Source organism: Salmonella sp. 2018103 (genome assembly GCF_026247685.1).
In the GTDB taxonomy this organism is placed as follows: Bacteria; Pseudomonadota; Gammaproteobacteria; order Enterobacterales; family Enterobacteriaceae; genus Salmonella; species Salmonella enterica.
The window spans coordinates 230,687-346,029 of record NZ_CP111029.1; the positions used below are offsets into that span (position 1 = coordinate 230,687).

A 115,343-nucleotide genomic window follows, 5' to 3' on the forward strand; every position below is an offset into this window, starting at 1 on the left:
CCGGAAAGGCCGCGCCAGTATTGCCAGAGCGGAGAAGGCATTGAAGGAGTTTGAGTATGCTGAGTCATTTTTTGTCTGCCTTGACTTTCGTAGCGCGGCGCAGAGTTCCGGCTGGTTTTACATAACGAGGTTTGGCAAATAGCAGCCGGGTCGTATCACTGATACGGCGTAGCGAATGACGCGCCAGATACCCCAGCGGAAAGAAAATCAGCGCGCAAAAAAGAATAATTTGCACAATATCGCTGATGGTCATCATGATGCACGCTCCGCGGTGTCGTCGAGCAGTCGCAGGGGTTCAGGAATACGACGCCAGATGCGGCCATCGTGTTCGGCATTTATTACCGGGTCGGCGCGTTTTGCCAGCGGTAGCGGCGTTCCCCACAGTTCCGGCGACAATAAGCGCATCTGCACCAGCTCGGCGCTGATTTGTTTATCTTCGAACCAGACCATACGATTAGAGAAAATATCGCCCGTCGGCAAAGGGAAAATATGGTTTAACGCGGTATCCAGATCGTTGACCCGGCAGAATGATAAAAACAGCACCAGACGGTTGCCGCCGATGGTCATAATGTCGCCGGTTCGGTTTGGTCGACATAATGTCAACGCCTGCTCAACCCGAATGCCCGGCACCGGGCGCAGCGCGACCAGAACGCCTTTCCCGTCGGCGGGGAGCAGGGTGTTGCTCATCATCGTATGGATGGCATCGCAGAAGGTATCCCACGGCTGAAAACCGCGCAGTTTCAACGGCTGCGTCATCGACAGTAGCGTGGTGATGTCTTCCGGTACGTAACGGCTGAACTGCTGCCCCTGCACGCTTTCAATAAGCGTCAGGCAGCGTGAAAGCGGGGCGTTCCAGGGAATGATCATATTCGCGCCGCAGCCCAGCAGCAGGCGCTCATCGGTGGCGCGCAAACTGGCGATATTTTCGCGCACGACAATTTTCAGCGCGCTTCCCCGCTGGCGCCGCAAAGTATGAATGCGACGAGCAAGCGGCTCGATTTGGTTGTTCTGTGTAAGCGAAAAAATAATTGTCGCGGCCTGCGCCGTGCGCGCGTCGTTGAATAGCGCTTCGTTATTGTCGAAAAGCGTCCAGTGTTCCGAGAGCGGCGGCGCGCCTTCAAGGACGGCGACGTGGCTAAGAATGCGTTTTTCGTCGCTACGCGGCTGAATTGCCGTCTCCTCCTGATGGGATAGCGTCCAGCGTTCGTCCTGCTGACACAGCAATAACTGCTGTCGGGCGCTGACGCCTTTTTCGTTACACCAGAAGGCAATATCGAACAAATGTTGGTCGCCCTGAAAACGTAAACTGGCGAGGCCAAAAAGTGAGCGATACTCGCCCATCAACAACGAGGACTGTTTATCGCTATTATTACAAGGGTTAATAACCAACAATGAACAGTGATGAAAACGAGTCCATTTATTCATTTTTTCCAGCCATTTATGCAGGCTTTTTGACGTTATATTCCGCCACGTGTTATTTGCACAAATAAGAATGAAAAAGTAATGCGTCGGGTTAACAGAACAAAGCAAATCGTGGGGCAAAGAGTATAGCCCTTTTTCTGAATCCGGCATGGCAAATAAGCGGATTTTCTCCGGACCGTGAGATTCATCTAATTTGATTACTTTGCCAGGATCGCCTTCCATGCCGATGACGGCGACATTTGCATTCTCCGTTTGTGACGCAATCGTTTGATTCACCAGGCTGATGGCATCTTGCTGGCGATCGGCGTTAACCCACCAGACGCCGCCGGTTGGCATATGGCGCAGTTCATCCCATAATGATGAGATGCCGAGAGAAAATACGGGGTCCACAGTGTCCCTCATGTCACTATTTTAACTGTTTATCAGTTTACTAGCGAAAGCACAGAAATAAACCTAACATTGAAATTAAAACGCATCAGATTTAGCATGTGAATCAATTTGTCCGGCAGGATGCCCTGTAACTCTGCGCTTTGCATTTTTACACATTATAAATGAAGTCACGGAAAGATGAAAAATGCGCGTTCTCCCGTATTGACGACGGGGCGTAATGCTGCCAGTGAGAAATATTTAAAAAGGAGCAACCAGAATGTATAACAATGAACCTGGCGCTCAGTCCGATCCAACGTTGGGCTACACTTTTCAAAATGATTTTCTGGCATTAAGCCAGGCGTTTTCACTACCCGAAATAGATTATACCGATATTTCCCAACGCGAACAGTTGGCGGCGGCGATTAAAAGATGGCCACTCCTGGCTGAATTTGCGCAACCACATTCATTAAGGAAGCCATGAATGGCGATTCTGGGACTGCAGGGCGTGCGCGGCGGGGTGGGAACCACATCTCTCACCGCAGCACTCGCCTGGGCGTTACAAATCTTAGGGGAAAATGTCCTGGTGATTGACGCCAGCCCCGATAACCTGCTGCGCATGTCGTTTAACGTCGACTTTGTCCATCAGGGCGGCTGGGCGCGATCGTTGCTGGACGGCCAGGACTGGCGCGATGCCGGATTACGTTATACCTCACAGCTTGATCTACTGCCGTTTGGACAGCTCACCGCGCAAGAGCGGGAAAATCCGCAGGCCTGGCAGGAGACGCTGGGAGAGATCGGATCGGCTATCCAGGCGCTGAAAGCGAGCGGGCGTTATAGCTGGATTTTACTGGACTTGCCCTACGGCGCGTCACCGCTGACACGGCAGCTGGTGAGCCTCTGCGACCATACGCTGGCGATAGCCCAGGTTGACGCTAACTGCCATATTCGCCTTCATCAGCAGGCGTTGCCTGCCGGGGCGCATATTCTGATCAATGACTTACGCATTGGCAGTCAGTTACAGGACGATCTGTACCAGGTCTGGCTGCAAAGCCAGCGCCGGTTGCTGCCCATTGTGATCCATCGCGATGAGGCGATGGCGGAGTGCATGGCGTCGAAACAACCGTTAGGCGAATATCGCAGCGATTCGTTAGCCGCCGAAGAGGTGTTAACGCTGGCGAACTGGTGCCTGCTGCATGATGCGGGCGACAAAACGTCCGCCGGGAGCCTGCGATGAGCGCCCTTTCCCGGTGGCTGCTTATCCCGCCGGTTAGCGCGCGTTTGAGCGAGCGCTATCAGGGTTACCGCCGCCACGGCGCGTCGCCGTTTAGCGCAGCGCTCGGCTGTCTGTGGATGATTCTGGCGTGGATAGTGTTTCCGCTTGAGCATCCGCGCTGGCAGCGTATTCGCGACGGGCATAAAGCGCTTTATCCGCATATTAACGCCGCCCGCCCGCGCCCGCTGGACCCGGCCCGTTACCTCATTCAGACCCTCTGGCTGGTGATGATCTCGTCGACTAAAGAACGTCATGAACCGCGCTGGCGGTCATTTGCGCGCCTGAAGGACGTTCGTGGACGTTACCATCAATGGATGGATACCTTACCGGAACGGGTGCGTCAAAAGACAACGCATCTGGAAAAGGAAAAAGAGCTGGGACATCTTAGCAACGGCGCCCGGCGTTTTATTCTGGGCGTTATCGTGACCTTTTCACTGATACTGGCGCTGATCTGTATTACGCAGCCATTTAACCCGCTATCGCAATTTATCTTTCTGCTATTGCTGTGGGGCGTTGCGCTGTTGGTACGACGTATGCCGGGACGCTTTTCCGCGCTGATGCTCATCGTGCTGTCGCTAACGGTCTCCTGTCGTTATATCTGGTGGCGCTATACCTCGACGCTAAATTGGGACGACCCGGTCAGTCTGGTGTGCGGGCTGATCCTACTGTTTGCGGAAACCTACGCCTGGATTGTGCTGGTGCTGGGGTACTTCCAGGTGGTGTGGCCGTTAAATCGTCAACCGGTGCCGTTGCCGAAAGAGATGTCGCAGTGGCCGACGGTGGATATTTTTGTACCGACCTATAACGAAGACCTTAACGTGGTCAAAAATACCATTTACGCTTCGCTTGGCATTGACTGGCCGAAGGACAAGCTGAATATCTGGATCCTTGATGACGGCGGGCGTGAATCATTTCGTCATTTTGCCCGACATGTTGGCGTGCATTACATTGCCCGCGCCACGCATGAACACGCCAAAGCCGGCAACATCAACAATGCGCTAAAACACGCGAAAGGCGAGTTTGTGGCGATCTTCGATTGCGACCATGTGCCGACACGCTCGTTTCTGCAAATGACAATGGGCTGGTTCCTGAAAGAAAAACAGCTGGCGATGATGCAGACGCCGCATCATTTCTTCTCCCCGGACCCGTTTGAGCGCAACCTGGGACGTTTTCGTAAAACGCCTAACGAAGGCACGCTGTTTTATGGTCTGGTGCAGGACGGTAACGATATGTGGGACGCCACTTTCTTTTGCGGATCGTGCGCGGTGATTCGCCGTAAGCCGCTGGATGAGATTGGCGGTATCGCCGTTGAGACGGTGACGGAAGATGCGCATACTTCGCTCCGGCTGCACCGGCGAGGTTATACCTCAGCGTATATGCGCATTCCGCAGGCGGCGGGGCTGGCGACGGAAAGCCTGTCGGCGCATATCGGGCAGCGTATTCGTTGGGCGCGGGGCATGGTGCAAATTTTCCGCCTCGATAACCCTCTGTTTGGTAAAGGCTTAAAACTGGCGCAGCGGCTGTGCTACCTCAACGCGATGTTCCATTTCTTGTCCGGCATTCCGCGTCTGATCTTTCTGACCGCGCCGCTGGCTTTTCTGCTGCTGCACGCCTATATCATTTATGCGCCTGCGTTGATGATTGCGCTATTTGTGATACCGCACATGGTCCACGCCAGCCTGACTAACTCGAAGATTCAGGGCAAGTATCGTCACTCTTTCTGGAGTGAAATCTATGAAACGGTACTGGCATGGTATATCGCACCGCCGACTCTGGTCGCGTTGATCAATCCGCACAAAGGGAAATTTAACGTCACGGCGAAAGGCGGGCTGGTGGAAGAGAAGTACGTCGATTGGGTAATCTCGCGTCCGTATATCTTCCTTGTCTTGCTTAACCTGCTCGGCGTGGCGGCGGGCGTATGGCGATACTATTACGGGCCGGAAAATGAAACGCTGACCGTCATCGTTAGCCTGGTGTGGGTCTTCTACAACCTGGTCATTCTCGGCGGCGCGGTTGCGGTTTCGGTAGAGAGTAAACAGGTCAGGCGCGCGCATCGGGTCGAGATTGCCATGCCGGGGGCCATCGCCCGCGAAGATGGACATTTGTTCTCCTGTACCGTACATGACTTCTCCGACGGCGGGTTAGGCATCAAGATCAACGGTCAGGCGCAGGTGCTGGAAGGGCAGAAAGTGAATCTGTTGCTTAAACGCGGGCAGCAGGAATATGTCTTTCCAACGCAGGTGGTGCGCGTAACGGGCAATGAGGTCGGACTACAACTGATGCCGCTCACCACCAAACAACATATTGATTTTGTGCAGTGTACCTTCGCGCGCGCCGATACGTGGGCGCTTTGGCAAGATAGCTTCCCGGAAGATAAACCGCTGGAAAGCTTGCTGGATATTCTGAAGCTGGGCTTCCGCGGATATCGCCACCTCGCGGAATTCGCGCCGCCTTCAGTAAAAGTAATTTTCCGATCGTTGACGGCGTTAATTGCCTGGATTGTATCGTTTATTCCGCGTCGCCCGGAGCGGCAAGCGGCGATACAGCCGTCGGATCGGGTTATGGCTCAGGCTCAACAATGATGATAATGCGATGAAAAGAAAATTGTCCTGGATGTGTGCGGCGGTAATAGGATTAAGCGCGTTTCCTGCTTTCATGACGGCGGCGGCGCCTGCTACGCCGCCATTGATAAATGCTGAACCCACCGAGCCTGCGCCGTCGCCCGCAACTGAGGCGCCCGTCGTGGCGCAGACCGCGCCTTCGCGCGAGGTCAAGCTGACCTTTGCGCAAATCGCGCCGCCGCCGGGTAGTATGGCGCTGCGTGGCGTTAACCCTAACGGCGGCATTGAATTTGGTATGCGCAGCGATGAAGTGGCGTCGAAAGCGGTGCTGAATCTGGAATATACGCCCTCGCCGTCGCTCCTGCCGGTTCAGTCGCAGCTCAAGGTTTATCTCAATGATGAACTGATGGGCGTACTGCCGGTGACAAAAGAGCAGTTGGGGAAAAAGACGCTGGCGCAGGTACCTATCAATCCGCTATTTATCACCGACTTTAACCGGGTGCGGCTGGAGTTTGTCGGCCACTATCGCGACGTGTGTGAAAACCCGGCCAGCAGTACTCTGTGGTTAGACATCGGGCGAAATAGCGCCCTGGATCTGACCTATAACATGCTGGCGGTGAATAACGATCTGTCCCACTTCCCGGTGCCGTTTTTTGATCCGCGGGATAACCGTCCGGTGACGTTGCCGATAGTGTTTGCTGACATGCCGGACCTGGCGCAGCAGCAGGCGGCTTCTATTGTCGCGTCCTGGTTTGGCTCGCGGGCGGGCTGGCGCGGTCAGCGCTTCCCGGTGTTGTATAATCACCTGCCGGATCGCAATGCGATCGTGTTCGCCACCAACGATCGACGCCCCGATTTCCTGCGCGATCATCCTGCGGTTAACGCGCCGGTTATCGAGATGATGAGCCATCCGGATAATCCGTATGTGAAGTTGCTGGTCGTGTTTGGCCGTGATGATAAAGACCTGTTGCAGGCGGCAAAAGGTATCGCGCAAGGGAATATTCTCTTCCGTGGTTCCAGCGTGGTGGTCAACGATGTAAAACCGCTGCTGGCGCGCAAACCGTATGATGCGCCGAACTGGGTGCGTACCGATCGCCCGGTCACTTTTGGCGAGCTGAAAACCTATGAAGAGCAGCTCCAGTCGAGTGGGCTGGAGCCGGCGCCCATCAACGTTTCTTTGAATCTGCCGCCGGACCTCTATTTGCTGCGTAGCAACGGTATTGATATGGATCTCAACTACCGTTATACCTCGCCGCCGACCAAAGACAGTTCACGGCTGGATATCAGTCTGAATAACCAGTTCCTGCAAGCCTTTAGCCTTAATAGCACGCAGGAAACTAATCGACTCCTGTTGCGCTTGCCGGTACTTCAGGGACTGCTGGATGGTAAAACGGATGTGTCTATTCCGGCGCTCAAACTGGGGGCGATGAACCAACTACGTTTTGACTTCCGCTACATGAACCCGATGCCGGGCGGGTCGGTGGACAACTGTATTACCTTCCAGCCGGTACCGAATCATGTGGTGATAGGGGATGACTCCACTATCGATTTTTCGAAATATTACCACTTTATCGCGATGCCGGATTTACGCGCGTTCGCCAATGCGGGTTTCCCGTTCAGCCGGATGGCCGACCTGTCTGACACGCTGGCGGTGATGCCGAAGACCCCAACCGAAGCGCAAATGGAAACGCTGCTGAATACGGTCGGCGCCATTGGCGGGCAGACCGGTTTCCCGGCAATTAATCTGACAATCACCGATGATAGCGCTCAGATAGCCGACAAAGACGCCGATCTGCTGATTATTGGCGCTATTCCGGGCAAGCTAAAAGACGATAAGCGTATCGATCTGTTGGTGCAGGCGACACAAAGCTGGGTAAAAACCCCGATGCGGCAGACCGCTTTCCCGTCGATTATGCCGGATGAGGCCGATCGCGCGGCGGATGCGCAGTCCACCGTCACCGCCAGCGGCCCAATGGCGGCGGTGGTGGGCTTCCAGTCGCCGTTTAATGATCAGCGCAGCGTGATTGCTCTGCTGGCTGACAGCCCGCGCGGTTACCAGCTACTGAACGACGCTGTGAACGACAGCGGTAAACGTGCCGCGATGTTTGGTTCCGTGGCGGTGATCCGCGAGTCCGGCGTTCACAGTCTGCGCGTTGGCGATATCTATTACGTCGGACATCTGCCGTGGTTTGAGCGGCTGTGGTATGCGCTGGCGAATCACCCGGTGCTGCTGGCGGTACTGGCGGCCCTCAGTGTGGTATTACTGGCGTGGGTATTGTGGCGTCTGCTACGTATTCTCAGTCGCCGTCGTCTCGACCCTGACCATGAGTAACGCATGATGACTATGCTGCGCGGATGGATAACGATGATCGTCATGCTGACGGCAATAAATGCGCAGGCGGCCTGTAGCTGGCCTGCGTGGGAACAGTTCAAGAAAGATTACATTAGCCAGCAGGGACGCGTTATCGATCCGGGCGATGCGCGAAAAATTACCACCTCCGAAGGGCAAAGCTACGCCATGTTCTTTGCCCTGGCGGCGAACGATCGACCGGCGTTCGCGCAACTGTTTAACTGGACGCAAAACAATCTGGCGCAGGGATCGCTGCGTGAACATCTGCCCGCCTGGCTGTGGGGGCAAAAAGATCCCGACACCTGGTCGGTGCTGGACAGCAACTCCGCGTCCGACGGCGATATCTGGATGGCATGGTCGCTTCTGGAGGCCGGTCGTCTGTGGAAAGAGACGCGTTATACCGAGGTGGGCACGGCGTTGCTAAAACGCATCGCCCGCGAAGAGGTCGTGAATGTGCCGGGGCTGGGCTCAATGCTGCTACCTGGCAAAATCGGCTTTGCCGAGGCGAATAGCTGGCGTTTTAACCCAAGCTATCTGCCGCCGCAGTTGGCGCAATACTTTAGCCGTTTTGGCGCGCCGTGGTCGACGCTACGGGAAACCAATTTGCGGCTTTTGCTGGAAACCGCGCCGAAAGGTTTCTCGCCGGACTGGGTGCGTTATGAAAGCAAGCAAGGCTGGCAGTTGAAAGCGGAAAAGACGCTGATCAGTAGCTACGATGCGATTCGCGTCTATTTATGGGCGGGAATGATGCATGATGGCGATCCGCAAAAAGCGCGTTTACTGGCGCGATTTAAACCGATGGCGACGTTAACGATGAAAAACGGCGTTCCACCGGAGAAAGTGGATGTCGTCAGCGGGAACGCGCAAGGGACGGGGCCGGTCGGGTTTTCCGCCGCCTTACTGCCTTTCCTGCAAAATCGCGACGCCCAGGCCGTGCAGCGACAGCGGGTCGCAGACCATTTTCCTGGCAGCGATGCCTATTACAACTATGTGCTGACTCTCTTTGGACAAGGCTGGGATCAGCACCGTTTTCGCTTCACCGTCAAAGGTGAATTATTACCTGACTGGGGCCAGGAATGCGTAAGTTCACGTTAAGTCTCATGCACGCTTTTTTGCCGGCTGGCGGTCGAAATGCCTTACCTGGCAAAAGGGGCGTTTCTCGGGCATTGTTGGGTTTATCGCTTGGTATGGCGCTAACACCGCTTGCCGGCGCAGCGACCTCCGCGCAGCAACAGTTGCTGGAGCAGGTTCGGCTGGGCGAGGCCACGCACCGTGAGGACTTAGTCCGTCAGTCGCTCTATCGCCTGGAGCTGATCGACCCCAATGATCCACAGGTTATCGCCGCCCGTTTCCGCTATCTGTTGCGCCAGGGGGATAGCGATGGGGCGCAGAAGCTACTTGACCGGCTGGCGCAACTGGCGCCGGAGTCGACGGCGTATCAATCTTCCCGCACCGCGATGCTGCTCTCCACGCCGCAAGGACGTCAGTCTTTGCAGGAGGCGCGTTTACTGGCGACGACCGGCCATACTGAACAAGCGATCGCCAGCTACGACAAGCTGTTTAAAGGTTATCCGCCGGAGGGCGAACTGGCGGTCGAATACTGGACGACCGTGGCGAAATTGCCCGCCCGCCGTCACGAAGCGATTAACCAGCTACAGAAAATCAATGCCGTCAGTCCGGGTAATAACGCTCTGCAAAATGCGCTGGCGCAACTGTTGTTCGCCAGCGGGCGGCGCGATGAGGGATTTGCGGTGCTAAAACAGATGGCGAAATCCAGTACGGGACGCAGCGCGGCCTCCGCCATCTGGTACCAGCAGATAAAAGATCTCCCGGTGAGCGACGCCAGCGTAAAAGCGTTGCAAGACTATCTGACGCAGTTTAGCGAAGGCGATAGCGTGTCTGCCGCCCGCGCCCAGCTTAGCGAGCAGCAAAAACAGTTAGCCGATCCGGCGTTTCGCGCGCGCTCGCAGGGCATCGCGGCGGTTAATGCCGGAGAAGGCGGCAACGCTATTGCGCAATTGCAGCAGGCGGTGAGCGCCCGGCAGGACGACAGCGAGGCGGTCGGCGCGCTTGGGCAGGCATACTCACAGCGTGGCGATCGCGCCCGCGCCGTCGCGCAGTTTGAAAAAGCGCTGGCGATGGCGCCGCACAGCAGCAGCCGCGATAAGTGGGAGAGTCTGCTGAAGGTCAATCGCTACTGGCTGTTAATTCAGCAGGGCGACGCGGCCTTAAAAGCGAATAATCTGGCCCAGGCGGAGCGTTTCTATCAGCAGGCGCGAGCAGTGGATAACACCGACAGCTACGCGGTGCTGGGGCTGGGGGATGTGGCGATGGCGCGCAAAGATAATGCCGCCGCCGAACGTTATTATCAGCAGACGCTGCGTATGGATAGCGGTAATACCAATGCTGTACGCGGGCTGGCGAATCTTTATCGCCAGCAGTCGCCGCAAAAAGCCGCCGCGTTTATCGCTTCTCTTTCCGCCAGCCAGCGGCGCAGTATCGACGATATCGAACGCAGTCTGGAAAATGACCGTCTGGCGCAGCAGGCGGAAACGCTGGAAAGCGAGGGCAAATGGGCGCAGGCCGCAGAACTGCACCGTCGTCGGCTGGCATTAGATCCGGGGAGCGTGTGGGTGACGTACCGACTGTCACGCGATCTGTGGCAGGCCGGGCAGCACGCCCAGGCCGATGCGCAAATGCGCTCTCTGGCGCAGCAGAAGCCAAACGATCCGGAACAGGTCTATGCTTATGGGCTTTATCTTTCCGGCAGCGATCGGGACCGGGCGGCGCTGGCGCATCTCAATACCCTGCCGACCAGCCAGTGGAACAGCAATATTCAGGAACTGGCGGGCCGATTGCAAAGTAACCAGGTGCTGGAAAGCGCTAACCGCTTGCGCGATAGCGGCAAAGAACGCGAAGCGGAAGCGTTGTTACGTCAGCAGCCTCCCTCTACGCGCATTGAGTTAACGTTGGCGGACTGGGCGCAGCAGCGTGGCGATAATGCGGCGGCCCGCGCCGCTTATGACGCCGTTCTGGCGCGGGAACCGGGTAATGTCGATGCCATGCTGGGGCGGGTGGAAATCGACATCGCACAGGGCGATAACGCCGCGGCGCGCGCTCAACTGGCGGCGCTGCCTGCGTCGCAAATCACCTCTATTAACATGCAGCGTCGCGTCGCGCTGGCGCAGCTCCAGCTTGGCGATATCACGGCGGCGGCGCGGACCTTTAACCGCATTACGCCGCAGGCAAAAGCACAGCCGCCATCAATGGAAAGCGCAATGGTATTGCGTGACGCCGCCGCTTTTCAGGCGCAAACGGGCGAGCCGCAGCGGGCGCTGGAGACCTACAAAGAGGCAATGGTCGCCGCGGCGATTACGCCGGTTCTTCCCCAGGATAACGATACCTTTACCCGCCTGACGCGCAATGATGAAAAAGATGACTGGCTAAAACGCGGCGTGCGTAGCGATGCGGCGGAGCTGTACCGTCAGCAGGATCTCAATGTCACGTTGGCGCACGATTATTGGGGGTCGAGCGGGACTGGCGGTTACTCCGATCTGAAGGCGCATACCACGATGCTTCAGGTGGATGCGCCCTGGTCGGACGGACGGGCGTTCTTTCGTACTGATATGGTGAATATGGATGTTGGCCGTTTCTCTACGGATGCGGACGGAAAATACGATAATAACTGGGGTACCTGTACGCTGGAGAAATGCAGCGGACATCGTAGCCAGGCCGATACGGGCGCGAGCGTGGCGGTCGGCTGGCAGAATGAGACCTGGCGCTGGGATATCGGCACGACGCCGATGGGCTTTAATGTCGTTGATGTGGTCGGCGGCGTCAGCTATAGCGACGATATCGGGCCGTTGGGTTATACCCTGAATGCGCATCGTCGCCCGATCTCCAGTTCGCTGCTGGCGTTTGGCGGGCAAAAGGACGCCAGCAGCAATACCGGCACCAAATGGGGCGGCGTGCGGGCCAACGGCGGCGGCGTCAGTCTCAGCTATGATAAAGGCGAAGCAAACGGTGTCTGGGCATCGCTCAGCGGCGACCAGTTGAGCGGTAAAAATGTGGAAGATAACTGGCGCGTGCGCTGGATGACCGGTTATTACTATAAGGTGATTAACGAGAATAACCGCCGCGTTACCGTCGGGCTGAATAACATGATCTGGCATTACGACAAGGATTTGAGCGGTTATTCACTGGGTCAGGGCGGTTATTATAGCCCGCAGGAATACCTGTCGTTTGCGGTGCCGGTGATGTGGCGGCAGCGTACGGAAAACTGGTCGTGGGAGCTAGGCGGCTCGGTATCCTGGTCGCACTCCCGCAACCGTACCATGCCGCGTTATCCGCTGATGAATTTGATCCCGGCGGATTATCAGGAGGATGCGCGTGACCAGACCAACGGCGGCGGTAGCAGCCAGGGATTTGGCTATACCGCACGGGCGCTCATTGAACGCCGGGTCACTGCCAACTGGTTTGTGGGTACGGCTGTCGATATTCAGCAGGCGAAAGACTATACCCCCAGTCATCTGCTGCTGTATGTCCGTTATTCCGCGGCGGGCTGGCAGGGGGATATGGATTTACCGCCGCAGCCTCTGGTGCCTTACGCTGACTGGTAATCATTGCGTCAGGCCTACGAATTGACAGGCATCGTAGGCCTGAGAAGCGCAGCGCCATCAGACGCTATCATTAACCGTTATTCAGAAAAGTCCTTTTCAGATACAGCCTCTCTTAATGCCGCAGCAATCGGGTATACTCAGGCGGCAGTCCGGGATATCCAGGGAGAGTCAATTTGCGCGTCAGCCGCTCGTTAACAATTAAACAGATGGCAATGGTTGCGGCCGTTGTCATGGTGTTTGTTTTTGTCTTTTGCACCGTTTTGTTGTTCCATCTGGTACAGCAGAACCGCTACAACACGGCTACGCAACTGGAAAGCATCGCGCGATCTGTTCGGGAACCTCTTTCTTCCGCGATTTTAAAAGCGGATCTCCCCGGCGCGGAAACCATTCTGGAAAGTATTAAACCTGCGGGCGTGGTGAGTCGCGCCGATGTGGTATTGCCGAATCAGTTCCAGGCGTTGCGTAAGCGCTTCATTCCTGAACGCCCCGTCCCGGTTATGGTGACGCGTCTCTTCGAACTGCCGGTACAAATTTCTTTGCCGGTTTATTCGCTGGAGCGTCCCGCCAATCCGCAACCGCTGGCCTACCTTGTATTGCAGGCGGATTCGTACCGTATGTACAAATTCGTCATGAGCGCGCTCTCTACGTTAGTGACCATTTACTTACTTTTATCGCTGATCCTGACGGTGGCCATCGCCTGGTGCGTAAACCGCCTGATTGTGCATCCGCTGCGCAAAATCGCCCGCGAGCTGAACGACATTCCGCAGCAGGAGCTGATCGGACATCAGCTGGCGTTGCCGCGTCTGCATCAGGATGATGAAATTGGGATGCTGGTGCGCAGCTATAACCTCAACCAGCAGCTTATGCAGCGTCAACGCGAGGAGCAAACGGACAACGCGATGCGTTTTCCGGTTTCCGAGCTGCCCAATAAAGCCTTTTTAATGGCGCTGCTGGAACAGGTTATCACCCGCCAACAGACCACCGCGCTTATTATCGTGACGTGCGAAACGTTGCGTGACACGGCAGGCGTGCTGCAAGAAACGCAGCGGGAGATTCTATTACTGACGTTGGTTGAGAAGCTGAAGTCGGTGCTGGCGCCGCGCATGGTGCTTACGCAGGTCAGCGGCTATGACTTTGCCATTATCGCCCACGGCGTCAAAGAGCCGTGGCACGCCATCACATTAGGTCAGCAAATACTCACTATCATTAATGAACGACTACCCATTCAGGGTATTCAACTGCGCCCAAGCTGCAGTATTGGCATTGCGATGTATTATGGCGATCTGACCGCCGAAGAGCTCTATGGTCGCGCCGTCTCCGCCGCGTTTACCGCGCGCCGAAAAGGTAAAAATCAGATCCAGTTCTTTGACCCGGCGCAGATGGAGGCCGCTCAACAGCGCCTTACCGAAGAGAGCGATATCCTTACCGCGCTGGATAACCATCAGTTTGCCATTTGGCTGCAGCCGCAGGTCGAGATGCGCAGCGGCAACGTATTAAGCGCCGAAGCCTTGTTACGTATGCAGCAGCCGGACGGTAGCTGGGAATTGCCGGAGGGGCTGATTGAGCGCATTGAATCCTGCGGCCTGATGGTTACGGTGGGCCATTGGGTGCTGGAAGAGTCCTGCCGCCAGCTTGCCGCCTGGCAGGAGCGCGGCGTGACATTGCCGCTCTCCGTCAATCTTTCCGCGTTACAGCTCATGCACCCTGGCATGGTGTCGGAGCTGCTGGAATTGTTAAACCGCTATCGTATTCAACCAGGTACGCTGATTCTTGAGGTCACTGAAAGCCGCCGTATCGACGATCCGCACGCTGCCGTCGCTATCTTACGTCCGTTACGTAATGCTGGCGTGCGTATCGCACTGGATGATTTTGGCATGGGTTACGCGGGGCTGCGCCAGTTACAGCATATGAAGTCGCTACCGGTCGATATCCTTAAAATTGATAAAATGTTTGTCGATGGGTTACCGGATGATCACAGTATGGTGACGGCGATTATCCTGATGGCCCGCAGTCTTAATTTACAATTGATTGCCGAGGGCGTGGAGAACGAGGCGCAACGCGCGTGGCTGGAACAGGCGGGAGTCAACGTCGCGCAAGGCTTCCTGTTTGCTCGGCCCGTTCCCGCGGATATCTTTGAAGAACGGTATCTGTCGCACGAAAATCCTGATTACAAAAGTTAAAAAAGGTCGCGCTTGTGCGAGCCAGCTCAAACTTTTTAACATTTTTGTTTCAATTATGATCCTGGCGCATTTCTGTCATGTTGTGTGGGTGTTATTTTAAGGCCGCAGGTTACTCATAACCTTACAAGACCTGTGGTTTTTACTTCAAGGACACCCTATGAAAACCTCTCTGTTCAAAAGTCTTTATTTTCAGGTCCTGACAGCAATCGCCATTGGTATTCTCCTTGGCCATTACTATCCTGAACTGGGCGCACAAATGAAACCGCTTGGCGACGCGTTCGTTAAGCTCATTAAGATGATCATCGCTCCTGTCATTTTCTGTACTGTCGTGACGGGCATCGCAGGCATGGAAAGCATGAAGGCGGTGGGCCGTACCGGCGCGGTCGCGCTGCTTTACTTTGAAATTGTCAGTACGATTGCGCTGATTATCGGTCTTATCATCGTCAACGTCGTGCAGCCTGGCGCCGGGATGAACGTCGATCCGGCAACGCTGGATGCGCAGGCGGTGGCCGTTTATGCCGCACAAGCCAAGGAGCAGGGCATTATTGCCTTCCTGATGGATGTCATACCGGGCAGCGTGATCGGCGCGTTTGCCAGCGGCAACATTCTGCAGGTCTTACTGTTTGCGGTGTTGTTTGGTTTTGCGCTGCACCGTTTGGGCAGCAAAGGCCAGCTCATTTTCAATGTAATTGAGAGTTTTTCGCAGGTCATTTTCGGCATCATCAATATGATCATGCGCCTGGCGCCGATTGGCGCATTCGGCGCGATGGCCTTCACCATCGGTAAATACGGCGTCGGTTCCCTGGTGCAACTGGGGCAGCTCATTATCTGCTTCTATATCACCTGTATTCTCTTCGTGGTGGTGGTGCTGGGGACGATTGCACGGGTAACGGGCTTTAGCATTTTTAAATTTATTCGCTATATCCGGGAAGAATTACTCATTGTGCTCGGCACCTCCTCTTCCGAGTCAGCGTTGCCGCGTATGCTCGATAAGATGGAAAAACTGGGGTGCCGTAAGTCGGTGGTAGGGCTGGTGATCCCGACGGGGTATTCGTTCAACCTCGATGGCACCTCTATCTACCTGACGATGGCGGCGGTGTTTATCGCCCAGGCGACCAACAGCCATATGGATATCTTCCACCAGATAACGCTGCTGGTCGTGCTGCTGCTCTCGTCAAAAGGCGCCGCGGGCGTGACCGGAAGCGGCTTTATCGTGCTGGCGGCCACTATTTCCGCCGTGGGACATTTACCGGTTGCGGGACTGGCGTTAATCCTCGGTATCGACCGCTTTATGTCCGAAGCGCGCGCGCTGACTAACCTGGTGGGTAACGGCGTGGCGACGGTGGTGGTTGCCAAATGGGTGAAAGAGTTAGATCACCAAAAGCTGGACGATGTGCTTAATAATCGTGCGCCGGATGGCAAAACGCACGAAATTTCCTCCTAATCTCGCCACTTATGCCCGTAGTCCCTTCCAGGACTGCGGGTGTTTGCGCATAATTGACCCCTGCGCCCAAAGCATACAGCATGATGCTTAGGGATTATTTCACTTCTTCCGTGACATTTTTAGGTTCTCGCGGTCTAACACGAAGTGTTTTTACGTCATATTCAGGCATCCCTGCCGGGGCTGTCTTTTTATTACCAGGATTGTTGATCAGGGGTTCACATGCAGGGCACAAAAATTCGACTCTTAGCGGGCAGTCTGTTGATGTTGGCCTCTGCCGGCTATGTGCAGGCAGATGCGCTCCAGCCCGATCCGGCATGGCAACAGGGGACGCTGGCTAATGGGTTACAGTGGCAAGTGTTGGCTACGCCTCAGCGCCCCAGCGATCGTATTGAAGTTCGTCTCCAGGTTAATACCGGTTCGCTCACCGAAAGTACGCAACAGAGCGGGTTCAGCCATGCGATTCCCCGTATCGCGCTGACGCAAAGCGGTGGTCTGGATGCCGCACAGGCACGTTCTTTATGGCAGCAAGGGTTTGATCCGAAACGTCCCATGCCGCCCGTTATTGTTTCTTATGATTCCACGCTCTATAACCTCAGTTTACCCAATAACCGTAACGATCTGCTGAAAGAAGCGCTGACCTATCTGGCTAACGTCTCCGGTAAATTAACCATTACGCCAGAGACGGTGAATCATGCGTTAAGCAGCGAAGATATGGTTGCGACGTGGCCAGCAGATACTAAAGAGGGCTGGTGGCGTTATCGGCTGAAAGGGTCGGCGTTATTGGGGCACGATCCCGCGGAACCGTTAAAGCAGCCGGTAGACGCAGCCAAAATTCAGGCTTTCTATGAAAAATGGTACACCCCGGATGCCATGACGCTGATTGTTGTCGGCAACATTGATGCGCGCTCCGTCGCCGAGCAGATCAATAAAACGTTCGGTACGCTGAAAGGTAAACGCGAAACGCCCGCCCCGGTGCCGACGCTTTCGCCGCTGCGGGCGGAATCAGTGAGCATTATGACCGATGCGGTGCGCCAGGATCGTCTCTCCATTATGTGGGATACGCCGTGGCAACCGATTCGCGAATCGGCGGCGCTGTTGCGCTACTGGCAGGCGGATCTGGCGCGTGAAGCGCTGTTCTGGCATATCCAGCAAGAGCTTACTAAAAATAACGCGAAAGATATTGGCCTGGGGTTTGACTGCCGGGTTCTGTTCCTGCGCGCGCAGTGCGCCATCAACATTGAATCACCTAATGATAAGCTCAATACCAATTTGAGCCTGGTGGCGAATGAACTGGCGAAAGTACGCGATAAAGGTTTGTCGGAAGAGGAGTTTACTGCTCTGGTGGCGCAGAAAAATCTCGAATTGCAAAAGCTGTTCGCGACCTACGCGCGTACCGATACTGACATTTTGACTGGACAGCGTATGCGCTCGCTGCAGAATCAGGTGGTGGATATCGCGCCGGAGCAGTATCAGAAGCTGCGTCAGAATTTCCTCAACAGCCTGACCGTTGATATGCTCAATCAGAATTTACGTCAGCAGCTATCGCAGGAGATGGCATTAATTTTGCTGCAACCGCAAGGCGAGCCGGAATTTAATATGAAGGCGTTAAAGGCGACGTGGGATGAAATCATGGTCCCGACTACTGCCGCCGCTGTTGAAGCAGATGAGGCGCATCCGGAAGTGACGGAGACACCGGCGGCACAGTAAGCTGCCGCCTGTCGGCCCGGTAAGCGCAGCGCCACCGGGCAAGAGCGAATGACTTACTGCGGCATCGCGTCGTGCGGAATAATGGCCCCACGGTACTGAATCACCGTGCTGGCCGTCAGGTGTCCGCGCTTCGCGGCATCCGTCGCGCTGCCGCCCGTCAAACGAACGGCCAGATAACCGGCGCTGAAGGAGTCGCCTGCGGCAGTGGTGTCTATCACTTTCTCTTTCGGCAGTTTCACTGCCGGAACGTCAATGAGCGCCTCGCCCTGAATCGAGACCAGGCATGAGTCCGCCCCGCGTTTTACCACCACTTCCTGCACGCCTGCCGCATGGGTGCGGGCAATGACCTCTTCCACGGGTTGCTGACCCCATAGCGCGTCTTCATCGTCCAGTGTCAGGAAGGCGATATCAGTACATTCCAGCATCTTTTGATAGACCTGCTGCGTTTCTTCGCGACTTGTCCATAAACGCGGGCGATAGTTATTATCAAAAATGACTTTCCCGCCGTTGGCCCGACATTCACGCAATAAAGACAGCAGTTTATCACGGCTGGTTGGGCTTAAAATCGCGAGGCTAATGCCGCTCAGGTAGAGATAATCGAAGGTTGCCAGCGTCTCGCAGATAGCCGCTGACTGCTCGCTCTCCAGCCAGAATTTCGCTGCCGCTTCGTTACGCCAGTAGTAGAAGGTACGCTCGCCAGTATCATCGGTTTCGATGTAATAGAGGCCTGGCAGGCGATTTTCCATCCGCTGCGTTAGCGAGGTATCCACATTTTCATGCTGCCACGCCTCCAGCATCTGTTGGCTGAAACTGTCAGTACCCAGCGCCGTCACATAGTGAACGGCCAGAGCGGCAGAATCGACCTGACGGGCAATATAAACGGAGGTATTCAGCGTGTCGCCGCCGAAGCCGCGCTGAACATCAGCGCCTTTCTGCGACAGCTCAATCATGCATTCGCCAATCACGGCAATCTTTTTAGACATAGTCGTGAACCTGATCTGTAAAAATTAGCGTTAGTGTGCGCTGTGGATGTTTAGTGGTCAATAATATTAAAACATCGGTCCATTATTTTTTTGAGCAAGTGCGTATTTTTGACAAGTTTCGGGGGCTGTTTTTATTTTGCCAGGGACCGAGGGTAAAGTTCTCTGCCTGAACGCCGATAACCTTTGACGAGTCCGGACAGTCACACTCCCATTAACAGGACAACTGAGATGATAAAGCAGGTTATCCAGCAGCTACGCGTTCCTGATGCAGGTATAGAGAATTTGCAGGAACGGCGCTATTGGCTGCAATGCGAGCGTGCCTATACTTACCAGCCGATATACCAGACGGATGGCCGTTTGATGGCGGTTGAACTTCTCACTGTCGTCACCCATCCTGATAACCCTTCCAGACGTATTGCCCCGGATCGTTATTTCGCGGAGTTAGCGGTTCGACACCGCATTGACGTAGTGAAAGAACAACTTCATCAGCTTGAACAAAAAGCGGATTTTTTCACTCGCCATCACTTATTGGCATCGGTCAATGTCGACGGCCCTACGCTGATTGCCATGCGACGACAGCCGGACATTCTGGCAGCGATGGAGCGCTTACCCTGGCTGCGTTTCGAACTGGTGGAACATATTCGTTTGCCGAAAGACTCCTCTTTCGCCTCGATGTGTGAGTTCGGCCCGCTGTGGCTGGATGATTTTGGTACAGGTATGGCCAATTTTTCAGCGCTGAGCGAAGTGCGTTATGACTACATTAAAGTGGCGCGAGAGCTGTTCGTCATGCTGCGCCAGTCCGCGGAGGGGCGCAACCTGTTCATTCTGCTGCTGCAACTGATGAACCGCTACTGCCGCGGCGTTATTGTCGAGGGCGTGGAGACGCTGGAAGAGTGGCGTGATGTGCAGCGTTCGCCCGCCTTTGCCGCCCAGGGCTATTTTCTTTCTCGACCCGTGCCGCTGATATCGCTCGAAGAGGTGATTCTGACCCTGTAATGCCAGACTGTTCCCGTAATACGTGGTATTACGAGGCGCGGTCATCCTCCTTTTTCGTCTGGCTGAACTATCTTTAGGACAGGCAAGGGAAGAAGTGAGGAAATAACACATGACTAAAGCAGGCAAAATAACCGCCGCCATCACAGGGACTTTCTTGTTGTTGATCGCCATAGTGATTTTGTTGATCGCAACATTTGACTGGAACCGCCTCAAACCGACCATCAACCAGAAAGTCTCTACCGAATTGAACCGGCCTTTCGCTATTCGCGGCGATTTAGGCGTGGTGTGGGAGCGCCAAAAACAGGAGACCGGATGGCGAAGCTGGGTACCGTGGCCGCATGTTCACGCGGAAGACGTCATTCTCGGCAATCCGCCGGATATTCCGGAAGTCACGATGGTACATCTGCCACGCGTTGAGGCGACGCTTGCCCCACTGGCGCTCCTGACCAAAACCGTCTGGCTGCCGTGGATCAAACTGGTGAAACCCGACGCGCGTCTTATTCGCCTGTCTGAGAAAACCAATAACTGGACCTTTAACCTCGCGCAAGACAAGAATACGGACCCCAATGCTAAACCTTCCGCCTGGTCCTTCCGGCTGGATAATATTCTCTTCGACCAGGGGCGAATCGCGCTCGATGATAAGGTCAGTAAAGCGGATATCACTATTCTGATCGATCCGTTAGGCAAACCGTTGCCGTTCAGCGAAGTGACGGGAACGAAAGGCAAAGCAGACAAATCCACCGTGGGCGACTATGTCTTCGGCCTGAAGGCGCAGGGGCGTTATAACGGGGAACCGTTGACCGGTACGGGCAAAATAGGCGGTATGCTGGCGCTACGCAGCGAAAGTACGCCTTTTCCTGTGCAGGCCGATTTCCGCTCTGGCAATACGCGGGTGGCTTTTAGCGGCGTGGTGAACGAGCCGATGAAAATGGGCGGCGTCGATCTGCGGCTTAAATTCTCTGGCGATTCACTGGGCGATTTATATGATTTAACCGGCGTGCTGCTGCCGGATACGCCGCCGTTTGAGACCGATGGGCGATTGGTGGCGAAAATTGACGCCGAAAAGTCATCGGTATTTGATTATCGCGGTTTTAACGGGCGCATTGGCGACAGTGATATCCACGGCTCCCTCACTTATACCACCGGTAAACCGCGCCCTAAACTGGAAGGCGATGTCGAATCGCGCCAGTTACGACTGGCCGATCTTGGGCCGCTGATTGGCGTGGATTCCGGGAAAGACGCTGAGCAGTCGAAACGGTCTGAACAGCGCAAAGGCGAGAAGAATGTTCAGCCGGCGGATAAAGTGTTGCCTTACGATCGCTTTGAAACCGACAAATGGGACGTTATGGACGCCGATGTCCGGTTTAAAGGCCGACGTATTGAGCATGGCGGCAGTCTACCGATTAGCGATCTTTCGACCCATATCATCCTGAAAAACGCCGACTTACGTCTACAGCCGCTGAAGTTTGGTCTGGCAGGCGGCAGTATTGTCTCCAACATCCATCTGGAAGGGGATAAAAAGCCAATGCAGGGGCGGGCGGATATACAGGCGCGTCGGTTGAAGCTTAAAGAACTGATGCCGGATGTGGAGCTGATGCAGAAAACGCTGGGCGAGCTGAACGGCGATGCGGATATTCGCGGGACGGGCAACTCGGTCGCCGCGCTGCTTGGCAACAGTAACGGCAATCTCAAATTATTGATGAATGATGGATTGATTAGCCGCAACCTGATGGAAATCGTGGGGCTGAACGTCGGCAACTATATTGTCGGGCAGATTTTTGGCGATGACGAAGTGCGGGTTAACTGCGCGGCGGCGAATCTCAATATTGCGAACGGCGTGGCGCGACCGCAAATTTTTGCTTTTGATACAGAAAATGCGCTGATTAACGTGACCGGTACGGCGAGCTTCGCCTCTGAACAGCTCGATTTAACCATCGATCCGGAAAGTAAAGGGATTCGTATTATTACGCTGCGATCGCCGCTTTACGTGCGCGGGACATTTAAAAATCCGCAGGCGGGCGTCAAGCCCGGCCCGCTGATTGCGCGCGGCGCGGTTGCGGCAGCGCTGGCGACGTTGGTAACGCCCGCCGCCGCGCTATTGGCGCTCATTTCGCCCTCTGAAGGCGAAGCCAATCAGTGCCGGACGATTTTAACGCAGATGAAGCAGTAACGTGAAACGTAGCGCCGGATGACGCCATCCGGCGTCCTATTACAACGCCTGATGACGCGTCTCATGGGTTAACAGCAGTGCAATCAGCGTCAGCGCCGCCATTGACGCCAGGTAAACCCCTACCGCCGCCAGCCCGTAGTGGCTTTGCAGCCATGCGGCAATATACGGCGCGACGGAAGCGCCCAGAATTGATGACACATTGTAGGAAAACGATGCGCCGGTATAGCGCACTTCCGTCGGAAATAGCTCCGGCAGCAGCGCTCCCATTGGGCCGAAGGTCAGCCCCATCAGGCTCAGGCCTAACAACAGGAACACGAATACCAGCGCTGGATTGCCTGAACCCAGCAGCGGGGTAAAGGCGAACAACGCGAAGAGAATGATGAGCGTGGTAATGATGACCATGCTTTTCCGACGGCCAAATGCGTCCGCCAGCAGGCCGGCGACGGGCACCATCACGCCGAAACCAATCACCGCCATCATCAGCATCCACAGTATTTCATTGCGCGGCAAGCCAAGCCCTACCGGCGCGGCGGCAGTGCTGTAAGTCATGGAATAGACGGTCATGATATAGAACAGCGTGTAGGTCGCCAGCATGATAAACGTGCCGAGAATGGTTACGCGGACATGCTTCGTCAGCAACGTGCCCAGCGGTATTTTTACCTGTTTTTTCGCTGCGGCGACTTTCGCAAACACCGGCGTTTCATGCAGCGACACGCGCACATACAGGCCAATAATCACCAGCACCGCCGAGAAGATAAACGGCACGCGCCAGCCCCAGCTCATAAACTGCTCGTCGGTCAGCAGCCAGGAGAGCAACAGGAAGGTGCCATTGGCAAAAAAGAAGCCGATCGGCGCGCCCAACTGTGGGAAGGAGCCATACAGTGCGCGTTTGCGCGGCGGCGCATTCTCCGTCGCTAATAACGCTGCGCCGCCCCATTCGCCGCCCAGCCCCAGTCCCTGACCGAAACGCGCCAGCGCCAGCAGCAACGGCGCGAAAATACCTATCGTCGCGTAGCCCGGTAACAGACCGATAATGACCGTGGAGATCCCCATCGTCAGCAGCGAAGCCACCAGCGTGACTTTGCGGCCTACCCGGTCGCCGAAGTGGCCGAATAGCGCAGAGCCGATCGGACGCGCCACAAACGCGATAGCGAAGGTGGCGAGCGATTGTAGCGTTGCCGCAGTGGGATCGCCCTGGGGGAAGAAGATAAGGGGGAACACGATCACCGCAGCGGTGGCGTAAATATAGAAGTCGAAGAACTCAATTGCGGTGCCGATAAGCGAGGCAATAACGACTTTATTGCGTGAGTTTACCGGAACATGTTCCTGCTCATGGTCGAGTGTTGTGGCGGTTGCTTGCATACTATTTTCTTATTTTTAGCGAACGAATAGCCATATTACGCACAGCAAAAGTTATATTTCAATGTGTAACAAAAGCCAAAAATGGTCAAAAAAAGCGCAAAAAGGGGATAATGTTTAAGCCAGCCATTTTGCGTCTATGAAATGCTTCACATAATTTTAGAATTGGTGGATAAAACTGGTTTCTGGTTAAATAAAAGTTAATTACTGGATTTATATGCTGAAACAATGAGATGAGGCGGAAGGACGTGCCTGATTGTACCGCCGGGTACGCTTTGCTTGCCCGGCCTGGGTCTACACATCAGTAGGCCGAATGACGACGCCGTGCGTGCCATTCGGCAGCAAGCCGCAGACTAGCGTTGCGTTTTACCCGGCATTCGCGGGTCGTCCTTGTATTCGGCGGTGGCTATCCAGGCCGCGCAGAATAACGTCAGACGGGCAAAAAAGTAGAAGAAGGCCATCAGACCGAGTACGGAGCCAAACGCTGCGCCGGAAGGCGATTTCACCAGTGACGGCAGCGTATAGGTCATAATGATTTTAATCACCTCAAAACCGATAGCGGCAATAAATGTCCCGCGAATCAACGCTTTTTTACGGGGACGATGGCGAGGCAGTCGCCAGAAAATCCAGAAGAAAAGCAGATAGTTGGCAAAAATAGAGATGGCCAGACCGATCAAATGCCAGGCCGGTTTTAACCATTCGATGCTGTCGAGATACAAGGCGGAGATGATCATCTGCTGGGCGGAACCGGCGATGGAAGTAATGGACAGCGTAATGATTAAAGCGATTAATAATCCAATCAGCGAGATAAAATCGCGTAGATATTTGAGCCAGATTTTCTCCTGATCCTGCGGCTTGCGCTCCCAGACGTCCCGTGACTGGGCGCGAATCGCTTCCCGCAGGTTGCCCATCCAGTTAACGCCGGAATAGAGCGCGATACCCAGTCCGACCAGCCCTACCGTGGTACGCTGTTGAACCGCCGTATTAATCGTATTTTTAAGCGTGGACGCCAGCGTAGGATCGCTCACATTCATCAATATCTTGCTGAAAATATCTTCCAGTAGATTAGGGTGCGAGGCGAGGATAAAACCTGCCGCGGCAAAGGACACCATCATTATCGGGATCATCGACAGAAACGAAAAGTAGGTGATAGCCGCGCCAAACTGATTACCCAGTCGATCGTTAAAACGTTCGGTCGCGCGAATGAGGTGGGCCACCATTGGTTGACGCTGAATTTTTTGCACCAGGGAGGTGACGGAATGCAACGCCTGATTTGCCTTTTCGTTTTTTTCCGGGGCGTCATGCGGCTGCGTTTCTATTTTTTGTATCGGGTCGTGCTCCAGTTCCTGAATAGGGCGTTTTACGTCATTTTCCTGCGTCATCAGGTCGGTAGTCCTTCATCATTAATAGAATATGTCAGTATAGCTTCTCCCCGGTGGATGCTGAAAATGCGGCTACTCTGCGGCCTCTTTAATGGTTTCAGTCAGCCATACCATAAACAGGTGTACCCGGCGGGAAAGATTACGGCGATGGGGATAATGCAGCGTCACCGGCAGTGGAGCGGCGCGATATTGCGGTAAAATTTCAATGAGCGTTCCGGTGCGTAACGCCTCCCGTACAGCAATTCGCGGCGTCTGAATGATCCCTAATCCTGCCAGACAGGCCGTATGCCAGGTCTCCGTACTGTTTACCGTTAGCATTCCGCCGGTTTTTACCCACTGCATACCGTGGGGAGTTTCAAAGGCAAAACCCGGTGAAGAGACTCCCGGCGTTAATGAATAATGCACCACCGCATGTGAGGCGAGATCGTCAAGGTTTTCTGGATACCCAAAGCGCGCCAGGTATTGTGGGCTGGCGCAGTTCACCCTTCTCAGTTTGCCAAGCGGGCGCGTCAGTATCCCTGGCGCATGTAGCGGATCTGTACGCACCACGCAGTCGAAATCTTCCCGTAGTAAATCGACCTGTCGATCGCTACTACAAAGTTCCAGCGCAATGCCGGGATACTGATGCAAAAAAGTGGGCAGGCGCGGCATGATGAGGCTGTTTGCGAGACATGGCGGTATATCTACCCGTATTTTGCCACTGATACTGGCGGGATCAGGCTGGAAAAGACCCTCCAGTTCATCCAGGTTACTCAACAGATCTTTTGCCCGTTCGTAGTAAACCATTCCGTCCTGAGTAAGTTGTACCCGCCGGGTGGTGCGGTGGAGCAGGCGGATGCCCAGTTGATGTTCTAACGCTTGTATTTGCCGTGAGACGCTGCCTTTGGGAAGGCCGATATCCTCTGCTGCACGGGAAAAACTTTCCCGTTCCGCCACGCGTACAAACAATTTCATTGCATATATTTTATCCATCATCAGGCTCTATTATTGTTTTTATTGAAACAGTGACGCTGAAGCGGCTGGTTTTATTGATTTTCTAGCACCTAATAAGCCCTTTCGCAATCATTGCTCGCGTGACGAATACGTCTGATCACGTTGCGCGGCGGATTTATCGCCTTCCGGCCAGGCTTTTTAGCGCCAAAAAGCCGATAAACGGGACGAGAGCGGTAAAACACGCTGATAGCCGCGGGTGTAGTGGGAGAGAGAAATGCATGTACATACACGGTATTGTCATTGACCCATCGTCGCGGTTTTCAGGCGGATTGGCTATTTTTTAACAAAATGTGCTACTTTATTTTTTGTAACACATCAGGCGAAAAGCAGATATTTCCTTTGTGACGCGCCAGGCGTACTCTTCATTAAATTAATATTCAAATTAGCCTTGTCTGTTTGTACTAATAAGATATTCCTTACTTTAAAACGCTAATTTTAGCGAATTCTGTAATCCCGATGTTGAAGCTGTAAATATTCATAACCTTTCCCTTCCTCAACCAATGACTATCGGTAAAATGGCCTATACCAAATGGCGACTTCTTATTTTACCCTACGGGTAATACCCTTCCTCATCTTGAGACTATTATCTTACCCAGGTGGAGAAAAGTAATGCAGGTAATCATGTTTGACAGGCAGTCAATATTTATTCATGGAATGAAAATCAGTTTGCAGCAGCACATTCCAGGAATAAGTATCCAGAGTGTCGGTCAGGCAGAAGAACTCTGGCAAAAAATAGAAAGCGCGCCGGATGCGCTGGTCATGCTGGATAGCGGCCTCGATGCTGAATTTTGCCGCGAGGTGTTACAAAGAATCGCGCAGCAATTTCCGGAGGTGAAGATTATTATCACGGCGATGGATGGCAGTCAAAAGTGGCTGCATGAAGTCATGCAATTTAACGTTCAGGCCGTGGTGCCACGCGATTCTGATGCCGAAACCTTTGTCCTTGCGCTCAATGCTGTCGCTCGCGGGATGATGTTTTTACCGGGGGATTGGTTAAATTCAACGGAGCTGGAGTCCCGTGATATAAAAGCGTTAAGCGCCCGCCAGCGGGAAATTTTACAGATGCTTGCCGCAGGAGAATCAAATAAACAAATTGGGCGGGCGTTAAATATTAGTACCGGGACGGTTAAAGCGCATCTGGAGTCGCTTTACCGGCGGTTGGATGTAAAAAATCGTACCCAGGCCGCCATGATGTTAAATGAATCGAATTAACGACGTTAAATTCGCAGTCCGCTTATTTCTGGCTGTGAAATATCACCCGTATTGATTAATGATAAAAAACGCTGATGTCCGATGCTGAACATCAGCGCAATAAGCGTTTCGCGTTGAAACCGATCATTAAGTTCCGGCAAACAATTCTGTAGCAGCATATCGCAGCTATTGAGGTCATCCAGCAAGAATGCCTCCGCCTGGTCGGGCGTAATGAACGTCAGCGTCTCATCCGGCGTCAACATATGCCCGTAACCAATCACCCAGTTACCCTGCCGATCGCGATACTTTTCCAGCGACAGACCCTGCCACTGTTTAATAAACGCGATGCAGGCGGAGCTAAAGCGAGATGAAATGTGCGGCATGGCATCTTTCTCATAAAAAGCGCGATTATAAAGTGTGCTGCACGCGTGGCTAGCGGTCAGACGGCCAAACGCAGGCAGGGAAAAGGTCTATGCCGTTCAGCGTCACGCCGCGTTGACAGAATGAAAAACTGATGTTTTCGGTTAGTAACCGATCTTCTTATAAATTTGCAATCATTAAGATTAAGTCACTGAAATGTGGCTAAATCTGTTATATCTATGAAAAAACATAATTAAAAGAAAATGAAGATCTCGTCGCGGGATCGTCTTTTTAGGGAAGATAATGACGAATAGCGCTTCGCAGGCGACACGCGCGCCTTTTGAACATAGCCTGGGGATTATCCGCCAGGCATCAATAGAAATCCTGCTGCTGCTGGGTATTCATACCACAGAGGGAAAAGAGCCCCGGTGGTTCATGGAACAACTTGAGCAGGCGCGTCTTAACCTGGGCGGTTGGGGCGCGGTGGCGAAAAAATTGCGGATAAATGACGCGCAGTTGAGCCAGTTTATGCTGCAACTGCGTCACCTTCAGCAGCATGTTCCCCAGTATGACAGCGGGCAAGAGGTGAGCGAAAATCAACTCCTTGCCGCGTTGCGTTTTGTCACCTCGCTGGAACATCTACGTCAGCAGCAGCCGCTACTGACGTATCAAACTGAGCTGGAAGACCCCGACCAGGAGGCGCATCTTGAGGCGCAGCGTCAGCTTCGGGCGATAGAACTGACGTTAAAAGCGCTTATTGCGCGCGCATGGCCGGATCGGGCGTCGCTGAATCACTACCTCAAGCAACATTTTGGCCCGGACCGTTTGCGCCAGTGGTTAAAACAGGGAGAAGATCAACATGCGCTGGAGGGCATGTTGTTCAGCGAACTGGCGCTTATGGTGGTCGATAAAAAATTGTTTGCCCGTCATTACGTCAGAATTTTTAATGACGCCTCAGCGTTAACGCTGTTCGCCGAGTCGCGCACCACTCTGCGTATGTTTCTGGATGATTGTCGCCTCGCGCGAAACGAGGTTATCGCCAGGCAGCCGCTCACCTCAGCGCAGCTTATGCTGCTAAACGTTCAGTATCAGCAAATCGTTCGGCCCATCCAGCGCGCCTATGCCGAAAAACGTACCCGCGTGAATCCCGCTTCGTTTCTGCTGGCGGATGAACGTGAATTGCGCCAGTTCTGGGAAACCGCGCGGCTTAAAGATCGGCAGGCCGGGGGAGATAAGCATGAGATTAGCGAGAGCATAGAACCACCGCGTAAGCGGCCTCCGCGTACGCCTGAAGAGCGTGAGCAACTTATTTCCGGCGCTTTGTGGGGCGCGGTTGGCGTCATGACGCTGGCGATACTGGCGGGCGCGTTCTGGCTATTTAGTTCGTCGTCGCCAGGCTCCGATAACGGGCAAGCTCCCGCAATGGCGCAGGATGAACCGCCGCGCGAGGCGCCTTCCGCGCGGGAAACGCTCAATCATATGGGGATTACCTGGGATGCGTTTACCATGCGGGCGGCGATAGAGCGCAATGATACGCGGGTGACGGCGCTGTTCCTCCAGGGCGGAATGAACTGGCAGCTCGCGTGGACGGAGCAGGCGTTTGCGGCAGGACATACCGAGGTGCTGCAACTGTTGTTGCGTTATCCCGCGCTGATGGATGAGGTCAAACCCTGCCGACGATTTATCACAACGTTAAGTCATGACATGTCGAGCGGCGCGCCGCTGACCGCGATGCATAAAACCTATTTGCAAACGTTTTGCACCGTTCCGGCTGTTGTGACGCGCCAGCAGCACGATACGGAGCAGGCCCGACTGCGCGCTCAGGCCCGGCCCAGCGCAGACAATAAAAAATGGCTGAAAATTCAGTCAGCCATTTATGATGCGATTCACTGAGGCCGGAGCAGGTTAAGGCTCTCCGTAAAGGCCAATCAGGCGGCGCACCACGCCATTGGTCCAGCCGAATCCATCCTGTAGCGGATACTCGCCCCCGCCGCCTTCGCGGGGCGTACCGCCGGAAATATGGTATTTCTCGATCAGTTTATGGTGCTCCTGATAAAAATGGTTCACCGTTTTTAACCAGTTATGGGCGATTTCATCGCCCAGCATATCGTCGCCATACAGTTTGAAGCCCTGAATCGCCATCCATTGCAGCGGTGCCCAGCCGTTCGGTTTATCCCACTGTTCGCCGGTTTCGTATTCGGTCGCCATAATCCCGCCGGGCGTTAACAGACGGCTGCGTACCACGTTTGCCAGACGGTCGGCCTGCTCATGGTTCGCCATACCGACATACAGCGGCACGATACTGGCGGCGGAAAAGAGCGCCATTTCTTCGCGTCGCCAGTCATAGTCCCGATAACAGCCGTTTTCATCATCCCACAGATAATGGTTCACGGCGGCGCGTCGATCGCTGGCTTTCTGGCGAAATAGCGCCTCGGTGTCACGTTCGCCTTTCAGTGCTGAAATATTGGCGATAGCGCTCTCCAGTTTATACAGAAAAGCGTTCAAATCGATAGGGATAAACTGGGTCGTACGTATGCTGGCAAGCCGGCCCGCATCGCGTAGCCAGCGTGAAGAATAGTCCCAGCCGGACGCCGCCCCGGCGCGCAAATCCCGGTAGACTTCATTGGGTGGACGACCGGAATGTTTTGCGGTTTCGACATCTTCCAGCCAGGACTCGTCGCGCGGCGTGTCGCGATCGTCCCAGTAGCGGTTCAGCAGGGAACCGTCCGGCATCCGCACAACGTGGCGATAAGCCTGGTTGAGTGCCAGCGATTCGGCGCCGTCCATCCAGAAGGCGTATTCCATTTTGAGATGGTCGAGATAACGCCGTGCGCCGCGCACGCCATCTTCTTCGAACAGTTCAACCATCAGGGCGAAAACCGGCGGCTGCGAGCGGCTCAGATAATAGGTCCGGTTGCCGTTGGGAATATGGCCATAGTTTTCAATCATCCAGGCGAAATTATCCGCCATACATTTAAGTAAGTCTTCGCGCCCGCTTTCCGCCAGACCCAGCATGGTAAAATAAGAGTCCCAATAATAGGTTTCGCTAAAACGGCCTCCCGGCACGATATAGGATTGCGGCAGCGCCAGCAGCGAAGACCACGGAATATGATCCTGCGGTTCGCGCGTCAGTATCGGCCAAAGCTGGTCAATATGTTCTTTGAGCGAGTTTTCGGGGTTAGAGACATACTCGCTGGATAAGGTTTCCGGTAGCCAGAAATGGTTCTCGACGAAGCGGCGTAAGTCAAAATCACGGTGGCGTCTGACCTTACGGTAGCGGATCAGGATATCAAGCGGGTCCATCTTCGGCGCGCAGTCCGGGAACGTTTTACTGTCTGGAAACAGTTTTGTTGACTGTACATGCTCGAACAGTTCGAGATACCGATCGGCAGGGGTCAGGGCGTCAGAGGCGGGAAGCCCCTCGATCATCTCCGGCTCCGGTTCCGCCTCGATCATTTCATCCAGCTTTAACTCGCACGGGTCTGTTTCATAAAGCAGATCGACATCAATAGTCAGATCTTCAGAAGGCGTGGGGTTTAATTTCTGGTTGAGCATAATGACAAGGACCTCCGGCTTGCGTCGTAAAAGATACGGGTGTTGCCCGGCTGTCTATTAAGCGTAGACATTCGCTTCGATACCCGAGTGGCAAAGTGTGCGGTAGATCACATTTTGCAATTTACCCCCTCAAAAAAAACACTTCATAAATTACTGAATGATATTGCGAAAATCCTATTTTCATGGCGCCCGTCCCAGACCTAAAATCAGAACATTCGTTTCATAGCGGTATCACTACATCGCCGCATGGCGTGGATTCACAAGCAAAGGTAACGTAAATAGTTATAATACAAGCTATGGCACCATGATAATACAAATGGATACAAATGATCGAGCAACCCGACAGTAAAAGCGCCAAACCGCTTTATAAGCAGCTTGAAGCCGCCTTAAAAGAGGCCATTGCGCGTGGAGAGTATAAACCAGGCCAGCAGATCCCGACGGAAAATGAACTGAGCGCGCGCTGGCAGGTGAGCAGGGTCACGGTCCGTAAGGCGCTGGATGCGCTGACGCGTGAAAATTTGCTGACCCGTGTCTCCGGCAAAGGCACCTTTGTCTCTGGTGAGAAATTTCAGCGCAGCATGACCGGCATCATGAGTTTCAGCGAGTTATGCCAGTCTCAGGGACGTCGCCCGGGGTCACGCACCATCAAATCCGTTTTTGAATCGGTAGACGATGAGACAAAAGCGTTACTGAATATGAACGATGGCGAAAAAGCGGTCGTCATTGAACGTATCCGCTATGCCGACGATGTGGCGGTATCGCTGGAAACCGTACATCTTCCCCCACGTTTTGCGTTTTTGCTGGACGAAGATCTTAATAATCACTCTTTGTATGAATGCTTACGCGAGAAATACCATTTATGGTTTACCCACTCCCGTAAGATGATCGAACTGGTTTATGCCAGCTTTGAAGTCGCCCATTATCTTGGCGTCAACGAGGGTTATCCGCTGATCCTGATAAAAAGTGAAATGATTGATAACAAAGGAGAACTCTCCTGCGTTTCGCAACAGTTGATTGTCGGCGATAAAATACGGTTTACCGTATGATGTCAGCATTACGCTAACGAAGAGCAGGCTGAATCGGGATCCAGATCGCGGATCCCGATTTTTTTTGGTTTCCATCTTGATCAAATGTCTTTAAATGTCATATAAAAATAATAATACATTATGAGTCATTTATGGCGAATCCTCGCCTGTATCATTGATGGAACCAGAGGAAAGCATGATGGGTATGAAAGAGACAGTTAGCAATATTGTGACCAGCCAGGCAGAGAAAGGAGGCGTTAAACACGTCTATTACGTGGCGTGCGGCGGTTCTTATGCGGCGTTCTATCCGGCGAAAGCATTTTTAGAAAAAGAAGCGAAAGCGTTGACTGTCGGTCTGTATAACAGCGGAGAATTTATTAACAACCCGCCGGTAGCGCTGGGAGAAAATGCCGTTGTGGTTGTCGCCTCCCACAAAGGTAATACGCCAGAGACAATTAAAGCGGCTGAAATCGCCCGTCAGCACGGCGCGCCGGTCATTGGTTTAACCTGGATAATGGATTCACCGTTGGTGGCGCATTGCGACTATGTGGAAACGTACACGTTTGGCGACGGTAAAGATATTGCCGGAGAGAAAACGATGAAAGGCCTGCTGAGTGCGGTCGAACTGCTCCAGCAGACGGAAGGGTATGCGCACTACGACGATTTTCAGGATGGCGTCAGCAAAATCAACCGTATCGTCTGGCGCGCTTGCGAGCAGGTTGCGGAGCGTGCGCAGGCGTTCGCGCAGGAATATAAAGACGATAAAGTCATTTACACCGTCGCCAGCGGCGCGGGCTATGGCGCAGCCTACCTACAGAGCATCTGTATCTTTATGGAAATGCAATGGATACATTCCGCCTGTATTCATAGCGGTGAGTTTTTCCACGGGCCCTTTGAAATTACCGATGCGAATACGCCTTTCTTCTTCCAGTTTTCCGAGGGCAATACGCGGGCGGTGGATGAACGCGCGTTAAACTTCCTGAAAAAATATGGTCGCCGGATTGAAGTTGTCGATGCGAAAGAACTGGGGCTATCGACCATTAAAACCACGGTTATTGATTACTTTAACCACTCTCTCTTTAATAACGTTTATCCCGTTTACAATCGGGCGTTAGCTGAGGCGCGTCAGCATCCGTTAACGACGCGCCGCTATATGTGGAAAGTGGAATATTAATTACATCAGGATGGATAAAAAAGCAGGGACGCTTTTTATTGTAAAGACAAACAAGGAATAATGATGAGCATCAGCGTATTGGGTATTGGCGACAACGTTGTCGATAAATACCTGCATTCCGGCATCATGTACCCCGGCGGTAATGCATTAAATTTTGCTGTCTATGCGAAATTAGCAGACATCCCCAGCGCGTTTATGGGGGCGTTTGGCAATGACGACGCCGCGCAGCACGTACAGGATGTATTACACCAGCTACAGATAGACATCTCTCACAGCCGCCATTATACCGGCGAAAATGGGTATGCCTGTATCCGTCTCACGCATGGCGATCGGCAATTTGTCGCCAGCAACAAAAACGGCGTATTGCGGGAACATCCTTTTAGCTTGTCTGACGACGATCTTCGTTATATATCACAATTTACCTTAGTCCATTCCAGTATTAACGGCCATCTGGAATCGGAGCTGGAGAAAATTAAACAACAAACCGTCTTACTCTCTTTTGATTTTTCCGGGCGCGGTACAGACGACTATTTTGAAAAGGTATGCCCGTGGGTAGATTATGGATTTGTCTCCTGTAGTGGGTTATCGCCAGATGAAATCAAAATAAAACTCAATAAACTTTATCGTTATGGCTGTCGGCATCTTATTGCCACCTGCGGGCATGAAAAAGTTTATTATTTTTCCGGCAGGGATTATCTGGAGTGGCAACCTGTTTATATCGAACCTGTCGATACGCTGGGCGCAGGCGACGCCTTCTTAACCGGTTTTTTGCTTTCCATTTTGCAATCGGGTATGGCGGAACCCGATAAAGAAAGCGTGTTACGCGCCATGCGGCAGGGCGGGAAATCGGCGGCGCAGGTGTTATCTCATTACGGCGCATTTGGTTTTGGTAAACCGTTTGCACAATAGGTTACGTCCCTCAATGTAAAGCGACACTCACTCCAGATAACCCAGGAGGAAGTATGTTTTGGACGGAATTATGTTTTATCCTTGTGGCCCTGATGATAGGCGCCAGGATCGGCGGCGTATTTTTAGGGATGGTCGGCGGGTTAGGCGTCGGCGTGATGGTTTTTATTTTTGGCCTGACGCCTTCTACGCCACCGATTGATGTTATTCTGATAATTCTTTCTGTTGTCCTGGCGGCCGCATCTTTACAGGCCTCCGGCGGGCTGGATTTACTGGTCAAACTGGCGGAAAAAATTCTGCGTCGCCACCCTCGTTACATTACGTTATTAGCGCCGTTTATCTGTTATATCTTCACGTTTATGTCAGGAACGGGGCATGTCGTTTATAGCTTGCTGCCGGTTATTTCTGAAGTCGCACGGGATTCAGGTATTCGACCGGAACGTCCTTTATCTATTTCTGTTATTGCATCGCAACAGGCGATCACCGCCAGTCCTATATCTGCCGCCATGGCGGCGATGATTGGTTTAATGGCGCCGTTGGGCGTCTCTATTTCAACCATTATGATGATTTGCGTGCCCGCCACGTTAATCGGTGTAGCGATGGGGGCAATAGCGACCTTTAATAAAGGAAAAGAGTTAAAAGACGATCCGGAATATCAACGTCGGCTTGCTGAAGGGTTAATTAAACCTGCGCAGAAAGAAAGTAAAAATACGGTGGTCACTTCGCGCGCCAAATTGTCGGTGGCGTTATTTCTGACCAGCGCGATCGTTATCGTTCTCTTAGGACTGATTCCGGCGCTTCGGCCCATGGTGGAGACAGCGAAAGGGCTACAACCGCTTTCGATGTCCGCCGCTATCCAGATTACGATGCTCTCTTTTGCCTGCCTGATTGTGTTGTTATGCCGGCCGCAGGTCGATCAGATTATCAGCGGTACGGTATTTCGGGCGGGCGCGCTGGCGATTGTCTGCGCCTTCGGCCTGGCCTGGATGAGTGAGACGTTCGTGAATGGTCATATCGCGTTGATTAAGGCAGAAGTGCAAACTCTATTGCAACAGCATACCTGGCTTATCGCCATTATGATGTTTTTCGTGTCCGCTATGGTCAGCAGCCAGGCGGCAACGACGTTAATTCTGTTGCCGCTGGGGCTGGCGTTAGGGTTGCCCGCTTATGCGTTAATCGGCTCCTGGCCTGCCGTTAACGGCTATTTCTTTATTCCGGTGGCAGGGCAGTGTCTGGCGGCGCTGGCGTTTGACGATACCGGTACGACGCGTATTGGCAAATATGTGCTTAACCATAGTTTTATGCGTCCGGGATTAGTTAACGTGATTGTCTCGGTCATTGTCGGGCTGTTAATAGGAAAAATGGTTCTGGCCTGATTGTTATTAAATTTTTTATAGCACACGTCACTTATTATTTTTAATTCAGAGGAAGAAAATGAAAATTAGAGTTTTCATGGCCACCGTGTTGCTGCTCATCAGCCACTGTGTATTTAGCACAACGTCACTACCGCATATTGTTATTCTCGCGACAGGCGGTACTATCGCCGGGACGGCAGCCAATAATACGCAAACCGCCGGATATAAATCTGGTGAACTTGGCGTGCAAACATTAATAAATGCCGTGCCGGAAATGAATAATATCGCTCGCGTTGACGGCGAGCAGGTGGCGAATATTGGTAGCGAAAATATGACCAGCGATATCATCCTGAAACTTTCACAGAAGGTGAATGCGTTATTGGCGCGGGACGATGTTGACGGTGTGGTTATTACTCATGGCACTGACACGCTCGATGAAACCGCCTACTTTCTTAATTTGACCGTGAAAAGCGACAAACCGGTGGTGTTTACCGCTGCAATGCGGCCCGCGTCGGCAATCAGCGCCGATGGCGCAATGAACCTGCTGGAAGCGGTCACGGTGGCTGCTGACCCGAATGCGAAGGGACGCGGTGTGATGGTGGTTTTAAACGATCGTATTGGTTCGGCGCGCTTTGTGACGAAAACTAATGCCACGACTCTGGATACCTTTAAAGCGCCGGAAGAGGGCTATCTGGGGGTCATCGTTAATGGTCAGCCACAGTTCGAAACGCGGGTGGAAAAAATTCATACCCTGCGATCTGTTTTTGACGTACGTAATATCAAAAAATTACCCAATGTGGTGATTATTTACGGCTATCAGGACGACCCGGAATATATGTATGATGCGGCGATCGCCCATCACGCGGACGGTATTATTTATGCCGGAACCGGCGCAGGTTCGGTCTCGGTACGCAGCGACGCGGGGATTAAAAAAGCGGAGAAAGCCGGGATTATCGTGGTGCGCGCTTCCCGCACCGGAAACGGCGTCGTACCGTTGGATAAAGGGCAGCCAGGGCTGGTGTCTGACTCGCTCAACCCGGCGAAGGCGCGAGTCTTGCTGATGACGGCATTAACTCAGACGCGTAATCCGGAACTGATCCAGAGTTATTTCAGTACGTATTAATCATGCAGGCTTGTGCGCCCACCCTTGAAGATGGGCGCACAAGATATTAACGCATGGTCACAAACTCTTCCGATGCGGTCGGGTGAATAGCGACGGTATTATCGAAGTCTTTCTTGGTAGCGCCCATCTTCAGCGCCACTGCGAAGCCCTGCAACATTTCATCCATGCCGAAGCCGATACCGTGGATACCCACAATTTTTTCTTCCGGCCCGACGCAGACCAGCTTCATACGGCACGGCTGGCGGTGCGTCGTCACCGCGGTATACATAGCGGTAAACGATGATTTATAGACTTTTACCTGCTCGTCGCCGTATTGCTCGCGCGCCTGCGGCTCGCTTAATCCGACGGTGCCGATAGGCGGATGGCTAAAGACCACGGTCGGGATGTTGCTGTAGTCCAGATGCTCGTCCGGCTTGTTGTTAAACAGGCGTTCGGAGAGACGGCGACCGGCGGCGACGGCGACTGGCGTTAACTCCACTGCGCCGGTGTTATCGCCAACGGCGTAAATGCCTTCTACGTTCGTGTTCTGCCATTTATCAACGATGATGTAACCTTTTTCATTGGTTTTCACGCCCGCTGCCGCCAGATTAATATTGTCGGTCGACGGTTCGCGACCAATGGCCCAGATCAGGCAATCAACGGTTTCACTGCGGCCATCTTCCAGTTCCAGAGTCAGACTGCCGTCGGCGTTTTTCACCACCGCTTTCGGCACGGCGTGAGTATGCAGTTGCGGGCCTTCGGCGTTCATCACCTCAACCAGCGTTTCGCTAATCATTGGGTCAAAACTGCGCAGCGGCGCATGTTTACGGACAAACAGATGCGTTTTCGCCCCCAGCGCGTTGATAACGCCAGCCAGTTCAACGGCGATATAACCTGCGCCTACCACCGCGACGCGCTCCGGCAAGGCCGACAGCGCAAAGAAACCGTCGGAATCAATGCCGTATTCCACGCCTGGAATCTCAGGATGGCTTGGACGGCCGCCGGTAGCGATCAAAATATGGTCGGCGGTAATGGTTTCGCCGTTCACTTCAATGGTTTTGGCATCGACAAAGCGGGCAAAGCCTTTAATCACATCCACGTTATTTTTGCCCAGCACGTTGTCGTATGAAGTATGGATGCGGTCAATATACGCGGTACGGCTGGCAATCAGCTTGCTCCAGTCGAACTGATTAATCGTGGCGTCAAAACCGTAGTCCGGGCCATACAGATGAATCGCTTCACGAATCTGCGCGGCATGCCACATCACTTTCTTCGGCACGCAGCCCACGTTAACACAGGTGCCGCCCAGCTCTTTGGCTTCGATGAGCGCACATTTCTGGCCGTACATAGCGGCGCGGTTAATCGAGGCGATACCGCCGCTGCCGCCGCCGATAGCGATGTAATCATAGTGTTTGGTCATGACCGCTCCTTTATGTTCGTTGTCGGACGGATAGATTCTGCGCTACCCGCCAAAATATTCGCGATTGTATACCTGAAGGTGAAAGGTTCCACCGATGGCTGTGATTACTCCGGCACGATCCAGCTTACCGAAGTGTGTCCGTGACCGTTTGGCGCCAACCTGCTGTGCAGCCACGGTAGCACGTTGTTCATCTGCTGCTCCAGTTTCCACGGCGGGTTAACCACGATCATACCGGACGCCGTCATCCCGCGCTGATCGCTGTCCGGGCGGATCGCCAGCTCAATTTGCAGGATTTTACGGATGCCGGTGGCCTCCAGATCATGAATCATGCGCTTAATTTGCTGGCGGAGCACCACCGGATACCATAGCGCGTATGTACCAGTGGCGAAACGTTTATAACCCTCGCTGATGCCGCTGACTACCGCCTGGTAGTCGGTTTTCATTTCATAAGGCGGGTCAATGAGGATCAGACCGCGGCGGGAAACCGGCGGCAATTTGGCTTTCAGTTGCTGATAGCCGTCAGCGCGTTCCACGCGGGCGCGGTTGTCTTTTTGAAACTCCGCGCGCAACAGTGGGAAGTCGCTGGGATGCAATTCCGTGAGTTGCAGACTGTCCTGCTCACGCAGCAACTGGCGGGCGATTAACGGGGAGCCCGGGTAGTAGCGTAACTGCCCGCTGCGGTTGAAATGTTTTACGACGCTAATATACGGTTCCAGTTCGGCGGGCAGATCGTCCTGCTGCCAGATACGGGCGATGCCTTCCAGATACTCTCCGGTACGTTCAGCATGTTCGCTGCCCAACTGATAACGCCCCGCGCCCGCGTGCGTGTCCAGATAGAGAAACGGTTTTTCTTTCTCTTTTAGCGACTCGATGATCAGGCTCTGAACGGTATGTTTAAGGACGTCGGCGTGGTTGCCAGCGTGAAAGCTGTGACGATAACTGAGCATGGATGCAGATATTCCGGGAAGTAAACAAGTTAGCCGATAGTTTACCGCAGATCCGCGCAGATTACCCCAGTACCGCCATGTTGTTTCGCGCGTTGTGAAAGTATTGCAAGACGTGTTCGTATCATCAAACCGTCAACTGCGCAGGCCAGCATCGCCTGTGGGCAAGGTAGTAGTTTTGACCTGGCGTTATTTTTAATGAAAGGAACCATAATGAAACTACACATTACTGTACTGGCGTCATCTCTGGCGCTGGCGATGCCGGCACTGGCGAAAGATATTCCCCTGTCCCAGGCGGAGTCGATAGCGAAAAGCGTGACGCCCGACTCGGCGAGCGTCGCCTTTAATGACCTTGAGGCTCAATGGCTGACACAGTTGCGTAAGGCATTACAAGGCGATACCGCCGCGTTGACTCGCGACGCCCTGGCTCAGATGCGACAGAATTCCATCCAGGCGGATAATGCCTGGTTACAGGCTAGCGGTTATGATTTTCATACTACTGAGAATCAACAGATGGGAATTACCCTACTTTCCGCCTTCAATACATTGCCGGAAGCAGTATTGAAAGACAATCTGGCGACGGTGACGGCGATTAATCACGATGCCGATGTTAATACCCGTCACCAGGCGCTGGCGGATGCGGAAAGCGTGGAGTATCTCTATTTCCTGAGCGACGCAATGGGGCCGCGGCTGGGGCGGGCATTTCTCGCCGCTTATGATAAAGGTGAGTTGGGCAAAGCGGCAGCGTTGATTAAAGCCTCGGAAGTCAGCACCGGCGCGGCGAAAAAATATTTTCATTACCCGCGTCCTTACCAGGTGCCGGGTAATACTATCCATTTGACGCCGGATGATGTGGTGGTAAAAGATGGTCATCCTTATACCGCAGGTGGCGGTGCTTTTCCCAGCGGACACACGAATACCGGTTATACGGATGCGCTGTTGATGGCGGAAATGATCCCGGAACGCTTTGATGCGCTGGTGAAAGAGTGCGGTACGACGATTGTCGAATGCGCGGCATCGGCCGGAAAAGACGATCCGTACCGCGCTCCGGCTATGCATACCTTCTACCGCTTCACCATGACTTATAACCTGCCGCAACAGAAAGGCGAGCATCAGTCGTTGAAAATACCAAAAGGCGCCGATGTTCTGCTACAGACAGCGCTGCCGAACCTGTCGCCAGCGCAGCGTCAGGCGTTAATGGAAGAGACGGCGTTACCGGCAGGATATCCGTTGTCGGGCGAGACCGAGGATCAACAGTTCTGGCAGCGTCTGGATCTGTCCGCTGCTTACGAGATGGCGAGAAAAACGCGCTGACGTTGTCACCCGGCTTATAAAACGTAAGCCGGGATGATGTTAAAGGGGCGGCTTATTGCAGCGATACCCACGTCTGTACGCTGTCCATCATTGAAATTCCCCTTACTATCCCCCATTCTAGATCTCATCGCGAGAGCGCCAAAAGCGCGCTCCACTCACCTTCTTCTACAGGACTGCGCATATGACCAATCCATTACTAACGTCTTTTTCACTGCCGCCTTTTTCTGCAATTAAACCGGAGCATGTGGTGCCTGCGGTCACCAAAGCGTTGGCCGATTGCCGGGCGGCGGTAGAAGGCGTTGTGGCGCATGGCGCGCCGTATAGCTGGGAGAACCTCTGCCAGCCGTTGGCGGAAGCCGACGATGTTCTGGGGCGTATTTTCTCGCCAATTAGCCACTTAAACTCGGTGAAAAATAGTCCGGAGCTGCGTGAAGCCTACGAACAGACGCTGCCGCTGCTGTCTGAATACAGCACCTGGGTTGGGCAACATGAAGGGTTGTACAATGCGTACCGCGACCTGCGCGACGGCGATCATTACGCCACTCTGAATACCGCGCAGAAGAAAGCGGTTGATAACGCGCTGCGTGATTTTGAACTGTCCGGCATCGGTCTGCCGAAAGAGAAACAGCAGCGTTACGGCGAAATCGCCACTCGCCTGTCTGAGCTGGGCAACCAGTACAGCAATAATGTGCTCGATGCCACCATGGGCTGGACGAAGCTCATCACCGACGAAGCCGAGCTGGCGGGAATGCCGGAAAGCGCGCTCGCCGCCGCTAAAGCCCAGGCGGAAGCCAAAGAGCAGGAAGGTTACCTGCTGACCCTGGATATCCCGAGCTATCTGCCGGTCATGACCTACTGCGACAACCAGGCGTTGCGCGAAGAGATGTATCGCGCCTATTCCACTCGCGCCTCCGATCAGGGGCCGAACGCGGGGAAATGGGATAACAGCCCGGTGATGGAAGAAATTCTTGCGCTGCGCCATGAACTGGCGCAACTGCTGGGCTTCGAAAATTATGCCCATGAATCGCTGGCCACCAAGATGGCGGAAAATCCGCAGCAGGTGCTCGATTTCTTAACCGATCTGGCGAAACGCGCTCGTCCGCAGGGGGAAAAAGAGCTGGCCCAGCTGCGCGCCTTCGCCAAAGCCGAATTTGGCATTGAGGAGCTGCAACCGTGGGATATCGCGTACTACAGTGAAAAGCAAAAACAGCACCTGTACAGCATCAGCGATGAGCAGCTACGTCCGTACTTCCCGGAAAACAAAGCCGTGAATGGCCTGTTTGAAGTGGTGAAACGTATTTACGGCATCACCGCCAAAGAGCGTACTGACGTTGATGTCTGGCACCCGGAAGTGCGTTTCTTTGAACTGTATGACGAAAATAACGAGCTGCGCGGCAGCTTCTACCTTGACCTGTACGCGCGCGAACACAAACGCGGCGGGGCGTGGATGGACGACTGTGTCGGCCAGATGCGTAAAGCGGACGGCACATTGCAAAAGCCGGTCGCTTATCTGACCTGTAATTTCAACCGTCCGGTGAACGGTAAACCCGCTCTGTTTACCCATGACGAAGTGATCACCCTGTTCCACGAGTTTGGTCATGGCTTGCATCATATGTTGACCCGCATTGAGACCGCCGGGGTCTCCGGCATCAGCGGGGTGCCGTGGGACGCGGTCGAACTGCCAAGCCAGTTTATGGAAAACTGGTGCTGGGAGCCGGAAGCGCTGGCGTTTATCTCCGGCCACTATGAAACCGGCGAGCCGTTGCCGAAGGAACTGCTGGATAAAATGCTGGCGGCGAAAAACTATCAGGCGGCGCTGTTTATTCTGCGTCAGCTGGAGTTCGGTCTGTTTGATTTCCGTCTGCATGCGGAATTTAATCCGCAGCAAGGAGCGAAAATTCTTGAGACGCTCTTTGAAATTAAAAAACAGGTCGCCGTGGTGCCGTCACCGACATGGGGTCGCTTTCCACATGCGTTCAGCCATATCTTTGCTGGCGGCTATGCGGCAGGCTACTACAGCTATCTGTGGGCCGACGTACTGGCGGCGGACGCTTATTCCCGCTTTGAGGAAGAAGGCATTTTCAACCGTGAGACCGGTCAGTCGTTCCTTGATAACATCCTGACTCGCGGTGGTTCTGAAGAGCCGATGGAACTCTTTAAACGCTTCCGTGGCCGTGAACCACAACTGGACGCGATGCTGGAGCATTACGGGATTAAAGGCTGATTTTACGTGCAAATCTGCTTAATGGATGAAACGGGCGCCACAGACAGCGCCTTATCTGCTCTGGCTGCCCGCTGGGGACTGGAGCATGACGAAGACAACCCGATGGCGCTGGTATTGACGCCGCAACATCTGGAGCTGCGCAAGCGCGACGAACCGAAGCTCGGCGGCATTTTCGTCGATTTTGTCGGCGGCGCGATGGCCCATCGACGTAAGTTCGGCGGCGGGCGCGGCGAAGCGGTGGCGAAGGCGGTCGGTATTAAGGGCGATTATCTGCCGGATGTGGTCGATGCCACGGCCGGACTGGGGCGCGATGCGTTTGTACTGGCGTCCGTCGGTTGCCGCGTGCGGATGCTGGAGCGTAATCCGGTGGTCGCCGCGTTGCTCGATGACGGTCTGGCGCGCGGCTACGCCGATGCGGATATTGGCGGCTGGCTTCAGGAGCGTTTGCAGTTGATTCATGCTTCCAGCCTGACGGCGTTAACCGATATCACGCCGCGCCCGCAGGTAGTCTACCTCGATCCGATGTTTCCTCACCGGCAGAAAAGCGCGCTGGTGAAGAAAGAGATGCGGGTGTTTCAGTCGTTGGTGGGGCCGGATTTAGACGCCGACGGACTGCTGGAACCGGCGCGTCAGTTGGCGACCAAACGCGTGGTGGTCAAACGTCCCGATTATGCGCCGCCGCTGGCGGATGTCGCGACGCCCAACGCCATCGTCACCAAAGGGCATCGGTTTGATATTTATGCCGGAACCCCTCTGACGGAGTAACGGATTGCCCGATGGCGTTGCGCTTATCGGGCCTACGATTCTCAATTATTTGTAGGCCGGATAAGGCGTAAGCCGCATCCGGCACTGAGTATTACTGTTCGGTACCTGGCGTATTAATCATTCGGTTTAACCACGGCACCATAATGGCCATCACCACGGTGACCGCCAGCGTTACCAGACCAATTTTGCTAAAGACGCCGGTATAAATTGGCAGCGTCTGTAACGGATCGGTGATGTTTTCCGGTACGGCAGTGAAGGTCGCCACATAACCGCCGAGCAGGAAGGCGGCGGCCTGGGTCAGGAACCACATTCCCAGAATAAAGCCCATCAGATGCTGCGGCACCAGAGCGGCGACCATTGCCAGCCCCAGCGCGCTAATCAGCAGCTCGCCCAGACTCTGGAACAGATACACCAGCACGATAAACCACGGCGACGTCAATCCTTGCGCATCGGCAAACCACATCCCGGCGGCGGCGGCGGTCAGAAAACCCAGCGCGCAGAGGAACATGCCAAGCGTAAACTTCATCGGCATAGTCAGATCTTTGCCTTTGCTACCCAGTCGGGTGTAAATCGCTGCCAGTACCGGACTGGCGACGACCACCCAGAATGGGTTCAGCGCCTGAAAACTCACCGGATTAATGGCGAATCCAAGAATTTCATGATGCACATTATTAATCGCAAAGAAGTTCAGCGAGGTAGGCATCTGCGCATACAGAATGTAAAACAGCACGGCTTCAATCATCAGAATAAACGCCACGAACATTTTATTGCGGCCGGTTTTATCCAGACGAAACGCTTCGCGAAAGAAGAAGATAGTGACGACGATAGAAAGGACGATGAGCACCAGATTGGCAATCTTAACGTTGTGCATCAGCCAGGCGCAGAGGAAAATCATGACGACGGTGCCGAGCAGTACCAGCAGCAAATTGCGAAAACGTAGCGGTTTATGATCCGGTTCAGAACCGATATTTTTCACCATGCCACGGCAGGCGAAGTACACCAGAAGCGCAACAATTAAACCAGCGCCGCACAGATTATAGGTCACCGCATAGCCAAATTTATCGGCAATCACCGGCGCCAGCGATAGCGATAACAAAGAACCGATGTTAATCGACATATAAAACAGGGTGAAAGCGCCATCCAGCCGGGGATCTTTAGGCTGATAGCATTTAGAGAGCAGGCTGGCGGGATTGGCTTTAAATAACCCGTTGCCCACGGCAATCGTACCCAGTGCGATAAAAATCAGATCGGGATTTAATAGCGACATGCCGGTCATAAAATAGCCAATCGCCAGCACAATCGCGCCCAGGACCAGGGTGCGTTTAGTCCCTAACAGATGGTCGCCAACATAGCCGCCGATGGAGATCAGGCCATAAACCAGCGCCGCAAAAGCGCCAAAGGTAATAAAGGCCTGTTCCTGAGAAAAACCCAATTGTTTAACGAAAAAGACCGCCAGGATGCCCTGGACGCCGTAATAGCCAAATCGTTCCCATAATTCTACAAAAAAGATCATGAAAAATGGACGAGGTTGCTGCAGCAAGCCCGTAGGTGCAGTTGTATTCATATTCCTTCGCCTTTTAATGCCATCCCGAAACGTATGAGCGCGTATATCAAAACGCGCCGAAAAGACTTACCCTGATATAGACTGCGGTTATTAGCCTGATCAATAGGTTATTATACAAATGATACGCAAACTAATTAGTGGATCACACTAATTATGTTTGGTGTGATGGAATGATGTACTGAGTACTGCGAAGAAGGGGGGATAAACAAAACGCCCACATAAGCGGGCGTTGTTGTTGATAGCCGGAATTTGCCTGATGGTTCAGGCCAACCTGATTGACTATAGACCAGATGCGGTCTTAGCCGCCAGCCGGTACGGCAAGTATTACTCTTCTTCGTCGCGCAGCGGCACAATCAGCATGTCAACGTGAACGGTGTTGATCAGCTGGCGCGCAGAAGACATCAGTTTGCTCCAGAAGTCCTGGTGATGACCGCAAACGACCAGATCCATATCGTATTTCTTGATGGCGTCAACCAGCACCTGGCCCAAATCGCCGCTACCGCTCAGGGTTTCAGTGATAGGGTAGCCAGCGTTGGTAGACAGCTCGGTCAGCGCGTGGTGGGTTTCTTCGGAGATACGTTTCTGCATATCGCCCAGATTGACGTCAATCAGACCGGTGTACAGGTCTGAATAGTTCACATCAACGTGGATGAGGGAGATTTTCGCGTTGTAGGGGCGCGCCATAGAGACCGCTTTTTCAACCAGAACTTTACTTTCCGGGGAGAGATCAACTGCGATAAGAATGTGTTTATAAGCCATAGTGTTACTCCTTCCATAAGTTGTCGATGACCATTGAGCTACTGGCGTTTCTTATGCCGCCGCGTCACCCGCGTCCTGCGAACTCTATGCGCGGGGCTAGCTCAGCCGTTTACCATAACTATCCTTACATTATAGCGACCAGGATAATCCGTCAATCTGCCTTGCTTGCCAGTTAGTTAAACAAAATTTTCAGGGAATTGCATTGATAGTGATTAACCTTCTGGTAAAAAAATTAACTGATCTCCTACAATGTGTATAAGAGCCGTTCGAATGCGGAGCGCTAATATGGACGGCTTTCGTAGTACTCTTTCACTGATTGTCTGGCAGGGTATCGGGGAGCGGTAGTCCCGGAGAGGAACTCCGTGGGCGGGTCGCCGGGGAGGAGATATGATAAGCACCGTCTCACTATTCTGGGCTTTATGTGTCGTTTGCATTGTTAATATGGCGCGCTATTTCTCATCGCTACGCGCACTGTTAGTGGTACTTCGTGGTTGCGATCCTTTGCTCTATCAATATGTCGATGGCGGCGGCTTCTTTACCACGCATGGTCAGCCCAACAAACAGGTGCGCCTGGTATGGTATATCTACGCTCAGCGCTATCGCGATCATCATGATGAAGAATTTATTCGCCGTTGTGAACGCGTGCGCCGCCAGTTTCTGCTGACCAGCGCGTTATGCGGTTTGGTGGTGGTGAGCTTGATTGCGCTCATGATTTGGCACTGAATAAAAAAAGCGGGCCAGTTTCCTGACCCGCTCGTATTAGATAAGCCTCCGGATGACGCCGCTTGTAGCGGCCTGTCAGGCCTGTGTCGTTTCATCCTGACAGGCCGGATTAGCGACAGCGCTATCCGGCCCATTTGGCTTAAATAATCTTCAGGGAAAGCCAGTACAGCACGCCGGAAAGAATAATCGCCGCCGGTAACGTAAATACCCAGGCCATCAGAATGCTGGTCACGGTTTTACGCTGCAACCCGCCGCCATCAACGACCATGGTTCCCGCCACTGAAGAGGAGAGTACGTGAGTGGTAGAAACTGGCATACCGGTGTAGCTGGCAAGACCGATAGAGACTGCCGCCGTCATCTGCGCCGACATTCCCTGCGCATACGTCATGCCTTTTTTACCAATTTTCTCGCCGATAGTGGTCGCCACGCGACGCCAGCCGATCATCGTACCAATACCCAGCGCCAACGCCACTGCCATAATGATCCACACCGGCGCATACTCAATGGTGCTTAACATATCGGTCTTCAGCTTTTTCAGCAGGCGCTGGTCATCGCTGCTTACGCCAGGCAGTTTCACGACTTTGTCGGTCGTGTCGGAAATGCACAGCATAATGCGACGCAACTGGCTACGCTGTTCAACGCTTAACTTGTCGTAGCTTTCCACGTTTGCCAGCATCCCTTTCGCACGGTTAAGCGCGTTAATGGTGTTAGCCGGATGGCAGTGGAATTCAGTCGGTTCAGTTGCGCCCGGTTCCGGAGAGGGAATCAGTTGGTCAACGCCGGTGACGGCTTTCAGCAGGTCAGGACGCTGCTCAAAGTACGTTTCGACATTGTTGATAGCATCGCGCGTACGGGTGATTTCGTAGCTGGAGGCATTCATATTGACCACGAAACCCGCAGGCGCGACGCCAATCAGCACCAGCATGACCAGGCCAATGCCTTTCTGACCATCGTTCGCGCCATGCGAAAACGCCACGCCGATAGCTGAGAGGATCAGCGCGATACGCGTCCAGAACGGCGGCTTTTTCTTGCCGTCTTTCTTTTCACGTTCGGCTGGCGTCAGGTGGATACGGGCGCGTTTCTTAGTACCGCTCCAGTAGCGGCGCAGCAAGAAAATCAGACCGCCGGCGAATACCAGACCGACAATAGGGGAGATAATGAGTGAACCGAAAATATTGATAACTTTCGGGATGTTAAGCGCATCCACCACTGACGTGCCGGTCATCATCGCATTAGTTAAACCGATGCCGATAATGGCGCCAATCAGCGTGTGGGAACTGGACGCCGGCAACCCGAAATACCAGGTACCGAGGTTCCAGATAATCGCCGCCAGCAACATGGAAAAGACCATAGCGAGGCCGTGCGCGGAACCCATGTTGAGCAGGAGATCCGTCGGTAGCATATGCACAATGGCATACGCCACGCTGAGACCCCCCAGCAAAACGCCAAAAAAGTTAAACACCGCCGCCATGACAACCGCCAGCTGCGAACGCATCGCACGGGTGTAAATCACGGTTGCGACTGCATTGGCTGTGTCATGGAAGCCGTTAATCGCTTCGTAGAACAGCACAAAAGCCAGAGCAAGCAATAATAAAAGCCCGGTATGTAAATCCAGGCCAGCAAACAAATGTAGCATAGGACGTTACGCCATTTTGAGGACATGAACGCGGCGCATTATCAGTGACTTTGGCGGCGCGGGCAAAGTGAAATATAGACTTTTTTTGATGTACTTCGTGCTTTGTTTGATATCACTAAAGAATTATCTTATATATTTCAGATAAATACCATTTTCAGGCGCTTTTCGCGCTGGTGCGACCACTGAGGAAACTTTACAATTCCCGCCCGAATTTGAGAGAGGAAGGCGACGTGGAAAGGTTTGATGCCGTTATTATAGGCGCTGGCGCAGCGGGCATGTTTTGCGCCGCGCAGGCAGGACAGGCGGGTAGCCGCGTGCTGCTCATCGATAATGGCAAGAAGCCAGGACGTAAAATCCTCATGTCCGGCGGTGGGCGTTGCAACTTTACTAATCTTTATGTTGAGCCTGCTGCGTATTTGAGCCAGAACCCCCACTTTTGTAAATCAGCGTTAGCCCGCTATACCCAGTGGGACTTTATCGATCTGGTCGGCAGGTATGGGATAGCCTGGCATGAGAAAACGCTGGGACAGCTTTTTTGCGATGATTCCGCCCAACGCATTGTCGATATGCTGGTTGCCGAGTGCGACAAAGGCGGCGTAACGATGCGCCTGCGTAGCGAGGTACTGAGCGTCGAGCGTGATGAGTCGGGTTTCATACTGGCGTTGAACGGTGAGACGGTGACTACGCAAAAGCTGGTGATTGCCAGCGGCGGCCTGTCGATGCCGGGGCTTGGCGCATCGCCGTTTGGCTATAAAATCGCCGAACAGTTTGGTCTCAAGGTGTTGCCGACGCGCGCCGGGCTGGTGCCCTTTACGCTGCATAAGCCGCTGTTAGAACAGCTCCAGACGCTGTCTGGCGTCTCTGTGCCCTGCGTGATTACCGCCCGCAATGGCACGGTATTTCGGGAAAACCTACTTTTTACCCATCGTGGGCTGTCCGGCCCCGCTGTTTTACAGATTTCCAGCTACTGGCAACCGGGCGAGTTAGTGAGCATTAACTTATTGCCGGACCTCTCGCTGGAAGACGTTCTCAATGAACAGCGTAACGCGCACCCGAACCAGAGTCTGAAGAACACGCTGGCGATGCATTTGCCGAAACGGTTGGTGGAGTGTTTACAACAGTTGGGGCACATCCCGGATGTATCGCTCAGGCAGTTGAACGTTCGTGACCAGCAGGCGTTAGTTGACACGCTTACGGCCTGGCAAGTGCAGCCTAACGGCACCGAAGGCTATCGGACAGCGGAAGTGACGCTGGGCGGCGTGGATACAAACGAACTATCATCGCGGACTATGGAAGCGCGCCGCGTGCCGGGTCTCTATTTTATCGGCGAAGTGATGGACGTCACCGGCTGGTTGGGCGGCTATAACTTCCAGTGGGCGTGGTCGAGCGCCTGGGCCTGCGCGCAGGATTTGGCGGCAAAACGCTAAGTACCATTACAAACAATAAGCGAATAGACATCCCGGACAGAGGTGTTAGTATCGATTTATAGCAGTTATGAGTATGCGTGTTTCATTTACGGCCAGGAACGCTGATGATGACAACATTACTCCCTCTTTTCCGGGTACCTACATCATTCACTCCCTTTGACGGCGAGCGCTTCATCGGCGTCTGTTCGTCGTCTGGCCCCTTTTCTTTTTTCATTCTTATCCCGAATGGAAACCCCCGCTGAGCGCACGCCCGGCGGACTTTGTGACACGCATGGTTAGACAACAGGGATTACGGCGGGTCGATTATGGACAAAATGAAGCGTCATCTGGTGTGGTGGGGAGCGGGGATTCTTGTGGCGGTGGCCGCGATAGCCTGGTGGATGCTGCGCCCTGCGGGAATACCGGAGGGATTTGCCGCCAGCAACGGCAGAATTGAAGCCACCGAAGTGGATATTGCCACTAAGATTGCCGGGCGTATTGATACCATCCTCGTTTCGGAAGGACAGTTCGTTCGTCAGGGCGAGGTGCTGGCGAAAATGGATACCCGCGTACTGCAGGAGCAGCGGCTGGAGGCGATTGCGCAGATTAAAGAGGCCGAGAGCGCAGTTGCCGCCGCCCGCGCCTTGCTGGAGCAACGCCAGAGTGAAATGCGCGCCGCGCAGTCGGTCGTCAAACAGCGGGAAGCTGAGCTGGACTCCGTCTCTAAACGTCACGTGCGTTCCCGTTCGCTGTCACAGCGTGGCGCGGTATCTGTACAACAGTTAGATGACGATCGCGCGGCGGCGGAAAGCGCGCGCGCCGCCCTGGAGACTGCCAAAGCGCAGGTATCTGCGGCAAAAGCGGCGATTGAGGCGGCGCGTACCAGTATTATCCAGGCGCAAACGCGCGTGGAAGCGGCGCAGGCGACCGAGCGGCGTATTGTCGCCGACATCGACGACAGCGAATTAAAAGCGCCGCGCGATGGACGCGTGCAGTACCGCGTTGCGGAGCCGGGCGAAGTGTTATCGGCTGGCGGCCGGGTGTTGAACATGGTCGATCTTAGCGATGTTTATATGACATTTTTCCTGCCGACCGAACAGGCGGGGTTGTTGAAGATCGGCGGCGAAGCGCGACTGGTGCTGGACGCCGCGCCGGATCTGCGTATTCCGGCGACGATCAGTTTTGTCGCCAGCGTGGCGCAGTTCACGCCCAAAACCGTGGAAACCCACGATGAACGGTTAAAGCTGATGTTCCGTGTCAAAGCGCGTATTCCGCCAGAGCTGCTGCGACAGCATCTGGAATATGTCAAAACCGGCTTGCCGGGAATGGCATGGGTTCGTCTGGATGAGCGCGTGCCCTGGCCTGACGCTCTAAGCGTGAGGTTGTCGCAATGACGTCGCTGACGCTGGTGCCTGTTCCTCCCGTGGCGCAGCTTGAGGGGGTGAGCCAGCATTACGGAAAAACGGTCGCGCTGAACAATATCACGCTGGACATTCCCGCCCGTAGTATGGTCGGGCTGATTGGTCCGGACGGGGTGGGTAAGTCGAGCCTGCTGTCGCTGATTTCTGGCGCGCGGGTGATTGAGCAAGGGAACGTTATCGTCCTGGGCGGCGATATGCGCGATGCGAAACATCGCCGCGACGTCTGTCCGCGCATCGCCTGGATGCCGCAGGGGCTGGGGAAAAACCTTTATCACACGTTATCGGTTTATGAGAACGTCGATTTTTTCGCTCGTCTCTTTGGTCATAACAAAGCTGAACGCGAAGCGCGTATTACCGAGTTGCTGAACAGCACCGGCCTGGCGCCGTTTCGTGACCGTCCTGCCGGGAAGCTGTCCGGTGGGATGAAACAAAAGCTGGGGCTGTGCTGTGCGCTGATTCATGACCCGGAATTGCTGATTCTTGATGAGCCTACCACCGGCGTGGACCCGCTCTCCCGCGCTCAGTTCTGGGACTTAATCGACAGTATCCGCCAACGGCAGACCAATATGAGCGTGTTGGTCGCAACGGCCTATATGGAAGAGGCGGAGCGTTTTGACTGGCTGGTGGCGATGAATGCGGGCGAGATACTGGCAACCGGCAGCGCGCAGCAACTGCGGGCAAAAACCCATAGCGCGACGCTGGAACAGGCGTTTATCGCCCTGTTGCCAGAAGCGCAGCGCCAGGCGCATAAGCCAGTGGTGATCCCGCCCTATCACGCTGAGCAGGAAGAGATTGCCATTGAGGCGAAAGATCTGACCATGCGCTTCGGTAAGTTCGTCGCGGTTGACCATGTTAATTTCCGCATTCCGCGCGGCGAGATTTTTGGCTTCCTCGGTTCAAACGGTTGCGGCAAATCGACCACCATGAAAATGCTGACCGGTCTGCTTCCCGCCAGCGAAGGCCAGGCCTGGCTATTTGGCCAGCCGGTAGACCCGAACGACATCGATACCCGTCGCCGGGTCGGGTATATGTCGCAGGCTTTTTCGCTCTATAACGAACTCACCGTGCGGCAGAATCTGGAACTTCATGCCCGCCTGTTTCATATTCCGCCAGCGGAGATCCCGGCGCGCGTCGCGCAGATGATCGAACGCTTTATGCTAACGGAGGTGGAAGATACGCTCCCCGCTTCGTTGCCGCTCGGTATCCGCCAGCGTTTATCGCTGGCGGTAGCGGTGATCCATCGCCCGGAAATGCTGATTCTTGATGAGCCAACGTCCGGCGTTGATCCGGTCGCCAGGGATATGTTCTGGCAGCTTATGGTCGATCTTTCGCGTCAGGATAAGGTGACGATTTTTATCTCGACCCATTTTATGAACGAAGCGGAACGTTGCGACCGAATGTCATTGATGCACGCCGGTAAAGTGCTCGCCAGCGGTACGCCGCAGGAATTGGTGCAACAGCGGGGCGCGGCCAATCTGGAGGCGGCGTTTATTTCCTGGCTACAGGAAGCTGCGGGAGCGGCTCCTGAAACCCCAATACCGCCATCCCAGACGCCCGCCGCGTCAGGTAAACCGTCGCGGCAGGGATTGAGCTTCCGGCGTTTGTTCAGCTACAGTCGCCGCGAAGCGCTGGAGCTACGCCGCGATCCGGTACGCTCGACGCTGGCGCTGCTGGGAACGGTAATTCTGATGCTGATTATGGGCTATGGCATCAGTATGGACGTGGAGAACCTGCGTTTTGCCGTACTCGACCGCGATCAAACCGTCAGCAGCCAGGCATGGTCGCTCAATCTGGCGGGATCGCGCTATTTTATCGAACAGCCGCCGCTCGCCAGCTATGACGAGCTTGACCGGCGGATGCGTTCGGGAGAGTTGGCGGTTGCCATTGAGATCCCGCCTAATTTTGGCCGCGATATTGCTCGCGGTACGCCAGCGCAGATTGGCGTCTGGGTGGATGGCGCCATGCCCAGCCGCGCCGAGACGGTGAAGGGGTACGTTCAGGCGATGCACCAAAGCTGGCTGCAGGAGGCGGCAAGTCGTCAGCCGAACCCGGTTAAACAGACCGGGCTGCTCAACATTGAAACGCGCTATCGTTATAACCCGGATGTGAAAAGTCTGCCCGCTATCGTTCCGGCGGTCATTCCGCTGCTGCTCATGATGATCCCGTCAATGCTTAGCGCCCTGAGCGTGGTGCGGGAGAAAGAGCTGGGGTCGATGATTAATCTGTACGTAACGCCGACGACGCGCAGCGAATTTTTGCTGGGTAAACAACTGCCGTATATCGCGCTGGGTATGCTGAACTTCTTGCTACTGTGCGCGCTGTCGGTCTTTGTGTTCGGCGTGCCGCTGAAAGGCAGCTTTCTCACGCTTACCCTCGCGGCGCTACTTTACGTCATCATCGCCACCGGTCTGGGGCTGCTGATCTCTACGTTTATGAAGAGCCAAATCGCCGCTATTTTTGGGACGTCGATTATTACCCTCATTCCGGCAACACAATTTTCCGGCATGATCGATCCGGTGGCTTCGCTGGAAGGACCGGGAAGATGGATCGGCGAGATCTACCCGACCAGCCATTTTCTGACGATCGCGCGCGGGACGTTTTCCAAAGCGTTGGATCTGTCCGATCTCTGGCCGTTATTTATGCCGTTACTGATTGCCGTCCCGGTGGTGATGGGTCTGAGCATTCTGCTGCTGAAAAAACAGGAGGGGTAATGCGCGGATTACGTAATATTTATAACCTCGGCGTCAAAGAACTGCGCAGTCTGCTGGGCGACAAAGCGATGCTGGCGCTGATCGTCTTCGCCTTTACGATTTCGGTTTACTCCTCCGCTACCGTCCTGCCCGGTTCGTTGCATCTTGCCCCTATCGCCATCGCCGATATGGATCAGTCACAGTTGTCGAACCGTATTGTGAATAGTTTTTACCGCCCGTGGTTTCTGCCGCCGGAGATGATTACGGCAACGGAAATGGATGCCGGACTGGATGCCGGACGCTATACCTTTGCGGTCAATATTCCGCCGAATTTCCAGCGTGATGTGCTGGCCGGACGTCAGCCTGATATTCAGGTTAACGTCGATGCGACGCGCATGAGCCAGGCGTTTACCGGCAACAGTTATATCCAGAATATTATTAGCGGCGAGGTCAACAGCTTTGTGGCGCGCGCGCGGGGAGATAACGTTCAGCCGGTGTCGCTGGAGATTCGGATGCGCTTTAACCCGAATCTGGACCCGGCGTGGTTTGGCGGCGTGATGGCGATTATCAACAACATTACCATGCTGGCGATAGTGCTGACCGGATCGGCGCTGATCCGCGAGCGAGAACACGGCACGGTAGAGCATCTGTTGGTGATGCCGGTCACGCCCTTTGAGATCATGATGGCAAAAGTATGGTCGATGGGGCTGGTCGTGCTGGTGGTTTCCGGTTTGTCTTTGATGCTGATGGTGAAAGGCGTACTTGGCGTACCGATTGAAGGATCGATCCCATTGTTTATGTTGGGCGTAGCGCTGAGTCTGTTCGCCACCACTTCAATTGGGATTTTTATGGGCACCATCGCCCGTTCGATGCCGCAACTGGGGTTATTAATGATTCTGGTACTGTTACCGCTACAAATGCTTTCCGGCGGTTCCACGCCGCGCGAAAGTATGCCGCAGGCGGTGCAGGATATTATGCTGACCATGCCGACGACGCATTTTGTCAGCCTTGCCCAGGCTATTCTTTATCGCGGCGCAGGTTTGAGCATCGTCTGGCCGCAGTTCCTGACCCTGCTGGCGATAGGCGGCGTGTTCTTCCTGATAGCGCTGTTACGCTTCAGAAAAACGATTGGCACAATGGCGTAAACATTATTGCCGGATGGCGGCTGCGCCTCATCCGGCCTACAAACGACAGACGTGCGAGCGTAGGCCGGGCAAGCGAAGCGCCCCCGGTAAGGCGCTGGGGCGTTAGTCTTCTTTCGGCAAACACTGCAAGTGGCCGTGGCGCACGCCGCGCTGGGCGATAACATCATCGGCAAAATGCTGTACGTCGCCCATATCGCCCTTCAGAACGGCGATCTCCAGACAGTCATCGTGGTTGATATGGACGTGCAGCGTGGCGACGGATAAATCATGATGATGATGCTGGGTGGAGACGATGCGGCTGGCTAAATCCCGTTTCTCATGTTCATAAACATATGAAAGTACCGCGAAACCCTGTGTACCGTGTTCCTGGGTGGCCTCCTGCGCCAGAGCGCCGCGCAGAATATCACGGATCGCTTCGGAGCGATTATTATAGCCGCGTCGCTGGCTCAGGCTGTCCAGCGTTTCCAGTAAATCGTCATCGAGGGTGATGGTGACACGTTGCATCTGACTTAAACCTTTTGGTATGGCGCGTCGGCGCATGGGAAGCTCCGCATTTTGTAACACACGTCCGCCGCCAGAGGGAAAAATTAATGTGTCATAACGCTTTCGTTATCGTCTGCGGCGTCAGCGTAAACGGTGTGGGGGTACAGACTGCCAGACTGAGCGTATCGAGCTGACACTGGCTGACCGACAAGGCAGAGGGCAACGTGCTGTCCACGCTGACGATTTGCCAGGCGCTGCCGCCGCGTTGTTTTACGATGGCTTCTTTACGCGTCCAGATACGCCAGAAGGCCGCCAGTTGTCGCTCCGGACGTTCCGCTTCCATTTCAGCATGTTCGCCGAGGCTGAATACCGCATTTGCCAGCGAACGCCAGTTATCGCGCGGGCGGATCACTTCAATATCGCAGCCGACTTCACCTTCGTCGCTAAGCAACAGAGCAATAGTGTCGCCGCTATGGCTGAGGTTAAACCACAGCGGCGTTCCGGCGGAAAAAGCCGGTTTACCCTGTTCGCCATACACCATCTCCGGTAGCGGCGAGAGCGCACGGGAAAGCAGCACGCGCCCGGCCAGCCAGCTTGCCCGGCGAACGCCCTGCGGTGCCTGAGCGATTAACGCGTCGGGCAATTGACCTGCGCTTAATGTTGACACTTTTCCCAGAACGATCTGGTACATATCAGGACCAACGTTGCCTATGAAGAAGAGGAGATTGTAGCATCTGTCGCCTCATCCCGGTAAACGGCTTTTCGGTCGGCCTGGCCCCAGCAAGATCGCCAGTTTGCTGCCGCCTTTAGTAGTTTCCATCCAGATTTTGCAGACGCTGGTCAAAGGAACGGACAAGAGCATCCCGACCGGGCCTAATAGCCATCCCCAGACCAATAACGAAAGAAATACCACCAGCGTGGACATTCCCAGACGATGGCCCATCATGCGTGGCTCCATAATGTTGCCAATCACCATATGGACCACCAAAAAGAGCGCGCCGACCAGTACGCACTCGTAAAAGCCGTTAAATAACAGCGCCTGAATCATGGGGGGAACGGCGGAAATCACCGAGCCGATATTAGGAACGTAATTGAGCAAAAAGGCCAGTACGCCCCACATTAGCGCAAACTGAATATCCATTAACGCCAGCCCCAGCCAGATAATCGCGCCCGTCCATAGACTGAGCAGCGTTTTCAGCGCCAGATAATGCGAGACACCTTTCAGGGCGCGGTGCAGGCCGGCAATATGGATTTGTGGATTGTTTAGCGCGAAACGTAATTTATAAGGCACGTGACGCACCTCAAACAACATAAAAACCACGGTCATCACCAGCAGCACAATGCTTGCCATCGCGCCCGATACGCCGGTCATTAATGTTGTGGTGAAGAGCATGATTTTATCGGAATCCATCCCGCGGAGCATACGTTCCGGCGACATATGTAAATTCAGGAAGGGCATTAACTCCTGAAGGTGTAAGACTTTACGCGTCAGCTCCTTGCTGTATTTAGGCAGCATAGCGATAAATTCATTAAGCGATGCGGCAAGCACACCCACCAGCGCGGTAAGCACGATCAGCATGACGACCACCACGATAGTAATCGCCAGCGGTCGCTTCACGCCCCGACGAATAAACCAGGTCACTAATGGATTAAGAACAATGGCAAAAAAGAGCGCCAGCAAGAGTTGTACAATAATATCCGCCGCGGCATGAATCCCGGCGAGAATAATAACCAGGGAGGCCAGTTTCAGCAGAATATGCATACCCGTTTTGTCGGGTTGAGCGGTTGCCATGAAGTTTTCCTTGTTGTGTTTTTTTCTAAGTGTAGCGGCTGCCCTGATACCGATAATCTGAATCTCACTACTGATTTTCACCGCGCGCCATGATAGAAAAGAAAACATGTTGTAAAAATGCGGTGATACTCATGCCCGAACCCGTCGCTGAACCGGCGCTAAACGGATTGCGCCTCAATCTGCGTATTGTCTCCATTGTGATGTTTAACTTTGCCAGCTACCTGACCATCGGCCTGCCGCTCGCCGTCTTGCCCGGCTATGTACATGATGCGATGGGATTCAGCGCGTTCTGGGCGGGGCTTATTATCAGCCTGCAATACTTCGCCACTCTGTTAAGCCGTCCCCATGCCGGGCGGTATGCGGATGTATTAGGGCCGAAAAAAATCGTTGTCTTTGGCTTATGCGGCTGTTTTTTAAGCGGACTCGGCTACCTGCTGGCGGATATCGCCAGCGCCTGGCCGCTGATCAGTTTGTTGCTACTGGGGCTGGGTCGCGTGATTTTGGGGATTGGGCAAAGTTTTGCCGGCACCGGTTCGACACTGTGGGGCGTCGGCGTCGTCGGGTCGTTGCATATTGGTCGGGTCATCTCCTGGAACGGTATCGTCACCTACGGTGCAATGGCGATGGGCGCGCCGCTGGGCGTGCTGTGTTATGCCTGGGGCGGGTTACAGGGACTGGCGCTAACGGTGATGGGCGTGGCGCTGTTGGCGATACTGTTAGCGCTTCCACGTCCGTCGGTGAAGGCGAACAAAGGCAAGCCGCTGCCGTTTCGCGCGGTGCTGGGGCGTGTCTGGCTGTATGGTATGGCGTTGGCGCTGGCCTCGGCAGGGTTTGGCGTCATCGCGACGTTTATTACCTTATTTTATGATGCTAAAGGTTGGGATGGCGCCGCCTTTGCGCTCACGTTATTTAGCGTCGCGTTTGTCGGCACGCGTTTGCTGTTCCCTAACGGCATCAATCGTTTAGGCGGGTTGAATGTCGCCATGATCTGCTTTGGCGTGGAGATTATTGGTCTGTTACTGGTGGGGACGGCAGCCATGCCGTGGATGGCAAAAATCGGCGTTTTACTCACGGGGATGGGGTTTTCGCTGGTCTTTCCGGCGCTGGGCGTGGTGGCCGTCAAAGCCGTGCCGCCGCAGAACCAGGGTGCGGCGCTGGCGACCTATACCGTCTTTATGGATATGTCTTTGGGGGTGACCGGGCCGCTGGCGGGGCTGGTGATGACCTGGGCGGGCGTGCCGGTGATTTATCTGGCGGCGGCCGGGCTGGTAGCGATGGCGCTATTGCTGACCTGGCGCTTAAAAAAACGGCCTCCGTCTGCACTGCCGGAGGCCGCATCATCGTCGTAAAGGTTATTTAACAACCAACGTATTGATGATGTTTTCAGCCGTGGTTTGCGCTTTTTGCTGATTGTCCGCAGGCAGCGTGACCTGAATCGTCAGCAATTGGTTATCCACTTTGCCCAGCACGATGGAAGAGTACGCCGTCTGGCCTTTCGCGGAGATAATGCTGTCCAGTTGTTGCAACGTATGGCCTTTGAGCTCAATAGACTTATTGGTGACGACCTGAAGCTGCGGGTCGCGGCTACGCTGTTGCTCAAGCAGGCGGTTCGCCAGCACCGGCAACGCTTCATCGGTATTATCGCCGACGATAACAATCACCGCTTTCTGGCCCGTCGGGTCAGAATAAACGTGCATATTATTCGCCTGGGTGCCCAGCTTACCGCTTTGATCGGTCATATCCGCCGGCAGTGAGAAACTGAGTTTGCCATCCATCAGGCTGATGGGCTGACCGGAGGCCTGGCTTTCTGCGGCGGCGCTTTCTGCCGACGCTTTTGTATCGTTGTTATCACAGGCCGCAAGCCCCATAACCAGCAGGCCAATACCGGCATATTTAACCAAATTGCGCATTGACTTCTTCCTTTCGATAAACGGCCATAACGGCTCATTCGCTCATCTTATCACAACTCGGAAAACGAACCTTTAACTTGCCGGTAATGGGGAAATTTCAGATTTATCTGCCAGCTTTTTCAGCAACATATTCAGTAGAACGCCGTACATCGGCAGGAAGAAAATAATGCTGATGAGCACCTTAAAGCAATAATCCACCAGCGCAATTTCCATCCAGTGCCCGGCCATAAAGGCATCGGGGCTTCGCCAGAACGCAATGAAGAAAAAGGCAAGGGTATCGCTGATATTGCCAAACAGCGTTGAAGCGGTCGGCGCCAGCCACCAGCGACGATTTTGGCGCAGGCGGTTAAACACATGGACATCAAGGATCTGTCCCAGCGCGTAGGCCATAAAGCTGGCGGCGGCGATACGGGCGACGAACAGATTAAAGTTCGCCAACGCGGCGAAACCTTGCCAGGCGCCCATATAGAACAGCGATGACACCACATATGACACCAGCAGCGCAGGGATCATGACGGCGAAGATAATGCGGCGCGCCAGCGGTGCGCCAAAAATACGCACGGTAAGATCGGTGGCGAGAAAAATAAAAGGAAAACTAAACGCGCCCCAGGTCGTGTGGAAACCAAAAATAGTGATGGGGAGCTGCACCAGATAGTTACTGGAAATGATCACCAGTAAATGGAATAGCGATAGCCAGAACAACGCTTTTATGCGCTGTGATTGTGTAAACGGAGTCATATTGTGACCTTTTTGTTGGATGGGGTGAGGGAACCCAATAAAGAACCGCCGCATAATACTGTTTTGCGCTGGCATTGCAATGGCTAATTTTCACGCAATCGTTAACCTGCCTGGCTTACTGACGAAGATGGGCGTAAAATATCGCCGTTTTTCTACCATTGAGACGAAGATGAGCGATCTGTTTTCCTCCCCTGACCATACGCTTGACGCCCTGGGGCTGCGTTGCCCTGAACCGGTAATGATGGTGCGCAAAACGGTGCGCAACATGCAAACTGGCGAAACATTGCTGATTATCGCCGACGATCCGGCGACGACGCGTGATATTCCGGGGTTCTGTACCTTTATGGAACACGATTTGCTGGCGCAAGATACGGAGGGTCTGCCGTACCGCTATTTATTGCGTAAAGCGCATTAACCGCACGGCAGATAACATTCTGATTAGAAGCTTTCCCAGTTCGCCTGTTCTGCGGCGGGCTGTGGCGTTAAGCCTTTGCTTAACGGCGTCGGCGACGCCTCCCGACGAGGCTGTTTCTGGATGCGGAACGCGGCGACCGCCTGACGAAGTTCGTTAGCCTGATCTTCCAGCGCCGCCGCCGCTGCTGCGGATTCCTCTACCAGCGAGGCGTTTTGCTGCGTCACGCTGTCCATTTCCGATACCGCCTGCGCCACCTGCTCAATGCCTTTGCTTTGCTCATCGGAGGCAGAGGCGATTTCGCCCATAATATCGGTCACGCGAGTCACGGCGTTGACGATCTCTTTCATGGTTTCTCCCGCTTCGCGTACCTGCGTAGAGCCGGTATCAATGCGCGACACGGAGTTTTCAATCAGCACTTTGATCTCTTTGGCGGCCTGCGCGCTACGGCTGGCCAACGTACGTACCTCTCCGGCCACGACCGCGAATCCTCGCCCCTGTTCGCCGGCGCGGGCGGCTTCTACCGCGGCGTTCAGCGCCAGGATATTAGTCTGGAAGGCGATACCGTCAATCACGCTGGTGATGTCCACGATTTTTTCCGAGCTTTCGGCGATATCGTTCATGGTGTTCACTACGTTATCCACCACGCGTCCTCCTTTACGCGCGGTTTCTGATGCGGTTTTCGCCAGACCCGTCGCCTGGCGTGCGTTATCGGTGTTTTGCCGTACCGTGGCGGTTAACTGTTCCATGCTGGCGGCGGTCTCCTCCAGCGCCGAGGCCTGCTGTTCGGTACGGGAAGAGAGGTCGCTGCTGCCGGCGGAAATTTCGCCTGCGCCAGTATAGATAGAGTCTGCGTTATCGCGCACCGCGCTGACGGTACGGATTAACGACTGCTGCATCGTTTTGAGACCGGCGGCCAGTTGGCCCATTTCACTGCGTCCTTCGGCCTCTATCTCATGGGTAAGATCGCCGTCGGCGATAGTTTGAATGTGCGCCATAATCCGTTGCAGCGGGCGGAGTAGAACGCGTTGCAGCCCCAGCCAGATAAACGCCAGTACGATGAGCACGATAAGTAGAATTATCCCCAGCGTCCATTGCATCTGGGTAAAACTGCTCTGGTTCTGATCGCTGGCTAATTTTATTAATTGCGCATTTTGAGAGAGCCACTGGTCATATACCTGCTCCATGTCATCCTGCGCTTTTTGCGCGTCAAGGTTGCCATAGGCGGCGTAATTATCGGCTTTAAGATAGTGGATAGACTGCTGCAAAACGTCATACATCTGCTTAAAGCTGGCTTCGGCCTGGGCATCCAACGCCGGATCTTTGCCTGCGATCGCTTCGGAGTTCACGTAGTTGTTGAAATGCTTTTCCGCTTCGTTGAGCGACGCGCCAGCGTTGGTTAACAGCGTGTTCATGGCGTCCAGCGAGGCGGGATCGCGCTGATTTTTTAACATGCGTATCGCCACGCGGTTAATGGTGACGCGGGTTTCGATCAATGTCTGAAAACTGCCGCCCAGTTCCTGTTGTTGGTAACTCAGCGCGCTCGCATTCTGGAAATTCAGCCGATCGCTGCTGACGGCGGAATAAAACAGTATTCCTGTCACCAGCAATAAGGCGCTAAATATGCCCAGCGTCGCGATAACGCCGGTGATGACTTTGATATTTTTCATAGTGCCTAACATTCCTTATTTTGTAGACGGTATGATCAATATCGGTTGGATAAAAATTAACCTTACATCAAATCACGCTATTTCTGATTAATGGTTTGATAAGTAATAGAAAATAAATAATTTTCGCGTGAATAATATGTACAAAGAAAGGAATATCGCGGGATAACCCGGCGACACGACGCCGCCGGGCGGGAGAAGATTAGTTTTTACGCAGCAAACGTAGCGCGTTGGCGGTCACCAATACCGTGGCTCCCGTATCCGCCAGGATTGCCAGCCATAGCCCGGTAAAACCAAGTAGCGTCGTCACCAGGAAAATGGCTTTCAGCCCCAGCGCAATGGTGATGTTCTGCCGGATATTCGCGTGGGTAGCGCGCGCCAGCGTAATCATCTGCGCTAACCCGCGCAGACGGTTATGAGTAAGGGCGGCGTCAGCCGTTTCCAGCGCGACGTCAGTACCGCTGCCCATCGCAATTCCGATACTGGCGGCTTTCATCGCGGGCGCATCATTAATGCCGTCGCCCACCATCGCCAGCGGCGCTTGTTGGTTAAGGGCGGTGACTGCCCGCACCTTGTCTTCCGGCAGTAGTCCGGCTTTAAACGCCAGATCCAGCTCGCCGGCAATCGCTGCCGCCGCCCGTGGGTTATCGCCGGTCAGAATCACGCCGTTAACGCCTAACTGATGCAGTTCGCGGATGGCGTCGCGCGCATCGTCACGCAACGTATCCTGGAGGGCGAGGACGCCAACAACGGTCTCGTTACGTAGCACCAGAACCACCGTCTGCCCGGCGTTTTCCAGTTCGCTAATTTGCCCGGCAAACGCTGCCGCAGGCTGTTTTCCCGCCGCGCAAATCAGAATACGTTCGCCGTTAACCTGCGCTTCAATTCCGGTGCCGGCCAGCGTTCGCTGCGATTCCGCCGTCGGGATCGCCAGATCGCGTGTCTGCGCTTCGCGGACAATAGCCTGCGCCAGCGGGTGCGTAGCGCCTTGTTCTACGGCTGCCGCCAGCGCCAACAGTTCAGCCTCGCTGATACCGCTTGCCGGATGAATCGCCGTCACCCGTGGTTTACCGATGGTCAACGTACCGGTTTTATCAAAGGCAACCTGCGTGATACGGCCCAGTTGCTCCAGCGCTGCGCCGCCTTTAATCAATGCGCCGCGCCGTGCCGCCGCCGCCAGCCCGGAGGTAATGGCCGCGGGCGTGGAGATCACCAGCGCGCACGGGCAGCCGATGAGCAGCAGCGTCAGCCCTTTATAAATCCACTCCTGCCAGCCGCCATCGAACATCAGCGGCGGAATAAGCGTCACCAGCAGCGCGATGACCATAATGACTGGCGTGTAGATGCGGCTGAAACGGTCAATAAACCGCTCAATGGGCGCACGGCGCTCTTCCGCCTCTTCAATCAGCGTCAGGATACGGTCAATCGCGCTGGCGCCAGGTTCAGATAGCACCTCCAGGGTGACGAGACGGTCAACGCTGGTCGCGCCTGCCGGGACTTTGTCGCCCGTTGCGCGCTCCACTGGGATAGACTCGCCGGTGAGCGCGCTTTCATCAAAGCTGGCGAAACCGGAAACCAGTTTACCGTCGGCGGGTAAACGCCCCCCGGCGGCGACTTCGATAATATCGCCCGGTCGCAGGGTATTAATAGCGACCTCTTCCCGTACGCCGTCGCGCAGACGGGTCGCCGTTTCCGGTTTAAGCGCCATTAACGCGCTGACGCCTTTACGGGCGCGGCTGGCGGCCCATCCTTCCAGGCGCTCGCCGATGAGGAACAGCAGCAATACCATTGCCGCCTCCGCCGTCGCACCAATAAACAGCGCGCCAATGGCGGCGACGCTCATCAGCGTTTCAATAGCGAACCAACTGCCGCTTTTCATCAGCCGCAGCGCCTGGCGGGCAATAGGATACAGACCGACCAGAGTGGTGACGATAAAGGCCAGTTGGCCGAACGGGTGGTTAAATTGCTCCAGCCCCCAGCTTATCGCCATCATAATGATCAGCGTAATAAGCGGCAGGTTCTCTTTAAGACGAGATTCAGGCGCGGCGTCGCGCGAATCTTCGCTACGCAAGGTATAACCCGCCTTCTGTACGGCGCGTTCAATTTGCGCGCGGAGGTCGGCGTCGGCATCGACCACTAACTTTTCGGTGGCGAACAGCACTTGCGCCTGGTTGACGCCGCGAATTTGGCGGACCGCATTCTCCACTTTTCGGGCGCAGGCGGCGCAGTCCATGCCGGAGATTTTCCAGGTATAGCGCGTGCCTGCCACGGCAGTAGAAACAGGCGCGCTGGACGCGCAATGTTCTTCGCAGCAGCAGCTATCGGCCTTCTGTATTGCCGGGGCTAATCTGAAGGAGGTAAAGGGCGGGACTTTTTTGCCATCGGTATCAGGGGTCGACATAACGTCCTCCGGTTGATGATAATTTTCTCATTAACCGGAGGATACACTCTGGAGTCGACTCCAGAGTCAAGCGCTATTATTTACAGGTACAGCGAGCGAACAATCAGGAAGTGTCCGGCAAAGTAGCAGGCGGCGGCAATCGCGTTATCCGCCCGGAAACGGCGGCGGTAATGGCTACCCAGCCAGACGATATTGCCGATGAACAGCAGCGTCGCGCCGGTAAAGGCCGAAAGGGCTGGCGCCGTTGGGCGGAAGAACCACAGTTCGCCCGCCAGCCAGACCATGACCAGAGTCATGGCGATAAAAGTACATACCGGCCAGCGTAGCTCCTCCAGTCGCGTCCAGATAACGGCGATAAGCAACGCGCCGACTATCAGTAACGCCAGCGGCAGCGGCCAGAAGAACGACAACGTCATTTGGCTGGCAAAGTAAATGGTGTAGAGCAGATGCGATAAGAAAAATGCCCCGACGGCGTACAGCAGGCGTTGACGCGGTAAGAGCGTTAACGCATCGCCGACCAGCGAGGCGCACAGTCCGGCCAACACAAGATAACTGATGGCGTCAAACATCGGCGCTTGCCAGGCCAGCAACAGCAATAGTAATAACGTGACGGGCTTAAAAACCCAGCGTTGCCAGGCTGGCCCGCGATAGGAGGCGTCCACATACAGCCATGCGGACAGGCAGACAGCGATAAACGACCAAAGCATCTTAATTCCTTGAATTCGTTATTTTTTCGCAAACGGTATGCTTGCGGCTCTATTATTCAGTGTAGAGGCCGTGACGGTCAGATGACAACACTATAACGGGCAGGGTATGCTTATTTCCGCATTTTCTGACAGGTTAACAGTATGAGTAAGCCACCGCTTTTCTTCATTATAATCATTGCATTAATCGTAGTTGCCGCGTCGTTTCGCTTCGTTCAGCAACGGCGGGAAAAAGCCGCTAATGAGGCGGCGCCGTTACAGCAAAAGCTGGTCGTGGTCAGCAATAAACGGGAGAAGCCGGTTAATGACCGACGCTCTCGCCAGCAGGAAGTGAGCCCGGCGGGAACCAGTATGCGCTATGAGGCAAGTTTTAAGCCGCTCAATGGCGGTCTGGAAAAAACGTTCCGTTTACAAGCGCAGCAGTACCACGCTTTGACGGTGGGCGATCAAGGTACGCTGAGCTATAAGGGAACGCGGTTCGTCGGGTTTGTTAGCCGTACCCCGGATAACGAATAAACCGTCATCCGGCAGCAAACGTTATTTTTTGTTCTTAAACTTCTTCTGCCAGACCAGCAGCTCAAACACGCCGAACAGGAAAATGCGGATTTTCTCTCCCGTCGTCATCTGCGGACCCTCTTTCGGTATCGTTGATTTCAGCAACGCCAACTGCATACCGTGCATCAGCGCCATGAACACCAACGCCACGTTGACGAAGATATTGAGCGGGCGCGGGAAGGGTTGCACCAGGTTAAGAATCAAAAATGCCCACACGAAGAGCATTAATAAGCGGCCCAGATTAATCAACATCATTTTCTCCTTGCGCGTCGCGCTGATACAGACGATAAGCGACCTGTCCGGCCACCTTTTCTCGATACAATGCCCAGTTCGCCGGAACGGGCGGCAGACCGTTTTCCACCTCGCTTTCTACGTAGATTAGCGCGTCGTCGGCCAGCCATCCCTGGGTTTCCAGCAATTGTAACGTCTCTTCCAGCAGCCCTTTACGAAACGGCGGGTCGACAAAGACGACGTGATGCGGCGTCCCCGGCTGGCTGAGGAAGGTCAGAGTATTGGTATTGACGACGCGAGCATTGTTGGCTTTCAGCGTCGCCAGATTTTTTTGCAACTGCTGCGATACGGCGCGATCCATTTCCAGTAACGTTGCCTGGGCCGCATAACGCGATAGCGCTTCCAGACCCAGCGCGCCGCTGCCGGCAAAGCAATCCAGACAATGGGCGTCTACCATTACCGGAGCCAGCCAGTTAAATAACGTTTCGCGCACGCGATCGGTGGTGGGACGCAGACCCGGGCTGTCCGGAACCGGTAATTTACGGCCACGCCATTGCCCGCCAATAATGCGGATTTGGCCGCTGCCAAAGTGAGTCGGTTTTTTCATTTCTCTTGCTCGAACCGCCTGTTGCAAGTTATTCCAGGCGGTGATGTGAATTAAGTTAAGTGATAGACTATTTCATCATTTTTTTAGCTTCCATGTATATAGCGCCGCGAGGGGTGTAGTCGCAGATGGCAAAACAGAAAAAACGTGGCTTCTTTTCCTGGTTGGGCTTCGGTGATAAAGAGCAGAAGCAGGAACAGACCGAAGAACAGCAGATTGTTGAGGAACAACGACCGGTTGAGCCCCCTGTTGAAACGGCGGCAGACATAGACGCGCAAACGCCCGCGCACAGCAAAGCAGAAACCGAAGCCTTTGCGGAAGAGGTGGTGGACGTTACTGAGAAGGTTCAGGAGAGCGAAAAACCGCAGCCGGTAGAGCCGGAGCCCGCGGCGGCCATTGAGACGGCAGCGCCGCAGATCGCGGTGGAACGCGAGGAGTTGCCGCTGCCGGAAGAGGTCAAAGACGAGGCTATCTCGCCGGAAGAGTGGCAGGCCGAAGCGGAAACCGTAGAGGTCATTGCCGCGGTAGAAGAAGAGGGCGAAAACGCGGCGAAATTCACCGACGAAGAGCTGGAAGCGCAGGCGCTGGCCGCTCAGGCGGCGGAAGAGGCGGTGATGGTTGTTCCGCCAGCGGAAGAAGACGCGCCGGTGGAAGCGATCGTTCAGGAGCAGGAAAAACCGACTAAAGAAGGTTTCTTTGCCCGCCTGAAACGCAGCCTGCTGAAAACCAAAGAAAATCTCGGTTCCGGATTTATCAGTCTGTTCCGCGGCAAGAAAATCGACGATGATTTGTTCGAGGAGCTGGAAGAGCAGTTGCTCATCGCTGATGTCGGGGTGGAAACCACGCGTAAGATTATCGCTAATCTGACGGAAGGCGCCAGCCGCAAACAGCTTAAAGATGCCGAGGCGCTGTATGGTCTGTTGAAAGACGAGATGGGCGAGATTCTGGCGAAGGTAGACGAACCGCTTAATATTGAAGGTAAAACGCCTTTTGTTATTCTGATGGTTGGCGTGAACGGCGTGGGTAAAACCACTACTATCGGTAAACTGGCGCGCCAGTTTGAGCAGCAGGGTAAATCAGTGATGCTGGCGGCGGGGGATACTTTCCGCGCGGCGGCGGTCGAACAGCTACAGGTCTGGGGACAGCGTAACAACATTCCGGTTATCGCCCAGCATACCGGCGCGGACTCCGCCTCGGTGATTTTTGACGCTATCCAGGCCGCGAAGGCGCGTAATGTGGATGTGTTAATTGCCGATACGGCAGGGCGTTTGCAGAACAAGTCGCACCTGATGGAAGAGCTGAAAAAAATCGTTCGCGTCATGAAAAAGCTGGACGAAGAAGCGCCACATGAAGTTATGCTGACCATTGACGCCAGCACCGGACAGAACGCGGTAAGCCAGGCCAAACTGTTCCATGAAGCGGTAGGCTTAACCGGTATTACCCTGACCAAGCTGGACGGTACGGCGAAAGGCGGGGTGATTTTCTCGGTAGCTGACCAGTTTGGCATTCCTATTCGTTACATTGGCGTGGGCGAACGTATCGAGGATTTGCGTCCGTTTAAGGCGGACGATTTTATTGAGGCACTTTTTGCCCGAGAGGATTAACAATGATTCGCTTTGAACATGTCAGCAAGGCCTATCTCGGCGGGAGACAAGCGCTGCAGGGAGTGACATTCCATATGCGGCCAGGCGAGATGGCGTTTCTGACCGGCCACTCCGGCGCGGGGAAAAGTACCCTGCTGAAGCTAATCTGTGGGATTGAGCGGCCCAGCGCCGGCAAAATCTTCTTCAGCGGGCATGATATTACGCGCCTGAAAAACCGCGAAGTGCCGTTTTTGCGCCGCCAGATTGGGATGATTTTCCAGGATCACCATCTGCTGATGGATCGCACGGTCTATGACAATGTGGCGATACCGTTAATCATTGCCGGTGCCAGCGGCGATGATATCCGTCGTCGTGTGTCGGCGGCGCTGGATAAGGTTGGACTACTGGACAAAGCGAGAAACTTCCCGATTCAACTCTCCGGAGGCGAACAGCAGCGCGTGGGCATCGCCCGCGCGGTGGTCAATAAGCCAGCGGTATTGCTGGCGGATGAACCGACCGGGAACCTGGACGACGCGTTGTCGGAAGGGATTTTACGTCTGTTTGAAGAGTTTAACCGCGTAGGGGTGACGGTACTGATGGCGACGCACGATATTGGACTTATCTCCCGTCGTTCCTATAGGCAGCTCGTCCTGAGCGATGGACATCTGCATGGAGGCCTGGCCAATGAATAGGCGCGACGCGATTAACCAAATCAGGCAGTTCGGCGGACGGTTGGATCGACTGCGTAAGTCTCGCGGCGGAACAGGCGGCGGGCGCAACGCGCCAGGACGCCAGAAGCCGACGCCGAAACCGAACTCACGTAAAACGAACGTCTTTAATGAGCAGGTGCGCTATGCCTGGCACGGCGCGCTGCAGGATCTGAAAAGCAAACCGCTGGCGACGTTTCTGACGGTGATGGTGATCGCCATCTCCCTGACGCTGCCCAGCGTCTGTTACATGGTCTATAAGAACGTCAACCAGGCGGCGACTCAGTATTACCCGTCGCCGCAGATCACCGTTTATCTGCAAAAAACGCTGGATGATGACGCGGCGGCGCGGGTCGTTGGGCAGCTTCAGGCCGAGCAGGGCGTTGAGAAGGTCAACTACCTGTCCCGTGAGGACGCGCTGGGAGAATTCCGCAACTGGTCGGGTTTTGGCGGCGCGCTGGATATGCTGGAAGAGAACCCGCTACCGGCGGTGGCGGTGGTGATCCCCAAGCTGGACTTTCAAAGTACCGCCTCGCTTAATACGCTGCGCGACCGTATCTCGCAGATTAACGGCATTGACGAAGTCCGCATGGATGATAGCTGGTTTGCGCGCCTGGCGGCGCTCACCGGGCTGGTGGGCCGTGTGTCGGCGATGATCGGCGTGCTGATGGTCGCGGCGGTCTTCCTCGTTATCGGCAACAGCGTGCGTCTGAGCATTTTTGCCCGTCGCGACACCATTAACGTGCAAAAGCTGATTGGCGCGACCGATGGCTTTATCCTGCGTCCGTTCCTCTACGGCGGCGCGTTGCTCGGTTTTTCCGGCGCGTTTCTTTCACTGATATTGTCTGAAATTTTGGTGATGCGTTTATCATCGGCGGTGACTGAAGTGGCGCAGGTCTTCGGCACGAAGTTTGATCTCAATGGCTTATCGTTCGATGAGTGCCTGTTGCTGCTGCTGGTCTGTTCCATGATTGGCTGGATCGCCGCCTGGTTGGCCACGGTGCAACATTTACGTCACTTTACTCCCGATTGATAAAATCGTGGTATAATCTTTCCCTGCAATGGGCTTCCGTTCGCAGGGAAAGAGTCCCTGTTGTCTCTTCCCCGCGCGTCATCTTTATGTCACAAGATTTGTGCAAATTATGCACAGTGTTACATTGAACTTGTGGATAAAATCACTGTCTGATAAAAGAGTGGGTGATATTCTCGTTGCTCATCGGCTTTGGCACGGTTGTTGCTCGCTGACGGTGCCAGGCAATACTGATTGAGAGGATTTGAATGACCAAAGAAATGCAAAATTTAGCTTTAGCCCCTGTTGGCAACCTGGAATCTTATATCCGGGCGGCGAACGCGTGGCCGATGTTATCGGCTGACGAGGAGCGGGCATTGGCTGAAAGGCTGCATTACCAGGGCGATCTGGAAGCAGCTAAAACGCTGATCCTGTCTCACCTGCGCTTTGTTGTTCATATTGCTCGTAACTATGCGGGCTATGGCCTGCCTCAGGCGGATTTGATCCAGGAAGGCAACATCGGCCTGATGAAAGCCGTACGTCGTTTTAACCCGGAAGTAGGCGTGCGCCTGGTTTCCTTCGCCGTACACTGGATTAAAGCAGAAATTCACGAATACGTGCTGCGTAACTGGCGTATCGTTAAAGTCGCAACCACGAAAGCGCAGCGTAAGCTGTTCTTTAATCTGCGTAAAACCAAGCAGCGTCTGGGCTGGTTTAATCAGGATGAGGTTGAAATGGTGGCGCGCGAACTGGGTGTTTCCAGTAAAGACGTGCGTGAGATGGAGTCGCGTATGGCGGCGCAGGACATGACGTTTGACATGTCTTCGGACGATGAGTCCGACAGCCAGCCAATGGCGCCGGTGCTGTATCTGCAGGATAAATCGTCTAACTTTGCCGACGGCATTGAAGACGATAACTGGGAAGAGCAGGCCGCCAACCGACTGACCGATGCGATGCAGGGGCTCGACGAGCGTAGCCAGGATATTATCCGCGCTCGCTGGCTGGACGAAGACAATAAGTCTACGTTGCAGGAGCTGGCCGATCGTTACGGCGTCTCCGCTGAGCGTGTGCGCCAGCTTGAAAAGAACGCCATGAAAAAGCTTCGCGCTGCGATCGAAGCGTAATCTTCGCGAATTGCCAATGAACCCTCGAATGTGAATTCGGGGGTTTTGTTTTTTGTAGGCCGGATAAGGCGTTTACGCTGCCATCCGGCAACACGTTTGCCCGATGGCGCTTCGCTTATCGGGCCTACGGGCCCTTCCTCTCCCCCACCGACACAAATCTGTTATCTGAATGTAAATTTAGCTATTCCAAAGTAATAAAAATCGAGTATGTTTTAGCAGAGTATGCTGCTAAAGCACGGGTAGCTAGCCAATAATCGAAATAAAGTGCTGAACAATAACGCCACAACACACGTAACAACCAGAATAATGGGGATTATCAGGATGAATATGAAGGGTAAAACGTTATTGGCAGGATGTATCGCCCTGTCATTAAGCCATATGGCATTCGCAGAGGACATTAAAGTCGCGGTTGTCGGCGCGATGTCCGGTCCGGTAGCGCAGTATGGCGATCAGGAGTTTACCGGTGCGGAACAGGCAATTGCCGATATCAATGCGAAAGGCGGTATTAAAGGCGATAAGCTCGTCGCGGTGAAATATGACGACGCCTGTGACCCGAAACAGGCGGTAGCTGTCGCTAACAAAGTGGTGAACGACGGCATCAAGTATGTTATCGGTCACTTATGCTCCTCTTCCACACAGCCAGCGTCTGATATCTACGAAGACGAAGGTATCCTGATGATAACCCCGGCGGCGACCGCGCCGGAGCTGACCGCACGCGGCTATAACCTGATTTTGCGCACGACCGGCCTGGACTCTGACCAGGGGCCAACGGCGGCAAAGTATATTCTGGAGAAGGTAAAACCGCAGCGCATCGCGATTATCCACGATAAGCAGCAGTACGGCGAAGGGCTGGCGCGCGCGGTGCAGGACGGTCTGAAGAAAGGCGGCGTTAATGTCGTATTCTTTGACGGCATCACCGCCGGCGAAAAAGATTTCTCCACTCTGGTAGCGCGTCTGAAAAAAGAGAATATCGACTTTGTCTACTACGGCGGTTATCACCCGGAAATGGGGCAGATTTTGCGCCAGTCCCGCGCCGCAGGGCTGAAAACTCAGTTTATGGGGCCGGAAGGGGTCGCGAACGTCTCGCTGTCTAACATCGCCGGAGAGTCGGCGGAAGGCTTACTGGTCACCAAACCGAAGAACTACGATCAGGTGCCAGCGAACAAACCGATTGTGGATGCCATCAAAGCCAAGAAACAAGATCCTAGCGGCGCATTCGTGTGGACCACCTACGCCGCGCTGCAATCCTTACAGGCGGGGCTGAACCACTCCGACGATCCGGCGGAAATCGCCAAATACCTGAAAGGCGCCACGGTCGACACCGTAATGGGACCGCTGTCATGGGATGAGAAAGGCGATCTGAAAGGATTTGAGTTCGGCGTGTTTGACTGGCATGCGAACGGTACGGCGACAGACGCTAAGTAATTTTCCTGGCGCCTTTCGCGCTGCAGGTGCGTTGGCTACGTTATTCAACCCCGGTCACTTACTTATGTAAGCTCCCGGGGATTTCATAACTTGCCGCCTGCCTGCAACGCGAAATTCTTGGAAAATTGCGAGGTGGTTTTTATCTTTTCTCCCGGCATGTAGGCCGGATAAGCGTCAGCGCCATCCGGCTTTCTTTTAGCGTTTCTCCCAGCCGTCATGCTGGGCGGTAAAACCTAACGCCTGCATAAACGCGGCCATCACGCTGCGGTCTTCAACACCGACATCCGCCATCCACCACGACGAGACGTTGGGATTATCGCGGATGACTTCTTCTACCAGGTATTGCCCGACGCCGCGACGACGGGTGATTTCACGCACGCGTAAGGAATCCAGCGCGCCCTGCGTTCCGCTCAGCGTCACTCTTACGGCACCCAACAAACGCTCGTTAAACCGCGCGGCATAAATCCGGTGCGTTTCATCTACGCTTAATGAGGAGGCGGAATATTCCGGCCAGATTTTGCCCAGATCGATCTGATCCTGAGCGCTAAAGTGTTCTAAACGAAGGATAGTCAGCTTCATCGACGGCTTGTCCCGATTTCAAAAGATGCGATCAGTGTACCGAAACAGGCAGGCCAGATGCTTTCTCTTTTTTGTGTCATTTACCAGGTTATTAATTTTTTAACAACGATAATTACAGTTTGAAGCATTAGAGAATGGAAAACAGGCAGCATAATTCCCTGAATGCTAGTGAATTATTCCGCTTAATATGCCGTTATTTTATGCTGACAAGCGTGCTTTTTTTTGTTTATCTATAGCGAAAAGCAGAATATTATCTTTTCTTAATAGACTGAAAAATAGAGATTTTAATCTTATTATGCTTTAAATGCTGCGCTAACTCATTAATGAGTCAGTAAAAAGCGCACCATTTATAAAAAGTACAGTCTGCTTTTTAACCAGCAAAAAACAAAACATATAACATCACGAATGGGGATACAGGCACATGAAACGGAAAGCGAAAACAATAATCGCAGGGATTGTTGCATTAGCAGTCTCGCAGGGGGCAATGGCAGATGATATTAAAGTCGCCATAGTCGGGGCGATGTCCGGCCCGGTAGCGCAATGGGGCGATATGGAATTTAACGGCGCGCGCCAGGCCATTAAAGACATCAACGCTAAAGGCGGTATTAAAGGCGATAAGCTGGTCGGCGTAGAGTACGATGATGCCTGCGATCCAAAACAGGCGGTGGCGGTGGCCAACAAAATCGTTAACGACGGTATTCAGTACGTTATTGGTCACTTGTGTTCTTCTTCTACTCAGCCAGCATCCGATATCTATGAAGATGAAGGTATTCTGATGATCTCCCCAGGGGCGACTAACCCGGAGCTGACCCAGCGCGGCTATCAGTACATTATGCGTACCGCCGGCCTGGACTCCTCCCAGGGGCCAACAGCCGCGAAATATATCCTGGAAACGGTGAAACCGCAGCGCATCGCTATCATTCACGATAAACAGCAATACGGCGAAGGACTGGCGCGCTCCGTGCAGGATGGCCTGAAGCAAGGCAATGCCAATATTGTCTTTTTTGATGGTATTACCGCCGGCGAAAAAGATTTCTCCGCCCTGATTGCCCGCTTGCAAAAAGAGAATATCGACTTTGTGTATTACGGCGGCTACTACCCGGAAATGGGGCAGATGCTGCGCCAGGCGCGGGCTAATGGCCTGAAAACGCAATTTATGGGGCCGGAAGGCGTGGGTAACGCGTCGCTGTCCAATATTGCGGGCGGTGCGGCGGAAGGCATGTTGGTGACGATGCCAAAACGTTATGACCAGGACCCGGCGAATAAAGCGATTGTCGAGGCGCTGAAAGCCGACAAGAAAGATCCCAGCGGTCCGTATGTCTGGATCACCTACGCCGCCGTCCAGTCGCTGGCGACCGCAATGACGCGTAGCGCCAGCCATGCTCCGCTGGATCTGGTGAAAGATCTTAAAGCTAACGGGGCTGATACCGTTATTGGGCCGCTGAAATGGGATGAAAAAGGCGATCTTAAGGGATTTGAATTTGGCGTCTTCCAGTGGCACGCCGACGGCTCGTCAACCGTCGCGAAGTAATGCCAGAGGATAAGTTATCCCACCGCCCGCACGCCGGGCGGGTTTAAAAAGGTTACCTTATGTCCGAGCAGTTTCTCTATTTCTTGCAGCAGATGTTTAATGGCGTCACGCTGGGGAGCACCTACGCGCTGATTGCTATCGGTTATACGATGGTGTACGGCATTATCGGCATGATCAACTTCGCTCATGGCGAGGTGTATATGATCGGCAGCTACGTCTCTTTTATGATCATCGCCGCGCTAATGATGATGGGAATAGACACCAGTTGGCTCCTGGTGGCCGCCGGATTTATCGGCGCGATTATTATTGCCAGCGCCTACGGCTGGAGTATCGAGCGAGTCGCTTACCGGCCTGTGCGCAACTCCAAGCGCCTGATCGCCCTGATTTCCGCCATCGGGATGTCTATCTTTCTGCAAAACTACGTCAGCCTGACGGAAGGTTCGCGCGACGTGGCGTTACCCAGCCTGTTTAACGGCCAGTGGATTGTGGGCAGCAGCGAAAACTTTTCCGCGTCCATCACCACCATGCAGGCGGTTATCTGGATAGTCACCTTTCTGGCTATGCTGGCGCTCACCATTTTCATTCGCTACTCCCGGATGGGCCGCGCCTGCCGCGCCTGCGCGGAGGATCTGAAAATGGCCAGCCTGCTCGGCATTAATACCGACCGCGTCATTGCGCTAACGTTTGTTATCGGCGCGGCAATGGCGGCGGTGGCGGGTGTGCTGCTTGGGCAATTTTACGGCGTGATTAACCCCTACATCGGTTTTATGGCCGGGATGAAAGCGTTCACCGCGGCGGTGCTGGGCGGTATTGGCAGCATTCCGGGCGCGATGATCGGCGGTCTGATTTTGGGCGTCGCCGAAGCGCTCTCGTCTGCATATTTAAGTACCGAATATAAAGATGTCGTATCGTTCGCTCTGCTGATTCTGGTACTGCTGGTGATGCCGACCGGTATCCTGGGGCGTCCGGAGGTAGAGAAAGTATGAAACCGATGCATATTGCGATGGCTCTGTTCTCTGCGGCGATGTTCTTCGTTCTGGCTGGCGTCTTCATGGGCGTACAACTGGAGCTGGACGGCACCAAACTGGTGGTGGATACCGCCGCCGACATCCGCTGGCAGTGGATCTTTATCGGTACGGCAGTGGTTTTTTTCTTTCAGTTGCTGCGTCCGATGTTCCAGAAAGCGGTGAAGCACGTCTCCGGACCGAAGTTTATTCTGCCGGCGATCGATGGCTCTACCGTTAAGCAAAAGCTGTTTCTGATGGCGCTGCTGGTTATCGCCGTGGCATGGCCGTTTATGGTGTCGCGCGGTAGCGTCGATATCGCCACCATGACCATGATTTATATCATCCTCGGTCTGGGGCTGAACGTGGTGGTGGGGCTGTCCGGCCTGCTGGTATTGGGCTACGGCGGCTTTTACGCCATCGGCGCTTATACCTTTGCGCTGCTCAACCACTATTACGGTTTGGGTTTCTGGACCTGTCTGCCGCTGGCGGGACTGGTCTCCGCCGCCGCCGGTTTCCTGCTCGGCTTCCCGGTATTGCGTCTGCGCGGCGACTATCTGGCGATTGTGACGCTCGGCTTCGGCGAAATCGTCCGTATCCTGTTGCTCAACAACACTGAAATTACCGGCGGCCCGAACGGCATCAGCCAGATCCCCAAACCGACGCTGTTTGGTCTGGAGTTTAGCCGCAACACCCGAGAAGGCGGCTGGGATACCTTCAGCAATTTCTTTGGCGTGAAGTACGACCCATCCGACCGGGTCATTTTCCTCTATCTGGTGGCCCTGTTGCTGGTGGTCCTGTCGCTGTTTGTCATTAACCGCCTGCTGCGTATGCCGTTGGGCCGGGCGTGGGAAGCGTTGCGTGAAGATGAGATCGCCTGTCGCTCATTAGGTTTAAGCCCGACGCGCATCAAGCTGACCGCTTTTACTATCAGCGCCGCGTTTGCCGGTTTCGCCGGGACGTTGTTTGCCGCCCGCCAGGGCTTTGTCAGCCCGGAATCCTTCACCTTCGCCGAATCCGCCTTCGTGCTGGCGATTGTGGTGCTGGGCGGAATGGGCTCGCAGTTTGCGGTGATCCTGGCGGCGGTTCTGCTGGTGGTGTCGCGCGAATTGATGCGCGACTTCAACGAATACAGCATGTTGATGCTCGGCGGTTTGATGGTGTTGATGATGATCTGGCGCCCGCAGGGATTGCTGCCGATGACGCGTCCGCAGTTGAAGCTGAAAAGTGGTCAGGCGAAAGGAGAGCAGGCATGAGTCAGCCATTATTAGCGGTTAACGGCCTGATGATGCGCTTTGGCGGTTTGCTGGCGGTCAACAATGTATCGCTGGAATTGCGTGAGCGGGAAATTGTGTCGCTGATTGGCCCTAACGGCGCGGGTAAAACGACGGTGTTTAACTGCCTGACCGGTTTTTATAAGCCGACAGGCGGTACGATCATGTTGCGCGAGCGGCATCTGGAAGGATTGCCGGGCCAGCAGATCGCCCGCATGGGCGTGGTACGTACTTTCCAGCATGTGCGCCTGTTTCGCGAAATGACGGTGATTGAAAACCTGCTGGTGGCGCAGCACCAGCAACTGAAAACGGGCCTCTTTTCCGGCCTGTTGAAAACGCCCGCTTTCCGCCGCGCGCAAAGCGAAGCGCTGGACCGCGCGGCGACCTGGCTTGAGCGTATTGGCCTGCTGGAACATGCCAACCGCCAGGCCAGTAATCTGGCTTACGGCGACCAGCGCCGGCTGGAGATTGCCCGCTGCATGGTGACGCAGCCAGAAATTCTGATGCTCGACGAACCGGCGGCTGGCCTTAACCCGAAAGAGACCAAAGAGCTGGATGAGCTGATTGCCGAACTACGTAACCATCACAACACCACCATATTACTGATTGAACACGATATGAAGCTGGTGATGGGCATTTCCGATCGCATTTACGTGGTGAACCAGGGCACGCCGCTGGCGAACGGCACGCCGGAAGAGATCCGCAACAACCCGGACGTCATCCGCGCTTATCTGGGTGAGGCATAAGATGGAAAAAACGATGTTAACGTTTGAAAAAGTCAGCGCCCACTACGGCAAGATTCAGGCGCTGCACGACGTCAGTCTGCACATCAACCAGGGGGAAATCGTTACCCTGATTGGCGCTAACGGCGCGGGGAAAACGACGCTGCTTGGCACCTTGTGCGGCGATCCGCGCGCCTCCAGCGGACGGGTGGTGTTTGACGGTAAAGACATAACCGACTGGCAGACGGCGAAAATCATGCGTGAAGCGGTGGCGATAGTGCCGGAAGGGCGGCGCGTCTTCTCGCGGATGACGGTAGAAGAGAACCTGGCGATGGGCGGTTTTTTTGCCGAGCGCGATCGGTTTCAGGAGCGTATCAAGTGGGTGTACGAGCTGTTTCCGCGCCTGCATGAGCGCCGTATCCAGCGAGCGGGCACCATGTCCGGCGGTGAACAGCAGATGCTGGCGATTGGCCGCGCGCTGATGAGCCAGCCGAGGCTATTGCTGCTGGATGAACCGTCGCTGGGGCTGGCGCCGATCATCATCCAGCAGATCTTCGACACCATTGAGCAGTTGCGCGAGCAGGGTATGACCATCTTCCTTGTCGAGCAAAACGCCAACCAGGCGCTGAAGCTCGCCGACCGCGGTTATGTGCTGGAAAACGGCCACGTGGTGCTATCCGATACCGGTGATGCGCTGCTGGCGAACGAAGCGGTGCGCAGCGCCTATCTGGGCGGTTAGACTGTGCCAGGGGGAAGCGCGTGCGCCGTCCCCGGTAACGGCAAGCGGTAAAATTTTTCAAAAGAGCCTGATGGCTCTTTTTTTGTACGTGTTTGTTGTACAATAAACATGTACAACTGGGGAGGTGTTTATGCGTACGGTTAACTATAGCGAAGCGCGGCAAAATCTGGCCGAAGTCCTGGAAAGTGCGGTGACGGCGGGCCCTGTCACCATCACGCGTCGTGGGCATAAGCCCGCAGTGATCATCAGCGCCGAGGAGTTTGAGCGTTATCAGACGGCGCGAATGGATGATGAGTTTGCTGCCATTATGGCGGTTCATGGCAATGAGCTCAGGGAGCTGGCGGATAAATGACCCTACAACTTATCTCAGCGGAAGAGATAATTCAGTTTCACGACAGGCTTCTCCGCGTTACGCCTGGTGTAACAGGTATGCCTGATCCTGGCCGCGCGGAAGCGCTAATGTACCGGGTACTCAATCAAATCGAATATGAAGGGGTGACCGACGTGTGGCTGCTGGCGGCAATGCATTTGCTCGCTATATCCCGTGGGCATATCTTCAATGATGGTAACAAACGCACCGCCTTATTTATTACGCTGCTGTTTTTAAAGCGTAACGGGATCTCACTCGCTGCGAATCCGGATTTTGTCGATATGACAGTCGATGCGGCGGCAGGGCGGCTTACGCTGGAGCAAATTGCCGTTCGCTTACGCGCCTGAGACGTTAATCCCGGCGACGCTCCGCCTGGTTGAGTTACGGCATGTGCGCCGTCCCCGGGAATAATGTCGTACCTATCCGTGCCGTAGCTCCCACTTTTCTTTTCCGGCGCTTTCACTGCCTTGCCATCTCTCTGTCGCCTTACTATCTTTTTTTTGTAATAAAAAAGTTATTTTTCTGTCATTCGAGCATGTCATGTTACCCCCGCGAACATAAAACGCGTGATATCGCGCATCCCGGCACAAAAAGAGAGATAACCGATGATATCGTTACGACATACAGCTTTAGGACTGGCGCTGAGTCTGGCATTTACGGGTCAGGCGTTGGCCGTCACCACTATTCCATTCTGGCATTCAATGGAAGGGGAGTTAGGCAAAGAAGTTGATTCACTGGCGCAACGTTTCAACCAGGCCAATCCGGATTACAAAATCGTTCCGGTCTATAAGGGGAACTATGAACAGAACCTGAGCGCCGGGATCGCGGCATTCCGTACCGGCAACGCGCCGGCAATATTGCAGGTTTATGAGGTTGGGACGGCGACCATGATGGCCTCGAAAGCCATTAAGCCGGTTTATGAAGTGTTTAAAGACGCCGGTATTAACTTTGACGAGTCCCAGTTTGTACCAACCGTTGCAGGCTACTACACCGATGCTAAAAGCGGGCATCTGCTCTCCCAGCCCTTTAACAGCTCCACGCCGGTACTGTACTACAACAAAGACGCCTTTAAGAAAGCCGGTTTAGATCCGGAACAGCCGCCGAAAACCTGGCAGGAGCTGGCTGACTATACCGCGAAACTGAGAGCGGCTGGCATGAAATGCGGTTACGCCAGCGGCTGGCAAGGCTGGATCCAACTGGAAAACTTCAGCGCCTGGAACGGTCTCCCCTTCGCCAGTAAAAACAATGGCTTTGACGGTACAGATGCGGTGCTGGAATTTAATAAGCCAGAGCAGGTGAAACATATCGCGCTGCTGGAAGAGATGAATAAGAAAGGCGATTTTAGCTATGTTGGGCGTAAGGACGAGTCTACCGAGAAGTTTTATAACGGTGACTGCGCGATGACAACCGCGTCCTCCGGTTCGCTTGCCAATATCCGCCAGTATGCCAAATTTAACTATGGCGTGGGTATGATGCCGTACGACGCTGATATCAAGGGCGCGCCGCAAAACGCCATTATCGGCGGAGCCAGCCTATGGGTCATGCAGGGTAAAGATAAAGAAACCTATACCGGCGTCGCCAAATTCCTCGACTTCCTGGCAAAACCGGAAAACGCTGCTGAATGGCATCAAAAAACTGGCTACCTGCCGATTACCACCGCCGCCTACGAGCTGACCCGCGAGCAGGGTTATTACGATAAAAACCCCGGTGCGGATATCGCCACTCGCCAGATGTTGAATAAGCCGCCGTTACCCTTCACCAAAGGCTTGCGTCTGGGCAATATGCCGCAGATTCGTACTATCGTGGACGAAGAGCTGGAAAGCGTCTGGACCGGGAAGAAAACCCCACAACAGGCGTTGGATACCGCGGTGGATCGCGGGAATCAGTTACTGCGTCGTTTTGAGAAAGCGAGCAAATCTTAAGTGTATAAGTGCCTGATGGCGCTGTGCTTATCAGGCCTACAGCGTTTGTAGGCCGGATAAGGTGCTTGCACCGCCATCCGGCACCTTCCAGGAAAAGAACCTTCATGTCATCATTCCGTCCGGTGTTCCGCTCGCGCTGGCTGCCGTATTTACTGGTTGCCCCGCAGTTGGTTATCACCGTTATTTTCTTTATCTGGCCTGCGGGCGAAGCGCTGTGGTATTCGCTGCAAAGCGTCGATCCGTTTGGTTTTTCCAGCCAATTTGTCGGGCTGGAGAATTTCGTCGCGCTTTTTCACGACAGTTATTATCTCGACGCCTTCTGGACGACAATTAAATTCAGCGCGCTGGTCACGTTTAGCGGCCTGCTGGTCTCGCTGTTTTTCGCCGCCCTGGTGGATTACGTGGTGCGCGGCAGCCGTTTTTATCAGACGCTGATGCTGCTGCCTTATGCCGTCGCGCCCGCCGTCGCCGCCGTATTGTGGATTTTCCTGTTTAACCCGGGGCGGGGATTAATCACCCATTTCCTCGGCGAATTCGGCTATGACTGGAACCACGCGCAAAACAGCGGTCAGGCGATGTTCCTGGTGGTATTTGCGTCAGTCTGGAAGCAGATTAGTTACAACTTTTTATTCTTCTTTGCCGCGCTGCAATCCATTCCCCGCTCGCTGGTGGAAGCGGCGGCCATTGACGGCGCCGGGCCGATTCGTCGTTTCTTCCGGCTTTCTTTGCCGCTTATTGCGCCGGTCAGTTTCTTCCTGCTGGTGGTCAACCTGGTGTATGCCTTTTTCGACACCTTCCCGGTGATCGACGCTGCGACCGCCGGCGGGCCGGTACAAGCCACCACGACGCTGATTTATAAGATTTATCGCGAAGGGTTTACCGGCCTGGATCTCTCGGCGTCCGCCGCGCAGTCGGTGGTGTTGATGTTCCTCGTCATCATTCTGACGGTGGTGCAGTTCCGCTATGTGGAAAGTAAGGTGCGTTACCAATGATAGAGAATCGTCGCGGGCTGACAATATTCAGCCATACCATGCTGATTCTGGGGATCGCGGTCATTTTGTTTCCGCTGTATGTCGCGTTTGTCGCGGCGACGCTGGACGACCGCGCGGTGTTTGAGACGCCGATGACGCTGCTTCCCGGCACGCAGTTACTGGAGAATATCAAAACTATTTGGGTCAACGGCGTCGGTGTTAATAGCGCGCCATTCTGGCTGATGATGCTTAACAGTTTCATTATGGCGTTCAGCATTACGGTAGGCAAAATCACGGTATCTATGCTGTCCGCATTCGCCATCGTCTGGTTTCGTTTTCCCCTGCGTAACCTGTTCTTCTGGATGATTTTTATCACCCTGATGCTGCCGGTTGAAGTGCGTATCTTCCCGACGGTGGAAGTGATCGCCAACCTGAAAATGCTCGACAGCTATGCTGGTCTGACGCTACCGCTGATGGCGTCCGCTACCGCCACTTTCCTGTTTCGTCAGTTCTTCATGACGCTTCCGGATGAACTGGTGGAGGCGGCCCGTATTGACGGCGCGTCGCCGATGCGCTTTTTCCGCGACATCGTGTTGCCGCTGTCAAAAACCAACCTGGCGGCGTTATTCGTCATCACCTTTATCTACGGCTGGAACCAGTATCTGTGGCCGCTGTTGATTATCACCGACGTGAATCTTGGCACTGCCGTAGCGGGTATCAAAGGGATGATCGCCACCGGCGAAGGTACCACGCAATGGAACCAGGTGATGGCGGCAATGCTGCTGACCCTTATTCCCCCGGTTGTCATCGTTTTAGCCATGCAGCGCGCGTTTGTGCGTGGCCTGGTCGATAGTGAGAAATAAAAATGGCTGGTTTAAAACTACAGGCAGTAACCAAAAGCTGGGACGGCAAAACCCAGGTCATTCAACCGTTAACGCTGGACGTGGCGGATGGCGAATTTATCGTGATGGTCGGGCCGTCCGGCTGCGGCAAATCAACGTTGTTGCGGATGGTGGCCGGTCTGGAACGCGTGACCAGCGGCGATATCTGGATTGATCGCAAACGTGTCACCGAGATGGAGCCCAAAGATCGCGGCATCGCGATGGTATTTCAGAACTATGCTCTCTATCCCCATATGAGCGTAGAGGAGAACATGGCGTGGGGACTAAAAATTCGCGGTATGAGCAAAGCGCATATTGAAGAACGCGTGCGGGAGGCGGCGCGCATTCTGGAGCTGGACGGCCTGCTTAAACGCCGTCCACGCGAGCTTTCCGGCGGTCAACGGCAGCGCGTGGCAATGGGGCGCGCGATCGTCCGCGAGCCGGCAGTCTTTTTATTCGACGAACCGCTTTCTAACCTCGACGCCAAGCTGCGCGTGCAGATGCGTCTGGAGTTACAACATCTGCATCGTCGTCTTCGTACCACCTCGCTCTATGTTACTCACGATCAGGTAGAGGCGATGACGCTGGCCCAGCGGGTGATGGTGATGAATAAAGGCGTCGCAGAACAGATTGGCACGCCGGTAGAGGTGTATGAAAAACCGGCCAGTCGCTTCGTGGCGAGCTTTATCGGCAGCCCGGCGATGAACCTGTTGGACGGCGTTATCAGCGCTTCCGGCGACCGTTTCGAATTGCCTGGCGGTCTGGCGTTGCCGATAGGTGCGGGCTATCGGGGTCATGCCGGACGTAAAATGACGCTGGGTATCCGCCCGGAGCATATTGCGTTAAGCTCGCAGGCAGAAGGCGGCGTGCCGTTAACGGTAGACACGCTGGAGATTCTGGGGGCGGATAATCTGGCGCATGGGCGCTGGGGCGATCAGAAACTGGTGGTGCGGTTGGCGCATCAGCAGCGCCCGGCGGCGGGCAGTACGCTATGGCTGCATCTGCCGGAACATCAGCGGCATCTTTTTGATGGCGAAACAGGACAACGTGTATGAGTAACTGGCCTTATCCCCACATTGTCGCCCATCGCGGCGGCGGTAAACTGGCGCCGGAAAACACTCTGGCGGCGATTGACGTGGGCGCGCGATACGGGCACACCATGATTGAGTTTGATGCCAAGCTGTCGAAAGACGGCGAAATTTTCCTGCTGCATGACGATAACCTGGAGCGCACCAGCAACGGTTGGGGCGTGGCGGGCGAGTTGAACTGGCAGGATTTATTGCGTGTGGACGCTGGCGGTTGGTTTAGCGGCGAATTTAAAGGCGAGCCGCTGCCGTTGCTTTCGCAGGTGGCGGAGCGCTGCCGTAAACACGGCATGATGGCGAATATTGAGATAAAACCGACAACGGGGAGCGGAAGGCTAACAGGACGTGTCGTGGCGTTGGCCGCCCGCGAACTGTGGGCCGGGATGACGCCGCCGCTGCTTTCTTCCTTTGAGATAGAGGCGCTGGAAGCGGCGCAGGCGGCAGCACCTGAACTGCCGCGCGGGTTACTGCTGGATAAATGGCGTGAAGACTGGCGTGAACTGACGACCCGTCTGGGCTGTGTTTCCCTCCATCTCAACCATAAATTACTCGATGAGACGCGAGTGCAAGAGATTAAGGCCGCGGGTCTGCGGATTCTGGTGTATACCGTCAATCAGCCCCAGCGGGCGGCAGAGCTGCTGCGCTGGGGCGTGGATTGTATCTGCACCGATCGCATTGATGACATCGGCCCTCACTTTCAGTTTTAAGGGCCGTCAGTTTTAAGGGCTGATGGTTTTCAGCGGGATGTCAGGCTGCGGCGTCCCGCTGCCCTGCTGCAACATTGGCTGGGAATGGTTTAGCATCCGGTCCGGATTTCCGCTGCCGCTGAGCATTCCGCCCTGCGTATTGGGCAGCGTTTGCTGACCGAGCATACCGTTGCCCGGCTGTCCCTGCTGAACCCGCTGCGTATTGGCATTCAACTGCGACTGTAGATTTTGCTGCTGGCTGCGCGCCTGCGTTTGCATCTGTTGTTTCAACATACCCTGCTGCTGAATCTGCTGCGTTTGCATCTGCGTCTGCATACGCTGCTGGCTGGGAATCTTATAACCCGGCTGATTAGGGTTATTGAGTGTATTAATTGGCTGGGCCAATACAGCAAAGGGTAACAAAGCCGTAATAAGTAGTAAGCGTTTCATTGTCGTCTCCTCCCGATGAGGCCTCTTTTTAAGTGTACCTCTATTTCGCCATGATGATGATTTTTTAAGCGTTGTGGACCAGGATTAAACGGGACATACACCCATTTATCTGGAGAAAAACAACGATGAAACCAACGTTTATGCGCTGGGTGGCGATCGCCGCTCTGCTGGCCGGGGGGACGTTTAGCGCGGTGGCCAATCCTCCCGTCGCGCCGCCAGTCTCCTATGGTGTTGAAGAAGATGTCTTTCATCCTGTGCGGGCGACGCAAGGGATGGTGGCGTCCGTGGATGCAATGGCGACGCAGGTTGGCGTGGATATCTTAAAGCAGGGCGGTAATGCTGTGGATGCCGCCGTCGCCGTGGGCTATGCGCTGGCTGTCACGCATCCGCAAGCCGGGAATCTGGGCGGCGGGGGATTTATGCTGCTGCGCACTAAAGATGGCGCTACTACGGCGATTGATTTTCGTGAAATGGCGCCTGCTGGCGCGACCCGTGATATGTTCCTCGACGAGCAGGGTAACGCCGATGCGAAAAAGTCGCTGACGTCGCATCTGGCATCCGGTACGCCGGGTACCGTGGCGGGGTTCTCGCTGGCGCTGGAGAAATACGGCACGATGCCGCTGAATAAAGTGGTGCGTCCGGCGATGAAGCTGGCGGAAGAGGGTTTTGTGGTTAACGATGCGCTGGCCGACGACTTAAAAACTTACGGCAGCGAAGTGATCCCTAATCATGAAAACAGCAAAGCCATTTTCTGGAAAGACGGCGAGCCGCTGAAAAAAGGCGATAAGCTGGTCCAGAAGAATCTGGCGAAAAGCCTGGAAATGATTGCCGAAAACGGCCCGGATGTGTTTTATAAAGGGGCGATTGCCGACCAGATTGCCGGGGAAATGCAGAAGAACGGCGGTCTGATGACCAAAGAGGATTTAGCCAGCTATAAAGCCGTTGAGCGTACGCCAATCAGTGGTGACTATCGCGGGTATCAGGTCTTCTCCATGCCGCCGCCATCCTCGGGCGGTATTCACATCGTGCAAATCCTCAATATTCTTGAAAACTTCGATATGAAGAAGTACGGCTTTGGCAGCGCCGATGCCATGCAAATCATGGCGGAAGCGGAAAAATATGCCTACGCTGACCGCTCAGAGTATCTGGGCGATCCGGACTTTGTGAAAGTGCCGTGGCAGGCGCTGACCCACAAAGCCTATGCGAAAACGCTGGCCGATCAAATTGATATTAATAAGGCAAAACCTTCCAGTCAGATCAAACCGGGCAAGCTCGCCCCGTATGAAAGCAACCAGACCACCCACTTCTCGGTGGTGGATAAAGACGGCAATGCTGTGGCGGTGACCTATACCCTGAACACCACCTTCGGCACAGGAATTGTGGCGGGAAATACCGGTATTCTGCTGAATAATCAAATGGATGATTTTTCTGCTAAACCCGGTGTACCCAATGTTTATGGCCTGGTGGGCGGCGATGCTAACGCGGTCGAACCAAAAAAACGTCCGCTGTCGTCGATGTCGCCCACTATCGTGGTAAAAGACGGCAAAACCTGGCTGGTGACCGGCAGTCCTGGCGGGAGTCGAATTATCACTACCGTGCTGCAAATGGTAGTGAACAGCATTGATTTTGGCATGAACGTCGCCGAAGCGACCAACGCGCCGCGTTTCCATCATCAATGGTTGCCGGACGAACTGCGGGTAGAAAAGGGCTTCAGCCCCGATACGCTGAAGTTGCTGGAACAGAAAGGGCAGAAAGTCGCGCTGAAAGAAGCGATGGGCAGCACCCAAAGTATTATGGTTGGACCGGATGGCGAACTGTACGGTGCGTCTGACCCGCGTTCCGTGGATGATTTAACGGCGGGATACTGATTTTTAATTCCAGGCCCGGTGTCAGACACCGGGCTATTTGCAGATTATGCCGTGAGTAATCGGGCTGGATTATCAATACAAAGCTTGCGCAGAGTATCCTTGTCTACTCCGCGAGCAGCCAGATAGGCGAGGAAGACATTCGGGACAAACCCCCAGCCATTTCCGCCATTTTTCGCCCACATCTGTTTGAGAAAAACATCATGGCTTAAAACGATTTGGTCGGCGTAACCCAGTGCAATCAGATTCGCTACTGCATCTGCGGTCTCCTGAACGCCCGGCGCGACACCTTCTTTTGGGAAGGTGATGTCCAGACCAATCATGTCAAATTCAAGCCATACGCCACGGTCGAGCATTTTACGTTGATAGACGACATCTTTTCCTGAAGGGTCCGAATGCGCCAGCGAGACTTTTGCCGGAGAGACGTTCATTTCTTCCAGCACGATATCCAGCACCTCATCACCCAGTCGCAGCCACCCTGGCATATGGATATTCATCGCCGTGTGGGGGTTGTTACATTGTGCCAGAGACGCTGCCCGCAGGCTGTTACGCTCCGCTTGGGTAAACGCGGGAGATACGCCGATTTCACCGATCATGCCCGCGCGAATATCCGTCTCGCCAATACCCTGATTCAGTTCTTTATCAATGAGTGAGGCTAACAGCTCAACAGGTTTATGGATCCGGGTGCTTTCAAATTTCTCCAGATAAGGTCCGGATGACGCAACGATATTCAAACCCGTTTTTAAGGCAACTTCTCGCAGCGCTGAGGCGTCCCGTCCAATGGATTCTGATCCGGTGGCGTCGACAATCGTCCTGCCGCCCAAAGACATAAAGTTATTGATTTCGAAGATAACATCATCAATCTCTTTGCGGTCCATGTTATCGGTGCAGCAGTATGGGTCGTGTTTCAGCCCCCACTGCAGGTCAGCACTGACTTTCTTTCCCACCAGTTGCTGTGAAAAAGCATAATGTGGCTCGTCTACGACCGAAGACAGATCGTTAAACAGATGTTCATGCGGTAGCGTCAGCCCCATATCCGTATGCGCCACCGGGCCTGTTACGGTTTGCAGGAAACCTTTCATTCTGACACCTCCATTCTTTGCGCCATTTTGGATGCTCTGTATTCAGGGATGGTGGTCACAATCGCACCGACTAACGCGAACAGCGTACCGATGATGGTGACCAGGTAGACCGTATTGCCTAATGAAGGGATCAATTCATCAATTAGCACTGAGCCAAGCAGTTGGCCTGCTGTTGACGCTACGCCCAGCATCAATAGCCCTAAGCCTCTCACCAGAATCGCCATTAGCCCGATGGACAGCAGACCCAGCGGACCACCGAGATACATCCACCATGTATCGGGTAACTGGATGGTGACATGGCCTAATGCGATACGTATCGCCAGCGCCGCGCCCAGGACACAAAAGCCGACGATGAAGTTCCATGTAATGGACACCAGCATGGAGCCCGTTGCCTCGGCGACTTTCGCATTCCCTGCAGGCTGCCAGCCAGCGAGTAACCCTGCCAAAAAGGGGAGGATAGCGAGCAGGATAAACGAGGTTGAGTGCCACTGTGGCGACACGACAAAAATGGTGGCGATAACGGCGAACAATGCGCCAGTAATGCGCCATGGCGTAAAATATTTCTTCTCCTCCACACCGATGCCAAAACGGTCGCACAGCAGGCCGGAAAGGAGCAGGGCGGAAATTAATGCCGTTTGAAAGGTGGCAACGCCCAGTGCGCTGGCGGATGCGCCTTCAGAAAATACGACCATCGCCCCGCATAATCCTGCAAACCAATTCCATAGCGGGATTTTTCTCTTTTTAATCAGAGTAGGGATTGAGGCGAATTGCTGGCGTGTTTCTTTGCGCGCAATAATAATAAAAAACATGACGACCAGACCGCTGGCAAACGAGATTACTGCGCAAGCATTACCGTCTTGTAACCAATGTCCTAACTGCCCATTAACGGCAGACTGCATCGGGGAAAGCATACCGGCTAAGATGGTGGCAAGCATCAGTAAGGGGGTTGAGTACTTATTCTTGTTCATACATCAATCCTTATATTTTATAAAAGGAGTAACTTTCGTTACTCCATTGTTTTTTATTTTCTGGCGATGAATTGAAGCGTGTTGACCCACAGGTCGGTATAAAACGGCCATGACATAAACTGCTGGGTTCCCCAGTGTGGGGAGCAGTCACTCATAAAGCAGGCGGTTTTACCCTGTTGGTATTCACCGAACACTAACAATGGGTCATTATTTATTGTTAATACGACATCGGCATCGTCTCTGGCGACGGCCTGGTTATATCCAAGAAATACCGGATAATCTGAGAATCCGTTAACAACAGGATGTTCAGGTGAGACAGCCTCAGCACAAATACCCTCTGGCTTTTCTACCCGGTCATCGCCATCAAGCATAATAACTGGCAGAACCTCAGCAAGAACGGTGTTCTTATAATTGGCTTTTGCCTCAATACCCATGAACGACAGATAGCCGCCAATCATGAGTAGTCCACCGCCATTTTTGACGTACTCTTTAATGGACTCCAGAGCGTTTGGTTTTATTTTTAGCTGATAAAATGTCTCGTTTTGCAACAGGAAGGTATTACTACCAATGTCGCTAATAACAATCACATCGTAACGGTTTAATTCGTCAACACTCTCTGGAAAGGCAATTTGTACCGTGTGGGCAGGCATGTAATCAATATCAACGCCGCCTTTCCTCAGGCATTCCAGTAACCATGTAGCGCCTTCTTCATATTTACTGGAGGTGAAACTGTCATAACCTTTTGAATGAATCATATGAATATGCCAGGATTCTCCAATAAAGAGCACCTTTAGTTTTTTCTGCGTATTGTTCATAGTCTGCTCCTTGATTTAGTGAGTAGAGATAGTTTGTTTGTAATGTGAACCCTGAATACGATGAAGAACGGAGTCGTTTTCCGGCATATCAGAGGCATTAGGCGTTTCAACCGCAAGTGAGGCAAATGCGCTGGCGTAGCACAATGCGGATGCCAGTGACTTTCCTTTTGCAAGACCAGATGCGAGGGCGCCATTGAAAGCGTCACCCGCTCCCGCAGTATTTTTTACAACTGCCGGAAATGCCGGGGAATAGATGAATTGTGTGCCATCATAAGCAAGCGAACCTTTGCTACCTAACGTAATAATGGTATTTTTGACGCCTTTCTGGTGAATAATTTTGGCCGCGCATTTGGCTGATTCGATATCATTAACCGCCATATTGGCCAGCAGGCCTGCTTCCGTTTCATTTGGCGTAATATAGTCAATGTTATCAATGATAGTGTTAACCATGTCATTGTATGGCGCTGGATTGATGATGACCGGTATGTCATTTTTTTGTGCGAGACGAATTGTTTGCTGCAGCGCTTCGTAATTCGTCTCCAGTTGGACAAGAACAATATCTGAATGAATAATGGCTTCTTTCTGAATGGTGATTTCATCAGGGGAAATTGTCATGTTGGCGCCAGGGTAGATAGCGATGACGTTATCTCCGGTATCTCCATTCACCATGATGGTTGCTGTACCTGTTTGTGTTTCTTTGGTCTGGTAGATAACACTTTTATGGATTTTTGATGAGTTTATAAAATTAATGGCGTAATCACTAAAATGATCTGAGCCGACTTTAGTAATAAAATGCACATCAGAGTCGGCATAGCTTGCTGCTAATGCCTGATTACATCCCTTACCGCCGGGTGAAAAAATAAATTTATCGGCAAGCAATGACTCTCCCGTTGAGGGTAATCTCGGTAGATAACTGATGATATCAACATTGAACGAGCCAATAACACATACATTATTTTTCATGGCAGAGAGACCTTTTTTATTTTTCTGCGCTGATTCATATTTTTCCAGCACATAAGCAATTTCATTTTTTGCGACGTTATCAAGAGAATCAAGGGTAATAAATGCACCACCATGACAGCGAGTAAGATATCCCTGTCCGGCAAGTTCATTGAGATCTGAACGAATAGTTTCCTTTGTTACCTTGAGACTTTTCGCCAGATTTGAAACTTTTACAACTCCCGAAATACTGAGTTCCTTCAATATTCTATGATGGCGTTCAAATTTCATTTTTTACCTCACCGTGGTTAAATTAGTCCCGGGAGGAGTATATTGTTGTGATTGTCACCATAAAGTGATGGCAGAAACCAAAAAAAAACAAAAATGTAATATTAATATTGCTAAAATTACGGAAAAAACGGTGATAAAGCTTAAAGTGGTAATAACCATGAAATTCAGGTGGTTATTGTTTTGATATAGGGGAAGTAGGTTGCAATAACTGGAATGTTGTGAAGGTTTGTGACGTTTCGCCCCACAGGGTGGGGCGGGGAAGCGCTATTTCACGCGCGCCATAAAGTACGCATCAACGTACTCACCGTTGCGCAGGCCGTATTTCTTACCGGTGCCTTCGATTTCAAAGCCGTACTTCTTATACACCGCCACCGCGGGCTCGTTATCAACAAATACCGTTAACTCGATACGCTCGACGCGCAGCCAGTTGTCACACATGTCGATCATCGTGCGGATCAGCGCGCTGGCAATGCCGCGATTGTGCCACCGGGCATCCACGCAGATACCAAAATCGGCCACGTGGCTGCGGCGAGGACGTTGGGTGACCTGAATAGAAAGATGGCCAACGACAATATCGTCAATGCAGGCAACCAGTTGTTTAACCCCGGCTTGCTCGGTTAGCCGCGCCTGCCACATTTCGAGGGAAGGATGAGGAACCTGTAGCGTGTTGTGATACACCTCCGGCTGGGCGTGGATCTGACGAATGGCGTCGTAATCTTTCGGTTCAGCGTGGCGTATCACTATTTCACTCATTCCTTATCTCCTGCAGGGGTAATTGTGTATTTACACTCGCTGAGAAAGAAAATTCCGTCAACCGCATTTTTTTGCAAAAAGAAGTAGACAAGTGCGAATGAGAATGATTATTATTGCCTTGCATTCAGGGGAACCCCTACGGAGAACCTGAAAGCACGACATTGCTCACATTGCTTCCAGTATTACTTTAGCCAGCTTTTGCTGGCTTTTTTTTGGGTTTTGTTTCAGCCTGGCTTACTTGTCATTTTGTCCCCGGGAAGTGCTCGTGCTCCTCACGTACATTTAGTACGCTCCGGGCCCTGCGCGCTTGCCGTGAACAAACTGACCGCGACGCCGACGGCCGATCTTGAGGCATCTGCTTTTGTAGGCCCGAAAAGTCTTCTCCGCCACCGTCAAAGAATCCAACATTCAGTCTCCTCACGCTTTGCGCTATGGTGTAAACAATCATCTTCAAAAGGATCGTCTCATGACCTTACACTGCGCATTTATTGGATTCGGCAAAAGTACCACCCGTTACCATCTCCCCTATGTTCTGAATCGGAAAGATACCTGGCATGTCGCGCATATTTTCCGTCGTCACGCTAAACCGGAAGAGCAGGCGCCGCAGTATTCACATATTCACTTCACCAGCGATCTGGATGAGGTGTTGGGCGATCCGCAGGTAAAACTGGTGATCGTCTGTACGCATGCTGACAGCCATTTCGAATACGCCAAACGCGCGCTGGAAGCGGGTAAAAATGTGCTGGTTGAGAAACCTTTCACGCCGACGCTGGCGCAGGCAAAAGTGTTGTTCGACCTGGCGCGAAGCAAAGGACTGACCGTTACGCCGTATCAGAATCGGCGTTTTGATTCCTGTTTTCTCACGGCTAAAAAAGCGATTGAGAGCGGGAAACTGGGCAAGATTGTCGAAGTTGAAAGCCATTTTGACTACTACCGACCCGTGGCGGAAACCAAACCGGGCCTGCCGCAAGATGGCGCTTTCTACGGACTTGGCGTCCACACCATGGATCAAATTATTTCGCTATTTGGCCGCCCGGATCATGTCGCGTATGACATTCGTAGCCTGCGTAATAAAGCGAATCCGGATGACACCTTTGAAGCGCAACTATTTTATGGCGATTTGAAGGCTATCGTTAAAACCAGCCACCTGGTGAAAATTGATTACCCGAAATTTATCGTGCATGGGACTAAAGGTTCGTTTGTGAAGTACGGTATCGATCAACAAGAAACCAGCCTGAAAGCGAACATTATGCCCGGTGAACCCGGTTTCGCCGCTGACGAATCCGTCGGCGTGCTGGAATATGTTAACGATGACGGTGTTACGGTGAAAGAAGAGGTGAAACCGGAAACGGGTGACTATGGTCGTGTTTATGATGCGCTGTACCAGACGTTGACCGTCGGTACGCCTAATTACGTCAAGGAATCTGAAGTTCTTACCAACCTGGAAATCCTCGAACGTGCTTTCGAACAGGCAACGCCTGCGACGATAACCCTCGCTAAATAGCCCTTGCAGACTCCTCTGCGCTTATTCATATTTTTTGAACAGAGGAGTCAATTTTCACCCTCTATGATCCCGGACGGAATGAGTCCACACTTATTCCATCGAAAACATCTGGGGTGAACACAATGATCTACTTACGCAAAGCAAACGACCGCGGTCATGCGAATCATGGCTGGCTTGACTCCTGGCATACCTTTTCTTTTGCCGATTATTACGATCCGAACTTTATGGGGTTCTCGGCGCTGCGTGTGATTAACGACGACGTGATCGACGCAGGCCAGGGGTTCGGCACGCATCCGCATAAAGACATGGAAATTTTGACCTATGTGCTGGAAGGCGCCGTAGAACACCAGGACAGTATGGGCAATAAAGAACAGGTTCCGGCAGGTGAATTCCAGATTATGAGCGCCGGGACCGGCGTTCGCCACTCCGAGTACAACCCGAGCAAAACGGATCGTCTGCGGCTGTACCAGATCTGGATCATTCCGCAAGAAACCGGCATCACGCCGCGCTACGAACAGCGTCGCTTCGACGCCGCGCAGGGCAAGCAACTGGTGCTTTCGCCAGATGCTCGCGATGGTTCGCTGAAGGTCCACCAGGATATGGAGCTGTACCGCTGGGCGCTGCTCAAAGATGAGCAGTCGGTGCATCAGATTGCCGCTGAGCGCCGCGTCTGGATCCAGGTGGTAAAAGGTAACGTGACCATTAACGGTACTAAAGCCACCACCAGCGATGGTCTGGCGATTTGGGATGAGCAGGCAATCTCGATTCATGCCGACAGCGACAGTGAAGTGTTGCTGTTTGACTTGCCGCCAGTTTAACGTGCTGTAACCTTTTGTAGGCCGGATAAGACGCGAAAGCGTTGCCATCCGGCTTTTCATCGTTTGTCATTAATTCCGCACGTCCGTGGTAAACTGGGCAAATCTATCCCTTTTATACCTTTCAGGACGATGAAAAAGAAAAGACCCGTACTTCAGGATGTGGCCGACCGTGTGGGCGTGACCAAAATGACGGTCAGCCGTTTTTTGCGTAATCCGGAGCAGGTCTCCGTCGCGCTGCGGGGTAAAATTGCGGCTGCGCTTGATGAGCTCGGGTACATTCCTAATCGCGCGCCTGACATTCTTTCCAACGCTACCAGCCGCGCTATTGGCGTTCTGCTGCCGTCTTTAACCAACCAGGTCTTTGCGGAAGTGTTACGCGGCATTGAGGCTGTCACCGACGCGCATGGTTATCAAACCATGCTGGCGCACTACGGCTATAAACCGGAGATGGAGCAGGAGCGCCTGGAATCGATGCTCTCCTGGAATATCGATGGCCTGATCCTCACTGAGCGTACCCATACGCCGCGCACCTTAAAAATGATCGAAGTCGCCGGGATTCCGGTGGTGGAACTGATGGACAGCCAGTCGCCGTGTCTCGATATTGCCGTTGGTTTTGACAACTTCGAGGCCGCCCGTCAGATGACCGCCGCGATTATCGCGCGCGGTCATCGTCATATCGCCTATCTGGGGGCGCGCCTCGACGAACGTACTATCATCAAGCAGAAGGGCTATGAACAGGCGATGCGGGACGCAGGCCTGGTTCCTTACAGTGTGATGATGGAGCAATCTTCATCCTACTCTTCCGGTATCGAACTCATGCGCCAGGCGCGACGCGAATACCCACAGCTTGACGGTATTTTTTGCACCAACGATGACCTGGCGGTGGGGGCGGCCTTCGAATGCCAGCGCCTGGGGCTAAAAATCCCGGACGACATGGCGATCGCCGGGTTCCACGGTCATGACATCGGCCAGGTGATGGAACCGCGTCTGGCAAGCGTCCTGACGCCGCGCGAGCGAATGGGCAGCATTGGCGCGGAACGCCTGTTGGCCCGCATTCGCGGCGAAACGGTCACGCCGAAAATGTTAGATTTAGGTTTCACCTTGTCACCGGGCGGATCTATTTAGTCTGACAACTTTGAAGTAGCTCACACTTATTCACTTTTGGCACGAATGGTCATTGCGTCGTGAATGGTGCGGTTGGACAATGTTACCGATAACAGTTACCCGTAACAAATTTTGCAACTTGTAGAGTGGGGGCCCGCTTTGAGCACGACTAATCATGATCACCACGTTTACGTTCTGATGGGCGTATCAGGCAGCGGTAAATCCGCTGTCGCAAGCGCCGTGGCGCATCAGCTTCATGCCGCGTTTCTGGACGGCGATTTTCTGCATCCGCGCTGCAATATTGAAAAAATGGCTTCCGGCGAGCCGTTGAATGATGATGACCGCAAACCGTGGTTACAGGCGCTGAACGACGCCGCTTTTGCGATGCAGCGTACCAATAAAATCTCGCTGATTGTCTGTTCCGCATTGAAAAAACATTATCGTGACCTGCTGCGCGAGGGAAACCCGAACCTCTCTTTTATCTATCTGAAAGGTGATTTCGACGTCATTGAAAGCCGTCTGAAAGCGCGCAAAGGTCATTTCTTCAAAACCCAGATGCTGGTGACGCAGTTTGAAACGCTGCAAGAGCCGGGTGCCGACGAACGCGATGTTCTGGTGGTGGATATCGACCAGCCGTTGGAAGGCGTCGTGGCGAGCACCATTGAGGTCATCAATAAAGGCAGTACGCTGTGAGTACATTAACACTGGTTTTAACCGCCGTCGGTTCCGTCTTACTGCTGCTGTTTCTCGTGATGAAGGCGCGTATGCACGCCTTCGTCGCGTTAATGGTCGTCTCAATGGGCGCGGGGCTTTTTTCAGGGATGCCGCTTGATAAAATCGCCGCGACCATGGAAAAAGGGATGGGCGGCACGCTGGGCTTCCTGGCGATTGTGGTCGCGCTGGGGGCGATGTTCGGTAAAATTCTGCATGAAACCGGCGCGGTCGATCAGATAGCCGTCAAGATGCTTAAATCCTTTGGCCATAACCGCGCGCACTATGCGATTGGCCTGGCCGGCTTGATTTGCGCGCTCCCGCTGTTCTTTGAAGTGGCGATTGTGCTGCTGATAAGCGTGGCGTTCTCAATGGCGCGTCATACCGGCACAAACCTGGTGAAGCTGGTCATTCCGCTGTTTGCGGGCGTGGCGGCAGCCGCGGCGTTTTTGTTGCCTGGGCCTGCGCCGATGCTGCTGGCTTCCCAGATGCATGCTGATTTCGGCTGGATGATCCTGATTGGGCTGTGCGCCGCCATTCCTGGCATGATTATCGCCGGGCCGCTGTGGGGGAATTTTATCAGCCGTTACGTTGAGCTGCGTATTCCTGACGACATTACCGAGCCGCATCTGGGCGAAGGCAAAATGCCTTCTTTCGGCTTCAGCCTGTCGCTGATCCTGCTGCCGTTGGTGCTGGTAGGACTGAAAACGATCGCCGCGCGTTTTGTGCCGGAAGGTTCCACCGCTTACGAATGGTTTGAGTTTATCGGCCACCCCTTCACTGCGATTCTGGTCGCTTGTCTGGTAGCGATTTACGGCCTGGCGATGCGTCAGGGGATGCCGAAAGACAAAGTGATGGAAATCTGCGGCCACGCGCTGCAACCGGCGGGCATTATTCTGCTGGTGATTGGCGCAGGCGGGGTGTTCAAACAGGTACTGGTTGACTCCGGCGTCGGCCCGGCGCTGGGCGAAGCGTTAACCGGTATGGGACTGCCGATTGCCATTACCTGCTTTGTGCTGGCGGCGGCGGTGCGCATCATTCAGGGTTCCGCGACCGTGGCGTGTTTAACCGCGGTCGGTCTGGTGATGCCGGTCATAGAGCAACTGAATTTCTCCGGCGCGCAGATGGCTGCGCTCTCTATCTGTATCGCCGGCGGTTCAATTGTGGTTTCTCATGTTAACGACGCTGGCTTCTGGCTGTTCGGTAAATTTACCGGCGCGACCGAAGCACAGACGCTGAAGACCTGGACGATGATGGAAACTATCCTCGGCACGGTCGGCGCGATTGTCGGGATGATTGCTTTCCAACTGCTGAGCTGAGTCTTGTTGCCCGGTGGCGCGGTGCTTACCGGGCCTGGAAACGGGCACATATCGACACCGTAAGCCGGGTAAGGCGTAATCGCTACCCGGTTTTTTTATTGAGGTGTGCATGGCAATCGCCCAACGACGTTTTGCCTCGCCATGTTTCAGTACGCGCATAAAAGCAGGCAAATTTCTACGCTGATCCATAATTAGGATCAATAAAACAGCGACGGAAATGATTCCCTTCCTAACGCAAATTCCCTGATAATCGCCACTGGACTTTCTGCTTGCGCGGTAAGGCAGGATAAGTCGCATTACTGATGGCTTCGCTATCATTGATTAATTTCACTTGCGACTTTGGCTGCTTTTTGTATGGTGAAGGATGCGCCACAGGATACTGGCGCGCATACACAGCACATCTCTTTGCAGGAAAAAAACGCTATGAAAAATGTTGGTTTTATCGGCTGGCGCGGAATGGTCGGCTCTGTTCTCATGCAACGCATGGTAGAGGAGCGCGATTTCGACGCTATTCGCCCTGTTTTCTTTTCTACCTCCCAGTTTGGACAGGCGGCGCCCACCTTCGGCGACACCTCCACCGGCACGCTACAGGACGCTTTTGATCTGGATGCGCTAAAAGCGCTCGATATCATCGTGACTTGCCAGGGCGGCGATTATACCAACGAAATTTATCCAAAGCTGCGCGAAAGCGGATGGCAGGGTTACTGGATTGATGCGGCTTCTACGCTGCGCATGAAAGATGATGCCATTATTATTCTCGACCCGGTCAACCAGGACGTGATTACCGACGGCCTGAACAATGGCGTGAAGACCTTTGTGGGCGGTAACTGTACCGTTAGCCTGATGTTGATGTCGCTGGGCGGTCTCTTTGCCCATAATCTCGTTGACTGGGTATCCGTCGCGACCTATCAGGCCGCCTCCGGCGGCGGCGCGCGCCATATGCGCGAGCTGTTAACCCAAATGGGTCAGTTGTATGGCCATGTCGCCGATGAACTGGCGACGCCGTCTTCCGCAATTCTTGATATTGAACGCAAAGTTACGGCATTGACCCGCAGCGGCGAGCTGCCGGTGGATAACTTTGGCGTACCGCTGGCGGGAAGCCTGATCCCCTGGATCGACAAACAGCTCGATAACGGCCAAAGCCGCGAAGAGTGGAAAGGCCAGGCGGAAACCAACAAGATTCTCAATACCGCCTCTGTGATTCCGGTTGATGGTTTGTGTGTGCGCGTCGGCGCACTGCGCTGTCACAGCCAGGCGTTCACCATTAAGCTGAAAAAAGAGGTATCCATTCCGACGGTGGAAGAACTGCTGGCGGCACATAATCCGTGGGCGAAAGTGGTGCCGAACGATCGTGATATCACTATGCGCGAATTAACCCCGGCGGCGGTGACCGGCACGTTGACTACGCCGGTTGGTCGTCTGCGTAAGCTGAACATGGGGCCAGAGTTCTTGTCGGCGTTTACCGTAGGCGACCAGTTGTTATGGGGCGCCGCCGAGCCGCTGCGTCGAATGCTGCGCCAGTTGGCGTAGTAGCTATTGCAGCGCTTATCGGGCCTGCGTGTGGTTCTGTAGGCCGGATAAGGCGTGTCAGCGCCGCCATCCAGCAATATCCGCCAGATAAGGTGTAGTCGGCAAGCAGACGTCAGATTGATATGTAGGGTGCATCGTCACCCTTTTTTTTGCGTAATACAGGAGTAAACGCAGATGTTTCATTTTTATCAGGAGTTAAGCAGAGCATTGGCTATTCTTTAAGGGTAGCTTAATCCCACGGGTATTAAGCCTAACCTGAAGGTAGGACGACGCAGATAGGATGCACAGTGTGCTGCGCCGTTCAGGTCAAAGAAGTGTCACTACCTGATGTTGAATTCAGTGAGATGGAGTGACGCCACAAAACAGGATGACAAACCATGTCCAGTCGTATCGATAGAGACGTGATTAATGCGCTAATTGCAGGACATTTTGCGGACCCTTTTTCCGTACTCGGAATGCACCAGACCCAAGCCGGACTAGAAGTCCGCGCCCTATTACCTGACGCCACCGACGTATGGGTGATTGAACCCAAAACCGGACGTAAAGTCGGCAAACTGGAATGTCTCGACGCTCGCGGTTTTTTCTGCGGCGTTTTACCCCGACGTAAAAATTTCTTTCGCTATCAGCTCGCCGTGACCTGGCACGGACAGCAGAACCTCATCGACGATCCTTACCGTTTTGGTCCATTAATACAGGAAATGGATGTCTGGCTATTGTCGGAAGGCACCCACCTGCGTCCTTATGAAACGCTGGGCGCGCACGCCGATACGATGGATGGCGTCACCGGCACCCGTTTCTCCGTCTGGGCGCCTAATGCTCGTCGCGTTTCGGTTGTCGGGCAATTCAACTATTGGGATGGGCGTCGCCACCCGATGCGTCTGCGCAAAGAGAGCGGTATTTGGGAGCTGTTTATCCCCGGCGCGCATAATGGACAACTGTATAAATTCGAGCTGCTTGATGCGAATGGTAATCTGCGCATTAAAGCCGATCCCTATGCTTTTGAGGCGCAGATGCGTCCGGAAACGGCGTCGATGATTTGCGGACTGCCGGAGAAAGTGACGCCAAGCGAAGAACGACAAAAAGCCAATCAGTTTGATGCGCCGATCTCGATTTATGAGGTGCATTTAGGTTCATGGCGCCGCCATACGGATAACAATTTCTGGCTGAGCTATCGTGAGCTGGCGGATCAGCTTGTGCCTTACGCCAAATGGATGGGCTTTACGCACCTTGAACTCTTGCCGGTCAACGAACATCCGTTTGACGGCAGTTGGGGCTACCAGCCGACCGGCCTCTACGCGCCGACCCGCCGCTTTGGTACGCGGGACGACTTCCGCTATTTCATCAATGCGGCCCATGCGGCGGGCCTTAACGTCATTCTCGACTGGGTGCCGGGCCATTTCCCGTCCGATGAATTTAGCCTCGCGGAGTTTGACGGCACCCACCTCTATGAGCACAGCGATCCGCGCGAGGGCTATCACCAGGACTGGAATACGCTGATCTACAACTATGGTCGTCGTGAAGTCAGTAATTATCTGGTGGGCAACGCCCTGTACTGGATGGAGCGTTTTGGGATTGATGCGCTGCGTGTCGATGCGGTGGCCTCTATGATCTACCGCGACTACAGCCGCAAAGAGGGCGAGTGGATACCGAACGAGTTCGGCGGTCGTGAAAACCTGGAAGCCATTGAGTTTCTGCGTAATACCAACCGCATTATTGGCGAGCAGGTGCCCGGCGCGGTCAGCATGGCGGAAGAGTCGACAGACTTCTCTGGCGTGACGCGTCCACCGGAAACGGGCGGCCTGGGGTTCTGGTACAAGTGGAACCTGGGCTGGATGCACGACACGCTGGACTATATGAAGCTGGACCCAGTGTACCGCCAGTATCATCACGACAAGCTGACCTTTGGTATGTTGTACAACCATACCGAAAACTTTGTTCTGCCGCTGTCGCACGATGAGGTGGTTCACGGCAAGAAATCCATTCTCGATCGTATGCCGGGCGATGCGTGGCAAAAATTCGCCAACCTGCGCGCCTACTATGGCTGGATGTGGGCCTTCCCCGGCAAGAAACTGCTGTTTATGGGGAATGAGTTTGCCCAGGGACGCGAGTGGAACCATGACGCCAGCCTCGACTGGCACTTGCTGGAGGGGGGCGATAACTGGCACCACGGGGTTCAGCGTCTGGTACGCGATCTCAACCACACCTATCGCCACCATAAAGCGTTGCATGAGCTGGATTTTGATGCTTACGGCTTTGAGTGGCTGGTGGTCGATGACAATGAACGCTCGGTACTGATTTTTGTACGCCGTGATAAAGCCGGTAACGAGATCATCGTCGCCAGCAACTTTACGCCCGTTCCTCGCCACGACTACCGTTTTGGCATCAACCAGCCGGGACGCTGGCGTGAAATTCTCAATACTGATTCGATGCATTATCACGGTAGCAACACCGGCAACGGCGGCGTGGTGCACAGCGATGAGATCGAAAGCCATGGCCGTCAGCACTCTCTTAGCCTGACGTTACCGCCGTTGGCGACGATCTGGCTGATGCGGGAGGGGGAATGACGCAGCTTGCGATCGGCGAAGCAACGCCGCATGGCGCAACGTATGACGGTCATGGCGTGAATTTCACGCTCTTTTCCGCCCATGCGGAGCGCGTAGAGCTGTGCGTTTTTGATTCCCGAGGGAATGAGCGCCGCTATGACCTGCCAGGACGTCGCGGCGATGTCTGGCATGGTTATCTGGCAGGCGCCAGGCCTGGTTTGCGCTATGGCTATCGCGTACATGGCCCGTGGCAGCCAGCGCAGGGGCATCGGTTTAATCCGGCGAAGTTACTGCTTGATCCTTATGCGCGCCGGGTGGAGGGCGAACTAAAAGATCATCCGCTGTTGCACGGCGGACACGATGAACCGGATTACCGCGATAACGCGGCGGTGGCGCCGAAAAGCGTGATAATCAGCGACCATTATGACTGGGAAGATGACGCCGCGCCGCGCACGCCGTGGGGAAAAACGGTCATCTATGAAGCGCATGTCAAAGGGCTTACCTACCTGCATCCGGAACTCCCCCAGGAGATACGCGGCACCTATAAAGCGCTCGGTCATCCGGTCATGGTGGCGTACTTCAAACAGCTTGGCATTACGGCGCTGGAACTGTTGCCGGTAGCGCAGTTTGCCAGCGAGCCGCGCCTGCAACGTATGGGGCTGACCAATTATTGGGGTTATAACCCGATGGCGATGTTCGCGCTGCATCCCGCCTGGGCCAGTTCGCCCGAGACGGCGCTGGACGAGTTTCGCGACGCGGTGAAAGCGCTGCATCGCGCGGGGATTGAGGTCATTCTGGACATCGTATTAAACCATAGCGCCGAGCTGGATCTGGACGGTCCAACCTTCTCCCTGCGCGGAATTGATAACCGTAGCTATTATTGGATAAGGGACGATGGCGATTATCACAACTGGACGGGATGCGGCAACACGCTCAATTTAAGCCATCCCGGCGTGGTGGAATACGCGTGCGAGTGTTTGCGCTATTGGGTGGAAACCTGTCATGTCGATGGTTTTCGTTTTGATTTGGCGTCCGTCATGGGGCGCACGCCGACGTTTCGCCAGGATGCGCCGCTGTTCGCCGCGATTAAAGCGTGTCCTGTGTTATCAACGGTCAAGCTGATTGCTGAACCGTGGGATATTGGCGAGGGCGGCTATCAGGTCGGGAATTTTCCGCCACCGTTTGCCGAGTGGAACGATCATTTTCGCGATGCGGCCCGCCGATTCTGGTTGCCGCGTAACCTGACGACGGGGGAATTTGCCTGTCGTTTCGCCGCTTCCAGCGATGTGTTTAAACGCAATGGCCGCACGCCCGGCGCCTCTGTCAATCTGCTCACGGCGCATGACGGTTTTACGCTCCGGGACTGCGTCTGTTTCAATCAGAAACACAATGAGGCGAACGGTGAGGAAAATCGCGACGGCACCAACAGCAATTACAGCGACAATCATGGTAAAGAAGGATTAGGCGGTCCGCTTGATTTAATGGAGCGGCGGCGCGACAGCATTCATGCCCTGCTGGCGACGCTACTGCTCTCTCAGGGAACGCCGATGCTGCTGGCAGGCGATGAACACGGCCATAGCCAGCACGGCAACAATAACGCCTATTGTCAGGATAATGCCTTAACCTGGCTGGACTGGCAGCAGGCAAATCGTGGGTTAACCACGTTTACCGCCGCGCTGATTCGTTTGCGTCAGCAGATACCGGCTTTAACCGGCAATAGCTGGTGGGAAGAAGGCGATGGCAACGTGCGTTGGCTGAATAAAAACGCGCAACCCTTGAGTGCGGATGAGTGGCAAAACGGGCCTAAGCTGATGCAAATTCTGTTGTCGGACCGTTTTCTGATTGCGATAAATGCCACGCTTGAGGTGACAGATATAGTTTTACCCGAAGGGGAATGGCGCGCCGTTCCCCCATTCGCTGGAGAGGATAATCCGGTGATAACGGCGGTCTGGCAGGGACCTGCGCATGGACTGTGTGTGTTCCAGAGAGGATAAAAAAGGAGTTAATCATGGTGAGTTTAGAGAAGAACGATCGTGTAATGTTGGCGCGCCAGCTGCCACTGAAATCTGTTGCCCTAATCCTGGCCGGCGGCCGCGGCACGCGTCTAAAAGATTTAACGAACAAACGCGCCAAACCAGCCGTCCACTTTGGTGGGAAGTTCCGCATCATCGATTTCGCCTTATCTAATTGTCTGAACTCCGGGATTCGCCGTATCGGCGTGATCACTCAGTATCAGTCCCATACGCTGGTGCAGCATATTCAGCGCGGCTGGTCACTGTTTAGCGAAGAGATGAACGAATTTGTCGATCTGCTGCCAGCCCAACAGCGTATGAAGGGCGAAAACTGGTATCGCGGCACGGCAGACGCGGTGACCCAGAACCTGGATATTATTCGTCGCTATAAAGCGGAATATGTCGTCATCCTGGCAGGCGATCATATCTACAAGCAGGACTACTCGCGTATGTTGATCGATCACGTTGAAAAGGGCGCGCGTTGCACGGTGGCCTGTATGCCGGTGCCGATCAAAGAAGCGACGGCATTCGGCGTGATGGCGGTCGATGAAAGCGACAAGATTATTGATTTTGTCGAAAAACCGGCGAATCCCCCCGCAATGCCTGGTGACGCCAGCAAATCGCTGGCCAGTATGGGCATTTACGTTTTTGACGCCGATTACCTGTATGAATTGCTGGCGGCAGACGATAAAGATGACGCTTCCAGCCACGATTTCGGTAAAGACATTATCCCCAAAATCACCCGAGAAGGTATGGCTTACGCGCATCCTTTCCCGCTCTCCTGCGTGCAGTCCGATCCGCAAGCCGAACCGTACTGGCGCGATGTAGGTACGCTGGAAGCTTACTGGAAGGCGAACCTGGATTTAGCCTCGGTGACGCCGGAGCTGGATATGTATGACCAGAACTGGCCTATTCGTACGCATATGGAATCGCTACCGCCTGCGAAATTCGTGCAGGACCGCTCCGGTAGCCACGGTATGACGCTGAACTCGCTGGTCTCCGGCGGCTGCATTATCTCCGGTTCGGTGGTGGTGCAATCTGTGCTCTTCCCACGGGTGAGAATAAATTCTTTTTGTAATATTGATTCGGCAGTGTTGTTACCTGAGGTTTGGGTAGGACGCTCCTGCCGTTTACGTCGCTGTGTTATTGACCGTGCCTGTATTATCCCGGAAGGCATGGTGATTGGTGAAAATGCGGAAGAGGACGCTCGTCGTTTCTACCGTTCAGAAGAAGGTATTGTACTGGTCACGCGTGAAATGCTGCGCAAACTGCAGGTCAAACAGGAGCGATAATGCAGGTTTTACATGTATGTTCAGAGATGTTCCCCCTGCTGAAGACTGGGGGGCTGGCGGATGTGATAGGCGCGTTGCCTGCGGCACAAATTGCGGATGGTGTTGATGTTCGCGTTCTGCTTCCAGGGTTTCCCGATATCCGTCGGGGGATACCCGATGCGCATGTGGTGAGCCGCCGCGATACTTTCGCCGGTAAGATATCGCTGCTGTTCGGGCATTATAACGGCGTGGGCATTTATCTGATCGACGCGCCGCATCTGTACGAGCGTCCAGGCAGTCCCTATCACGATACGAATTTATATGCTTATACCGATAACGTGCTGCGCTTTGCCCTGTTAGGGTGGGTCGGCTGTGAAATGGCCTGCGGACTTGATCCATTCTGGCGCCCCGACGTGGTGCACGCCCATGACTGGCACGCCGGGCTGGCGCCCGCCTATCTGGCGGCGCGCGGGCGGCCGGCGAAATCGGTCTTTACCGTACACAACCTGGCCTATCAAGGCATGTTTTATGCAAAGCATATGGATGACATCGAACTGCCGTGGTCATTCTTTAATATGCATGGGCTGGAGTTCAACGGACAACTCTCCTTTTTGAAGGCCGGTTTGTACTATGCCGACCATATTACGGCGGTGAGCCCGACCTATGCGCGTGAAATTACCGAACCGCAGTTTGCTTATGGTATGGAAGGCCTGCTGCGTCAGCGTCATCTGGAAGGGCGCTTGTCCGGCATACTGAACGGCGTGGATGAGAAGATCTGGAACCCGGAATCCGATCTGCTGCTGGCGTCGCGCTACACGCGCGATACCCTGGAAGAGAAGGCGGAAAACAAACGTCAGCTACAAATTGCGATGGGGTTGAAGGTTAACGACAAAGTGCCGCTGTTCGCCGTGGTAAGCCGTCTGACCAACCAGAAAGGTCTGGATCTGGTGCTGGAGGCGTTACCGGGGCTGCTGGAGCAGGGCGGGCAGTTGGCGCTACTCGGCGCGGGCGATCCGGTGCTTCAGGAGGGGTTCCTCGCGGCGGCGGCGGAACACCCAGGGCAGGTTGGCGTACAGATCGGCTATCACGAAGCTTTCTCGCATCGCATTATGGGCGGCGCGGACGTCATTCTGGTGCCCAGTCGTTTCGAACCGTGCGGCTTAACGCAGTTATATGGCTTAAAGTATGGCACGCTGCCTCTGGTGCGGCGTACCGGGGGGTTGGCCGATACGGTCTCCGACAGTTCGCTGGAAAATTTGGCGGACGGTATCGCCAGCGGTTTTGTCTTCGAAGACAGTAACGCCTGGTCGTTGCTACGCGCGATTCGGCGTGCTTTTGTGTTGTGGTCACGGCCTTCGCTTTGGCGGTTTGTACAACGGCAGGCGATGGCGATGGATTTTAGCTGGCAAGTTGCCGCGAAATCATACCGCGAGCTGTACTATCGCTTGAAATAGTCATCCAGGAATCATTTATATGAATGCTCCGTTTACTTATGCATCGCCCACACTCAGCGTTGAGGCGCTTAAGCATTCTATTGCCTATAAGCTGATGTTTACGATTGGTAAAGACCCGGTCATTGCCAATAAACATGAATGGCTGAACGCCACATTGTTCGCGGTGCGCGATCGTCTGGTGGAGCGCTGGCTGCGTTCTAATCGAGCCCAATTATCGCAGGAAACCCGGCAGGTTTATTACCTGTCGATGGAGTTTTTGATTGGTCGTACCCTCTCTAACGCGCTGCTCTCGCTGGGCATTTATGACGACGTGAAAGGCGCGCTGGAGGCCATGGGCTTAGATCTCGAAGAGCTGATCGATGAAGAGAATGACCCCGGGCTTGGCAACGGCGGCTTAGGACGGCTGGCGGCTTGCTTCCTGGACTCGCTGGCGACGCTAGGATTACCGGGTCGCGGGTATGGCATTCGCTACGACTACGGCATGTTTAAGCAGAATATTGTCGACGGGCGGCAAAAAGAATCTCCGGATTACTGGCTGGAATATGGCAACCCGTGGGAGTTCAAGCGCCACAATACACGCTATAAAGTGCTTTTTGGCGGGCGCATTCAGCAGGAAGGTAAAAAAGCGCGCTGGATTGAGACGGAAGAGATTCTGGCCGTCGCGTATGATCAGATCATCCCCGGTTACGACACCGACGCCACTAACACTCTGCGGCTGTGGAATGCGCAGGCCAGTAGTGAAATCAACCTCGGTAAATTCAACCAGGGCGACTACTTCGCGGCGGTGGAAGATAAAAACCACTCTGAGAACGTGTCGCGGGTGCTCTACCCGGACGATTCCACCTATTCCGGACGAGAGCTACGCCTGCGCCAGGAGTATTTTCTGGTCTCGGCGACGGTGCAGGATATCCTGCACCGTCATTATCAACTGCATAAAACCTATGAGAATCTGGCGGATAAAATCGCCATTCACCTCAATGATACGCATCCGGTGCTGTCAATTCCTGAGCTGATGCGTCTGCTGATTGATGAACATAAATTTAGCTGGGACGACGCGTTTGAGGTGTGCTGTCAGGTCTTCTCTTATACCAACCATACGTTGATGAGCGAGGCGCTGGAAACCTGGCCAGTCGATATGCTGGGGAAAATTCTGCCCCGTCACCTGCAGATTATCTTCGAGATTAACGACTATTTTCTGAAAACGTTGCAGGAGCAATATCCCAACGATACCAGCCTGCTTGGACGCGCGTCGATTATTGATGAGTCGAACGGCCGCCGGGTACGGATGGCCTGGCTGGCGGTGGTGGTCAGCCATAAAGTCAACGGCGTTTCTGAACTCCATTCCAACCTGATGGTGCAGTCGCTGTTCGCGGATTTTGCGAAGATTTTTCCGACCCGTTTTTGTAACGTCACTAACGGCGTTACGCCGCGCCGCTGGCTGGCGCTGGCAAACCCGCCGCTGTCTGACGTGCTGGATGAGAATATTGGCCGTACCTGGCGTACCGATCTTAGTCAGCTCAGCGAGCTGAAGCAGCATTGTGATTATCCGCTGGTCAATCATGCGGTGCGTCAGGCGAAGCTGGAAAATAAAAAACGGCTGGCGGTAGTGATAGCGCAACAACTGAATGTGGTGGTGAACCCGAAGGCGCTGTTTGACGTGCAGATCAAGCGTATTCACGAGTACAAACGTCAGCTGATGAACGTGCTGCATGTCATTACCCGCTATAACCGCATTAAAGAAAATCCGGAGGCCGACTGGGTGCCGCGGGTGAATATTTTTGCCGGTAAGGCGGCTTCCGCCTATTACATGGCAAAACACATTATTCATCTGATCAACGACGTGGCGAAAGTGATTAACAACGATCCGCAGATTGGCGACAAGCTGAAAGTGGTGTTTATCCCGAACTACAGCGTCAGCCTGGCGCAGGTGATCATTCCCGCTGCCGACCTGTCTGAGCAGATTTCGCTGGCAGGGACAGAAGCTTCCGGCACCAGTAATATGAAATTTGCCCTGAACGGCGCGCTCACCATTGGTACGCTGGATGGCGCGAACGTTGAGATGCAGGAGCATGTCGGCGAGGAGAATATCTTTATCTTCGGTAATACTGCCGAAGAGGTGGAAGCGTTGCGCAGGCAGGGTTATAAGCCTCGCGACTATTATGAAAAAGATGAAGAGCTACATCAGGTACTGACGCAGATTGGTAGCGGCGTCTTTAATCCGGAAGAGCCAGGTCGTTACCGCGATCTGGTAGATTCGCTGATTAACTTTGGCGATCACTATCAGGTGCTGGCGGACTACCGCAGCTACGTGGACTGCCAGGATAAGGTGGATGAGTTGTATCGTCGCCCGGAAGAATGGACGACGAAAGCGATGCTCAACATTGCCAATATGGGCTACTTCTCATCGGACAGAACCATCAAAGAGTATGCCGAAAATATCTGGCATATTGATCCGGTGCGGTTGTAAATCCCGATGCCGGCGGCGCTTCGCTTGCCCGGCCTACGTTTATGTATCCTTGTAGGCCGGATCAGGCGTTAGCCGCCATCCGGCATTTTTCTCAGGACGCCAGTGAAAGCTGGTGTTTCTCAACATACGCTGCCAGCCACTGAGTGATGCGGGACTGCTGTTCGGCGGTCAGCCACATGCCTTCTTTGGTGCGACGCCAGATAGCATCTTCAGTACGGCGCACCCATTCGTGATCCACCAGGTACTTGAGTTCTGCTTCGTAAAACTCATGACCGAAATCTTCGCCTAAATCAAGCAGCGACGTGGCTTCGCCGAGAATCCACTCCGTGTTGCTGCCGTAAGTGCGCGAATAGTGGCGCGCCAGCGATTCCGTCAGGAACGGATAACGACGACGCAGCTTCGCCGCGTAATCTTCGCGGCTGCCGTCGATGTCGCCGCCGGGCAGTACGCACGTTTTGGTCCATGCCGGGCCGATGCCTGGATAATAAGACGCCAGTTTTTCCATCGCATGTTCGGCCAGCTTACGGTAGGTCGTGAGCTTACCGCCAAACACGGAAAGCAGCGGCGCTTTGCCGTTTTCATCATGAATATCAAGGGTATAATCGCGAGTGATCGCCTGCGGTGAGTCGGACTCATCATCGCACAGCGGACGGACGCCGGAGTACGTCCAGACGATGTCATCGCGCCCCAGTTGTTTCTGGAAGTGCGCGTTATAGACCTTCAACAGGTAATTAATTTCGCTCTCTTCGATTTTTACCGCTTTCGGATCGCCTTTATATTCGACATCGGTTGTGCCAATGATCGAAAACTCCTCCATCCACGGAATGACAAAGACGATACGTTTATCTTCGTTTTGCAGAATATACGCCTGCTTCTGATTATGGACGCGCGGCACGACGATATGGCTGCCTTTGATCAGGCGGATGCCATACGGTGACGGCAGATGCATCCCTTCGTCGAAGAACTGTTTGACCCACGGTCCGGTGGCGTTAACCAGTCCGCGCGCCTGCCAGACATATTTTTTACCGGTGTCGATATCTTCCGCTTCGACAATCCACAGGCCATTTTCCCGACGAGCGGCGGTTGCGCGAGTACGGGTAAGGACTTCGCCGCCTTTACGCACCACCATCTGTGCGTTAGCAAGCACCAGACGCGCATCGTCTACCCAGCAGTCGGAGTATTCGAATCCGCGCACGATTTCAGGTTTGAGTACCGAATCTGCGCCAAACCGCACACCTGTGGAACCGGGTAAACTGGTACGTTTGCCGAGGTGATCGTACATAAACAGACCGATACGGATCATCCAGGCCGGACGTAAATGCGGGCGGTGCGGCAGACGAAAACGCATCGGGAAGGCGATGTGCGGCGCCATTTTCAACAGCACTTCACGTTCTGCCAGCGCTTCGCTGACCAGACGGAACTCATAGTGCTCAAGGTAGCGTAAGCCGCCGTGGATAAGTTTCGAACTGGCGGAAGACGTCGCGCAGGCCAAATCCTGCGCTTCCAGCATGAGTACGGACAAACCGCGTCCGGCGGCATCAGCCGCGATGCCTGCACCGTTAATGCCCCCGCCTATCACGATCAGATCTTTGGTTTCCATGCTGCCCTCTTGCACTTTCGTTAAAGTTCAAAAATGTTCGTTATCGAACATAATAGCAAAGAAACGCGCTATTGGTAACATCGAAAAAACATTTTAGAGTGATATGTATAACATTATGGCGTTAAGCTACTCCGTCAACGTACACTGGGCGATAAAATGCCTTAATTGGCTTCACCGGCAATAATGAAAGAGCGATTCATGGAACAATTTGAATGTATCACTGTAGAAGAGGCGTATCAGAAACTGCACCAGGGCGCGGCGGTGCTGGTCGATATTCGCGATCCGCAAAGTTATGCCATGGGTCATGCGCCGCAGGCGTTTCACTTGACTAACGATACGCTGGGCGCGTTTATGCGTGAGCATGGTTTCGATACCGCCGTGATGGTAATGTGCTATCACGGCAACAGTAGTAAAGGCGCCGCGCAGTATCTGCTCCAGCAAGGCTATGATGCGGTTTACAGCATTGACGGCGGGTTTGAGGCCTGGCATCGCCGTTTCCCTGCCGATGTCGCAAATGGCGCGTAATCCCATAAAGATGCAGCCTCCGACGAGAAGGGTATATATACTGTCTTCTTTTGTATGGACTAAGCGACAGCAATAATGTTGATGATTACTTCCTTTGCGAATCCTCGCGTGGCGCAGGCATTTGTTGATTACATGGCCACCCAGGGCGTCATTCTTACTATTCAGCAACATAATCAAAGCGATATCTGGTTGGCAGATGAATCGCAGGCCGAACGTGTGCGGGTCGAGCTGGCGCGGTTTATAGAAAATCCCGGCGATCCGCGTTATCTGGCGGCTAGCTGGCAGTCCGGGCAGACGAACAGCGGGCTACGCTACCGCCGTTTTCCCTTTCTCGCCACGCTGCGTGAACGAGCCGGCCCTGTTACCTGGATCGTGATGCTCGCCTGCGTGCTGGTCTATATCGCGATGAGTCTCATCGGCGATCAGACGGTGATGGTGTGGCTGGCGTGGCCGTTCGATCCGGTTTTAAAATTTGAATTCTGGCGCTACTTCACCCATATCTTTATGCACTTTTCACTGATGCATATTCTTTTTAACCTGCTGTGGTGGTGGTATCTCGGCGGGGCGGTAGAGAAGCGCCTGGGCAGCGGTAAATTAATCGTCATTACGGTGATAAGCGCGCTACTAAGCGGCTATGTACAGCAGAAATTTAGCGGCCCGTGGTTTGGCGGGCTGTCTGGCGTCGTCTATGCGCTGATGGGTTACGTGTGGCTGCGCGGAGAGCGCGATCCGCAAAGCGGAATTTACCTCCAGCGCGGCTTAATTATTTTTGCATTATTGTGGATAGTCGCTGGTTGGTTTGACTGGTTTGGCATGTCTATGGCGAACGGCGCGCACATCGCCGGGCTTATCGTCGGTTTAGCGATGGCCTTTGTTGATACGCTGAATGCGCGAAAACGAACGTGAGGCGTATCCGGCCTGTGGTCGAGATATTTTTCCAGGCCGGGTAGGGCGAATGCCGCTATCCGGCGCAAGGTTGGTTACTTTCAGAGATTATTCATGAAACAAACACAACGGCATGACGCGATCATTGAACTGGTGAAAAAACAGGGGTACGTCAGTACGGAAGAGCTGGTGGAGCATTTTTCTGTCAGCCCGCAAACCATTCGTCGGGATCTTAACGATCTGGCGGAACAGAATATGATTTTGCGCCACCACGGCGGCGCGGCGTTGCCCTCCAGCTCGGTGAACACGCCGTGGCACGATCGTAAGGCGACGCAAACGGAAGAAAAAGAGCGCATCGCTCGCAAAGTCGCGGCCCAGATCCCCAATGGTTCAACGCTGTTTATTGATATCGGCACGACGCCGGAAGCCGTAGCGCACGCCCTGTTAGGGCACAGTAATTTGCGGATCGTGACCAACAATTTGAACGTAGCGAACACGCTAATGGCGAAAGAGGATTTTCGTATTATCCTCGCCGGCGGCGAACTCCGTAGCCGCGACGGCGGCATTATTGGCGAAGCGACGCAGGACTTTATCGCCCAGTTCCGTCTCGATTTCGGCATCCTCGGTATTAGCGGTATTGATAGCGACGGCTCATTGCTGGAATTTGACTACCATGAGGTACGCACCAAGCGCGCGATTATCGAAAATTCGCGCCATGTGATGCTGGTGGTGGATCACTCTAAATTTGGTCGTAATGCGATGGTAAACATGGGCAGCATTAGTATGGTCGATGCGGTCTACACCGATACCCTACCACCGCCGGGCGTGATGCAGGTGATTGCCGACCACCATATTCAATTAGAGCTGTGCTAAAGAGACTGTCTTATCAGGCCTACACTCTGCGCGTGATCGTAGGCCTGATAAGCTCATCAGGCACACGTTAAACCCCATACCCCATCATCTTCAGCAACTGCTGCGCGTGCTGTACCGCGTCCTGACGGTGCGCGACGCCGAGTTTCTGGTAGAGGTTGCGGATATGCGTCTTAATGGTGGTCGCGGCCACCGCCAGTTCGCCAGCAATCTGTTCGTTGCTGTAACCGGAATAGATAAGCCCTAACACCTGCCATTCACGCTGTGTGAGCGGGCTGGTGCGAATAAGCTCCGGGACATCCGGATGATTAAGCAGGCGCTCGACGAAGCCTTCGTCAAAATGGGCGAATTTATGCCGGTGATGTTGGTTAATCTCTCGCAGGATGCGCTGCGCGCGATGCTGCTCCATCTCCGGCAGCGTATTTAGCTGGATAAGCTGACGCAATTGCTGCGCCATGGCTTCGCCTTCAATCACAAAATGGCTGATAAATCCGGTGCGGTTGGCGAGCTGTAAGGCATCAAGCAATACGCGCTGGGCGTCGTTTTTCCGCCCGGATTGCCAGTAAAGCTGATTGAGTAACAGCAGATTGCGGTTTAAATCGCTCATTAAGCGCAGGCTACGGGCATTCTCATTTAACTCTTCCAGCACGATTTCCGCAGGCTCGAATTCGCCCAGCAGGATCTGCGCGCGGGCGATATTCCGCCATTGCCCTTGCAGAAAATGGTTATTGGCAAACGCCGGTTTGGGCGTATGACGTAACCAGTTGGCGGCGGATTTTTTGTCGCCGGTTAACTGCCAGTAAATGACACGCACCTTATCGGCGTTAGAGATCCAGTCGCAGTGATAACGACCATTGCCTAATAAATTTTCCAGTCGGTTAAGCTGACTACGGGCATTATCCAGATCGCCGCGCGCCAGCGAGCACTGCACCAGTAGCGTCAGGCACTGCAACTGTTGTTGCGGCTGGAAGGTGGACAGCACAGCGATACCGCTGCGCGCCGAGGCCTCCGCTTCGTCAAGGCGCGCCCACGCCCACAGCAATTGCGCGCGGATACGTACCAGAAACTCATGCATCGGCAGTTGTTCCAGATGTTGCTCTTTGATCAACTGGAAGGCTCTCTCCTGCGTTTCCCATGCGGCCTGCAGGAATCCCTGGGCGAACTGAATTTCGCTTTGTTGAATTAAGCTCCACAGCGCGTAATGCCAGACGTCATGATGGCGCGCCATTTGTTCGGTTTGCTGCATCAGCGATAAAGACTGGCTGAGATCGCCTTTACAGTGCAGCACTTCGCCGTGAACGGAGGTCGCGACAATGCGGCTATAAAACCAGGCGAGAGGAAGCTCATCCAGCGCCAGTTTCGCCAGCCGCTCTGCCTCTTCCGGATTGCCGTCGTTGATGGCGACCTGGGCGCGCAGCGCGTTAAATTCAGCATGCAGCGTGCCGTCCATAACCCCTTTGATCTCTTGCTCGGCGCGCGCCAGCAACGTATTCACTTCGCTGTAGCGGTGTTGGCTTTGCATCAGCCAGGCCTGTAACAACACCAGCCGCGGATTTTCCAGCAGGCTTTCCCACGGCAGCGCTTTTAATGACTCTTCCAGCAGCGCCAGTTCACTGTGATTAAACAGCCCCCACGCATGGTTAAGCAGGATATCGCGCAGCATTTGCGCGTCACCCGCCGCCAGCGCATGATGTATAGCTTCGCTGGGAAAACCTTGTTCCATCCAGCTTTCCGCGGCCGCACGGTGGATCTCCGGTAGTTCCGCCGCCAGTTCCCACTGGCAACGCTGGCGCAGAAAGCTACCAAACAACGGGTGATAGCTAAACCACTCGCCCGTGTCGTCCATGCGTTGCAGGAATAACCCCTGGCGCTCAATCTCCTCCAGCCGCATCTGGCCGTTTTCTTCGCCGGTCACGCGCACGATCAACGCGTCATTCATTGAGCGTAAGATCGCGCTTTTAAGTAAAAAATGTCGGGTGCTGACATCCACGTTATCCAGTACTTCGTCCACCAGATAATCAGAAAGGTGGCTGGCATTAATCCCGGCAAGACGGCGGGCGGAGTGATGCGCAGAGGTATGGTTCTGGCGCGCGGAGAGGGCGATCAACTGTAGCGCAGTGGCCCAACCGGCCACATCATCGCACATGCGGCTGCTCTCAGCGGCTTCAATGGGCGACGAAAGACGACGGTCAAAAAATTGCTTTGCTTCCTGATGGTTAAAAGCCAACTGCTGGCTACCGATTTCCAACAGCTGATCGCGCACGCGCAGGTTAGCGATGCCCAGTTGCGGTAAATTACGCGATAACACCACCAGGGTGAAATTTTCCGGCTGATGACGTAAGAAAAAGCGCATCGCGTCGTGAATCACCGGATTGGTAATCAAATGGTAGTCGTCAATCACCAGATAAAGCGGGCGATGCCACTGCGCCAGTTCAATAAAGAGCTGTGCGAAGAGGGACGTCAGGCTGGCGTACTGACGTTTTTGCGCCATCGCTTCGCTGGTAGAGCAGTGTCCGCCGGTGGCCTGTTGGATTGCGGCAATTAAGTAACTGGCGAACCGCTCTTGCTGGTTATCGCCTTCGTCGAGAGAGTACCAGCCTAATTCATTTTTGCCCGCCGCCCACTGTGAGACAAGCGTGGTTTTCCCATAGCCAGCAGGACTGGTTACCAGGGCGAGCCTGAAATTGTTCGCGCCGGAAAGTTTAGCCAACAGCCGCTCACGAACCACGGTATGGTCGAGACGAACCGGACGACTTAATTTAGACGGAATCAACATAGCAATCACTTCACTGTGGGAAATGGGGGGGAACTGCGATTTTTTTTGCGCTTCGTAATTAATAGATATAAGGTCGGCCAGAAAGCATTTTAATGCAAGCTAAGCAGACTTTTTATGTGTCTGAATTTGCACTCTGTCACAATTCTAAATAACGGTATTAAAAAAGTATTCAGCGCGGTTGAAACGAGCGTCAGAGCTAGGCTGAGGTCATATTTTCGTTATTGTAAATAATGTCCTGGACATGATGCGGATTTAACACAATGACGATACCAGGCGTTTAATTAATTATGTTTAGTTAGTGAATCTCCCGCCGCTGAATATTTCAGATAAGAAACTATTTCGGCGTTCATATAATCTTCGAAAATACCCCTTCGCGATTTACTGTTATTTCTGTTTATTCATTTGATTATGCGTAACACTGAGTGTCGTTGACAGGAATCGGCGCGTTTATACAGGGGTAAGTGGCGGCGATCACACTTTTATGCTCATCCCCGCTCCTCCTCCCTCCCTAATCATTGCCGGGAGGAGGAAGGTCAACATCGAGCCTGGCAAACTAGCGATAACGTTGTTTTATTACCCGAGGACGGATTTCCTATGTCACAGCCAACCTTCAATAAAGATCAATTCCAGGCCGCCCTGACGCGTCAGTGGCAGCGTTTCGGTTTACTGTCGGCGTCCGACATGACGCCTCGTCAGTGGTGGCAGGCCGTTAGCGGCGCGCTGGCGGAATTACTGAGCGCGCAACCGGTAGCGCAGCCGACAAAAGGCCAGCGTCATGTGAACTACATTTCGATGGAATTTTTGATTGGTCGCCTGACGGGAAATAACCTGTTAAATCTGGGATGGTACCAGGACGTTAGCGATGTACTGAAAGCGCACGATATTAATCTGACCGATCTGCTGGAAGAGGAAGTCGATCCGGCGCTCGGCAACGGTGGTTTGGGACGTCTGGCCGCCTGCTTCCTCGATTCGATGGCCACCGTCGGGCAGTCCGCTACGGGCTATGGTCTGAACTACCAGTATGGGCTGTTCCGTCAGTCATTTGTTGAAGGCAAGCAGATGGAAGCGCCGGATGACTGGCATCGCGGCAGCTATCCGTGGTTCCGCCACAACGAGGCGCTGGACGTCCAGGTTGGGATCGGCGGTAAAGTCACCAAAGAAGGGCGCTGGGAGCCAGGTTTTGTGATTACAGGCC

96 protein-coding genes and 1 pseudogene (2 of these 97 running past the window's edge) are annotated in these 115,343 nt (G+C 54.1%); 62 read left to right on the forward strand and 35 right to left on the reverse strand.

What is annotated here, in order from left to right; translation table 11 throughout:
• The 3 genes in view from bcsG to bcsE are tightly spaced (each overlapping or abutting the next) and all read right to left on the reverse strand, a layout consistent with a single transcriptional unit that may run on beyond the window.
• A protein-coding gene (gene bcsG, locus OLG56_RS01095; protein ID WP_061377063.1) for a cellulose biosynthesis protein BcsG crosses the window boundary here: on the reverse strand, positions 1-68 show its start. The gene continues 1,612 nt to the left of window position 1, outside the view; 68 of the gene's 1,680 nt are visible here — the first part of the coding sequence; its start codon is at positions 66-68; its stop codon lies off the left edge, out of view.
• Positions 65-256: a cellulose biosynthesis protein BcsF gene (gene bcsF / locus OLG56_RS01100; RefSeq protein ID WP_000988321.1), complete on the reverse strand. Its 192-nt coding sequence runs from the start codon at positions 254-256 to the stop codon at positions 65-67. Before bcsF ends, bcsG begins: the two co-directional genes overlap by 4 nt.
• The gene (bcsE, locus tag OLG56_RS01105) at positions 253-1,824 is read right to left on the reverse strand and encodes a cellulose biosynthesis c-di-GMP-binding protein BcsE (protein WP_001205759.1); all 1,572 of its coding nucleotides are present in this window, start codon (positions 1,822-1,824) and stop codon (positions 253-255) included. Before bcsE ends, bcsF begins: the two co-directional genes overlap by 4 nt.
• A 244-nt stretch (positions 1,825-2,068) precedes the next feature.
• Here bcsE and bcsR point away from each other — a divergent pair, with 244 nt between their 5' ends.
• The 9 genes from bcsR to OLG56_RS01150 all read left to right on the forward strand — a co-directional run bounded on the left by bcsR (position 2,069) and on the right by OLG56_RS01150 (position 17,925).
• Positions 2,069-2,272, forward strand: coding sequence for a cellulose biosynthesis protein BcsR (bcsR, locus tag OLG56_RS01110; RefSeq protein WP_000282616.1), 204 nt, complete (start codon positions 2,069-2,071; stop codon positions 2,270-2,272).
• The gene (gene bcsQ / locus OLG56_RS01115) at positions 2,273-3,025 is read left to right on the forward strand and encodes a cellulose biosynthesis protein BcsQ (RefSeq protein ID WP_000996118.1); all 753 of its coding nucleotides are present in this window, start codon (positions 2,273-2,275) and stop codon (positions 3,023-3,025) included. It abuts the gene before it with no gap.
• Positions 3,022-5,646 carry a UDP-forming cellulose synthase catalytic subunit gene (bcsA, locus tag OLG56_RS01120; protein WP_001275329.1) on the forward strand — a complete coding sequence of 875 codons (2,625 nt, stop codon included), beginning with the start codon at positions 3,022-3,024 and terminating at the stop codon, positions 5,644-5,646. The genes bcsQ and bcsA overlap by 4 nt, the downstream gene beginning before the upstream one ends.
• 10 nt (positions 5,647-5,656) lie before the next feature.
• On the forward strand, positions 5,657-7,957 hold the full coding sequence (gene bcsB, locus OLG56_RS01125) for a cellulose biosynthesis cyclic di-GMP-binding regulatory protein BcsB (RefSeq protein WP_000823812.1): 2,301 nt from the start codon (positions 5,657-5,659) through the stop codon (positions 7,955-7,957).
• Between the two features lie 3 nt (positions 7,958-7,960).
• Entirely contained in the window at positions 7,961-9,070 is a 1,110-nt protein-coding gene (gene bcsZ, locus OLG56_RS01130; RefSeq protein WP_000988802.1) for a cellulose synthase complex periplasmic endoglucanase BcsZ, read from the forward strand.
• Positions 9,052-12,594: a cellulose synthase complex outer membrane protein BcsC gene (gene bcsC, locus OLG56_RS01135; RefSeq protein WP_015406246.1), complete on the forward strand. Its 3,543-nt coding sequence runs from the start codon at positions 9,052-9,054 to the stop codon at positions 12,592-12,594. The genes bcsZ and bcsC overlap by 19 nt, the downstream gene beginning before the upstream one ends.
• A 173-nt stretch (positions 12,595-12,767) precedes the next feature.
• Positions 12,768-14,774, forward strand: a complete 2,007-nt coding sequence (gene hmsP, locus OLG56_RS01140; RefSeq protein WP_001266362.1) for a biofilm formation regulator HmsP — start codon at positions 12,768-12,770, stop codon at positions 14,772-14,774.
• 157 nt (positions 14,775-14,931) lie between these two features.
• Positions 14,932-16,218 (forward strand): C4-dicarboxylate transporter DctC, encoded by a 1,287-nt coding sequence (gene dctA, locus OLG56_RS01145; RefSeq protein ID WP_000858228.1) that lies wholly within the window; start codon positions 14,932-14,934, stop codon positions 16,216-16,218.
• 219 nt (positions 16,219-16,437) lie between these two features.
• Positions 16,438-17,925, forward strand: coding sequence for a M16 family metallopeptidase (locus OLG56_RS01150; protein WP_001163182.1), 1,488 nt, complete (start codon positions 16,438-16,440; stop codon positions 17,923-17,925).
• A gap of 53 nt (positions 17,926-17,978) precedes the next feature.
• Here OLG56_RS01150 and kdgK read toward each other — a convergent pair whose 3' ends face one another.
• Positions 17,979-18,908 (reverse strand): 2-dehydro-3-deoxygluconokinase, encoded by a 930-nt coding sequence (kdgK, locus tag OLG56_RS01155; RefSeq protein ID WP_000037583.1) that lies wholly within the window; start codon positions 18,906-18,908, stop codon positions 17,979-17,981.
• Positions 18,909-19,136: 228 nt separating this feature from the next.
• Here kdgK and pdeH point away from each other — a divergent pair, with 228 nt between their 5' ends.
• Together pdeH and OLG56_RS01165 are read left to right on the forward strand one after the other, a co-directional pair.
• On the forward strand, positions 19,137-19,904 hold the full coding sequence (gene pdeH, locus OLG56_RS01160; RefSeq protein ID WP_000595623.1) for a cyclic-guanylate-specific phosphodiesterase: 768 nt from the start codon (positions 19,137-19,139) through the stop codon (positions 19,902-19,904).
• 109 nt (positions 19,905-20,013) lie between these two features.
• Positions 20,014-22,074, forward strand: coding sequence for an AsmA family protein (locus OLG56_RS01165; protein ID WP_023263142.1), 2,061 nt, complete (start codon positions 20,014-20,016; stop codon positions 22,072-22,074).
• 39 nt (positions 22,075-22,113) lie between these two features.
• Here OLG56_RS01165 and OLG56_RS01170 read toward each other — a convergent pair whose 3' ends face one another.
• From OLG56_RS01170 to OLG56_RS01180, 3 genes are all read right to left on the reverse strand, one after another.
• Positions 22,114-23,436: an MFS transporter gene (locus OLG56_RS01170; protein ID WP_001148981.1), complete on the reverse strand. Its 1,323-nt coding sequence runs from the start codon at positions 23,434-23,436 to the stop codon at positions 22,114-22,116.
• Between the two features lie 350 nt (positions 23,437-23,786).
• Positions 23,787-24,815: an inner membrane protein YhjD gene (yhjD, locus tag OLG56_RS01175; protein ID WP_000191230.1), complete on the reverse strand. Its 1,029-nt coding sequence runs from the start codon at positions 24,813-24,815 to the stop codon at positions 23,787-23,789.
• A 72-nt stretch (positions 24,816-24,887) separates the two neighbouring features.
• The gene (locus OLG56_RS01180) at positions 24,888-25,787 is read right to left on the reverse strand and encodes a LysR family transcriptional regulator (RefSeq protein WP_031601851.1); all 900 of its coding nucleotides are present in this window, start codon (positions 25,785-25,787) and stop codon (positions 24,888-24,890) included.
• Positions 25,788-26,417: 630 nt separating this feature from the next.
• On the opposite strand from OLG56_RS01180, the gene OLG56_RS01185 reads away from it, so the two are divergent.
• Positions 26,418-27,020, forward strand: coding sequence for a response regulator transcription factor (locus OLG56_RS01185; RefSeq protein WP_001196081.1), 603 nt, complete (start codon positions 26,418-26,420; stop codon positions 27,018-27,020).
• A 5-nt stretch (positions 27,021-27,025) separates the two neighbouring features.
• Here OLG56_RS01185 and OLG56_RS01190 read toward each other — a convergent pair whose 3' ends face one another.
• Complete coding sequence (locus OLG56_RS01190) at positions 27,026-27,382, reverse strand: glycoside hydrolase family protein (protein ID WP_001120251.1); 357 nt, start codon at positions 27,380-27,382, stop codon at positions 27,026-27,028.
• A 280-nt stretch (positions 27,383-27,662) separates the two neighbouring features.
• Between OLG56_RS01190 and OLG56_RS01195 the strand changes: the two genes are divergently transcribed.
• A complete protein-coding gene (locus OLG56_RS01195) occupies positions 27,663-29,252 on the forward strand; it encodes an STY4199 family HEPN domain-containing protein (protein WP_000185004.1) in 1,590 nt (529 codons plus the stop codon).
• A gap of 12 nt (positions 29,253-29,264) precedes the next feature.
• Here the strand turns inward: OLG56_RS01195 and OLG56_RS01200 are convergent, their stop codons facing one another.
• Positions 29,265-30,914, reverse strand: a complete 1,650-nt coding sequence (locus OLG56_RS01200; RefSeq protein ID WP_000934254.1) for an alpha,alpha-trehalase — start codon at positions 30,912-30,914, stop codon at positions 29,265-29,267.
• 326 nt (positions 30,915-31,240) lie between these two features.
• On the opposite strand from OLG56_RS01200, the gene OLG56_RS01205 reads away from it, so the two are divergent.
• The 5 genes from OLG56_RS01205 (at position 31,241) to fraE (ending at position 36,497) form a co-directional block, all read left to right on the forward strand.
• Complete coding sequence (locus OLG56_RS01205; RefSeq protein WP_000572566.1) at positions 31,241-31,960, forward strand: GntR family transcriptional regulator; 720 nt, start codon at positions 31,241-31,243, stop codon at positions 31,958-31,960.
• Between the two features lie 175 nt (positions 31,961-32,135).
• Positions 32,136-33,113, forward strand: coding sequence for a 6-phosphofructose-aspartate deglycase (gene fraB / locus OLG56_RS01210; RefSeq protein ID WP_010989080.1), 978 nt, complete (start codon positions 32,136-32,138; stop codon positions 33,111-33,113).
• A gap of 63 nt (positions 33,114-33,176) precedes the next feature.
• A complete protein-coding gene (gene fraD, locus OLG56_RS01215) occupies positions 33,177-34,022 on the forward strand; it encodes a fructose-aspartate kinase (protein ID WP_000028436.1) in 846 nt (281 codons plus the stop codon).
• 53 nt (positions 34,023-34,075) lie between these two features.
• Entirely contained in the window at positions 34,076-35,395 is a 1,320-nt protein-coding gene (locus OLG56_RS01220) for an anaerobic C4-dicarboxylate transporter family protein (protein WP_000498935.1), read from the forward strand.
• 58 nt (positions 35,396-35,453) lie between these two features.
• A complete protein-coding gene (fraE, locus tag OLG56_RS01225) occupies positions 35,454-36,497 on the forward strand; it encodes a fructose-asparagine asparaginase (RefSeq protein WP_000702755.1) in 1,044 nt (347 codons plus the stop codon).
• A 46-nt stretch (positions 36,498-36,543) separates the two neighbouring features.
• Here the strand turns inward: fraE and gorA are convergent, their stop codons facing one another.
• Entirely contained in the window at positions 36,544-37,896 is a 1,353-nt protein-coding gene (gorA, locus tag OLG56_RS01230; RefSeq protein WP_000160765.1) for a glutathione-disulfide reductase, read from the reverse strand.
• A gap of 104 nt (positions 37,897-38,000) precedes the next feature.
• Positions 38,001-38,843: a 23S rRNA (adenine(2030)-N(6))-methyltransferase RlmJ gene (locus OLG56_RS01235; RefSeq protein WP_000954233.1), complete on the reverse strand. Its 843-nt coding sequence runs from the start codon at positions 38,841-38,843 to the stop codon at positions 38,001-38,003.
• Between the two features lie 210 nt (positions 38,844-39,053).
• On the opposite strand from OLG56_RS01235, the gene OLG56_RS01240 reads away from it, so the two are divergent.
• From OLG56_RS01240 to rsmJ, 3 genes are all read left to right on the forward strand, one after another.
• Positions 39,054-40,154 (forward strand): phosphatase PAP2 family protein, encoded by a 1,101-nt coding sequence (locus OLG56_RS01240; RefSeq protein WP_061377067.1) that lies wholly within the window; start codon positions 39,054-39,056, stop codon positions 40,152-40,154.
• Positions 40,155-40,335: 181 nt separating this feature from the next.
• The gene (gene prlC / locus OLG56_RS01245; protein WP_001528193.1) at positions 40,336-42,378 is read left to right on the forward strand and encodes an oligopeptidase A; all 2,043 of its coding nucleotides are present in this window, start codon (positions 40,336-40,338) and stop codon (positions 42,376-42,378) included.
• A gap of 6 nt (positions 42,379-42,384) precedes the next feature.
• The gene (gene rsmJ, locus OLG56_RS01250) at positions 42,385-43,143 is read left to right on the forward strand and encodes a 16S rRNA (guanine(1516)-N(2))-methyltransferase RsmJ (RefSeq protein WP_061377068.1); all 759 of its coding nucleotides are present in this window, start codon (positions 42,385-42,387) and stop codon (positions 43,141-43,143) included.
• Between the two features lie 91 nt (positions 43,144-43,234).
• Here the strand turns inward: rsmJ and dtpB are convergent, their stop codons facing one another.
• On the reverse strand, positions 43,235-44,707 hold the full coding sequence (gene dtpB, locus OLG56_RS01255; protein ID WP_001098275.1) for a dipeptide/tripeptide permease DtpB: 1,473 nt from the start codon (positions 44,705-44,707) through the stop codon (positions 43,235-43,237).
• Between the two features lie 324 nt (positions 44,708-45,031).
• A complete protein-coding gene (gene uspA / locus OLG56_RS01260; protein WP_000323565.1) occupies positions 45,032-45,466 on the reverse strand; it encodes a universal stress protein UspA in 435 nt (144 codons plus the stop codon).
• Positions 45,467-45,853: 387 nt separating this feature from the next.
• Between uspA and uspB the strand changes: the two genes are divergently transcribed.
• Complete coding sequence (uspB, locus tag OLG56_RS01265) at positions 45,854-46,189, forward strand: universal stress protein UspB (protein WP_000626193.1); 336 nt, start codon at positions 45,854-45,856, stop codon at positions 46,187-46,189.
• 139 nt (positions 46,190-46,328) lie between these two features.
• Here uspB and pitA read toward each other — a convergent pair whose 3' ends face one another.
• Positions 46,329-47,825, reverse strand: coding sequence for an inorganic phosphate transporter PitA (gene pitA / locus OLG56_RS01270; RefSeq protein WP_000902764.1), 1,497 nt, complete (start codon positions 47,823-47,825; stop codon positions 46,329-46,331).
• Between the two features lie 230 nt (positions 47,826-48,055).
• Here pitA and OLG56_RS01275 point away from each other — a divergent pair, with 230 nt between their 5' ends.
• The 4 genes from OLG56_RS01275 (at position 48,056) to OLG56_RS01290 (ending at position 54,487) form a co-directional block, all read left to right on the forward strand.
• On the forward strand, positions 48,056-49,252 hold the full coding sequence (locus tag OLG56_RS01275; RefSeq protein WP_001627041.1) for a BaiN/RdsA family NAD(P)/FAD-dependent oxidoreductase: 1,197 nt from the start codon (positions 48,056-48,058) through the stop codon (positions 49,250-49,252).
• A 305-nt stretch (positions 49,253-49,557) separates the two neighbouring features.
• Positions 49,558-50,625: an HlyD family secretion protein gene (locus tag OLG56_RS01280; RefSeq protein ID WP_000359836.1), complete on the forward strand. Its 1,068-nt coding sequence runs from the start codon at positions 49,558-49,560 to the stop codon at positions 50,623-50,625.
• Positions 50,622-53,363, forward strand: coding sequence for a ribosome-associated ATPase/putative transporter RbbA (gene rbbA, locus OLG56_RS01285; protein ID WP_052942605.1), 2,742 nt, complete (start codon positions 50,622-50,624; stop codon positions 53,361-53,363). Before OLG56_RS01280 ends, rbbA begins: the two co-directional genes overlap by 4 nt.
• On the forward strand, positions 53,363-54,487 hold the full coding sequence (locus OLG56_RS01290; RefSeq protein ID WP_001214750.1) for an ABC transporter permease: 1,125 nt from the start codon (positions 53,363-53,365) through the stop codon (positions 54,485-54,487). Before rbbA ends, OLG56_RS01290 begins: the two co-directional genes overlap by 1 nt.
• A 102-nt stretch (positions 54,488-54,589) precedes the next feature.
• Here OLG56_RS01290 and nikR read toward each other — a convergent pair whose 3' ends face one another.
• From nikR to OLG56_RS01305, 3 genes are all read right to left on the reverse strand, one after another.
• Positions 54,590-54,991, reverse strand: a complete 402-nt coding sequence (gene nikR, locus OLG56_RS01295) for a nickel-responsive transcriptional regulator NikR (protein ID WP_001190057.1) — start codon at positions 54,989-54,991, stop codon at positions 54,590-54,592.
• A 91-nt stretch (positions 54,992-55,082) separates the two neighbouring features.
• A complete protein-coding gene (acpT, locus tag OLG56_RS01300) occupies positions 55,083-55,661 on the reverse strand; it encodes a 4'-phosphopantetheinyl transferase AcpT (protein WP_000284366.1) in 579 nt (192 codons plus the stop codon).
• A 51-nt stretch (positions 55,662-55,712) separates the two neighbouring features.
• Complete coding sequence (locus OLG56_RS01305) at positions 55,713-56,762, reverse strand: AI-2E family transporter (protein ID WP_000179588.1); 1,050 nt, start codon at positions 56,760-56,762, stop codon at positions 55,713-55,715.
• An 89-nt stretch (positions 56,763-56,851) separates the two neighbouring features.
• Here OLG56_RS01305 and OLG56_RS01310 point away from each other — a divergent pair, with 89 nt between their 5' ends.
• Complete coding sequence (locus OLG56_RS01310; protein WP_077905455.1) at positions 56,852-58,111, forward strand: MFS transporter; 1,260 nt, start codon at positions 56,852-56,854, stop codon at positions 58,109-58,111.
• Between the two features lie 3 nt (positions 58,112-58,114).
• On the opposite strand, the gene OLG56_RS01315 is transcribed toward OLG56_RS01310, so the two are convergent.
• A complete protein-coding gene (locus OLG56_RS01315) occupies positions 58,115-58,672 on the reverse strand; it encodes a DcrB family lipoprotein (RefSeq protein WP_001245278.1) in 558 nt (185 codons plus the stop codon).
• A 72-nt stretch (positions 58,673-58,744) separates the two neighbouring features.
• Positions 58,745-59,410, reverse strand: coding sequence for a 7-cyano-7-deazaguanine/7-aminomethyl-7-deazaguanine transporter (locus OLG56_RS01320; RefSeq protein WP_000187489.1), 666 nt, complete (start codon positions 59,408-59,410; stop codon positions 58,745-58,747).
• Between the two features lie 169 nt (positions 59,411-59,579).
• On the opposite strand from OLG56_RS01320, the gene tusA reads away from it, so the two are divergent.
• On the forward strand, positions 59,580-59,825 hold the full coding sequence (gene tusA, locus OLG56_RS01325) for a sulfurtransferase TusA (RefSeq protein ID WP_023251836.1): 246 nt from the start codon (positions 59,580-59,582) through the stop codon (positions 59,823-59,825).
• 23 nt (positions 59,826-59,848) lie between these two features.
• Here tusA and tcp read toward each other — a convergent pair whose 3' ends face one another.
• The 3 genes from tcp to OLG56_RS01340 all read right to left on the reverse strand — a co-directional run bounded on the left by tcp (position 59,849) and on the right by OLG56_RS01340 (position 64,597).
• Positions 59,849-61,492 carry a methyl-accepting chemotaxis citrate transducer gene (tcp, locus tag OLG56_RS01330; RefSeq protein ID WP_000789678.1) on the reverse strand — a complete coding sequence of 548 codons (1,644 nt, stop codon included), beginning with the start codon at positions 61,490-61,492 and terminating at the stop codon, positions 59,849-59,851.
• Between the two features lie 199 nt (positions 61,493-61,691).
• Positions 61,692-63,890 (reverse strand): Zn(II)/Cd(II)/Pb(II) translocating P-type ATPase ZntA, encoded by a 2,199-nt coding sequence (zntA, locus tag OLG56_RS01335; RefSeq protein ID WP_000106658.1) that lies wholly within the window; start codon positions 63,888-63,890, stop codon positions 61,692-61,694.
• Positions 63,891-63,970: 80 nt separating this feature from the next.
• A complete protein-coding gene (locus tag OLG56_RS01340; protein WP_000964735.1) occupies positions 63,971-64,597 on the reverse strand; it encodes a lysoplasmalogenase in 627 nt (208 codons plus the stop codon).
• A gap of 141 nt (positions 64,598-64,738) precedes the next feature.
• Here OLG56_RS01340 and OLG56_RS01345 point away from each other — a divergent pair, with 141 nt between their 5' ends.
• On the forward strand, positions 64,739-65,110 hold the full coding sequence (locus OLG56_RS01345; RefSeq protein WP_000042850.1) for a DUF2500 domain-containing protein: 372 nt from the start codon (positions 64,739-64,741) through the stop codon (positions 65,108-65,110).
• Positions 65,111-65,131: 21 nt separating this feature from the next.
• Here the strand turns inward: OLG56_RS01345 and OLG56_RS01350 are convergent, their stop codons facing one another.
• Both OLG56_RS01350 and rsmD read right to left on the reverse strand, forming a co-directional pair.
• The gene (locus tag OLG56_RS01350) at positions 65,132-65,401 is read right to left on the reverse strand and encodes a DUF1145 family protein (protein WP_000906762.1); all 270 of its coding nucleotides are present in this window, start codon (positions 65,399-65,401) and stop codon (positions 65,132-65,134) included.
• The gene (gene rsmD, locus OLG56_RS01355) at positions 65,391-65,987 is read right to left on the reverse strand and encodes a 16S rRNA (guanine(966)-N(2))-methyltransferase (protein WP_023137383.1); all 597 of its coding nucleotides are present in this window, start codon (positions 65,985-65,987) and stop codon (positions 65,391-65,393) included. The genes OLG56_RS01350 and rsmD overlap by 11 nt, the downstream gene beginning before the upstream one ends.
• A gap of 125 nt (positions 65,988-66,112) precedes the next feature.
• On the opposite strand from rsmD, the gene ftsY reads away from it, so the two are divergent.
• From ftsY to livJ, 5 genes are all read left to right on the forward strand, one after another.
• A complete protein-coding gene (gene ftsY, locus OLG56_RS01360) occupies positions 66,113-67,588 on the forward strand; it encodes a signal recognition particle-docking protein FtsY (protein ID WP_023137384.1) in 1,476 nt (491 codons plus the stop codon).
• A gap of 2 nt (positions 67,589-67,590) precedes the next feature.
• Positions 67,591-68,259, forward strand: coding sequence for a cell division ATP-binding protein FtsE (gene ftsE / locus OLG56_RS01365; protein ID WP_000617729.1), 669 nt, complete (start codon positions 67,591-67,593; stop codon positions 68,257-68,259).
• A complete protein-coding gene (ftsX, locus tag OLG56_RS01370) occupies positions 68,252-69,307 on the forward strand; it encodes a permease-like cell division protein FtsX (protein WP_001081707.1) in 1,056 nt (351 codons plus the stop codon). The genes ftsE and ftsX overlap by 8 nt, the downstream gene beginning before the upstream one ends.
• 245 nt (positions 69,308-69,552) lie before the next feature.
• Positions 69,553-70,407 carry an RNA polymerase sigma factor RpoH gene (gene rpoH / locus OLG56_RS01375; RefSeq protein ID WP_000159621.1) on the forward strand — a complete coding sequence of 285 codons (855 nt, stop codon included), beginning with the start codon at positions 69,553-69,555 and terminating at the stop codon, positions 70,405-70,407.
• 321 nt (positions 70,408-70,728) lie between these two features.
• A complete protein-coding gene (gene livJ / locus OLG56_RS01380) occupies positions 70,729-71,832 on the forward strand; it encodes a branched chain amino acid ABC transporter substrate-binding protein LivJ (protein ID WP_001528146.1) in 1,104 nt (367 codons plus the stop codon).
• Positions 71,833-71,915: 83 nt separating this feature from the next.
• On the opposite strand, the gene OLG56_RS01385 is transcribed toward livJ, so the two are convergent.
• Both OLG56_RS01385 and panM read right to left on the reverse strand, forming a co-directional pair.
• Positions 71,916-72,050 carry a hypothetical protein gene (locus tag OLG56_RS01385; RefSeq protein WP_001608549.1) on the reverse strand — a complete coding sequence of 45 codons (135 nt, stop codon included), beginning with the start codon at positions 72,048-72,050 and terminating at the stop codon, positions 71,916-71,918.
• Positions 72,028-72,411 carry an aspartate 1-decarboxylase autocleavage activator PanM gene (gene panM, locus OLG56_RS01390; RefSeq protein ID WP_000778873.1) on the reverse strand — a complete coding sequence of 128 codons (384 nt, stop codon included), beginning with the start codon at positions 72,409-72,411 and terminating at the stop codon, positions 72,028-72,030. Before panM ends, OLG56_RS01385 begins: the two co-directional genes overlap by 23 nt.
• Positions 72,412-72,832: 421 nt before the next feature.
• On the opposite strand from panM, the gene livK reads away from it, so the two are divergent.
• From livK to ugpQ, 12 genes are all read left to right on the forward strand, one after another.
• Positions 72,833-73,942, forward strand: coding sequence for a high-affinity branched-chain amino acid ABC transporter substrate-binding protein LivK (livK, locus tag OLG56_RS01395; RefSeq protein ID WP_000822976.1), 1,110 nt, complete (start codon positions 72,833-72,835; stop codon positions 73,940-73,942).
• A 59-nt stretch (positions 73,943-74,001) separates the two neighbouring features.
• A complete protein-coding gene (gene livH / locus OLG56_RS01400) occupies positions 74,002-74,928 on the forward strand; it encodes a high-affinity branched-chain amino acid ABC transporter permease LivH (protein WP_000003007.1) in 927 nt (308 codons plus the stop codon).
• Complete coding sequence (livM, locus tag OLG56_RS01405) at positions 74,925-76,202, forward strand: branched chain amino acid ABC transporter permease LivM (protein WP_000803764.1); 1,278 nt, start codon at positions 74,925-74,927, stop codon at positions 76,200-76,202. Before livH ends, livM begins: the two co-directional genes overlap by 4 nt.
• Positions 76,199-76,966, forward strand: coding sequence for a high-affinity branched-chain amino acid ABC transporter ATP-binding protein LivG (gene livG, locus OLG56_RS01410; RefSeq protein WP_000082080.1), 768 nt, complete (start codon positions 76,199-76,201; stop codon positions 76,964-76,966). The genes livM and livG overlap by 4 nt, the downstream gene beginning before the upstream one ends.
• A 1-nt stretch (position 76,967) precedes the next feature.
• A complete protein-coding gene (livF, locus tag OLG56_RS01415) occupies positions 76,968-77,681 on the forward strand; it encodes a high-affinity branched-chain amino acid ABC transporter ATP-binding protein LivF (RefSeq protein WP_000416114.1) in 714 nt (237 codons plus the stop codon).
• 130 nt (positions 77,682-77,811) lie between these two features.
• Complete coding sequence (locus OLG56_RS01420) at positions 77,812-78,033, forward strand: type II toxin-antitoxin system Phd/YefM family antitoxin (RefSeq protein ID WP_001635839.1); 222 nt, start codon at positions 77,812-77,814, stop codon at positions 78,031-78,033.
• Positions 78,030-78,398, forward strand: coding sequence for a type II toxin-antitoxin system death-on-curing family toxin (locus OLG56_RS01425; protein WP_000174963.1), 369 nt, complete (start codon positions 78,030-78,032; stop codon positions 78,396-78,398). The genes OLG56_RS01420 and OLG56_RS01425 overlap by 4 nt, the downstream gene beginning before the upstream one ends.
• 258 nt (positions 78,399-78,656) lie before the next feature.
• Positions 78,657-79,973 carry a sn-glycerol-3-phosphate ABC transporter substrate-binding protein UgpB gene (ugpB, locus tag OLG56_RS01430; RefSeq protein WP_000624747.1) on the forward strand — a complete coding sequence of 439 codons (1,317 nt, stop codon included), beginning with the start codon at positions 78,657-78,659 and terminating at the stop codon, positions 79,971-79,973.
• Positions 79,974-80,077: 104 nt separating this feature from the next.
• Complete coding sequence (ugpA, locus tag OLG56_RS01435; protein ID WP_000094074.1) at positions 80,078-80,965, forward strand: sn-glycerol-3-phosphate ABC transporter permease UgpA; 888 nt, start codon at positions 80,078-80,080, stop codon at positions 80,963-80,965.
• On the forward strand, positions 80,962-81,807 hold the full coding sequence (gene ugpE / locus OLG56_RS01440; protein ID WP_000572196.1) for a sn-glycerol-3-phosphate ABC transporter permease UgpE: 846 nt from the start codon (positions 80,962-80,964) through the stop codon (positions 81,805-81,807). The genes ugpA and ugpE overlap by 4 nt, the downstream gene beginning before the upstream one ends.
• Before the next feature lie 2 nt (positions 81,808-81,809).
• Positions 81,810-82,880 (forward strand): sn-glycerol-3-phosphate import ATP-binding protein UgpC, encoded by a 1,071-nt coding sequence (locus tag OLG56_RS01445; RefSeq protein ID WP_000907842.1) that lies wholly within the window; start codon positions 81,810-81,812, stop codon positions 82,878-82,880.
• Positions 82,877-83,617: a glycerophosphodiester phosphodiesterase gene (gene ugpQ / locus OLG56_RS01450; RefSeq protein WP_000073548.1), complete on the forward strand. Its 741-nt coding sequence runs from the start codon at positions 82,877-82,879 to the stop codon at positions 83,615-83,617. Before OLG56_RS01445 ends, ugpQ begins: the two co-directional genes overlap by 4 nt.
• Positions 83,618-83,629: 12 nt before the next feature.
• On the opposite strand, the gene OLG56_RS01455 is transcribed toward ugpQ, so the two are convergent.
• Positions 83,630-84,046 carry a DUF2756 family protein gene (locus OLG56_RS01455; protein WP_000826034.1) on the reverse strand — a complete coding sequence of 139 codons (417 nt, stop codon included), beginning with the start codon at positions 84,044-84,046 and terminating at the stop codon, positions 83,630-83,632.
• A 125-nt stretch (positions 84,047-84,171) separates the two neighbouring features.
• Between OLG56_RS01455 and ggt the strand changes: the two genes are divergently transcribed.
• Positions 84,172-85,914: a gamma-glutamyltransferase gene (gene ggt, locus OLG56_RS01460; RefSeq protein ID WP_061377070.1), complete on the forward strand. Its 1,743-nt coding sequence runs from the start codon at positions 84,172-84,174 to the stop codon at positions 85,912-85,914.
• 44 nt (positions 85,915-85,958) lie between these two features.
• On the opposite strand, the gene OLG56_RS01465 is transcribed toward ggt, so the two are convergent.
• From OLG56_RS01465 to yhhY, 5 genes are all read right to left on the reverse strand, one after another.
• Positions 85,959-86,993: a phosphotriesterase family protein gene (locus OLG56_RS01465; RefSeq protein ID WP_061377071.1), complete on the reverse strand. Its 1,035-nt coding sequence runs from the start codon at positions 86,991-86,993 to the stop codon at positions 85,959-85,961.
• Complete coding sequence (locus OLG56_RS01470) at positions 86,990-87,961, reverse strand: DMT family transporter (protein WP_001038949.1); 972 nt, start codon at positions 87,959-87,961, stop codon at positions 86,990-86,992. Before OLG56_RS01470 ends, OLG56_RS01465 begins: the two co-directional genes overlap by 4 nt.
• 53 nt (positions 87,962-88,014) lie before the next feature.
• A complete protein-coding gene (locus tag OLG56_RS01475; protein ID WP_001066515.1) occupies positions 88,015-88,776 on the reverse strand; it encodes a glutamine amidotransferase in 762 nt (253 codons plus the stop codon).
• A gap of 15 nt (positions 88,777-88,791) precedes the next feature.
• Positions 88,792-90,006, reverse strand: a complete 1,215-nt coding sequence (locus tag OLG56_RS01480) for a PfkB family carbohydrate kinase (RefSeq protein ID WP_000667447.1) — start codon at positions 90,004-90,006, stop codon at positions 88,792-88,794.
• A 264-nt stretch (positions 90,007-90,270) separates the two neighbouring features.
• On the reverse strand, positions 90,271-90,759 hold the full coding sequence (gene yhhY / locus OLG56_RS01485; protein ID WP_001290279.1) for an N-acetyltransferase: 489 nt from the start codon (positions 90,757-90,759) through the stop codon (positions 90,271-90,273).
• A gap of 466 nt (positions 90,760-91,225) precedes the next feature.
• Between yhhY and OLG56_RS01490 the strand changes: the two genes are divergently transcribed.
• From OLG56_RS01490 to gntU, 5 genes are all read left to right on the forward strand, one after another.
• Positions 91,226-92,263, forward strand: a complete 1,038-nt coding sequence (locus tag OLG56_RS01490; protein ID WP_000172402.1) for an oxidoreductase — start codon at positions 91,226-91,228, stop codon at positions 92,261-92,263.
• A 122-nt stretch (positions 92,264-92,385) separates the two neighbouring features.
• A complete protein-coding gene (locus OLG56_RS01495; protein ID WP_000639789.1) occupies positions 92,386-93,081 on the forward strand; it encodes a pirin family protein in 696 nt (231 codons plus the stop codon).
• Between the two features lie 129 nt (positions 93,082-93,210).
• Positions 93,211-94,206, forward strand: a complete 996-nt coding sequence (gene gntR, locus OLG56_RS01500; RefSeq protein WP_000730239.1) for a gluconate operon transcriptional repressor GntR — start codon at positions 93,211-93,213, stop codon at positions 94,204-94,206.
• Positions 94,207-94,344: 138 nt separating this feature from the next.
• On the forward strand, positions 94,345-94,878 hold the full coding sequence (gntK, locus tag OLG56_RS01505; RefSeq protein ID WP_000108342.1) for a gluconokinase: 534 nt from the start codon (positions 94,345-94,347) through the stop codon (positions 94,876-94,878).
• On the forward strand, positions 94,875-96,215 hold the full coding sequence (gene gntU, locus OLG56_RS01510; RefSeq protein ID WP_000105950.1) for a gluconate transporter: 1,341 nt from the start codon (positions 94,875-94,877) through the stop codon (positions 96,213-96,215). Before gntK ends, gntU begins: the two co-directional genes overlap by 4 nt.
• Positions 96,216-96,329: 114 nt before the next feature.
• Here gntU and OLG56_RS22260 read toward each other — a convergent pair.
• Positions 96,330-96,404: pseudogene (locus OLG56_RS22260) on the reverse strand (MarC family protein); the annotation flags it as partial.
• 234 nt (positions 96,405-96,638) lie between these two features.
• Here OLG56_RS22260 and asd point away from each other — a divergent pair.
• The 6 genes from asd to glgP all read left to right on the forward strand — a co-directional run bounded on the left by asd (position 96,639) and on the right by glgP (position 107,492).
• The gene (gene asd / locus OLG56_RS01520) at positions 96,639-97,745 is read left to right on the forward strand and encodes an aspartate-semialdehyde dehydrogenase (RefSeq protein WP_000799940.1); all 1,107 of its coding nucleotides are present in this window, start codon (positions 96,639-96,641) and stop codon (positions 97,743-97,745) included.
• Between the two features lie 377 nt (positions 97,746-98,122).
• A complete protein-coding gene (gene glgB, locus OLG56_RS01525) occupies positions 98,123-100,309 on the forward strand; it encodes a 1,4-alpha-glucan branching enzyme (RefSeq protein ID WP_000098558.1) in 2,187 nt (728 codons plus the stop codon).
• Positions 100,306-102,282 carry a glycogen debranching protein GlgX gene (glgX, locus tag OLG56_RS01530; protein ID WP_000192478.1) on the forward strand — a complete coding sequence of 659 codons (1,977 nt, stop codon included), beginning with the start codon at positions 100,306-100,308 and terminating at the stop codon, positions 102,280-102,282. The genes glgB and glgX overlap by 4 nt, the downstream gene beginning before the upstream one ends.
• A gap of 14 nt (positions 102,283-102,296) precedes the next feature.
• Positions 102,297-103,592 (forward strand): glucose-1-phosphate adenylyltransferase, encoded by a 1,296-nt coding sequence (gene glgC / locus OLG56_RS01535; RefSeq protein ID WP_000253995.1) that lies wholly within the window; start codon positions 102,297-102,299, stop codon positions 103,590-103,592.
• Positions 103,592-105,025, forward strand: a complete 1,434-nt coding sequence (gene glgA / locus OLG56_RS01540; protein WP_001197669.1) for a glycogen synthase GlgA — start codon at positions 103,592-103,594, stop codon at positions 105,023-105,025. The genes glgC and glgA overlap by 1 nt, the downstream gene beginning before the upstream one ends.
• Positions 105,026-105,044: 19 nt before the next feature.
• Entirely contained in the window at positions 105,045-107,492 is a 2,448-nt protein-coding gene (gene glgP, locus OLG56_RS01545) for a glycogen phosphorylase (RefSeq protein WP_000993424.1), read from the forward strand.
• Between the two features lie 91 nt (positions 107,493-107,583).
• Here the strand turns inward: glgP and glpD are convergent, their stop codons facing one another.
• On the reverse strand, positions 107,584-109,092 hold the full coding sequence (glpD, locus tag OLG56_RS01550) for a glycerol-3-phosphate dehydrogenase (protein ID WP_000448178.1): 1,509 nt from the start codon (positions 109,090-109,092) through the stop codon (positions 107,584-107,586).
• A gap of 198 nt (positions 109,093-109,290) precedes the next feature.
• Between glpD and glpE the strand changes: the two genes are divergently transcribed.
• The 3 genes from glpE to OLG56_RS01565 all read left to right on the forward strand — a co-directional run bounded on the left by glpE (position 109,291) and on the right by OLG56_RS01565 (position 111,375).
• Entirely contained in the window at positions 109,291-109,617 is a 327-nt protein-coding gene (gene glpE / locus OLG56_RS01555; RefSeq protein ID WP_000434523.1) for a thiosulfate sulfurtransferase GlpE, read from the forward strand.
• A 75-nt stretch (positions 109,618-109,692) separates the two neighbouring features.
• Positions 109,693-110,523, forward strand: a complete 831-nt coding sequence (glpG, locus tag OLG56_RS01560) for a rhomboid family intramembrane serine protease GlpG (protein WP_000928701.1) — start codon at positions 109,693-109,695, stop codon at positions 110,521-110,523.
• A gap of 93 nt (positions 110,524-110,616) precedes the next feature.
• On the forward strand, positions 110,617-111,375 hold the full coding sequence (locus OLG56_RS01565) for a DeoR/GlpR family transcriptional regulator (RefSeq protein ID WP_000815084.1): 759 nt from the start codon (positions 110,617-110,619) through the stop codon (positions 111,373-111,375).
• Between the two features lie 67 nt (positions 111,376-111,442).
• Here the strand turns inward: OLG56_RS01565 and malT are convergent, their stop codons facing one another.
• On the reverse strand, positions 111,443-114,148 hold the full coding sequence (gene malT / locus OLG56_RS01570) for an HTH-type transcriptional regulator MalT (protein ID WP_000907030.1): 2,706 nt from the start codon (positions 114,146-114,148) through the stop codon (positions 111,443-111,445).
• Between the two features lie 594 nt (positions 114,149-114,742).
• On the opposite strand from malT, the gene malP reads away from it, so the two are divergent.
• Positions 114,743-115,343, forward strand: the start of a protein-coding gene (gene malP, locus OLG56_RS01575) for a maltodextrin phosphorylase (RefSeq protein WP_000082247.1). Its footprint extends 1,793 nt past the window's final position; 601 of the gene's 2,394 nt are visible here — the first part of the coding sequence; it begins with the start codon at positions 114,743-114,745; its stop codon lies off the right edge, out of view.

What these genes read in the sequence shown, in the direction of transcription:
- OLG56_RS01180 (WP_031601851.1), bottom strand. Translation starts at nt 25,787, where the DNA reads ATGGATAAAATATATGCAATGAAATTGTTTGTACGCGTGGCGGAACGG.
- gntR (WP_000730239.1), top strand. Translation starts at nt 93,211, where the DNA reads ATGAAAAAGAAAAGACCCGTACTTCAGGATGTGGCCGACCGTGTGGGC.
- glgA (WP_001197669.1), top strand. Translation starts at nt 103,592, where the DNA reads ATGCAGGTTTTACATGTATGTTCAGAGATGTTCCCCCTGCTGAAGACT.
- kdgK (WP_000037583.1), bottom strand. Translation starts at nt 18,908, where the DNA reads ATGTCTAAAAAGATTGCCGTGATTGGCGAATGCATGATTGAGCTGTCG.
- OLG56_RS01185 (WP_001196081.1), top strand. Translation starts at nt 26,418, where the DNA reads ATGCAGGTAATCATGTTTGACAGGCAGTCAATATTTATTCATGGAATG.
- OLG56_RS01240 (WP_061377067.1), top strand. Translation starts at nt 39,054, where the DNA reads ATGAAACTACACATTACTGTACTGGCGTCATCTCTGGCGCTGGCGATG.
- ugpE (WP_000572196.1), top strand. Translation starts at nt 80,962, where the DNA reads ATGATAGAGAATCGTCGCGGGCTGACAATATTCAGCCATACCATGCTG.
- rpoH (WP_000159621.1), top strand. Translation starts at nt 69,553, where the DNA reads ATGACCAAAGAAATGCAAAATTTAGCTTTAGCCCCTGTTGGCAACCTG.
- OLG56_RS01475 (WP_001066515.1), bottom strand. Translation starts at nt 88,776, where the DNA reads ATGAACAATACGCAGAAAAAACTAAAGGTGCTCTTTATTGGAGAATCC.
- ugpA (WP_000094074.1), top strand. Translation starts at nt 80,078, where the DNA reads ATGTCATCATTCCGTCCGGTGTTCCGCTCGCGCTGGCTGCCGTATTTA.
- OLG56_RS01170 (WP_001148981.1), bottom strand. Translation starts at nt 23,436, where the DNA reads ATGCAAGCAACCGCCACAACACTCGACCATGAGCAGGAACATGTTCCG.
- OLG56_RS01315 (WP_001245278.1), bottom strand. Translation starts at nt 58,672, where the DNA reads ATGCGCAATTTGGTTAAATATGCCGGTATTGGCCTGCTGGTTATGGGG.
- pdeH (WP_000595623.1), top strand. Translation starts at nt 19,137, where the DNA reads ATGATAAAGCAGGTTATCCAGCAGCTACGCGTTCCTGATGCAGGTATA.
- livG (WP_000082080.1), top strand. Translation starts at nt 76,199, where the DNA reads ATGAGTCAGCCATTATTAGCGGTTAACGGCCTGATGATGCGCTTTGGC.
- ggt (WP_061377070.1), top strand. Translation starts at nt 84,172, where the DNA reads ATGAAACCAACGTTTATGCGCTGGGTGGCGATCGCCGCTCTGCTGGCC.
- OLG56_RS01445 (WP_000907842.1), top strand. Translation starts at nt 81,810, where the DNA reads ATGGCTGGTTTAAAACTACAGGCAGTAACCAAAAGCTGGGACGGCAAA.
- tusA (WP_023251836.1), top strand. Translation starts at nt 59,580, where the DNA reads ATGAGCGATCTGTTTTCCTCCCCTGACCATACGCTTGACGCCCTGGGG.
- ugpB (WP_000624747.1), top strand. Translation starts at nt 78,657, where the DNA reads ATGATATCGTTACGACATACAGCTTTAGGACTGGCGCTGAGTCTGGCA.
- OLG56_RS01310 (WP_077905455.1), top strand. Translation starts at nt 56,852, where the DNA reads ATGATAGAAAAGAAAACATGTTGTAAAAATGCGGTGATACTCATGCCC.
- prlC (WP_001528193.1), top strand. Translation starts at nt 40,336, where the DNA reads ATGACCAATCCATTACTAACGTCTTTTTCACTGCCGCCTTTTTCTGCA.
- livJ (WP_001528146.1), top strand. Translation starts at nt 70,729, where the DNA reads ATGAATATGAAGGGTAAAACGTTATTGGCAGGATGTATCGCCCTGTCA.
- bcsB (WP_000823812.1), top strand. Translation starts at nt 5,657, where the DNA reads ATGAAAAGAAAATTGTCCTGGATGTGTGCGGCGGTAATAGGATTAAGC.
- OLG56_RS01425 (WP_000174963.1), top strand. Translation starts at nt 78,030, where the DNA reads ATGACCCTACAACTTATCTCAGCGGAAGAGATAATTCAGTTTCACGAC.
- OLG56_RS01420 (WP_001635839.1), top strand. Translation starts at nt 77,812, where the DNA reads ATGCGTACGGTTAACTATAGCGAAGCGCGGCAAAATCTGGCCGAAGTC.
- glgC (WP_000253995.1), top strand. Translation starts at nt 102,297, where the DNA reads ATGGTGAGTTTAGAGAAGAACGATCGTGTAATGTTGGCGCGCCAGCTG.
- dctA (WP_000858228.1), top strand. Translation starts at nt 14,932, where the DNA reads ATGAAAACCTCTCTGTTCAAAAGTCTTTATTTTCAGGTCCTGACAGCA.
- OLG56_RS01495 (WP_000639789.1), top strand. Translation starts at nt 92,386, where the DNA reads ATGATCTACTTACGCAAAGCAAACGACCGCGGTCATGCGAATCATGGC.
- bcsQ (WP_000996118.1), top strand. Translation starts at nt 2,273, where the DNA reads ATGGCGATTCTGGGACTGCAGGGCGTGCGCGGCGGGGTGGGAACCACA.
- bcsR (WP_000282616.1), top strand. Translation starts at nt 2,069, where the DNA reads ATGTATAACAATGAACCTGGCGCTCAGTCCGATCCAACGTTGGGCTAC.
- pitA (WP_000902764.1), bottom strand. Translation starts at nt 47,825, where the DNA reads ATGCTACATTTGTTTGCTGGCCTGGATTTACATACCGGGCTTTTATTA.
- yhhY (WP_001290279.1), bottom strand. Translation starts at nt 90,759, where the DNA reads ATGAGTGAAATAGTGATACGCCACGCTGAACCGAAAGATTACGACGCC.
- bcsE (WP_001205759.1), bottom strand. Translation starts at nt 1,824, where the DNA reads ATGAGGGACACTGTGGACCCCGTATTTTCTCTCGGCATCTCATCATTA.
- OLG56_RS01455 (WP_000826034.1), bottom strand. Translation starts at nt 84,046, where the DNA reads ATGAAACGCTTACTACTTATTACGGCTTTGTTACCCTTTGCTGTATTG.
- livH (WP_000003007.1), top strand. Translation starts at nt 74,002, where the DNA reads ATGTCCGAGCAGTTTCTCTATTTCTTGCAGCAGATGTTTAATGGCGTC.
- glpG (WP_000928701.1), top strand. Translation starts at nt 109,693, where the DNA reads ATGTTGATGATTACTTCCTTTGCGAATCCTCGCGTGGCGCAGGCATTT.
- OLG56_RS01190 (WP_001120251.1), bottom strand. Translation starts at nt 27,382, where the DNA reads ATGCCGCACATTTCATCTCGCTTTAGCTCCGCCTGCATCGCGTTTATT.
- tcp (WP_000789678.1), bottom strand. Translation starts at nt 61,492, where the DNA reads ATGAAAAATATCAAAGTCATCACCGGCGTTATCGCGACGCTGGGCATA.
- dtpB (WP_001098275.1), bottom strand. Translation starts at nt 44,707, where the DNA reads ATGAATACAACTGCACCTACGGGCTTGCTGCAGCAACCTCGTCCATTT.
- uspB (WP_000626193.1), top strand. Translation starts at nt 45,854, where the DNA reads ATGATAAGCACCGTCTCACTATTCTGGGCTTTATGTGTCGTTTGCATT.
- OLG56_RS01195 (WP_000185004.1), top strand. Translation starts at nt 27,663, where the DNA reads ATGACGAATAGCGCTTCGCAGGCGACACGCGCGCCTTTTGAACATAGC.
- livM (WP_000803764.1), top strand. Translation starts at nt 74,925, where the DNA reads ATGAAACCGATGCATATTGCGATGGCTCTGTTCTCTGCGGCGATGTTC.
- OLG56_RS01320 (WP_000187489.1), bottom strand. Translation starts at nt 59,410, where the DNA reads ATGACTCCGTTTACACAATCACAGCGCATAAAAGCGTTGTTCTGGCTA.
- ftsX (WP_001081707.1), top strand. Translation starts at nt 68,252, where the DNA reads ATGAATAGGCGCGACGCGATTAACCAAATCAGGCAGTTCGGCGGACGG.
- gorA (WP_000160765.1), bottom strand. Translation starts at nt 37,896, where the DNA reads ATGACCAAACACTATGATTACATCGCTATCGGCGGCGGCAGCGGCGGT.
- OLG56_RS01280 (WP_000359836.1), top strand. Translation starts at nt 49,558, where the DNA reads ATGGACAAAATGAAGCGTCATCTGGTGTGGTGGGGAGCGGGGATTCTT.
- fraB (WP_010989080.1), top strand. Translation starts at nt 32,136, where the DNA reads ATGATGGGTATGAAAGAGACAGTTAGCAATATTGTGACCAGCCAGGCA.
- OLG56_RS01165 (WP_023263142.1), top strand. Translation starts at nt 20,014, where the DNA reads ATGACTAAAGCAGGCAAAATAACCGCCGCCATCACAGGGACTTTCTTG.
- glgX (WP_000192478.1), top strand. Translation starts at nt 100,306, where the DNA reads ATGACGCAGCTTGCGATCGGCGAAGCAACGCCGCATGGCGCAACGTAT.
- ftsE (WP_000617729.1), top strand. Translation starts at nt 67,591, where the DNA reads ATGATTCGCTTTGAACATGTCAGCAAGGCCTATCTCGGCGGGAGACAA.
- yhjD (WP_000191230.1), bottom strand. Translation starts at nt 24,815, where the DNA reads ATGACGCAGGAAAATGACGTAAAACGCCCTATTCAGGAACTGGAGCAC.
- livF (WP_000416114.1), top strand. Translation starts at nt 76,968, where the DNA reads ATGGAAAAAACGATGTTAACGTTTGAAAAAGTCAGCGCCCACTACGGC.
- OLG56_RS01305 (WP_000179588.1), bottom strand. Translation starts at nt 56,762, where the DNA reads ATGGCAACCGCTCAACCCGACAAAACGGGTATGCATATTCTGCTGAAA.
- uspA (WP_000323565.1), bottom strand. Translation starts at nt 45,466, where the DNA reads ATGGCTTATAAACACATTCTTATCGCAGTTGATCTCTCCCCGGAAAGT.
- asd (WP_000799940.1), top strand. Translation starts at nt 96,639, where the DNA reads ATGAAAAATGTTGGTTTTATCGGCTGGCGCGGAATGGTCGGCTCTGTT.
- nikR (WP_001190057.1), bottom strand. Translation starts at nt 54,991, where the DNA reads ATGCAACGTGTCACCATCACCCTCGATGACGATTTACTGGAAACGCTG.
- glgB (WP_000098558.1), top strand. Translation starts at nt 98,123, where the DNA reads ATGTCCAGTCGTATCGATAGAGACGTGATTAATGCGCTAATTGCAGGA.
- OLG56_RS01465 (WP_061377071.1), bottom strand. Translation starts at nt 86,993, where the DNA reads ATGAAAGGTTTCCTGCAAACCGTAACAGGCCCGGTGGCGCATACGGAT.
- OLG56_RS01470 (WP_001038949.1), bottom strand. Translation starts at nt 87,961, where the DNA reads ATGAACAAGAATAAGTACTCAACCCCCTTACTGATGCTTGCCACCATC.
- OLG56_RS01490 (WP_000172402.1), top strand. Translation starts at nt 91,226, where the DNA reads ATGACCTTACACTGCGCATTTATTGGATTCGGCAAAAGTACCACCCGT.
- fraD (WP_000028436.1), top strand. Translation starts at nt 33,177, where the DNA reads ATGAGCATCAGCGTATTGGGTATTGGCGACAACGTTGTCGATAAATAC.
- ugpQ (WP_000073548.1), top strand. Translation starts at nt 82,877, where the DNA reads ATGAGTAACTGGCCTTATCCCCACATTGTCGCCCATCGCGGCGGCGGT.
- acpT (WP_000284366.1), bottom strand. Translation starts at nt 55,661, where the DNA reads ATGTACCAGATCGTTCTGGGAAAAGTGTCAACATTAAGCGCAGGTCAA.
- OLG56_RS01350 (WP_000906762.1), bottom strand. Translation starts at nt 65,401, where the DNA reads ATGTTGATTAATCTGGGCCGCTTATTAATGCTCTTCGTGTGGGCATTT.
- panM (WP_000778873.1), bottom strand. Translation starts at nt 72,411, where the DNA reads ATGAAGCTGACTATCCTTCGTTTAGAACACTTTAGCGCTCAGGATCAG.
- fraE (WP_000702755.1), top strand. Translation starts at nt 35,454, where the DNA reads ATGAAAATTAGAGTTTTCATGGCCACCGTGTTGCTGCTCATCAGCCAC.
- zntA (WP_000106658.1), bottom strand. Translation starts at nt 63,890, where the DNA reads ATGTCGACCCCTGATACCGATGGCAAAAAAGTCCCGCCCTTTACCTCC.
- ftsY (WP_023137384.1), top strand. Translation starts at nt 66,113, where the DNA reads ATGGCAAAACAGAAAAAACGTGGCTTCTTTTCCTGGTTGGGCTTCGGT.
- OLG56_RS01385 (WP_001608549.1), bottom strand. Translation starts at nt 72,050, where the DNA reads ATGACGGCTGGGAGAAACGCTAAAAGAAAGCCGGATGGCGCTGACGCT.
- OLG56_RS01200 (WP_000934254.1), bottom strand. Translation starts at nt 30,914, where the DNA reads ATGCTCAACCAGAAATTAAACCCCACGCCTTCTGAAGATCTGACTATT.
- OLG56_RS01340 (WP_000964735.1), bottom strand. Translation starts at nt 64,597, where the DNA reads ATGCTTTGGTCGTTTATCGCTGTCTGCCTGTCCGCATGGCTGTATGTG.
- OLG56_RS01205 (WP_000572566.1), top strand. Translation starts at nt 31,241, where the DNA reads ATGATCGAGCAACCCGACAGTAAAAGCGCCAAACCGCTTTATAAGCAG.
- OLG56_RS01480 (WP_000667447.1), bottom strand. Translation starts at nt 90,006, where the DNA reads ATGAAATTTGAACGCCATCATAGAATATTGAAGGAACTCAGTATTTCG.
- bcsZ (WP_000988802.1), top strand. Translation starts at nt 7,961, where the DNA reads ATGATGACTATGCTGCGCGGATGGATAACGATGATCGTCATGCTGACG.
- OLG56_RS01345 (WP_000042850.1), top strand. Translation starts at nt 64,739, where the DNA reads ATGAGTAAGCCACCGCTTTTCTTCATTATAATCATTGCATTAATCGTA.
- OLG56_RS01220 (WP_000498935.1), top strand. Translation starts at nt 34,076, where the DNA reads ATGTTTTGGACGGAATTATGTTTTATCCTTGTGGCCCTGATGATAGGC.
- malT (WP_000907030.1), bottom strand. Translation starts at nt 114,148, where the DNA reads ATGTTGATTCCGTCTAAATTAAGTCGTCCGGTTCGTCTCGACCATACC.
- bcsC (WP_015406246.1), top strand. Translation starts at nt 9,052, where the DNA reads ATGCGTAAGTTCACGTTAAGTCTCATGCACGCTTTTTTGCCGGCTGGC.
- bcsA (WP_001275329.1), top strand. Translation starts at nt 3,022, where the DNA reads ATGAGCGCCCTTTCCCGGTGGCTGCTTATCCCGCCGGTTAGCGCGCGT.
- OLG56_RS01565 (WP_000815084.1), top strand. Translation starts at nt 110,617, where the DNA reads ATGAAACAAACACAACGGCATGACGCGATCATTGAACTGGTGAAAAAA.
- glpE (WP_000434523.1), top strand. Translation starts at nt 109,291, where the DNA reads ATGGAACAATTTGAATGTATCACTGTAGAAGAGGCGTATCAGAAACTG.
- OLG56_RS01235 (WP_000954233.1), bottom strand. Translation starts at nt 38,843, where the DNA reads ATGCTCAGTTATCGTCACAGCTTTCACGCTGGCAACCACGCCGACGTC.
- livK (WP_000822976.1), top strand. Translation starts at nt 72,833, where the DNA reads ATGAAACGGAAAGCGAAAACAATAATCGCAGGGATTGTTGCATTAGCA.
- bcsF (WP_000988321.1), bottom strand. Translation starts at nt 256, where the DNA reads ATGATGACCATCAGCGATATTGTGCAAATTATTCTTTTTTGCGCGCTG.
- OLG56_RS01290 (WP_001214750.1), top strand. Translation starts at nt 53,363, where the DNA reads ATGCGCGGATTACGTAATATTTATAACCTCGGCGTCAAAGAACTGCGC.
- glgP (WP_000993424.1), top strand. Translation starts at nt 105,045, where the DNA reads ATGAATGCTCCGTTTACTTATGCATCGCCCACACTCAGCGTTGAGGCG.
- rbbA (WP_052942605.1), top strand. Translation starts at nt 50,622, where the DNA reads ATGACGTCGCTGACGCTGGTGCCTGTTCCTCCCGTGGCGCAGCTTGAG.
- rsmD (WP_023137383.1), bottom strand. Translation starts at nt 65,987, where the DNA reads ATGAAAAAACCGACTCACTTTGGCAGCGGCCAAATCCGCATTATTGGC.
- glpD (WP_000448178.1), bottom strand. Translation starts at nt 109,092, where the DNA reads ATGGAAACCAAAGATCTGATCGTGATAGGCGGGGGCATTAACGGTGCA.
- OLG56_RS01150 (WP_001163182.1), top strand. Translation starts at nt 16,438, where the DNA reads ATGCAGGGCACAAAAATTCGACTCTTAGCGGGCAGTCTGTTGATGTTG.